Source organism: Bradyrhizobium sp. AUGA SZCCT0431, from assembly GCF_018131065.1.
Lineage (GTDB): Bacteria > Pseudomonadota > Alphaproteobacteria > Rhizobiales > Xanthobacteraceae > Bradyrhizobium.
In genome coordinates, this window is sequence record NZ_JAFCLR010000007.1 from 157174 (window position 1) to 249455 (window position 92282).

80 protein-coding genes and 1 pseudogene (1 of these 81 running past the window's edge) are annotated in these 92282 nt (G+C 63.7%); 39 read left to right on the forward strand and 42 right to left on the reverse strand.

Translation table 11 applies throughout. From position 1 onward, the window contains the following. The 4 genes from JQ567_RS08755 to JQ567_RS08770 form a co-directional block, all read right to left on the reverse strand. Window positions 1-239: the start of a hypothetical protein gene (locus JQ567_RS08755; RefSeq protein ID WP_212438439.1), read on the reverse strand. It extends 265 nt beyond the left edge of the window; only the first 239 of its 504 coding nucleotides appear in the window; it begins with the start codon at window positions 237-239; the stop codon falls past the left edge of the window. 151 nt (window positions 240-390) lie between these two features. After that, complete coding sequence (locus JQ567_RS08760) at window positions 391-1599, reverse strand: citrate transporter (protein ID WP_312017372.1); 1209 nt, start codon at window positions 1597-1599, stop codon at window positions 391-393. A gap of 34 nt (window positions 1600-1633) precedes the next feature. Continuing rightward, the gene (locus JQ567_RS08765) at window positions 1634-2581 is read right to left on the reverse strand and encodes an alpha/beta hydrolase (protein WP_212438441.1); all 948 of its coding nucleotides are present in this window, start codon (window positions 2579-2581) and stop codon (window positions 1634-1636) included. Window positions 2582-2696: 115 nt separating this feature from the next. Further along, on the reverse strand, window positions 2697-3476 hold the full coding sequence (locus tag JQ567_RS08770) for an SDR family NAD(P)-dependent oxidoreductase (protein ID WP_212438442.1): 780 nt from the start codon (window positions 3474-3476) through the stop codon (window positions 2697-2699). Window positions 3477-3737: 261 nt separating this feature from the next. Between JQ567_RS08770 and JQ567_RS08775 the strand changes: the two genes are divergently transcribed. After that, window positions 3738-4739, forward strand: coding sequence for a DUF2155 domain-containing protein (locus JQ567_RS08775; RefSeq protein WP_212438443.1), 1002 nt, complete (start codon window positions 3738-3740; stop codon window positions 4737-4739). A 92-nt stretch (window positions 4740-4831) separates the two neighbouring features. Here the strand turns inward: JQ567_RS08775 and JQ567_RS08780 are convergent, their stop codons facing one another. Together JQ567_RS08780 and aat are read right to left on the reverse strand one after the other, a co-directional pair. Beyond that, window positions 4832-5965 carry an ATP-dependent Clp protease proteolytic subunit gene (locus JQ567_RS08780; protein ID WP_212438444.1) on the reverse strand — a complete coding sequence of 378 codons (1134 nt, stop codon included), beginning with the start codon at window positions 5963-5965 and terminating at the stop codon, window positions 4832-4834. A 118-nt stretch (window positions 5966-6083) separates the two neighbouring features. Then, window positions 6084-6764: a leucyl/phenylalanyl-tRNA--protein transferase gene (aat, locus tag JQ567_RS08785; protein WP_212438445.1), complete on the reverse strand. Its 681-nt coding sequence runs from the start codon at window positions 6762-6764 to the stop codon at window positions 6084-6086. Between the two features lie 135 nt (window positions 6765-6899). Between aat and JQ567_RS08790 the strand changes: the two are divergent. Together JQ567_RS08790 and JQ567_RS08795 are read left to right on the forward strand one after the other, a co-directional pair. Continuing rightward, a pseudogene (locus JQ567_RS08790) lies at window positions 6900-7079 on the forward strand (anion permease); the annotation flags it as partial. 43 nt (window positions 7080-7122) lie between these two features. Continuing rightward, window positions 7123-8094: a tripartite tricarboxylate transporter substrate binding protein gene (locus tag JQ567_RS08795; protein ID WP_249165336.1), complete on the forward strand. Its 972-nt coding sequence runs from the start codon at window positions 7123-7125 to the stop codon at window positions 8092-8094. A gap of 154 nt (window positions 8095-8248) precedes the next feature. Here the strand turns inward: JQ567_RS08795 and JQ567_RS08800 are convergent, their stop codons facing one another. The 9 genes from JQ567_RS08800 to JQ567_RS08840 form a co-directional block, all read right to left on the reverse strand. Continuing rightward, the gene (locus JQ567_RS08800) at window positions 8249-9340 is read right to left on the reverse strand and encodes a sensor histidine kinase (RefSeq protein ID WP_212438447.1); all 1092 of its coding nucleotides are present in this window, start codon (window positions 9338-9340) and stop codon (window positions 8249-8251) included. Further along, window positions 9337-9777, reverse strand: coding sequence for a response regulator (locus JQ567_RS08805; RefSeq protein ID WP_212438448.1), 441 nt, complete (start codon window positions 9775-9777; stop codon window positions 9337-9339). Before JQ567_RS08805 ends, JQ567_RS08800 begins: the two co-directional genes overlap by 4 nt. Further along, window positions 9774-11306: a CHASE3 domain-containing protein gene (locus JQ567_RS08810; RefSeq protein ID WP_212438449.1), complete on the reverse strand. Its 1533-nt coding sequence runs from the start codon at window positions 11304-11306 to the stop codon at window positions 9774-9776. Before JQ567_RS08810 ends, JQ567_RS08805 begins: the two co-directional genes overlap by 4 nt. Before the next feature lie 120 nt (window positions 11307-11426). Then, window positions 11427-12788, reverse strand: a complete 1362-nt coding sequence (gene accC, locus JQ567_RS08815) for an acetyl-CoA carboxylase biotin carboxylase subunit (RefSeq protein WP_212438450.1) — start codon at window positions 12786-12788, stop codon at window positions 11427-11429. A 24-nt stretch (window positions 12789-12812) separates the two neighbouring features. Next, complete coding sequence (gene accB / locus JQ567_RS08820) at window positions 12813-13304, reverse strand: acetyl-CoA carboxylase biotin carboxyl carrier protein (protein WP_212438451.1); 492 nt, start codon at window positions 13302-13304, stop codon at window positions 12813-12815. Between the two features lie 68 nt (window positions 13305-13372). Next, window positions 13373-13843, reverse strand: coding sequence for a type II 3-dehydroquinate dehydratase (gene aroQ, locus JQ567_RS08825; RefSeq protein WP_212438452.1), 471 nt, complete (start codon window positions 13841-13843; stop codon window positions 13373-13375). Window positions 13844-14042: 199 nt separating this feature from the next. Further along, window positions 14043-14825: a hypothetical protein gene (locus JQ567_RS08830; RefSeq protein WP_212438453.1), complete on the reverse strand. Its 783-nt coding sequence runs from the start codon at window positions 14823-14825 to the stop codon at window positions 14043-14045. A gap of 30 nt (window positions 14826-14855) precedes the next feature. After that, on the reverse strand, window positions 14856-15449 hold the full coding sequence (locus JQ567_RS08835) for a hypothetical protein (RefSeq protein ID WP_409363583.1): 594 nt from the start codon (window positions 15447-15449) through the stop codon (window positions 14856-14858). A gap of 137 nt (window positions 15450-15586) precedes the next feature. After that, on the reverse strand, window positions 15587-17143 hold the full coding sequence (locus tag JQ567_RS08840; RefSeq protein WP_212438454.1) for a YadA-like family protein: 1557 nt from the start codon (window positions 17141-17143) through the stop codon (window positions 15587-15589). A 432-nt stretch (window positions 17144-17575) separates the two neighbouring features. Between JQ567_RS08840 and JQ567_RS08845 the strand changes: the two genes are divergently transcribed. After that, window positions 17576-18547: a helix-turn-helix transcriptional regulator gene (locus JQ567_RS08845; protein ID WP_212438455.1), complete on the forward strand. Its 972-nt coding sequence runs from the start codon at window positions 17576-17578 to the stop codon at window positions 18545-18547. Between the two features lie 98 nt (window positions 18548-18645). Here the strand turns inward: JQ567_RS08845 and JQ567_RS08850 are convergent, their stop codons facing one another. From JQ567_RS08850 to JQ567_RS08865, 4 genes are all read right to left on the reverse strand, one after another. Further along, window positions 18646-19371 (reverse strand): DUF1236 domain-containing protein, encoded by a 726-nt coding sequence (locus JQ567_RS08850; protein WP_212438456.1) that lies wholly within the window; start codon window positions 19369-19371, stop codon window positions 18646-18648. Window positions 19372-19563: 192 nt separating this feature from the next. After that, window positions 19564-20496, reverse strand: a complete 933-nt coding sequence (locus JQ567_RS08855) for a hypothetical protein (protein WP_212438457.1) — start codon at window positions 20494-20496, stop codon at window positions 19564-19566. A 137-nt stretch (window positions 20497-20633) separates the two neighbouring features. Continuing rightward, complete coding sequence (locus tag JQ567_RS08860; protein WP_212438458.1) at window positions 20634-21401, reverse strand: DsbA family protein; 768 nt, start codon at window positions 21399-21401, stop codon at window positions 20634-20636. A 114-nt stretch (window positions 21402-21515) separates the two neighbouring features. Next, complete coding sequence (locus JQ567_RS08865; protein WP_212438459.1) at window positions 21516-22916, reverse strand: M48 family metalloprotease; 1401 nt, start codon at window positions 22914-22916, stop codon at window positions 21516-21518. Window positions 22917-23153: 237 nt separating this feature from the next. Here JQ567_RS08865 and JQ567_RS08870 point away from each other — a divergent pair, with 237 nt between their 5' ends. The 3 genes from JQ567_RS08870 (at window position 23154) to JQ567_RS08880 (ending at window position 26444) form a co-directional block, all read left to right on the forward strand. Then, on the forward strand, window positions 23154-24341 hold the full coding sequence (locus JQ567_RS08870) for a pyridoxal phosphate-dependent aminotransferase (protein ID WP_212438460.1): 1188 nt from the start codon (window positions 23154-23156) through the stop codon (window positions 24339-24341). 141 nt (window positions 24342-24482) lie between these two features. Next, the gene (locus JQ567_RS08875; RefSeq protein ID WP_212438514.1) at window positions 24483-25001 is read left to right on the forward strand and encodes a biotin transporter BioY; all 519 of its coding nucleotides are present in this window, start codon (window positions 24483-24485) and stop codon (window positions 24999-25001) included. A 114-nt stretch (window positions 25002-25115) separates the two neighbouring features. Beyond that, complete coding sequence (locus tag JQ567_RS08880; protein ID WP_212438461.1) at window positions 25116-26444, forward strand: dicarboxylate/amino acid:cation symporter; 1329 nt, start codon at window positions 25116-25118, stop codon at window positions 26442-26444. 185 nt (window positions 26445-26629) lie between these two features. On the opposite strand, the gene JQ567_RS08885 is transcribed toward JQ567_RS08880, so the two are convergent. After that, window positions 26630-29803 carry a ribonuclease E/G gene (locus JQ567_RS08885; RefSeq protein ID WP_212438462.1) on the reverse strand — a complete coding sequence of 1058 codons (3174 nt, stop codon included), beginning with the start codon at window positions 29801-29803 and terminating at the stop codon, window positions 26630-26632. A 730-nt stretch (window positions 29804-30533) separates the two neighbouring features. Between JQ567_RS08885 and JQ567_RS08890 the strand changes: the two genes are divergently transcribed. From JQ567_RS08890 to JQ567_RS08910, 5 genes are all read left to right on the forward strand, one after another. After that, window positions 30534-31862 (forward strand): N-acetylmuramoyl-L-alanine amidase, encoded by a 1329-nt coding sequence (locus tag JQ567_RS08890; protein ID WP_212438463.1) that lies wholly within the window; start codon window positions 30534-30536, stop codon window positions 31860-31862. A gap of 256 nt (window positions 31863-32118) precedes the next feature. Beyond that, complete coding sequence (locus JQ567_RS08895; RefSeq protein WP_212438464.1) at window positions 32119-34632, forward strand: penicillin-binding protein 1A; 2514 nt, start codon at window positions 32119-32121, stop codon at window positions 34630-34632. A 120-nt stretch (window positions 34633-34752) separates the two neighbouring features. Beyond that, window positions 34753-35884 (forward strand): peptide chain release factor 2 gene (gene prfB / locus JQ567_RS08900; protein ID WP_212438465.1). Its coding sequence is split into 2 segments (ribosomal slippage): window positions 34753-34821 and window positions 34823-35884, totalling 1131 coding nucleotides; the frame shifts between segments, so codons are not numbered across the junction. Between the two features lie 3 nt (window positions 35885-35887). Beyond that, complete coding sequence (locus JQ567_RS08905) at window positions 35888-36760, forward strand: NAD(P)-dependent oxidoreductase (protein ID WP_212438466.1); 873 nt, start codon at window positions 35888-35890, stop codon at window positions 36758-36760. Between the two features lie 79 nt (window positions 36761-36839). Further along, the gene (locus JQ567_RS08910; protein ID WP_212438467.1) at window positions 36840-37769 is read left to right on the forward strand and encodes a DMT family transporter; all 930 of its coding nucleotides are present in this window, start codon (window positions 36840-36842) and stop codon (window positions 37767-37769) included. 7 nt (window positions 37770-37776) lie between these two features. Here JQ567_RS08910 and JQ567_RS08915 read toward each other — a convergent pair whose 3' ends face one another. Further along, window positions 37777-37971: a hypothetical protein gene (locus tag JQ567_RS08915; protein WP_212261923.1), complete on the reverse strand. Its 195-nt coding sequence runs from the start codon at window positions 37969-37971 to the stop codon at window positions 37777-37779. A gap of 159 nt (window positions 37972-38130) precedes the next feature. After that, entirely contained in the window at window positions 38131-40311 is a 2181-nt protein-coding gene (locus JQ567_RS08920) for a carbamoyltransferase C-terminal domain-containing protein (protein WP_212438468.1), read from the reverse strand. A 123-nt stretch (window positions 40312-40434) separates the two neighbouring features. Here JQ567_RS08920 and JQ567_RS08925 point away from each other — a divergent pair, with 123 nt between their 5' ends. After that, window positions 40435-41652, forward strand: a complete 1218-nt coding sequence (locus JQ567_RS08925) for an ABC transporter substrate-binding protein (protein ID WP_212438469.1) — start codon at window positions 40435-40437, stop codon at window positions 41650-41652. 18 nt (window positions 41653-41670) lie between these two features. On the opposite strand, the gene JQ567_RS08930 is transcribed toward JQ567_RS08925, so the two are convergent. Continuing rightward, the gene (locus JQ567_RS08930) at window positions 41671-42684 is read right to left on the reverse strand and encodes an AraC family transcriptional regulator (protein WP_212438470.1); all 1014 of its coding nucleotides are present in this window, start codon (window positions 42682-42684) and stop codon (window positions 41671-41673) included. A 279-nt stretch (window positions 42685-42963) separates the two neighbouring features. Here JQ567_RS08930 and JQ567_RS08935 point away from each other — a divergent pair, with 279 nt between their 5' ends. Both JQ567_RS08935 and JQ567_RS08940 read left to right on the forward strand, forming a co-directional pair. Next, the gene (locus JQ567_RS08935) at window positions 42964-43413 is read left to right on the forward strand and encodes a cupin domain-containing protein (RefSeq protein ID WP_192739844.1); all 450 of its coding nucleotides are present in this window, start codon (window positions 42964-42966) and stop codon (window positions 43411-43413) included. Between the two features lie 50 nt (window positions 43414-43463). After that, the gene (locus JQ567_RS08940) at window positions 43464-44966 is read left to right on the forward strand and encodes an NAD(P)/FAD-dependent oxidoreductase (protein WP_212438471.1); all 1503 of its coding nucleotides are present in this window, start codon (window positions 43464-43466) and stop codon (window positions 44964-44966) included. A 25-nt stretch (window positions 44967-44991) separates the two neighbouring features. Here the strand turns inward: JQ567_RS08940 and JQ567_RS08945 are convergent, their stop codons facing one another. The 5 genes from JQ567_RS08945 to JQ567_RS08965 form a co-directional block, all read right to left on the reverse strand. Next, window positions 44992-46305: an O-antigen ligase gene (locus JQ567_RS08945; protein WP_212438472.1), complete on the reverse strand. Its 1314-nt coding sequence runs from the start codon at window positions 46303-46305 to the stop codon at window positions 44992-44994. Between the two features lie 70 nt (window positions 46306-46375). Next, on the reverse strand, window positions 46376-47755 hold the full coding sequence (locus JQ567_RS08950) for a glycosyltransferase family 1 protein (protein WP_212438473.1): 1380 nt from the start codon (window positions 47753-47755) through the stop codon (window positions 46376-46378). Continuing rightward, window positions 47752-48492, reverse strand: a complete 741-nt coding sequence (locus JQ567_RS08955) for an ABC transporter ATP-binding protein (RefSeq protein ID WP_212438474.1) — start codon at window positions 48490-48492, stop codon at window positions 47752-47754. The genes JQ567_RS08950 and JQ567_RS08955 overlap by 4 nt, the downstream gene beginning before the upstream one ends. A 3-nt stretch (window positions 48493-48495) precedes the next feature. Further along, entirely contained in the window at window positions 48496-50433 is a 1938-nt protein-coding gene (locus JQ567_RS08960; RefSeq protein WP_212438475.1) for a glycosyltransferase, read from the reverse strand. A gap of 17 nt (window positions 50434-50450) precedes the next feature. Further along, complete coding sequence (locus JQ567_RS08965; RefSeq protein ID WP_212438476.1) at window positions 50451-50621, reverse strand: hypothetical protein; 171 nt, start codon at window positions 50619-50621, stop codon at window positions 50451-50453. A gap of 115 nt (window positions 50622-50736) precedes the next feature. Here JQ567_RS08965 and JQ567_RS08970 point away from each other — a divergent pair, with 115 nt between their 5' ends. Both JQ567_RS08970 and JQ567_RS08975 read left to right on the forward strand, forming a co-directional pair. Continuing rightward, window positions 50737-51603 carry a DUF6502 family protein gene (locus JQ567_RS08970; RefSeq protein WP_192739498.1) on the forward strand — a complete coding sequence of 289 codons (867 nt, stop codon included), beginning with the start codon at window positions 50737-50739 and terminating at the stop codon, window positions 51601-51603. Continuing rightward, entirely contained in the window at window positions 51600-52793 is a 1194-nt protein-coding gene (locus tag JQ567_RS08975) for a DUF5666 domain-containing protein (protein WP_212438477.1), read from the forward strand. The genes JQ567_RS08970 and JQ567_RS08975 overlap by 4 nt, the downstream gene beginning before the upstream one ends. 77 nt (window positions 52794-52870) lie before the next feature. Here the strand turns inward: JQ567_RS08975 and JQ567_RS08980 are convergent, their stop codons facing one another. Both JQ567_RS08980 and JQ567_RS08985 read right to left on the reverse strand, forming a co-directional pair. Beyond that, window positions 52871-54223 carry a M23 family metallopeptidase gene (locus JQ567_RS08980; protein ID WP_212438478.1) on the reverse strand — a complete coding sequence of 451 codons (1353 nt, stop codon included), beginning with the start codon at window positions 54221-54223 and terminating at the stop codon, window positions 52871-52873. A 101-nt stretch (window positions 54224-54324) separates the two neighbouring features. Then, window positions 54325-55134, reverse strand: a complete 810-nt coding sequence (locus tag JQ567_RS08985) for a redoxin domain-containing protein (RefSeq protein ID WP_212438515.1) — start codon at window positions 55132-55134, stop codon at window positions 54325-54327. 228 nt (window positions 55135-55362) lie between these two features. On the opposite strand from JQ567_RS08985, the gene JQ567_RS08990 reads away from it, so the two are divergent. The 4 genes from JQ567_RS08990 (at window position 55363) to JQ567_RS09005 (ending at window position 61153) form a co-directional block, all read left to right on the forward strand. Then, a complete protein-coding gene (locus JQ567_RS08990) occupies window positions 55363-59103 on the forward strand; it encodes a DUF3971 domain-containing protein (protein WP_212438479.1) in 3741 nt (1246 codons plus the stop codon). 95 nt (window positions 59104-59198) lie between these two features. Further along, a complete protein-coding gene (locus tag JQ567_RS08995; protein WP_212438480.1) occupies window positions 59199-60302 on the forward strand; it encodes a mandelate racemase/muconate lactonizing enzyme family protein in 1104 nt (367 codons plus the stop codon). Between the two features lie 117 nt (window positions 60303-60419). Continuing rightward, window positions 60420-60734 (forward strand): hypothetical protein, encoded by a 315-nt coding sequence (locus JQ567_RS09000; protein ID WP_192739493.1) that lies wholly within the window; start codon window positions 60420-60422, stop codon window positions 60732-60734. 128 nt (window positions 60735-60862) lie between these two features. Then, entirely contained in the window at window positions 60863-61153 is a 291-nt protein-coding gene (locus JQ567_RS09005; RefSeq protein ID WP_212438481.1) for a GlsB/YeaQ/YmgE family stress response membrane protein, read from the forward strand. 30 nt (window positions 61154-61183) lie between these two features. On the opposite strand, the gene JQ567_RS09010 is transcribed toward JQ567_RS09005, so the two are convergent. After that, window positions 61184-62431: an MFS transporter gene (locus JQ567_RS09010; RefSeq protein WP_249165354.1), complete on the reverse strand. Its 1248-nt coding sequence runs from the start codon at window positions 62429-62431 to the stop codon at window positions 61184-61186. A 56-nt stretch (window positions 62432-62487) separates the two neighbouring features. Next, window positions 62488-63741, reverse strand: a complete 1254-nt coding sequence (gene tyrS, locus JQ567_RS09015; protein WP_212438483.1) for a tyrosine--tRNA ligase — start codon at window positions 63739-63741, stop codon at window positions 62488-62490. 176 nt (window positions 63742-63917) lie between these two features. Here tyrS and JQ567_RS09020 point away from each other — a divergent pair, with 176 nt between their 5' ends. The 3 genes from JQ567_RS09020 to JQ567_RS09030 all read left to right on the forward strand — a co-directional run bounded on the left by JQ567_RS09020 (window position 63918) and on the right by JQ567_RS09030 (window position 66149). Then, window positions 63918-65021: an anhydro-N-acetylmuramic acid kinase gene (locus tag JQ567_RS09020; RefSeq protein ID WP_212438484.1), complete on the forward strand. Its 1104-nt coding sequence runs from the start codon at window positions 63918-63920 to the stop codon at window positions 65019-65021. Between the two features lie 118 nt (window positions 65022-65139). Continuing rightward, window positions 65140-65817 (forward strand): glutathione S-transferase family protein, encoded by a 678-nt coding sequence (locus tag JQ567_RS09025; protein WP_212438485.1) that lies wholly within the window; start codon window positions 65140-65142, stop codon window positions 65815-65817. A gap of 2 nt (window positions 65818-65819) precedes the next feature. After that, a complete protein-coding gene (locus JQ567_RS09030) occupies window positions 65820-66149 on the forward strand; it encodes a multidrug efflux SMR transporter (RefSeq protein WP_212438486.1) in 330 nt (109 codons plus the stop codon). 147 nt (window positions 66150-66296) lie between these two features. Here JQ567_RS09030 and JQ567_RS09035 read toward each other — a convergent pair whose 3' ends face one another. From JQ567_RS09035 to JQ567_RS09045, 3 genes are all read right to left on the reverse strand, one after another. Next, on the reverse strand, window positions 66297-66809 hold the full coding sequence (locus JQ567_RS09035; protein WP_212438487.1) for a DUF1697 domain-containing protein: 513 nt from the start codon (window positions 66807-66809) through the stop codon (window positions 66297-66299). A gap of 15 nt (window positions 66810-66824) precedes the next feature. Next, window positions 66825-67472, reverse strand: coding sequence for an alpha/beta hydrolase (locus JQ567_RS09040; RefSeq protein ID WP_027536583.1), 648 nt, complete (start codon window positions 67470-67472; stop codon window positions 66825-66827). Between the two features lie 308 nt (window positions 67473-67780). After that, window positions 67781-68722: a LytTR family DNA-binding domain-containing protein gene (locus JQ567_RS09045; RefSeq protein WP_212438488.1), complete on the reverse strand. Its 942-nt coding sequence runs from the start codon at window positions 68720-68722 to the stop codon at window positions 67781-67783. Window positions 68723-68753: 31 nt separating this feature from the next. Between JQ567_RS09045 and JQ567_RS09050 the strand changes: the two genes are divergently transcribed. From JQ567_RS09050 to JQ567_RS09095, 10 genes are all read left to right on the forward strand, one after another. Continuing rightward, the gene (locus tag JQ567_RS09050) at window positions 68754-69968 is read left to right on the forward strand and encodes an acyltransferase family protein (RefSeq protein ID WP_212438489.1); all 1215 of its coding nucleotides are present in this window, start codon (window positions 68754-68756) and stop codon (window positions 69966-69968) included. Window positions 69969-70104: 136 nt separating this feature from the next. Then, the gene (locus JQ567_RS09055) at window positions 70105-71265 is read left to right on the forward strand and encodes a cysteine desulfurase family protein (protein WP_212438490.1); all 1161 of its coding nucleotides are present in this window, start codon (window positions 70105-70107) and stop codon (window positions 71263-71265) included. A 91-nt stretch (window positions 71266-71356) separates the two neighbouring features. Beyond that, window positions 71357-72838 (forward strand): Fe-S cluster assembly protein SufB, encoded by a 1482-nt coding sequence (sufB, locus tag JQ567_RS09060; protein WP_212206809.1) that lies wholly within the window; start codon window positions 71357-71359, stop codon window positions 72836-72838. Window positions 72839-72965: 127 nt separating this feature from the next. After that, a complete protein-coding gene (gene sufC, locus JQ567_RS09065; protein ID WP_212438491.1) occupies window positions 72966-73718 on the forward strand; it encodes a Fe-S cluster assembly ATPase SufC in 753 nt (250 codons plus the stop codon). A 21-nt stretch (window positions 73719-73739) separates the two neighbouring features. Further along, the gene (sufD, locus tag JQ567_RS09070; RefSeq protein WP_212438492.1) at window positions 73740-75065 is read left to right on the forward strand and encodes a Fe-S cluster assembly protein SufD; all 1326 of its coding nucleotides are present in this window, start codon (window positions 73740-73742) and stop codon (window positions 75063-75065) included. Then, entirely contained in the window at window positions 75062-76309 is a 1248-nt protein-coding gene (locus tag JQ567_RS09075) for a cysteine desulfurase (RefSeq protein ID WP_212438493.1), read from the forward strand. Before sufD ends, JQ567_RS09075 begins: the two co-directional genes overlap by 4 nt. Beyond that, window positions 76306-76677, forward strand: a complete 372-nt coding sequence (locus tag JQ567_RS09080) for an SUF system Fe-S cluster assembly protein (protein WP_212206817.1) — start codon at window positions 76306-76308, stop codon at window positions 76675-76677. Before JQ567_RS09075 ends, JQ567_RS09080 begins: the two co-directional genes overlap by 4 nt. Window positions 76678-76686: 9 nt before the next feature. Beyond that, window positions 76687-77100 (forward strand): VOC family protein, encoded by a 414-nt coding sequence (locus JQ567_RS09085; RefSeq protein WP_212438494.1) that lies wholly within the window; start codon window positions 76687-76689, stop codon window positions 77098-77100. Between the two features lie 144 nt (window positions 77101-77244). Next, window positions 77245-77634, forward strand: a complete 390-nt coding sequence (locus JQ567_RS09090; RefSeq protein ID WP_212438495.1) for an iron-sulfur cluster assembly accessory protein — start codon at window positions 77245-77247, stop codon at window positions 77632-77634. Between the two features lie 161 nt (window positions 77635-77795). After that, on the forward strand, window positions 77796-78245 hold the full coding sequence (locus tag JQ567_RS09095; protein ID WP_212438516.1) for a TfoX/Sxy family protein: 450 nt from the start codon (window positions 77796-77798) through the stop codon (window positions 78243-78245). Between the two features lie 138 nt (window positions 78246-78383). Here JQ567_RS09095 and JQ567_RS09100 read toward each other — a convergent pair whose 3' ends face one another. The 3 genes from JQ567_RS09100 to JQ567_RS09110 form a co-directional block, all read right to left on the reverse strand. After that, window positions 78384-79451, reverse strand: coding sequence for a GGDEF domain-containing protein (locus JQ567_RS09100; RefSeq protein WP_212438496.1), 1068 nt, complete (start codon window positions 79449-79451; stop codon window positions 78384-78386). A 142-nt stretch (window positions 79452-79593) separates the two neighbouring features. Continuing rightward, a complete protein-coding gene (locus JQ567_RS09105) occupies window positions 79594-81135 on the reverse strand; it encodes a DEAD/DEAH box helicase (RefSeq protein ID WP_212438497.1) in 1542 nt (513 codons plus the stop codon). A 317-nt stretch (window positions 81136-81452) separates the two neighbouring features. Next, the gene (locus tag JQ567_RS09110) at window positions 81453-82493 is read right to left on the reverse strand and encodes an AraC family transcriptional regulator (protein WP_312017373.1); all 1041 of its coding nucleotides are present in this window, start codon (window positions 82491-82493) and stop codon (window positions 81453-81455) included. Between the two features lie 159 nt (window positions 82494-82652). Between JQ567_RS09110 and JQ567_RS09115 the strand changes: the two genes are divergently transcribed. The 4 genes from JQ567_RS09115 to JQ567_RS09130 all read left to right on the forward strand — a co-directional run bounded on the left by JQ567_RS09115 (window position 82653) and on the right by JQ567_RS09130 (window position 88499). Further along, entirely contained in the window at window positions 82653-84536 is a 1884-nt protein-coding gene (locus JQ567_RS09115; protein ID WP_212438498.1) for a winged helix-turn-helix domain-containing tetratricopeptide repeat protein, read from the forward strand. A 132-nt stretch (window positions 84537-84668) separates the two neighbouring features. Further along, on the forward strand, window positions 84669-86198 hold the full coding sequence (locus JQ567_RS09120; RefSeq protein ID WP_212438499.1) for a caspase family protein: 1530 nt from the start codon (window positions 84669-84671) through the stop codon (window positions 86196-86198). Window positions 86199-86246: 48 nt separating this feature from the next. Further along, entirely contained in the window at window positions 86247-87506 is a 1260-nt protein-coding gene (locus tag JQ567_RS09125; protein WP_212438500.1) for an FAD-dependent oxidoreductase, read from the forward strand. A 201-nt stretch (window positions 87507-87707) separates the two neighbouring features. Beyond that, the gene (locus JQ567_RS09130) at window positions 87708-88499 is read left to right on the forward strand and encodes an outer membrane protein (protein WP_212438501.1); all 792 of its coding nucleotides are present in this window, start codon (window positions 87708-87710) and stop codon (window positions 88497-88499) included. A gap of 83 nt (window positions 88500-88582) precedes the next feature. Here JQ567_RS09130 and JQ567_RS09135 read toward each other — a convergent pair whose 3' ends face one another. After that, window positions 88583-89353, reverse strand: a complete 771-nt coding sequence (locus tag JQ567_RS09135; protein ID WP_212438502.1) for an SDR family NAD(P)-dependent oxidoreductase — start codon at window positions 89351-89353, stop codon at window positions 88583-88585. Between the two features lie 37 nt (window positions 89354-89390). Further along, the gene (locus JQ567_RS09140; RefSeq protein ID WP_212438503.1) at window positions 89391-89576 is read right to left on the reverse strand and encodes a hypothetical protein; all 186 of its coding nucleotides are present in this window, start codon (window positions 89574-89576) and stop codon (window positions 89391-89393) included. Between the two features lie 171 nt (window positions 89577-89747). Between JQ567_RS09140 and JQ567_RS09145 the strand changes: the two genes are divergently transcribed. Continuing rightward, window positions 89748-90365, forward strand: coding sequence for a hypothetical protein (locus tag JQ567_RS09145; RefSeq protein WP_212438504.1), 618 nt, complete (start codon window positions 89748-89750; stop codon window positions 90363-90365). Window positions 90366-90449: 84 nt separating this feature from the next. Here JQ567_RS09145 and JQ567_RS09150 read toward each other — a convergent pair whose 3' ends face one another. Further along, on the reverse strand, window positions 90450-91271 hold the full coding sequence (locus JQ567_RS09150) for an outer membrane protein (RefSeq protein WP_212438505.1): 822 nt from the start codon (window positions 91269-91271) through the stop codon (window positions 90450-90452). A 252-nt stretch (window positions 91272-91523) separates the two neighbouring features. Continuing rightward, window positions 91524-92282, reverse strand: a 759-nt coding sequence (locus JQ567_RS09155) for an outer membrane protein (RefSeq protein ID WP_212438506.1), incomplete at its 5' end; no start/stop codon positions are given.

Sequence of the window (92282 nt, forward strand, 5' to 3'; positions counted from 1 at the left end):
GTGGGATCCGCGCCGCCATTCCAGCGGCTCGACCAATTTCCTTCGATCGTGCCCGGCAGGCTTGTGCCGTCAGCCGTGCCCCAGTTCGCTGCGTTCACATCGTCGGCGGCGCCTTCCAGCGTCGTACTGCCGGCAAATTGCCGGACATCAGCGTCATCGGGATCCGGGACATCCATGACGCCAAATGGATTTCGGGTGCCGGCTTTCGCCGCGGTGTTTCGATCTGCTTTGGGTTTCATCTGGTGTCCTCCAGCTGCAACAGCAGCCTCACGCCTGTTGGCGAAGGCCCGTTTCATGGTGCGGACATTTGCAAGTTGGATGCGCCGGCGACACCCGATTTCCGGAAAGCTATTTGCGGTGGACGCCTGTTTGCAGCGTGGGCTTCCTCAATTAAAGCGGCGCGTCGGGACGCCAGCCGAGGATGGCGAGCATGACGAAAAATCCGACGACGTAGGCGACGGCAATCGGCCAGCCCTGGGTGATCCATCGCCCGACAGATTTTGCCTCCGGATACATGTTCGCCAGGGCGACGCCCGCCGACGAGCCGAACCAGATCATCGATCCGCCGAAGCCGACGGCGTAGGCGAGATAGCCCCAATCATAACCGCCCTGTTTCAGCGCGAGCGCGGTCAGCGGAATATTGTCGAATACCGCGGAGACAAAGCCGAGGCCGAGCGCCGTCGGCCACGAGGCGGCGGGGAGTTTCTCGACCGGCATCATGGATGCCGCCGTCACCAGCGCCAGCAGGAAGATGGTGCCCTTGAAGGTTTCGGGCATCACCGACCAGTCCGGCTTGCGCAACGCCGCGGTCGAAAGGATCACCACCCACACCGCGATGCCGAGCACGGGGACGATGTCGAGCAGGGCCGGGAATTTCAGATTGGCAGTGATGTTGGCGGCCAGCGCGGCCGCGAGAATGGCGGCGACGATCAACACCCTGACAGAGTCGACCTTCCGGCCGCTCGGCGGATTCTTGACGATCGGCGAATAGCGCTGCTGCTGCAGCGACGCGGGCACGGCGAAGATCAGCATCGCGGCGATGGCGGCAATATAGGCCTCGACGACGGCGAGGGGACTGACCCCGGCGATCCACATCATGGTGGTCGTGGTGTCGCCGACGACGCTGCCGGCGCCTCCCGCATTCGAGGCCGCGACGATGGCCGCGAGATAGCCGATATGGACCTTGCCCTGGAAAACACTGCGCGCGACGGTGCCGCCGATCAGGGCGGCGGCGATATTGTCGAGGAAACTGGACAGCACGAACACCAGCACCAGGAGGATGACGCCGCCCTTCCAGTCGTCCGGCAGCAGCGCCGGCATCTCGTGGGGAATCCGGCTTTCCTCGAAATGCCGCGACAGCAGCGCAAATCCCATCAGCAGCAGGAACAGATTGGCCAGCGTCACCCATTCGTGCGCCATGTGGTGGCCGAGGCCACCAAGGCCGGCGCCGTATTTGAAGCCGGTGAAGATCAGCTTGTAGAGGATGATGGCCGCAAGCCCCGTCAACGCGACCGGCAGGGTGTGGTGATGAAACAGCGCGACGCCGAGCAGCGTGAGCGCGAACAGGATGAAGTCGACGGGTATTCCGAACAGGAGCATGGTCGCCGTCAATTCCTTCGCGCGGGCGAATTTGTCAATTCAGCGCCTTCAGCCAGATCGCGATCTCGGTGGCTGCGACGTTGGCCTGCTGCAGGAGCTTGCCCATGGTGAAGAAGCCGTGGAACTGGCCGGGGAAGTGCTTGTAGGTCACGGGCACGCCGGCTTCCTTCAACCGTGCGGCGTATTCGTCGCCTTCGTCGCGCAGCGGATCGCCGCCGGCGGTCAGCACATAGGCCGGCGGCAATCCGGCCAGCGTTTTCGCGCGCGCCGGTGAAGCCTGCCAATTATCGATGTCGGCGGGACCACTGAGATAGTGGTTGCAGAACCATTTGATGACGGAATGCGTCAGCAGAATGCTGGTCTCGGGCTCGCTGTGCGAGGGGTGCTTCATCGCAAAGTCCGTCGCGGGATAGATCAGCACCTGGCCGGCGAGCTTTGGCCCATCGCCGTCACGCGCCGCGAGCGCAACGACGGCCGCGAGATTGCCGCCGGCCGAGTCGCCGCCGACCATGACGCGCGCCGCGTCGATGCCGAGGTCTTTCGCATTGGCCGCGACCCATTTCGCCGCCGTGACGGCGTCGTCAACGGCGGCGGGGAATTTGTGCTCGGGGGCGAGGCGGTAGTCGATCGAAATCACGATCAACTCGCCTTCATGCGCGAGCTTGCGGCAGACCACGTCGTGGGAATCGAGATCGCCGATCACCCAGCCGCCGCCGTGATAGAACACCAGGCAGGGCGCAAGGCCGCCGGTCTTTCGCAGCGTCTTCGGCGTGTAGATGCGCCCCGGGATCGTGCCATGCGGGGCGGGGATTGAGAGCGGTTTTGCGGATTCCAGTTCCGGCGGTTCGGGATTGGAGACGGGCCGGCCGGCCAGATACATCTCGCGGGCCTGGGTCGGTGTTCCCGACTCATAAGGCGGGCGTCCGGCTTCCTGGAAGGCCTTGTAGACGGCGGCGGCATCGGGATCGAGAACGACGGGCATGGTGGCGCAGACCTCTGTTTTTTAGCCGTGTCATTCCGGGGCGATGCGAAGCATCGAACCCGGAATCTCGAGATTCCGGGTCTGGTCCTTCGGACCATCCCGGAATGACAGAATCCTAAGCGGCGGTGCGACCGCCGTCGACGGTGTAGGCGGAGCCGGTGACGTAGCTGGCCTCGTCGGACGCCAGGAACGCCACGACGGAGGCGACTTCGGAAGCCTGTCCGAGCCGCCGCGCCGGAATCCGGTCGACCATCTTTTCGATCGGCATCGGGGCATTGCCACCATTGCGCCCCTGATAGATCGTCGACAGCATCCGGCTGTCGATCAGGCCCGGACACACGCAATTGACGCGGACGCCGGTGCCCGTGCATTCCCAGGCCGCACTCTTGGTGAGGCCGATCACGGCGTGCTTGCTGGCGCTGTAGACCGCGATATGGGGCGATCCCATCAGGCCCGCGATCGAGGCGGTGTTGATGATGCTGCCCTTGTTCTGTTTGAGCATCACCGGCAACACGTGCTTCATGCCGAGGAAGACGCCGACCACGTTGACGTCGAGCACTTTTCGAAAACTCTCCAGCGAGTATTGCGGGATCGGCTTGATGTCGCCCTCGATGCCGGCGTTGTTGTAGAAGGCGTCGATGGTGCCGAATTTGTCGACGCTGGCGCGGACATAGTCGGCGACTTCGTCTTCCTGGGTGACGTCGGCGGCGATCGCGAGCGCCTCGGCGGAGGCCGGCAGGTCCTTGATGGCGGCCTTGAGGTCGGCCTCCTTGCGGTCGACGGCGACAATGCGTGCCCCGCGCTCGGCGAGCAGCCTGATGGTGGCGGTTCCGATGACACCGGCCGCACCGGTGACGACGGCGACCCGGCCGTCCAGGCGAATTCGATCGGTCATGTCTGGGGTTTCCTCTGGCTCGTCCGGTTGTCCCGGATTTTCATGGTTTTCGCGACGGCAACCCGCGCGAAAGCTGATCGAAACCGACTATTTCATTTGTGGCGGGGGCTGACCAGTGGCCCCGGTGCGGGCGAAGCCCGTCCCCGGGACGGGGGTAACCGCCCTTTCCCCGCCGTATTCGGCGTGTTAACCGGTGGGCACGCGAGCGGCGGATAAGATTGTACTATGTCGCGAGCCCGATTCGCCCTTTAAAGCCGCGAGATGTTTCGAACCATTGCCCTGACTGGTATTGCGGCCCTGGTGGCCGCCTCGACAATCTCGCTTGCGCCGCCCGCGCGCGCGCAGATCGGCAATATTTTTTCCGATCCGCCGCTGCGGCCGCCAGGCGCGATCCCGCGTGGCAACCAGCAGCAACAGCAGCAACTCGACGACGACGAGGAAGTGCCCGAATTGCCGCGCGGCCGGCTGCTGCCGACGCCGAACCGCCCCGCCCCGGGGCAGGGCGTGCCGCCGCCTGGAAGCGTGCAGACCCAGCCCTTGGCGCCGCCGCCCGGCACCACCGTCGTTCCACAGAATACCCAGCCGGGTATCGCGGTAGCGCCGCCGCAGCCGGGCGCGCCGGGCGCCGCGCCGCCCGCGGCCAACGCGCTGCCGGGCCAGCCGCCGGGTCGCCAGCCCAAGGGACCGGTGCCGCCGGCCTCCGCCAGCCTGCAGCCGGGCGACGAAGTGGTGTCCGAGCCGCCGGCATCGAAGGTTACCAACAAGAAGGCGAGCTTCTCCGGCCTCGACAAGATCACCGGCCGGATCATCAATTTCGACGAGGACATCGGCGAAACGGTGCAGTTCGGCGCGCTGCGCGTGAAGACGTCGGCCTGCTACACGCGCCCCTCCACGGAAGCCGCCAATACCGACGCCTTTGTCGAGGTCGACGAGATCACGCTGCAGGGCGAGGTGAAGCGGATCTTCTCGGGCTGGATGTATGCTGCGAGCCCCGGGCTGCACGGCGTCGAGCACCCGGTTTACGATATCTGGCTGACCGACTGCAAAGGCCCCGACCAGACCATCGTCAGCGCGCAGCCTGAATTGCCGAAACCGGCTCCGCCGCCGCCTGCCGCCAAGCGCCCGCCGGCGCCGAAGCAGGCCGCGCCGCGTCCGCCGCCGTCGGGGCTGCCGCCGCAGCCGCAGTTCCAGCAGCAACCGCCGCCACCGCCGCCGCAGCAACAACGGCCCGGTGGGCTGTTTGGTGGATTGTTCGGGAATTAGGCGGCGTCCCCGGCGCATCGGTTCTCGTCGATGCCAGCAGACTACGCCAAGGCGAATCTTCGCAGCCGGGATCGGGCAGGCTCCGCAATCCCTTAAAGCGGCGCCCCCTGATAGGCCGCCTGCGTCTTCGGCAGCACGGGCAGGGTACGCGAGGCGGGAGCAGATTGCGCCGGCGCGGCGCTTGCCACCGGCTTCGGCGGCTGCGGGTTGAAGATCGACGTCACCACGCGCTCGCGCAGCAATTCGCTCTGTTCGGGAAACCACATGCCGGAGGGACCTGCGCTGTTGGCGCGTTCGGCGAAGGCGGAGCTGAGGCCGAACTTCTCAAGGCGCGCCTGCTCGCGGGCAATCGAGATGCGCTGTTCGTTCGCGGTCATGCCGCGGAAGTAAGGCTGGTGGAAGCCGAGCCGTGCGTTCGCGTGCAGATAACGCTGCTTGCCGCCGAGGAACATGATGGTACAGGCGGAAGCGCATTGATGGGTAACGTAGGTCGATAGGCCTCGCGCCTTGATCAGGTCGGAGATCTTCTGCGCCTCCGCGACGCGCCCGCCGTTCGAATTCAGCCGCACGGTGCGCACATTGTCCATCGCCTTCAAAATGGTCTCGAACTCCTTCGCCGTGCCGAACGAGATACCTCCGGAGAAATCCAGCATGGTGCCATTGTTCAGCACCTTGAACTGGTGTGACGCGAGGCGCGCATCGCCAGCCGCGATCTCGTAGATGCCGAGGCCCTGCGGAATCGCAACGTAGTAGACACTGTAAACGAGGTGGAGAGCGCCGAGCGCCATGGTCGCCTTGGCGGCGGTGCCCCAGAAGCGCTTTCCTGCGCGTCGGTAGGCGGTCGCCGCACGCCAGACGCCGATCGCGCCCCAGATCGTGAACAGGATGATCGCGGTCCAGGTCAGGCCGTGGGAGATCAGCCAGCGCACCGGCTGTTCGCCAACGCGTGGGTTGATCGCAGCGCCCAGAACGCTGGACGCAAGTCCGAAGCTGGTGCCCAGCACCACATAATTGATCCAGTAGGAGCGCGGCAGCGAGAGTTCGCCGCGCCAGTGCCGCGCGATGACGTTCTGCGCCGGGCGCTTGGGCAGCGGCGGCGGCAACCGGGCCGGCATGACGAAGCTGAGCGGCGGCGGCACGCTGGCAACGGCCAGTTCGGCGCCGTGGTTCGCGGCGGAGTTTTCGCCGGGCTCGGCCGCCAATGTCGCGTGCAGCGCGTTGCTCATCTGAGCGATCCCTGTCGTTGTCGGAGGCGGAGCATTCCCACCAGCCGTGCAAACAGGGATAAGAGAGGTCGCGGGGAGGGGCTGTGACTGATGTCACAATCCCGAACAGGACAGGTCTTCAGCCGCGCGCCGCGATGATCGCCAGCGCGTCGGCGCCGCCGACCGGCCCATTGGACGGCAACTTCAAAAAGTCCGCGGGTTCGCCCGCAATCGCCCTGTCGAGCATCGTGCGGTAGCGGCGCCTGGATATTTCGACCGCGCCAAAGCTCTTCAAATGCTCCGTGACGTATTGCGTGTCGAGCAGCTCAAACCCTCCCGCGATCAGCCGCGCCACCAGATGCACCAGCGCCACCTTCGAGGCGTCTCTGATGGTGTGGAACATGCTCTCGCCGAAGAAGGCGCGGCCCAGGCTGACGCCATATAATCCGCCGACCAGATCGTCGTTCTGCCAGACTTCGACGCTGTGGCAGTGCCCGATCTGGTGCAGTCCGACATAGAGATCGCGGATCCGCTTGTTGATCCAGGTGTCGTCGCGCCCGGCCTGCGGCGCCGCGCAGCCCGCAATGACCGCCTTGAACGCGGTGTCGACGGTGACGGTGAAGGCGTCCGAGCGCACGGTGCGCGCAAGCCGCGAGGCGATGCGAAAGCCGTCAAGCGGGATCACCCCGCGCATTTCCGGCTCGACCCAGAACAGGGTGGGGTCGTCGGCGCTTTCGGCCATCGGGAAGATGCCGCAGGCATAGGCGCGCAGCAGCACCTCGGGCGTGATTTCGGAAACGGCGGACTCGCGCGATGTCATGGCGGGAGAATAGCAGGGAGCCGGTGGCCTATGCTATGCCTTGAAAAAAGCGGCGGCGCGGCCTGGATACCGGGACACGAGAAGTACCGGCGCCGGGAGGAAAAAGGGACAGCGTGAAAATCACCGGGAGCACCTTTGCACCGCTGGGCGACCTGGCTTGCGCTCTATCTGGTGCCGGTTCCGGCCGCTCTCAACGCCAATCAATGGCACTATTTCGCGATATTTGCCGCCGTCACGGCCGGTCTGATCCTGGGATCGATGCCGGTGGGCGCGGTCGGTCTGATCGGCCTGACGGTTGCGGGCATCTCGGCTTTTCCGAGCGTACCGGCTTTCGGGATATTTACCTGGAGAAAAGAAAATGAACCGACGCCGCTTCCTGCAATGCTCGATTTCAACCGCTGCAGCCGCCGTATTGCCGACCGCCTCACGCGCGCAGCAGTACCCAACAAAAATCATCCGTTTTCTTGTCGGCTTCCCTCCGGGCGGCTCAGCCGATTTGACGATGCGCCAATTTGCACATCGCCTCGATGCAGTATTGGGCGCCAAGCATTTGATCGAGAACGTTGCTGGCGCATCTTCGACGCTTGCGGCCGTGCAGGCCCTGCGCGCCGAACCGGATGGACATACGCTTTTTCTCGGCTCGAACGTCTCCCAGGTGATCGCGCCGACGATGCTGAAGTTATCGTATGATCCACTGACGGCGCTTGCGCCGATTTCCCAGGTTACAACGAATTCGAGTCTCGTGGCCGTATCAGCCGGGTATGGCGTGAAGAACTGGGCAGAATTCCTGGCGAAAGCAAAAGGCGAGCGTGATGGCGTGTTCTACGGCACTTCCAACGTCGGCTTCCAGATACCGGCCGTCCAGATCTCCAAAATCGCCGGGATCAAGCTTGTCAATATTCCCTTCAAGGGCGGCGCTGAAACCGTTACCGCCGTTCTGGGAGGCAACATTCCGATGATCATCGGAACGCCCCCAACGATCCTGCCGCATGTCAACTCAGGTGCACTTGTAGCGCTGTGCGCAACGAGCGCGGAGCGCTCCTCCGTCATGCCGGATATTCCGGCAGCCAACGAACTTGGCCTCAAGGGATTGGATTCGGTTGGATGGTTTGGCCTCTACGCACCCGCGAAAACCCCTGTGACCGTCGTGACAAAGCTGCACGCGGCGATCCAGTCGGTGATAGGGGACAAGTCGCTGCAACAGGCACTCGGCAAGGAGGGCTTGGAGCTCCGGGGCTCCGCGAGTCCGGAGGGCTTTGCGAGCTTCCAGAAGAAGGAATTCGAAGCGAACGCAGCGATTATACGCGAGGCCGGACTTGCGCCGAACTAAAGCGTTTTCGAGCGAAGTGGATACCGGTTCGCATAGCAATCAAGTTTACGCAGATTGCGTAGACTTATCTGCGGTAGAAAACGCGGAAAAAAAGAGTCTAGGCGCGCCGGGACGCTCTTTTTGTAGGTCGCGGTTCAAATTCCGCAAACGCATATTACCCAGCCGCGGCTTCATTCGGCCGTGGCGCCGGCTTGTTGACGCGGGCAAAGCGCAGCACGATCTTTGTGCCGGGATGGTCGGGATCGCGCGCGACCTCGGCTTCGAGCTTTGATGCCATGGCCGAGACGATGCGCTGTCCCATGCCGGTGGAGCGTGGGTCGGCCTTGACGTTGAGGCCGACGCCGTCGTCGGTGATCGACAGCAGGATTTCGTCGCCGAGAGGCTTGAGCTCGACGTGGATCGGGCCGGCGCCGTCGGGGTAGGCGTATTTGACGGCGTTCATGATCAGCTCATTGACGATGATGCCGATCGCCACCGCACGATCGGGGTCGATCTCGATCGCCTCGGCCTTCAGCGTCAGCCGCGACATCCGATTGCCCTCGGCCGAGCGCCGCAGGTCCTCCAGCAGCGCCTCGAGATACTGGTTCAAGAGCACGCTCTTCAGATCGTGCGAGGTGTAGAGCCGGCGATGGACCTGGGCGACCGCGGCGACGCGCCCCATCGCATTGGTGAGCGCCGCCTTGACGTCGTCCTGAACAGCGGAATTGGCCTGCAGATGCAACAGCGAGGCGATGATCTGCAGAGAGTTGCCGACGCGGTGATTGACTTCGCGCAGCAGCACCTCGCGCTCGGCGGCCAGCGCCGCGTAGCGGTCGCGCGAGGCGTGGACTTCGGCCTCGGCCTCATCGCGGGCTCTTTGAATCTCCGCCTGCCGCAGCGCGCCGTTAACGGCGACCTGGAGCAGGGGAATGAACTCGCCCTGCACGTCCTTGACGAGATAGTCGGCCGCGCCCGCCTTCAGTGCGGTGACGGCAATCGCCGAATCCTGCGAGGCCGTGACGAATACCACCGGCGGCGCACCCGGGATTGCCAGAATCCGCTCCAGCGTTTCGAGACCGTCGAGACCGGGCATGTACTGGTCGAGCGCGATGGCGTCGATGCCGCCTTGCGCCAGGCGGTCGAGGCCCTGCTGGCCATCGGCGGCATGCACCACCTTGAAGCCGAGCCGCGTCAGGCCGCGATCGACCAGCCGCGCCAATGCGGCGTCATCATCTATATACAGCAGTGTCGGCGTGGCGCTTGTCATGTGGCGGCTGGCGGTACCTGGATGACGGAGAAGAACAGGCCGAGCTGGCGAATGGCGTTGGCGAAGCTTTCGTAATTCACCGGCTTGGTGATGTACACGTTGCAACCGAGATCGTAGCAACGCTTTATCTCATGGGAATCGTCGGTCGTGGTCAGCACCACGACCGGGGTCGCCTTGAGGTATTTGTTGTCCTTGACCTGCTTCAGGATATCGATGCCCGACGCGTCGGGCAGGTTGAGATCGAGCAGGATCAATAGCGCGTTGCCCTTGTGAGCGAGGCCCGTTCCATCCTTGCCGAACAGGTACTTCAGCGCAGCTGTACCGCTGGTGAACGGGATGATCTCGTTGTTGACGCCGGAACGGCGGATGTTCCGCTCGATCAGGCGGGCATGGCCCTCATCGTCCTCGATCATGATGATAGTGACTGGATTACTCATGACTGTGTGTTCCGGTTACGAATGGTCCAATTGATCGGCAGTGTAATCGTGAATGTGCTGCCGTTGTGAAGTTCCGAGGCGACCGACAGGGTTCCGCCAAGCCGCCGCACCAGCGCGCGGACGTGCGCAAGGCCAATGCCTTGCCCGGGTTTGTCCTGGGTTCCGGCGCGGCGGAACAGCTCGAAAATGCGCTGATGGTCCTTGGGGTCAATACCGCGCCCATTGTCGGTGATCTCGAAAATAGCAAAGCCGAGTTTGGTGCGGCCGCGCACCTGGATGTCGCCGGGAACGCCGGTCTTGAGGTATTTCAGCGCATTTTCGATCAGATTGGAGAAAATCTGCTCCAGTGCCAGACGGTCGCTGACGATGTTCGGCAGCGGTTCGATCCGGATCTGGGCCTCGGCTTCAGCGGCCTGATGCGCCACCGTCGCGACAATGCCCTCAATCAGTTCGCGGGTTTCGATCCGCACCGGTTCGAATTCGCGCCGGCCTTCGCGGGTGAGGTTGAGGATGGCCGAGATCAGCCGATCCATCTTGGCGATCGAGGATTTGATGAAGCCCAGCGCCTCGGTGAAGTCTTCCGACAATTGCTTGTCGGGTCCTTCGAGGACGGGCTCGGCGCTATCGGTGGCGTTATCAGCTGTCGCCGGCGCGGCCGATTGCGCGCGCGCCAGGGTCGCGATCCGCTTGAAGATGTCGCCGCGCAGTTCCTCAAGTTCGCTGGTAAAGCCCATGATGTTCACCAGCGGCGAGCGCAGATCGTGGCTGACGATATAGGCGAAGCGCTGGATCTCGTCATTGGCTTCGCGCAGATCGGCGGTACGCTCGTCGATCGTGGTCTCGAGGTTGATATTGTTGTCGCGCAATTGGGTTTCGGCATCGTCGCGGGCGCGCGAGGAGCGGCGCACCAGGAAGATCGAGATGCCGGCGAGCGCGATCACGAGGCCGGAACCCGCCACCGTCACCGCCGAAGCCAGTTGCTGGGTGCGGTCCGCGGTCGCGGTGCGCAGGGCGAACAGCCGGTCCTCCTCGGCGCGCATCGCGTTGCTGAGCTCGCCGATCTTCTGGACGGAGTCGCTGGCGCCGGCCTCACGCAGCATCGCGATGCCGCCGGCGAGATCGTTGCGTTTGACGAATGCGATGGCCTTGGCAAATTCGGCAAGCCGGGCTTCGACCGGCGGCCGCAACCGTCGGGCGTTCTCGGCCTGGACCGGATTGTCCAAAGTCAGCCGGGTCAGCTTGTCGATATCGGGGAGGATGGTCGCGGTGGCGGACTCATGCTCGGTCAGGAAGCGTGGCTCTGAGGTCAGGAGATAGCCGCGCGCCGAGCTCTCGGCGCGGCGGATCTGCAACAGCAAGGTCGAAAGCTGGTTCTCGACCTCGACCGTATGCACGACCTTGGCGCTGTCCTTGCGGGCCTCATGAACGAGAATGACCGATAAGGCGCTGATCGCCACCAGCACCGAGAATCCCGCAGCAAGCAGCAGGATTTGCCCCAAAGCGCGGCGGCGCTGGGCTTTAGTGTTCACAATGATCTCGCGTCATGAACAAACGAAACAAACCGCCCCTGCCAGACAGGCCCCCAATACCGCTCAACGCCCGGGGGGAACGATTGGTTCCACGGGCAGCAGGGCCGGTTCAGGGCATTGCTAGGAAGTTTTAGTCTTCGCCGCCTGGCCGGCGAGATACTGCTCGAGCCAATGAATATGGTAGTCGCCGTCGATGATGCCGGGCTCGCGGACCAGGGCGCGGAACAGCGGCAGGGTGGTCTCGATACCTTCGACCACCATCTCGTCCAGCGCGCGGCGCAGCCGCATCAGGCATTCGCCGCGGGTCTTGCCGTGAACGATCAGCTTGCCGACCAGCGAGTCGTAATAGGGCGGGATGACGTAACCCTGATAGACGGCGGAATCGATCCGGACGCCGAGGCCGCCGGGTGCATGGAATTGCGTGATCTTTCCCGGTGAGGGACGAAACGTCTGCGGGTTTTCCGCATTGATGCGGCATTCGATGGCGTGGCCAATGATGGCGACTTCGTCCTGCGTCACCGGCAGGTCGCCGCCGGCGGCGATCCGGATCTGTTCCAGCACGAGGTCGATATCGGTGATGCTCTCGGTGACGGGATGCTCGACCTGGATGCGGGTGTTCATTTCGATGAAATAGAACTCGCCGTCTTCGTACAGAAACTCGATGGTGCCGACACCGAGATATTTCATGTCCTGCATCGCCTTGGCGCAGGTGGCGCCGATCTTGGCGCGTGCGGCGGCAGAGAGAACCGGTGAGGGGCCTTCTTCCCAGACCTTCTGGTGGCGGCGCTGCAGCGAACAGTCGCGTTCGCCGAGATGGATGGCGCCGCCGCGGCCGTCGCCCAGCACCTGGATTTCGATGTGGCGCGGCTTGGTCAGGTATTTCTCGAGATAGACCGAAGCGTCGCCGAACGCGGATTTGGCCTCGTTGGAGGCGGTCGAGAGCGCCATCAACAGCTCATCAGCGGTGTGCGCGACTTTCATGCCGCGTCCGCCGCCGCCGGCAGCGGCTTTGACCAGCACCGGAAAGCCGATCGCCTGGCCGATCGCCATCGCGTCGTCTTCGGGGCCGACCGCGCCATCGGAGCCGGGCACCACGGGAATGCCGAGTTTCTTGGCGGTCTTCTTGGCTTCGATCTTGTCGCCCATCAGGCGGATGTGCTCGGCCTTCGGACCGATGAAATGCAGATTGTGCTCGGCGAGAATCTCGGCGAAGCGGGCGTTCTCGGACAGGAAGCCGTAGCCGGGATGCACCGCATCGGCGCCGGTGATCTCGCAGGCCGCGAGCAGCGAGGGGATGTTGAGATAGCTGTCCTTTGACGGCGGCGGCCCGATGCAGACGCTTTCGTCGGCAAGCCGCACATGCATCGCGTCGGCGTCGGCGGTGGAATGCACGGCGACCGTGGAGATGCCAAGCTCCTTGCACGCGCGCAGCACGCGCAGCGCGATCTCACCGCGATTGGCTATCAGGATCTTGTCGAACATCGCAGCGCCTGACGTTGACGGATTCTATTCAATGATCACCAGCGGCTCGCCGAATTCGACCGGCTGGCCGTCCTCGACGAGAATCTGCGTCACGGTGCCCGCGCGCGGCGATGGAATCTGGTTCATCGTCTTCATGGCTTCGATGATCAGCAGGGTCTGTCCCACCGACACCTTGGTGCCGACCTCGATGAATGGCTTGGCACCGGGTTCGGGCGCCGAGTAGGCGGTGCCGACCATCGGTGAGGGGACGGCGCCGGGATGTTTGGCCAGATCGGCGATCGCCGCCGGGGTCACGTTGGCGGCCGGTGCCGCGTGCGCCGACGGGGCATGCTGGTAATTGCCCGGCATCGAAGCTGTGACGGTGATGTTGCGCGCCACGCGCACCCGCAGGCCGGCGCGCTCGATCTCGATTTCGGTGAGGCTGGTTTCATCCAGCAGCAACGCCAGTTCGCGGATCAGCGCACTGTCGTCGCTCTTGAAATTTGCGGCTGATTTGGTGTCAGGCTTGCTCGCCATATGCGGGGTCCGGAATTCTCTGGGTGATGACGGCTGAAGCGCCGGGCTTTTGATGCGGGCTCTTGATGTCAGGCTTTTGCCTTGACGCCGATTTTGGCGGCAAGGCCGTTGATGGCGAGCCGGTAGCCGTCGATGCCGAACCCGCACAGGGAAGCGAAGGCGGCTTTGGCCGTGAACGAATGGTGCCGGAAACTCTCGCGGGCGTGGATATTGCTGATGTGCACTTCAACGGTCGGGATCTTCACCCCGACCAGCGCGTCATGCAGCGCGATCGAGGTGTGGGAATAGCCGCCGGCATTGATGATGATGCCGACCATTTTCTTGGCGCGGGCCTCATGGATGAAATCAATCAGCTCGCCTTCGCGGTTGGACTGCCGGCAATCGGCCACGAGGCCGAATTGAGTGGCCGTCTCCGCGCACAATTTCTCGACATCGGCGAGGGTGGCATGGCCATAGGTCTCGGGCTCGCGCGTCCCCAACAGGTTGAGGTTCGGGCCGTTGAGCACAAGGATTGTCGGGGTTGTTGAGGCCTGGGCCATCCGGATTCCAGCAAAAGGGGGGCGGGTAGGTCGCGGGGGGTTATAGGTAACAACGCGGCCAAGGGGAAGCCTTGCGGGGGTTTTGAACACCCTTCAAATGCCTCATCCGGTTCGTAAAAAGGCCTATGGAACCTACGGAAATCGTTCATTAACCAAGGTTAGGGGTGGCCGGCCCGGCCTCCACCAGGCATAGGTCCGGTTACCACCGGCCCTGGACCCGCAGGCTTTCGGCGAGGTCGCCGCGGAAATTGTGCTGCCCCAGATGCATCAGCTTGCACTGCAGGTCGACCCAGACCTTGCCGCCGATGTCGATCCAGCGGCGGCAGAACGCGTAATCCTCCGACAGGTAGCGGCCGGAATCGGGATCGACCATGCAGTCGAAGAACAGCCAGTGCAGATCCGCCTCCGGATGGCCCGGCGGCCCGTCCGGCGTGTATTTCAGCTCCGGATACTTCTCCATCATCCGCGTGAAGACATCGCGCTTGATGCACATGAATCCGGTCGGCGCCTCCGCGACCTCGACGAAACCGTCGGCGTCGGCATAGGAGCTGACGCGCTCGGCGCCATGGCCGATCGGATTGAATGGATATTCGGTATGGCGGTCCTCGAATTGTGCCCGCGTCGTGCCTGCCGGCAGGCCGGCGGCGGGCCAATTAAAATTCTTCATCGGATAGACGCCAGCGGTGACATCGCGGTCGATCAGCAGCAGGCGACAGACCGATTGCGGCGTGAAGGTGATGTCGGAGTCGATCCAGAACAGATGGGTGAGCGTTTCATCGGACAGGAACTTGCGCACCATGTTGTTGCGCGCGCGGGTGATAAGGCTTTCCGAATGCATGTGCAGGATGCACTGCAATCCGAACCGGTTGCAGTGATGGGTGAGCTCGAAGATGCTGGTGACGTAGTGCATGCTGACCGCCGAGATGTAGCACGGGGTCGCGAACATCACCTTCATCGATCTCAAGGCTTCGTCGGGTAACATTTTACGTCGCTCGCAGGCTCGGGGGCCGGTCTATTTGGGCTGATGGTTGTCCGCCGGCTTGTTGTCCGCCGGCGCGAGCTTGATCGCGGGCGCGGACTTTGCCGGCGCAGGCTGTTTCGCGGCATTTGCAGCTGGCTGCTTTTGCGCCACCGGAGGCGAGGGCGGCTCTGGCGCCGCGGGCGCGGATGATCCGACGCCGACGGAAATGCCGAACAACCGCCACTGCCCGTTCACCGGCGCGAACGACAGATCGAAATTGACCTGGCTCGGCACCGAGGGAAAGAAGCCGGCCATATGCAGCAGCCCATTGGCCTCGATCTGCGGCAGCAGATTGAGCTGCGGATCGATCACGGCGACGCCGGAGAGATCGAGATTGTCATTGCGCAGCTTGGCGAAGATCTCGCCAAGCCGCGCTGCCGAGTTGGATTGAAAGCCGGGCGCGCCGATGTCGCGCAGCACGGTGTAATTGCCGGTCTTGTTGGCTTGATCGAGCGCCAGCAGCGTGGAGCGGATCAGAATCAGCACGCCGTTGCGGTCGATCTGCGCGGGCTTCGGCGCCGATGCAGGGGCGGGCGTCTGCGCGTAGCCTGCAGAAGCGATTGAGACCATGACTGCCGCAACCATCAGAACCCACCGGCCACCTCGCATTCACTCTGCCTTCATCATGCGCTGGTTAGCCAGCGCGTCCGCCAACACCGCCTGCCGCATTTGGGTCTGCAGCGTCGCGACGTAGCCCGCCGGCGTGTTCACCCGCGATTGCATCAGAACTCTCCGGCGATGCCGAGCCGCCCGCCATGGCTATCCCCACCGCCATAGGCGTAGCCAAAGTTGACGGCCATCGGACGGGCGGTGTTGAAACGGTACGCGAACGAAACGCCGCCAGCGGTTTCCGATTTGAAGAAACCGGTGTTGACAGCGTAGGTCACCTTGCCCGGAGCCGATGGCATCGGCGCGCTGGTCAATGCGAATGCCGCGGCGATACCCTGGCGCGCTTCGCGGCGGCTGTCGGTCGCATACTGATTTAGGCTGGAGAGCCCCGCCACTGCGCTACTGAGCTGGCTCATATTGACTGCATCGGTCGGATTGATGCCGGCTGCCACGTTGGTCAGCCGCCGCTCATTGCCCGGGGTGCCGAACGAAACGGTATTGGGAGCGCTCGCTACCGAACCGCTGCCGATCGCGACCGAATTAGCCAGGGTCGCGGTGGCGCCGGTGCCAAGGGCGGCCGAATTCGTGCCGGTCGCCGTCGTGGCGTCGCCGAACGCGGCGCCGCCGTTGGACGCCAGCGCCCCGGCGCCGACCGCGATCGAACCGGTGGCGGTGGCGCCGTTGCCGATCGCAATCGAATTGACGCCGCTGGCGGTGGAGCTTTGTCCGACCGCGACCGCGCCGGTCGCGGTGGCCTGTGAGTTGGCGCCGACCGCGGTGGCGCCGGTGGCGCTGGCGGTACTGCCCTGGCCGATCGCGGTGGTGGCGACGCCGGTGGCGTTGCTGCGCTGGCCATAGGCGCTGGCGGTTGCGCCATGGGCGAGGCTGAAAACGCCCGTCGCGGTCGCCTGGGCACCGTTGGCGAAGCTGTTGCTGCCGGTGGCGGTTGCGGAGGCGCCGTGGGCGAGGCCGCCCGCGCCTGTCGCGGTGGCGTTGTTGCCGGTTGCGAAGCTGCTTACGCCTGTTGCGGTCGCATTGGTGCCGTTCGCGGAACTGGCGACACCCATCGCAGTCGCGGCGTTGCCGTTTGCGATGCTGCTTCGGCCCGTCGCAGTCGCGCCGGTGCCGTTCGCGTTGGCCGCTACGCCCGTCGCGGTCGCGCTGTCGCCGTTCGCGAGGCTGTTCTGGCCTGTCGCGGTGGCGCTGTCGCCGTTCGCATTGGCCGCCACGCCCGTCGCGGTGGCGTTGTTGCCGTTCGCGATGCTCGACTGGCCAGTTGCGGTAGCGCCGGTGCCGTTCGCGAAACTTGACTCGCCCGTTGCGGTTGCGGCGGTGCCGTTCGCGGTGCTCAAGGTGCCCGTCGCGGTAGCGCCGGCGCCGTTCGCGAAGCTGAAGGCTCCTATTGCGGTTGCAGAGCCGCCGGTTGTTGTCGCGGTGTCGCCAACCGCGGTGGCAAAGCCACTGGGTGCGTTGTTGACGCCGCCACCCGCCGCGTAGTCGGCGGCCGAGGCGTAGCCGCTGCCAAGCGCCACACCGGCGGCCAACGCCAGGCCGCGGAGGGTCCCGCCCGATGTGGCGCTGCCGGCGAGCAGACGCGCCCGGCGATCGGCGCTGCGGGCCGCGCCGAGGCCTGGCGGGTTGACCCTTTTGTGACGCCGAACATCAGACATGCAAGCCCCTGCGGTGGACGGCACGATTCTGTTGCTGCGATCTGCCGTGATGCGACCTTTGCGGAGCTGTGCACCGACCGCATCGGACGTTCGTTCGACGCGTCGTACGAAAGAGGGCATTTCCGGATGAATGTTGCGAGGTGAGGCTTCGCTGCAACATCGCGCATGGTGCCCATAATCGAACCTTGCGGCAGCGGCGGGACCTGGGCCACAATTCGGAACTGGGCTCGGGGTAGAAGTCGGAGCTGGGCTTGGGGTAGACCGATGTCTGTTGACGGACTTTCCGGTGAGGACAAGGTGCTGGACCTTGTCGGGTCCGTTTACGATGCCGCGCTCGATGCGCAGCTCTGGCCGGATACCCTGAACAGGATTGGCGATGCCGTCGGCGGGCCGCAGGTTATGTTCGGAATCTACGATCCCGGGATCGGGCTCGTGAACCTGCTGGCGCCGCGGGTCGATCCCGAACTCACGCGCAGCCTTATCGATTGGGCTCCGCGTAATCCGCTGTTGCCGCTCGGCGTTGGCCAAACGCCTGGCAAGGTCTTTACCTGCGGCGATTTTATCACGCAGGATGAATTCATCGACACTACCTTTTATCAGGAATGGTGGCGGCCCGCTGGGTACGACACTGAACCTCTGACCACCAATCTGCTTGTCGATGGCGCCGCTTCCGGGATCTTCACGAGCTACGGACTGCTGAACCGATCGCCATTCGACAGCGGTCAGAAGCGTCTGTTCGCCGCGCTGGCGCAACACCTCGTTCGTGCGGTCGCGCTGCAGCGCCGTCTGTATCGCCTGACGAGCGCGAATGAAGGTGCGCTGGCCAGCCTCGACGGGTTGCAGCAGGGTTTCCTGCTTGTCGATGCGCAGGCGCGGCTTCTGTTCGTCAATCGTGCGGCCCGCGCGCTGCTCGATGCCCGCGATGTTCTGCGGCTCGAAGCCGGCACCTTGTCGGCGTCCGATGCCGATGCCGGGCAAACATTGCGCGGGCTGATCGCGTCATGCGCGGGCGAGGCCAATGCCGCCACTGATCGCGGGGGCGACATCGCGCTGCCGCGTGGGACAGCTCGGTTACCGCTCAACGTTCTCGTCACGCCGATACGTTCGGAAACGGCAATGGCCGCCATCCCGTGGACTTTTTCGCAACATGCAGTCGCAATCGTGCTCGTCTCCGATCCCGAGACGGAGATCCAGGCGCGCGTCGAAGACCTGCGCGAACGGTTCGGTTTCACGCCGGCCGAAGCGGCGTTCGCGCTCGAGATCATGAAGGGCGACGGCAGGCAAGCCACCGCCGATCGCCTTGGCATTAGCGTGGCGACGGCGCGCAGTCACTTGACCAAAATTTTCGACAAGACCGGCGTCAGGCGCCAGGCCGAATTGGTGCGCCTGCTTTTGCAGAAGTGAAAGAAGCTGTCAGCACGTCCGCGCAGTCGGACGCTCGCGCGCAAGAAAAGAGGCGGGCATCGCTGCCCGCCCCCAAATGTTACCCATTCAAAAGCCGCTTAGCCTTCGATGATGTAGACGATCTCATGCGTTTGCGGGCGCACGATGACGTAGCGGCCGCCAACCAGGATCACCTGATAGCCGCGCCACTCCGGATAGATCTCGACGATCCGGGGCGGAAGCGGGTGGAAGCGCACGGTCGAAGGCACCACAGCGCCAACCGAGATGTTGAAGTTGACGTTGGTGGTCTCCTGGATCTTCTCCGTCTTGATGGCGGAGACGATCTGCGTACGCTTCTCGGCCGGCGGAGCCGCGGTCGCCGACGTGGCGGCGTTGCCCGTCGTCTGCGACTTGGTGTCGGCCGCGCCCTTGGTCTGGGCGGTGCCGGTCTTGCTGTCGGCAGCGCCCTTGCTGTCGGTTGCGCTCTTGGAGTCCATGCCGGTCTTGCTGTCGCGTCCCTCGGCCTTCATGTCCTTGCCGCCCTTGGGGGCGGTCTCGGAGCTCATGCTCTTCGACTTCTCACCCGCCGGAGACTTGGTGTCCTGCGCGCTCTTGCCGGACGGCATCTTCTCGTTGGATTCCGCACCCTTTGTGCCCTTCATGTCGGAAGCGCCGCCGGGATCACGCTGCATCGTGCCAGGTCCGCCCGGTGACGGTGCGGTCTGCTGGGTCGCGGGACCAGCCGACGGCGACTCTTTGCTCATGCCGGTGCCTTGCGCATGCGCAAACCCGGTGCCGGCGATCAGCGCCGCGACGGCGGCCGAAATCAGAAAACGATTAGACATAGAATTCTCCTCACGTGGATGCATTGCCCGCACCGACAACGAAAGGAGATGAGCGATGTTCCTGTCTATTCGCGGTTCCATCAGATTAGTTTGATGAACGCGCGGTGAATTTGAAACTCAGACGCGTTTTCTTGACCCGAACCGGTTGCTCACCCGCATCAACTGCGGGGAGGCTTTCGCTCGAAAACACAGTCAACCGCAGGCCCAGTCGAACTCCATCGTTTCGAGATCGAGCTGAGCGTTGCCGCCGCCGAAATTGAAGCCGCCGAAATGCACTTCGATTTCGAGATAGGTCGCGCTGTACTTCGGCGTCCATTGGCAGGGAAACATCGTGCCGCCGAGATGATTGCGCCCCGACAGCCGCTCCAGCTCGAACCGCTCGGCGTCCTTGCTGTAAGGCGCGATGTAGTCGCCGAGTTCATCCTTGTGCAACAGCTGGTCGCGCGGCGGACGGCCGACATTGGGATCGCCGTCGCGTGACGCGACCGCAATGCCGTAGGCGTGGTGGCCGATCTCGGGCACGCGCCCGAACAGCCGGTACCAGTATTTGTTGACGATTTCATCGACGTTCTCGTAGCGGCCGATCTGAAGATCGAACACCGCGCGCGCCGAGCCGCTCTCAAGCCAAGGCGGCGGAGGGTTCGCTTGCAGCAGCGCGTTGCCGGCGAGGCGAGGGGGCTGACACAGCGGTCCTGCGAACTCGGCTTCCGTCAGCCAGATCGCTACGAAATTGTGGTCGATGACGTCCTTCATCCGGAATTCCATCCGGTGCCGGCTCTGCTTGTAGAGCCAGAACGGCAACAGATCGGGATCGGCCGGACGGTCCGATGCCTCTGACGTGAGATATTCGGCCACGGCTTCGACTTCGCGCGGCTCGTCATGCTGTTGATCGGCGAACATCGTCAGCGCGACATAGTCGGCGCCTTTGGTGCGATACTGCTCGGGGAGCTTCAGCGTGAAGCAGGGCTGCATCGGAAAGCCGTCATACGGGCTGAGCGGCCATTGGCTCTCGCTAATTCCGGGCGGCAGGCCGTAGCACCAGCCGTGATCGGTATCGGTCCCGCGGGCGGGCGCGGTCTTGAGGAGTTCGAGGTCGTAGGCGGTGGTTGGCGGCGCCAGGCTCATGCGGGGTCCTGTTGGTTCGAGCCCTCTTAGTGGCCGGCAGCGTCGCCGCGGTTCAGTCGCAGCAAGCGTGCGGGCAAAAAAAATCCGGCTGCGATGCAGCCGGATTTTGTCCGTCGAATGATACCCGGCGTCTGGCTTCAGCAGGTCGCCTTGCCGCAGCGGGCGATGCCGATCTTTTCCTTGAGGGTCTCGACGCCGACCGCGCCGATCACGACCTGCTTGCCGATCACATAGCTCGGGGTGCCGTTCATGCCCATGGCTTCGGCGAGCTTCATGTTCTCCTCGAGCGTGGCGCGGATTTCAGGGCTTGCCAGATCCTTTTCGAGCCTGGCCATGTCGAGGCCGGCTTCCTTGGCGACCGCAAGCGCGCGGGCCTTGTCGGCGGCGCCGCGGCCGGTGAGCAGCTTCTGGTGGAAGTCGAGATATTTCTTTCCGGTCGGATCCTGCATCCGCACAGCGACCCCGACCTGGGCGGCTTCGACTGAACCTGTGCTCAGCACCGGGAATTCCTTAAGCACGACCTTCAGCTTGGGATCGCCCTTCATCAATTCCATCATGTCGAGCATCGCGCGCTTGCAGTAGCCGCAATTGTAATCGAAGAACTCGACGAAGGTGACGTCGCCGTCCTTGTTGCCGAGCGTCACGTTGCGCGGCGAGTTGAAGATCGCATTGGCGTTCTTGGCGATGCCGGCCTGATGCTTCTCGGCTTCGGCGGCGGACTGACGCCTGGTCAGTTCGGCCATCGCCTCTTCCAGCACCTCGGGATGGGCGATCAGGTACTCCCGGACGATGGTCTCGATGTCTTTGCGCTGGACATCGGAGAAGCTCTGCGCGGAAGCCGGCAGCGACGCGGCGCACAGGGCGATCGCGAACAGGGCGGAAGCAAGGTAACGGAACAAAGGCATCGGTAAATCCTTGGGTGGCGAGTTCCGGGCCGTTCTCATGAAGGCCGGCACTTGGAATACGCTGGGTGTTCAGGTTCGATTGTAGTGCAACTCAGTTTATTTCGGGTAGCGGCGCTAGTTGCTTCTTTGGCCTGGAAGCGGTTTGGCGCTCACAATATCGTCAGCTTTGACCCATCCCGGGGTCCCGATCGCGAACCGCGTCTTGGCCCGCGAGGCGAGGTCGCGCGCGGTCTTGTTGTCGCCGCGCAGGTAGGCGGCCTGGGCCGATGCCAGATCGGCCTGCGCGTAGTCACCCTTGCGGCCATAGGCCATTGCGAGCTGCATGTAGCCGATCGGGGCCTCGGTCTCACGCGCCAGCGCCGCGCGCAGGATCGCGATCGCCTCCTCGGTGTAGGCCTTGTTGTCGGAGGCCACCAGCGCCTGCCCAAGTAACATCTCGATGAGCGGGGCGTTGTTGGAAAGCTGCACGGCCTTGCGCAGCGGCGCGATGGCCTCGGCCGGCTTGCCGCCTTCCAGCAAAGCCTGGCCGCGGAGTTCGTAGAAATAGGCATTGGCGGGTTGCAGCTGGATCAGGCCGTCGATCTGGGCCAGCGCGCTGCGCAAGTCGCCATGCAGATAGGTGGTGATGGCGCGCGCATAGCGCGCGGGCACGCTGGTGTTGGACAGCGGATAGCGCCGGAAGACGGTGTCCTGCCGCTCCATGAAGCCGGAGATCTTGGCGCGCACCATGTCGTGGCGCATTTGCAGGGCCGGGTCGTCCTTCTTGTCCCAATAGGGGCTGGAACGGGCGAGCTCTTCCAGGGCGCGGACGCGCTCGGCCGGCATCGGGTGCGACTGCACGTAGGGGTCGGCGCCGCGCGCCGCGAACAGGCTCTCGTCGGAGAAGCGTTTGAAGGTCTCGTACATGCCGCGGGCCGACTGGCCGGTGGCATTGAGGAATTTCACCCCGGCCTTGTCGGCGTTTTCTTCCTGCTGCCGCACATAGGAAAGCAGGGTGCGCTTGATCACCTCGGCGGGTGCCGACATCGCTGCCGCACCTGCATTGGCCAGACCGCTGTTGCCGCCGCCGCGCGCGCCCGCCACCATGGCGCCGGCGCCGAGCAGCATGGCGATGATCATCTGGGTCTGCGCTTCCGCCAGCCGCTCGCGCAGTTTTGAAAGGTGACCGCCGGCCAGATGGCCGGTCTCGTGCGCCAGCACGCCGATGATCTGGTTCGGCGTCTCCGATTGCATCATCGCGCCATAGTTGACGAAGATGCGGCGGCCGTCAGCGACGAAAGCGTTGAAGACGCCTTCGTTGATGATCACCATCTGGATGTTCTGCTTCTCCATGCCGGCGGCGCGCAGGATCGGCCTTGTGTAGTCGCGCAGCAATTGCTCCGACTCGGTATCGCGCAGCACCGGGGGGCCCTTGTTCTGGGCCGCGGCGAGCGTCGGCGTCATGACAAGCGCGGCCGCTGTGGCGAGGGCGGTCAATTTCAGCGTCGTTTTGCGGTGCGCGAGGCGGAACAACATGAAGCAATCTATTGGGCGTTAGCGGCGGAACTGGCGGTCAATCGGCGGTCGGGCCGGGCAGCCCTGATTAAATCAGAACCGAACGCCAGTCTCTTGTTTTGACGCTTTTTTCTTCCCGCAGACCGGTATCCACTTGGCTTGAAAGCGCTATAAGGAGCCACCGAATACGGCCAGTCTGGGGCGGTAACCGGTGCCGGAACTCGAAATCGGCGTTATCAGATCAAATTGCAGATAGCGATGCTTGAATCGACTCTTAGGGACCGCGCGAAAACCCTGCTAACGGCTTCCAGCCGGAGCGATGTTCCACCTTTCATGGTGATGGACGTGATGGCGGCGGCGGCTCGCATCGAGGCGGCCGGCGGCCACGTCATTCACATGGAGGTCGGCCAGCCGGCAGCGCCCGCTCCGAAGACCGCACTGGCGGCGGCGCGTCTCGCGCTTGACGACGGCCGGATCGATTATACTTCCGCGCTCGGCATTCCCTCGCTGCGCGCGCGCATCGCCCGGCACTACCGCGATACTTATGGCTGCAGCGTTGAGCCCGAGCGGATCGTGGTCACCACGGGCTCGTCGGGCGGCTTCATCCTCGCGTTCCTTGCGATGTTCGAACCGGGCGACCGCGTGGCGGTGACCGTGCCCGGTTATCCGCCGTACCGGCACATCCTCACCGCGCTCGGCTGCGAGCCGGTGCTGATCGAGACCACGAGCGAGACCCGCCATGCGCTGACCGGCGAAGCCTTGCTGGCGGCGCATCGCAAGACGCCGCTCAAGGGCGTGCTGGTCGGCAGTCCCGCCAATCCGACGGGAACCATGATGTCGCGGGAGGCGCTCACCAGCCTGATGGCGGCGGCCGAGAGCGCCGGCATTCGCTTCATATCGGACGAGATCTATCACGGCCTCGATTACGCATTTCCGGCGGTGTCCGCCGCCGAGCTGTCGCCGCAGGCCTTGGTGATCAATTCGTTCTCGAAATATTTCTGCATGACCGGCTGGCGCGTCGGCTGGATGGTGGTGCCGGAGCCGCTGGTGCGGCCGATCGAGCGGTTGCAGCAGAACCTGTCGATCTCGGTGCCGACGCTGTCGCAGATCGCAGCCGAGGCCGCGTTCGAGGGGGCCGCGGAAATGGAAGCGATCAAGCGCGGTTATCAGGAGAACCGTCGCATCCTGATCGATGGATTGCCGAAGGCCGGCCTGACCAATTTCCTGCCGGCCGACGGCGCGTTCTATCTCTATGCCGACGTCTCGCAATTCACGTCAGACAGTTTTGAATTCGCCAGCCGGATGCTGGAGAACGCCCACGTCGCGGCCACGCCGGGCGTCGATTTCGATCCGATTCACGGGCGCGCCTTCGTGCGCTTCTCCTATGCGCGCTCGTCCGACGAGATGCGCGAAGCCGTGAGCCGCATCGCGCGCTGGCTCGGGTAGGGCACGTCAGGCACCATCATCATCCATATCTGTCATTTGAATCGGGGAACCATCTTGTCCGACACATCTCAGCCTGTCGCTGCACCGCATTTTCCGCTCGCCGCCGTTCTTTGGCCGCATCCTGTAAATCGATCCGGTCTGATGCGCGGCGTGATCCTGATTGTATTGGGAACCGCGCTGCTGACTCTGTCGGCGAAGGTCAGCCTGCCTTTGCCCTATGTGCCGATGACGCTGCAGACGCTGGTCGTATTGATGATCGGGGCGGCCTATGGCTGGCGCCTCGGCAGCGCAACCATCGTGGCCTATCTCGCCGAAGGCGCGATCGGATTTCCGGTATTCGCAGGCCCCGTCGGCGGTCTTGCGCCGTTGCTCGGGCCCACGGCCGGATATCTCTACGGCTTCGTGGCGGCGGCCTTCGTCACGGGATGGCTGAGCGAGCGTGGCTGGGATCGGTCAGTACCTCTGCTTTTCATCGCCATGGGACTTGGCCACGTCATCATTCTCGCGGCCGGGTTTGCCTGGCTGGCATTTGGCATCAAGCTCGGCGTTGAAAAGGCATGGCTGGTCGGCATAGCGCCGTTCATCGCGGCGTCGCTGATCAAAAACGCGCTCGGCGCTACGCTCGTGCCTTTGTTCCGCCGCCCATTCGACCGCCGCTGACCGATCCCGTTCGGACGCCGGCGCAACGCCACCTTTCCGCTGGCCGAAATAATTTGGCTGTGCTAGCGGGCGGGGGTGTGGCAGAACGCCGCAGGTCGAGCGGGAGTAAAGGTCATGGCGGCAACGATTGCGGCTGAAGCGCCGGTGAGCGCAGGCAAGCCCTGGTACAAGATTCTCTACGTCCAGGTGCTGATCGCCATCGTGCTCGGAGCGCTGGTCGGCTGGCTGTGGCCGGCGCTCGCGACCAACGACTGGGTCAAGGCGCTCGGTGACGGCTTCATCAAGCTGATCAAGATGGTGATCGCGCCGATCATCTTCTGCACCGTGGTGTCGGGCATCGCCCATATCCAGGACGCCAAGAAGGTCGGCCGCATCGGCATCAAGGCGCTGGTCTATTTCGAAATCGTCTCGACCTTTGCGCTGGTGATCGGGCTGCTCATCGGCAATGTGGTCAAGCCGGGCCACGGCTTCGGCGGCGCCATGGCTGACGCGGCCAAGGTCGCCGGGTTCGCCAAGCAGGCCGAGGCCCAGAAGTCGGTCGATTTCTTCCTGCACATCATTCCCGACACCGTCGTCGGCGCCTTCGCGCAGGGCGAAATCCTGCAGGTGCTGCTGTTTTCGATCCTGTTCGGCTTTTCGCTGATGGCGCTCGGCAAGCGTGGCCATACCCTGCGTTCCTTCATCGACGATTCCGCGCACGCGGTGTTCGGCGTGATCTCGATCGTGATGAGGGCGGCCCCGATCGGCGCGTTCGGCGCCATGGCCTATACCATCGGCAAGTTCGGCACCGGCGCCATTGTGAACCTGGTCGGGCTGATCGCGACCTTCTATCTCACCGCGGCGCTGTTCGTCTTTATCGTGCTCGGCACCATCGCGCGCATGGTCGGATTCTCGATCTTCAAGTTCCTGTCCTACATCAAGGATGAGCTGTTGATCGTGCTCGGCACCTCGTCGTCCGAGAGCGCGCTGCCTTCGCTGATGGAAAAGCTGGAGCGGCTCGGCTGTTCGAAGTCGGTCGTCGGCCTCGTGGTGCCGACCGGTTACTCGTTCAACCTCGACGGCACCAACATCTACATGACGCTGGCGACGCTGTTCATCGCGCAGGCGCTCGGTTTCGATCTCACGATGGGCCAGCAGATCACCATCCTGTTGGTGGCGATGCTGACCTCGAAGGGCGCCTCGGGCATAACAGGTGCGGGCTTCATCACGCTGGCGGCAACGCTCGCCGTGGTCGATCCGCGGCTGGTGCCCGGCATGGCCATCGTGCTCGGCATCGACAAGTTCATGAGCGAATGCCGCGCGCTGACCAACCTCTGCGGCAACGGCGTCGCCTGCGTAGTGGTGTCGTGGTGGGAGGGCGAACTCGATCAGGAGAAGCTGCACGCCAATCTCAACAAGCAGATCGATCCGACCGACATGGAGACGGCGCTCACGACCGACTGACGATCGCTAGAGCTTTTTCCGTTCCGATGTATCGGAACGGGGCTCTAGATTCTTGATTTGACGCGTTTTCTTAACGCGAACCGCTATCCACTTCGCTGGAAAACGCTCTATTGAAGATCGCGTTGTTGCAACAAAAAACCGCCCGGCGTTACCGGGCGGTTTTTCCGTTTGAACTTAGGTCGTCCTTATTCGCCGCTGCCGAAACGCCGTGACCACCAGCCGGCCTTGCGCGGCGCGGCTTCACTGGTTGCGGCTGGCGCGGGTTCAGCGGGCGCGGGAGCAGGGGCCGTTGCCGCCGGCTCCGCCTCGCTATGGCTGATGGCCGGTGCTGGCTCGGACGGGGCGCTGGTCAGGAACGAGACTTTTTCGCGCACCGTCGAACGCCGCCGCGCGGCAGCCCGGTCGGCCTCCTGTGCGGTTTCCTCAGGCGTCGGCGTCGGCGCGCTGCTGACGGTTTCGGGCGAGGCGTGTTCCGCGGGCTGCCATTGCGGTTGCGGCGGCTGCGAAACGGGCTCGGGTTCAACCAATGTCGGCGCCGCCTCAGCCGAGCGGCCGTCGAAATCGGCAACCGCGCTGGTGACTTCCGAAACCGGGGTCGGTCCGAGTTCGTCGGAGATCGATCCGGCGAGACCATCTTCCGGTCCGCTGCCACGCCGGCGGCGTCCGCCCCGACGTCCGCGGCGGCGCGGGCGCCGCTCGCCGTTTGGTCCCTGTTCGCTGCGCGCAACAGCTCCCTGTTCGTCACCCTCGTCGTCGTCGGCCTCGCCGTCGTCGGCAACCGCGACCGCGCCATCAGCGCTTTCGGGTGCAACGCGCAGAGCGTCATTGTCGTCGCGCGGGGCGCCGCCTTCACGCGGCTCACCACGGCCGCGGCGGCGCCGGCGCCGCTTGCGGCGGTGGCCGTCGGCTTCGCTTTCACCGGCGACTTCTTCGCCGCCTGCGGCTTCCTCGGTCAGACCTTCGGTCTCTTCGGTCTCGACTTCACCTTCGATGTCGAACGGCTCTTCGTCGTCATAGGCTTCCTCGACCTGGGACGGCGAGGCCGCGGCCTGCGCTGCGAGCAAGGCCTTGGCTGCTTCCAGCGTGTGCACCTGTTCGCCCCGATCGATGATGAACGATTGCTGGCCGGCGACGGTCGGATCGGCGACCACCGCAAGCGTGACCTTGAAGGCGTTTTCGAGATCGCGCAGATGTCCGCGCTTGTGGTTGAGGACGTAGAGCGCGACGTCGGTGCGGGTGCGCACCACCAGATTGTGGGTCGCGCCCTTCATCAGAATTTCTTCGATGCCGCGCAGCAATTGCAGCGCCACCGACGACACCGAGCGGACATGGCCGCTGCCACCGCAATGCGCGCAGGGCTCGGTCGAACTCTCCAGCACGCTGGCGCGGATGCGCTGGCGCGACATTTCCAGCAGGCCGAAATGCGAGATGCGGCCGACCTGGATGCGGGCGCGGTCCTGCCGCAGGCAGTCGCTCAACTTGCGCTCGACCGCGCGGTTGTTGCGCTTCTCGTCCATGTCGATGAAGTCGATGACGATCAGGCCCGCGAGATCGCGCAGGCGCAGCTGCCGCGCGACTTCCTCGGAGGCTTCGAGGTTGGTCTTGAGCGCGGTGTCCTCGATGTGGTGCTCGCGGGTCGAACGGCCGGAGTTGACGTCGATCGAGACCAAAGCTTCGGTCTGGTTGATGACGATGTAGCCGCCCGAGCGCAATTGCACCGTCGGCGAGAACATCGCATCGAGCTGGCTCTCGACGCCCATCCTTGAGAACAGCGGCTGGCCGTCGCGATATTGCCGGACCGCCCGCACGTTCGAGGGCATCAGCATCTTCATGAAGTCGCGGGCTTCATCATAGCCGGCCTGGCCGGCGACCTGGATTTCGTCGATTTCCTTGTTGTAGAGGTCGCGCAGCGAGCGCTTGATCAGCGAGCCTTCCTCGTAGACCAGCGTCGGGGCCTGCGACTTCAGCGTCATGTCGCGCACGGTTTCCCACATGCGGATCAGATATTCGAAGTCGCGCTTGATTTCGGGCTTGGTGCGCGAGGCGCCGGCGGTGCGCAGGATGATGCCCATGCCCTCGGGCACGTCGAGGTCCTGCACCACTTCCTTGAGCCGCGAACGGTCCTGGGCCGAGGTGATCTTGCGGCTGATGCCGCCGCCGCGCGCGGTGTTGGGCATCAGCACGGCGTAACGGCCGGCCAACGACAGATAGGTGGTCAGCGCCGCGCCCTTGTTGCCGCGCTCTTCCTTGACGACCTGCACCAGCATGACCTGGCGGCGCTTGATGACTTCCTGGATCTTGTACTGGCGGCGCGGGCGGAAGGCGCGCTCCGGCACTTCCTCGAGCACATCGTCGCCACCGACGGATTCGACGACTTCCTCTTCGGCATCCTCGCCATCGTCTTCATCGTCCTGCGCTTCGTCGTCCTGCTCGTCGCCTTCCGGCGCGGGGGCACGATCCTCGTGGGAGGCGGCGGCGTATTCCTCGCCGGCATGCTCGGCGCGCGGCGCGTCATCTGCATGGGCGGCGTTTTCGAGCGCGTGTTCGTCGTCGTGCCGTGCGTCATGCGCCGGCTCGTCGTGATGCGCGTGATCCTCGTGGCTTTCGGCGCTGGCCGTTGCCTCTGCCGGCGCGGCGACGGCCTCAACCGGTGCCGCATCGGATTGGAATGAGGCTACCGGGGCTTCGGCCGCGGCATGATCAGGGGCGTGATCATGGACGTGATCTTGGACGCGATCTTGGGCGTGACCTTCCTGGGGACGACCATGTTCGTGCGAATGGTCGTCGTGATCATGCGCAACTTGCCCATGATCGTGGCCGTGCTCGGCTGAATCGGCGGGATGGTGATCGGTCTCATGGGCGTGGGCTTCGTCGGGGTGCGCGCCTTCATGCAAGCGCTGCGCCTCGCCCTCATAGGGCTGGGCGGCCTGCGCCGGATCGATTGCGGCGTTGTCGACGACGTCGCTCTGGACCCGTTCGCCATGGCCGCGGCGGCGGGCGTTGCGGTGGCGCGAACGGCCGCGGTGACGGTTGGAGGAGCGGTTCTCGCTCTCTTCCTCGGCCTCGCGATGGGCGCGTTCGTCGGCTTCGATCAGCGCCTGCCGGTCGGCGACCGGGATCTGGTAATAGTCGGGGTGGATTTCGCTGAAGGCCAGGAAGCCGTGGCGGTTGCCGCCATATTCGATGAAAGCCGCCTGCAGCGACGGCTCTACGCGCGTGACCTTGGCGAGGTAGATATTGCCGCGCAGCTGTTTGCGCTGGGCGGTCTCGAAATCAAATTCTTCGACGCGATTGCCGCGGACCACAACGACCCGGGTCTCTTCCGGGTGGGTGGCATCGATCAACATCTTGTTGGGCATTTTGGAGCTCTTGACGGCGGCGGGCGCGGTGCAAGGCACGCGCATATTGCGCGGCCCGGTGACGCGACGGTCCACCTGATTCGGGGGTGAGGGGAAGGCCAAAACGCAAACCTTGGCGCCGCGCCGAACGGGGAGCCACCGGAACAAGGCGACGTGCGAAGCTTTCGCTTCGCGTCGGCGCGATCGTTCCGTGGATCCTGGTCGGCAACTCAGTCTGGCGCATCAAGCGTCGGCCCGTCTGAACATGTTGGCGGCAAAATTGACCGCCGTGTCTATCGCTGAAGGCCCGGCGCGGCGCCAAAGCGCTCGCCGGCCATCGCATATCGGACCATTTTGGGGTCCAGATAATCAGTTCTGCCGTGTCTTAAACCGTCCCTGGAGCAAGATAGTACCTTGCAAGTTAGTACCTGGGATCGGACGCCGCTCGGGCTCGAAACCGCCTCTCCGTGTCAGCCGCGCGCAGCGCTGGCTGGTGGAGGGATCGGGAAAGACGCAGGTCCCTTCGACTTGGAAGGTTCCGGCGCTGCACCGGGAGGCTGAACGCGACACAACCGGGAGTATTAGCCGTCAGCACCTCGTACATACGTGGATTGCCCGCCCGGTGCAAGGGAACTCAAGGGAAAGCGTCGCAGCACGGCAACACTCGTCCCTTTTCGCTTTTGGACCCTTAAGGTTCGATTAACCCTGTGGTTCTAATGCGGTAAGAGGGCTGCTCGGAGGCGTCGAATCGTTGGCTAACCGCGCAAATCACCGGGTTTTGCTGGGGCGCGGCCTGTTGTGCGCCGCAGCAATGCTTTGCGCCAATTTCATCACCCCGAGCGCGGCGCAGGGGCCTTCGCCTGGTCCGGCTGCGCCAAGCGCCCCCAGTCCAACCCCGATCGCCGCCTCGAACTTTCCGGTCGCCTCCGATGCAAGGCTGGCCGGCGATAGCAAACAAACCCGCTTCGTCCTCGATCTCGACAGGCCGATCCAGTTTCGCGCCTTTGCGCTGGCCGACCCCTATCGCGTGGTCGTCGATATTCCCCAGGTCAGCTTCAAGCTGGCCGCGGGCACCGGCAGCACGGGGCGCGGGCTGGTCAAGGCGTTCCGCTATGGCCTCGTGATGCCGGGCGGTTCGCGAATCGTGTTCGACCTGACGGGACCGGCCAAGGTCGCGAAATCCTATGTGCTGGAAGCGGCCAACGACCAGCCGCCGCGGCTGGTGCTGGAGCTGGAAGAGGTGGACCGGACCGCCTTCGTGCAGTTGCTGGCGCCCGAGAACCGCCCCGAACTGAGGCCAGCGATTGCTTCTGCCAACGCCGCGGTCGGGCCGGACGATGCACCGGCGGCGGCAAAGCCCGCACAGGCGCAGGATACCCGTCCCCTGATCGTGATCGATCCCGGCCATGGCGGCATCGACAACGGCACCCAGGCCGGCGGCGAGATGGAAAAGAATCTGGTGCTGGGATTTGGCCTCGCGCTGCGCGATCGCATCGAGAAATCAGGCAAATACCGCGTCGTCATGACCCGTACGGACGATACGTTCATTCCGTTGAACGACCGCGTCAAGGTCGCGCGTACCCAGTCGGCCGCGCTGTTCGTCTCGATCCATGCCGACGCCCTGCCGCGGCGGGAGGGCGATGCCCACGGCGCCACGATCTACACCTTGTCTGACAAGGCCTCCGACGCTGAAGCCGAGCGACTGGCCGAGGCCGAGAACAAGTCGGACGCTATTGGCGGCGTCAATCTCACCGACGAGCCGACCGAAGTCGCCGACATCCTGATCGACCTGGCGCAGCGCGAGACCCGAACGTTTTCAAACCGCTTCGCCCGCATCTTGATGGGCGAGATGAAGACCACGGTGCGGATGCACAAGCACCCGTTGAAATCTGCCGGCTTCCGCGTCTTGAAGGCGCCGGACGTGCCCTCGGTGCTGGTCGAACTCGGCTATGTCTCGAACAAGGGCGACCTCGAGCTCCTGATGTCGGAGAACTGGCGAAACAAGACCGTCGGATCGATGGCGCAGGCGATTGATGCATTTTTCGCCAAACGGCTGGCAACCGCCGGGCCCGGCAAATGAAAAGCCGTATGAAAATGCTGATTAAATGCACGCGATGCCATGGAGGAAGCCCTAGTTTGGCCACAGCGGCAGCGGTATAGAAAACCACCGCAGGGTCTTCGGAATCGGCCATTATTGTCCGTCGGCCCTTTTATTGTTGGTACGCGCAACGGTGGTCCGTTGGGCGAGGGCTTGAGCGCTTCGATTTGCGCTTGGATTTTGATGGCAAGGCAGACGCCGCAAGTCACGGCGCAAGGGTTGGAACGGAACTTCGATCATGCGCTTGCTGGTGCGGTTTTTGGGTTTCTTGTTCGCCGCCGGAACCGTGGTGTTCCTGGTGGGCGTCGCCGGCGTCGCGGGCGCGATCTGGCATTTCTCCAAGGACTTGCCGGATTATTCGCAGCTTCAGGATTATGAACCGCCTGTGATGACGCGCGTGCACGCCTCCGACGGCGCGCTGCTCGGCGAGTATTCCAAGGAGCGCCGGCTCTATCTGCCGATCCAGGCGGTGCCGAAACTCGTCATCAACGCGTTCCTCGCCGCCGAAGACAAGAACTTCTACGAGCATGGCGGCATCGACTTCACCGGCATGGCGCGCGCGGCGGTGCTGTATGCGCAGAACTACGGTTCCAACCGCCGGCCGCAGGGTGCGTCGACCATCACGCAGCAGGTCGCAAAGAACTTCCTGTTGACCAACGAGGTCTCCTTCGCCCGCAAGATCAAGGAAGCCTTGCTGGCGATGCGCATCGAGCGCGCCTATTCGAAGGACCGCATCCTCGAACTCTATCTCAATGAAATCTATCTCGGCCTCGGCGCCTACGGCATCGCGGCGGCGTCGCTGGTCTATTTCGACAAGTCGGTGAACGAACTCACGATCTCGGAAGCCTCGTATCTGGCGGCGCTGCCGAAAGCGCCGGCGGCGCTGCATCCGGTGCGCAACCGCGACCGCGCGATCGAACGCCGCAACTACGTCGTCGATCGTCTCGTCGAAAACGGCTGGATCAAGCAGGCCGATGCCGACAAGGCGCGCAAGGACCAGCTCCTCGTCACCAGCCGCGGTACCGGCGCGCATATCTTCGCCGGCGAATATTTCGCCGAGGAAGTCCGGCGCGACATCTTCGAACGCTACGGCGAAAAGAAGCTCTATGAAGGCGGCCTCTCGGTCCGGGCGACGCTCGACCCGAAGATGCAGGTGATGGCGCGCAAGACCATGGCGGCCGGCATGGTCAATTACGATGAGGCGCAGGGCTGGCGCGGTGCGCCAAGCAAGCTCGACATTTCCGGCGACTGGGGCGTGAAGCTGGCCGACGTCAAGGCGCTGAGCGATATCTCGCCCTGGCGGATGGCTGTGGTGCTGGAGACCAGCGACCAGTCGGCCAGGGTCGGTTTCCAGCCCGGCCGCGAGCTTGGCGGCGCCGTCGCCAAGCAACGGCAGACCGGCATCATCACCATCGATGGCGTCAAATGGGCCAAGGCGGCGTCGGGACCGACCAAGGGCAGAACGCCGACATCGGTCGCGCAGGTGCTCGCCCCGGGCGATGTGGTTTATGTCGATCCGCTGTTCGGCAAGGACGGCAATCCGGTGGAGGGGCAGTATCGCCTGCGCCAATTGCCGGAAGTATCCGGCGCGATGGTGGCGATGGATCCCTGGACCGGCCGCGTGCTGGCCATGGTCGGCGGGTTCTCGTTCGACCAGAGCCAGTTCAACCGCGCGACGCAGGCCTACCGGCAGCCGGGTTCCTCGTTCAAGCCGCTGGTCTATTCGGCGGCCATGGACAATGGCTACACGCCGTCGACCGTGGTGGTCGACGCGCCGATCGAAATCGATCAGGGGCAGGGCGCCGGCGTCTGGCGCCCGGAAAACTATTCGTCCGGCAAGTACAACGGTCCGGTGACGCTGCGCAATGCGCTGCGGCAGTCGCTCAACACGGTGACGGTGCGGCTGGCGCAGGACATCGGCATGCCCCTGATCGGCGAATATTCGCGGCGCTTTGGCGTTTACGACGAACTGCCGAACTATCTGTCCTATTCGCTCGGCGCCGGCGAAACCACGGTCATGCGGATGGTCACGGCCTATTCGATGTTCGCCAATGGCGGCCGCCGCGTGAAGCCGACCTTGATCGACCGCATTCAGGACCGTTACGGCCACACCATCTACAAGCATGATGCGCGCGAATGCCGTGGCTGCGACGCGCCCGGCGGCTGGAAGAATCAGCCCGAACCGCAACTGGTCGACCGTCGCGAGCAGGTGCTCGATCCGATGACGGCCTATCAGATCACCTCGATGATGGAATATGTCGTGCAGGCCGGCACCGCGACTGTGGTGAAGGAAGTCGGCAAGCCGATCGCCGGCAAAACCGGAACCACCAACGACGCCAAGGATGCCTGGTTCATCGGCTTCTCGCCGGACCTCGTGGTCGGCATCTATCTCGGCTACGACAAGCCGCGCACCCTCGGCGGCAAGGCGACCGGCGGTGCGCTGGCCGCGCCGATCGCGCGCGACTTCCTCAAGCTCGCGCTTGCCGACAAGGCCGCGATCCCGTTCAAGGTGCCGGCCGGAATCAAGCTGGTTCGCGTCGATGCCAAGAGCGGCATGCGCGCAGGTCCCGGCGAAGGTGGCCGGACCATCCTGGAAGCCTTCAAGCCGGGTACCGCGCCGCCCGACAACTACTCCGTCATTGGCGTGGCCGATGCCGATGGGCGTGCCCCGCAGGGATATCCGGCCGGATATCAAGGGGGATATCAGTCGCCTGATTCCGGTCACATCATGCGGCCCGGAGGGCTGTACTAGCCTGCTGTGTGAAGAAACCGCTTAGGACCAAGCGCTAGGCGGATTGCGCTTTGTGAGAGACGCCGCTACATCCCTGCGAACATCTATAGATAGCGGTTTGCACCGCAGATCAGAGACACCATGCGCGCCGAAGTCGAACGCCTCGTTGAAGAGATCAAGCAGTCAGTCGGGCTGCTGAGGAGGCATCTTTGACGTCGAACAGTCCACGGCACGGCTAGCCGAGCTGAACAAGCTCGCCGAAGATCCGAATCTCTGGAACGATCCGCAGAAGGCCCAGAAGCTGATGCAGGAGCGCACCTCGCTGGAGGATGCGCTGCAGGGCATCGGCAAGGTCGAGCGCGAGCTCAACGACAATGTCGAGATGATCGAACTCGGCGAAGCCGAGAACGATGCCGGTGTCGTCACCGAAGCCGAGAACGCGCTGAAGGCGCTGAAAAAGGAAGTGGCGCGCCGCGAGCTCGAGGCGCTGCTGTCGGGCGAGGCCGACCGGTTCGATTCCTATCTCGAGGTCCATGCCGGTGCGGGTGGCACCGAAAGCCAGGACTGGGCCGAGATGCTGCTGCGCATGTATACGCGCTGGGCCGAGAAGCACGGCTTCAAGATCGAATATCTGGAAGAGACGCAAGGCGAAGAGGCCGGCATCAAATCCGCCACCATCCAGATCTCGGGCCACAACGCCTATGGCTGGCTCAAGACCGAGGCGGGCGTGCACCGGCTGGTGCGGATATCGCCGTATGATTCCAACGCGCGCCGCCACACCTCGTTCTCGTCGGTCGCGATCTTTCCCGTGGTCGACAACAGCATCAAGATCGACATCGCGGAGTCCGACGTGCGCACCGACACCATGCGCTCGGGCGGTGCCGGCGGCCAGCACGTCAACAAGACCGAATCCGCGGTGCGGCTGACGCATATTCCGACCGGCGTCGCCGTGGTCTGTCAGGCCGGCCGTTCGCAGCACAAGAACCGCGCGCAGGCCTGGGACATGTTGCGCGCGCGGCTCTACGAAATCGAGCTGAAGAAGCGCGAGGAGCAGGCCGCCGCCGATCAGGCCGCCAAGACCGATATCGGCTGGGGTCACCAGATCCGCTCCTACGTGTTGCAGCCCTACCAGATGGTCAAGGATTTGCGCACCGGTGTGCAGACCTCGGACACGTCGGGCGTGCTCGACGGCGATCTCGATGAGTTCATGGCCGCGACGCTGGCACAGCGTGCGTTCGGCACCTCGCCCGGTTCGGTTGAGGATGTGGATTAACCGATGGCCAGAGTTGCTTTCATCGGATTGGGACGGATGGGCCACGGCATGGCCGGCCGTTATCTCGACGCGGGCTTCACCGTCTCGGTGTGGAATCGCAGCAAGGCCAAGGCGGAAGATCTGATCGCACGCGGCGCACGATGGGCAACGTCGCCGGAGGATGCCGCGATTGACGCCGATGCCGTCGTGACCATGGTCGCCGACGACAACGCGTCGCGCGAGGTATGGCTCACCAAGGACGGCGCCGCCGCCAATATGAAGGCCGGCGCGCTGGCGATTGAATGCTCCACGGTGTCGCACCAGCACGCGCTTCACATGGCGGGTGTGTTGGGCGCGCGTGGACTGATCTACATCGATAGTCCGGTGACCGGCCTGCCGGATGCGGCGGCCGCGGGCAAGCTGACGTTGTTGGTGGGGGCCGATCCTGCCGATCTTGAATTAGCGCGGCCCTATCTGGAGCCGCTCTCGACCACCATCCGTCATTTCGGCGCGGTCGGGTCAGGCACGGTCTACAAGCTGATCAACAACCTGATGGGCGCCATCCAGATCGCCGGCATTGCCGAGGGGCTGGCGATCGCCGAGCAGGCCGGGCTCGACATGAAGCTGGTGCTGGAGGCGATTGAGACCGGCGTCGCCGCAAGCCCGCAGGTGATCCGGCATTCCAAGCGGATGGCGGAACGCAATTTTGCCGGCGCGACCTTCACCGCAGCCCTGCGCCAGAAGGATGCGGCCTACGCCGTCGCGTTGGCCGAAAGCCTGTTGTCGGCGCCGCCGATCATGGGCCGTGCCGCGGTGCAGTCCTACGACCGCGCCAAGGCCTACGCGCCCGACGACGACGAAGGCAAGATGATCGAGATCGTGTCGCGCCCGAAATAGGCGCGCCTCCGTTCGGGAATCGGGTGGGAAAGACTCGCGGGCTGGAATAGATCTGCAGCAAATGCAGATATGAGCCGCGATGACCGCTAACGATGTCAGGATCGACGCCCGCGACTGGTCGCTGCTCGGCGTGCTTTCGATCCTGTGGGGCGGCTCGTTCTTTTTTAACGGCGTGGTGCTGCGCGAATTGCCGCCGCTGACACTGGTGCTGCTGCGCGTGGCGCTGGCCTCAATCATCCTGCTGCCTTTGCTGTGGGTCTACCGGATTGATTTTTCCAAAGGGGTTTCAGGCTGGAAGCCGTTCTTCGCGATCGGGCTTTTCAACAACGTATTGCCGTTCTCGCTGATCGTGGCGGGGCAGACGACTATCCCGAGCGGGCTGGCCTCGATCCTCAACGCGACAACACCGTTGTTTACCGTTGTGGTGATGGCGACGGCCGGTGAGGAGAAGCTGCAGGCGCGGCGGATCGCGGGCGTCGTCGTGGGGCTGATCGGCGTCGTGATCCTGCGCGGGTGGAATTTTGACGGCGAGCGATTTTGGAGCGGGCAGGGCATCGGCATCCTGCTCTGCCTTGCGGGCGCGTTCAGTTATGGTTTGGCGGCGCTGCTGGCGCGACGGCTGCTGTCGAACTCGCCGCCGCTGGGAACGGCGACGTTCCAGTTGCTGGCCTCGAGCATCATGATGATGGTTGTCGCCGGCTTCATCGAGCGTCCCTGGCAATTGCCGATGCCAGGCGTTGCGACGTGGCTCGCGGTGATCGGTCTGGCTGTCCTGTCGACGGCGCTGGCCTATATCGTGTTCTTCCAGATCCTGCGGCGCTCCGGCGCCACCAATGTCATGCTGGTGACGCTCTTGATTCCGGTCACCGCCATTGTGCTCGGCTATTTGGTGCTGGGCGAACAGATTTCGCCGCGCGAGATCGCGGGCGCGCTGGTGATCGGCAGCGCGCTGCTGTTGATCGACGGGCGGGTGCTCGGGTTGTTTCGGCGGCCGGCTGTTATCGGATAGATGGCGCTTAGCCGGTGTGTTCGGTGTATTTCTTGTAGATCCAGCGCCTTCCGTCATGACGCCGCCAGACCTGGCCGGTCAGCAACCGTCCGGTGATGGATCGCCGCGGAATGAAAATCTTCCGCAAGTGCCAGACTTCGGCCCAGGCGGGCTTCGGACTGAGGCTCAATATTCGTAACCGCTCCTGGCTTTCAACATGCATGGCGCGCGCTCACGATTTAACGAGGCCGCCGGGCGGAATATGATCGCCCGACGGCGAAGTTAACAGGGGTTGGGACGGATCAAATCGTCCACTGCATGCACGATAGCGCGCGGCGGTCGCGACGCAATCGCAGTCGCTGGTTAAGCTAACCTGTCAACCTTACCGCCGGCTCTTCCATTGCGCGAACCAGCCGGAAAATCGCCCGCTGTCGCGCTCGCCGCCATGCCAGGCGGCATACACCGCGCCGTCATCTGCGACCAGAACGACGGCATCGAGGCCCTTGGAGCGGCGCAGCGTGTCGATGGCCTGCTGCGGCGTTTGCGCGATTGGACCGGCGACGTTGAAGGACGTGTTGACGGATATCTCGACGCCGATGTGACGGCCGAGCGCCTTCAGATAAGCGTGGGTGAGGGGATCGTCATCCGCATTGACGATCTGGATCCGGCCGGTGCCGTCGGCATGAATCACGGCCGGAATTTTGTCACGGGCGCCCGGCTTCGATTGCGCCGTCAACACCATGTAATTGTAGGCGTTGTAACCGGCATCCGACGCACCCGGCAGCAGATCGAAATATTCCCGGGCAGCGTCCAGCGTTGCCATCGGCGCCAGGGGACGGATCGCCTCGCGGTATTTGACGCGCTCGTTGAGCCGCTCGCGTGCCAGGGGATCGCAGGGGTTGGCGAGGATCGAGCGGTGGCCGAGCGCGCGCGGGCCGGTCTCGGCGGCGCCCTGATACAGCGCAATCACGCCGCTCTGCGCAACCATGAACGCCATCAGGTCGGCGATGGTGTCGCGTCCATCAGCGGTCGAGATATCGCCAATCCGCTGCGAGGCGATGTCGCCGGCTTCCAGCGCGCTCGCAATGGCTTCATTGGACGGCGGCAGGCCGCAATAGAACGCATGCGTCATCGGCGCGCCGCGCGGGGCGCCCGCCAGATGCGCGAACATCCACGCCGCGCCGATGGTGACGCCGGGATCGCCGGGCACCGGCGGCACCCACAGATGGAGGCGCGCGTTGCGTTGCTGGGCGCGGGCGAACCAGGCTTCATCGAAATGTTCGAGCAGGCGCATGTTGCCGATCGCGTTCAGCGCCACGCCGCCGGTCAGCACCAGCCGGCTCGCGCCTGTGATGCGCAACAGGTGATCCGCGACATGGATCATGGCGTCCTCGAACACCAGTTGCGTCGCGGCGGCCTTGTCGAGGCGATCCTTTGTGTCGGGACGGTGATGGATGTCCTCGACACGCAGCACCGCGTCGGGATTCCAGAGCTGCTCGAGCTTGAGCGGCGGCCCAAGGATGTCGGTGAGGGCCGTCTTGTAAGGGTTATCGAACGGGTCGCAATACCAGTTGGCCATCGCGCGGTTGAGCCTGACGTCGCCGGCCTCGCCGAAATGCAGGACGTTTCGCAGCCGCGCGTAATACGGATTTGTCGCGCGGTTCATGTCGCCCCAGGCGGCCGCGCCCATATAGCGGCCTTCGCTGGAGAGCCAGGTCCAGCCGCCCTGCGTCGATGAAATCACGCTGTAGAACGCGCCCAGTGAGTCGAACATGCTGTCGTTGCAGTAGAGCCGGCGCAACTTGCCGTTCTGGACGACGTACAGCGAGATCGACCCCTGATCGCCGGTGCCATCGAGCACCGCGACCGCCACCGGCTCGCCGTCGTCGGCGAAGGGCGACGCCGCATAGGAAAACCAGGCATGGTTGTCGTGATGCGGCAGGCAGATCAGCGGCACGCGTTCGGAAAGCCCCAGTTGCTTCGCAAGGATCTTTGGCGTGCGCGTCATCTGGTCGAGACGCCGTCCGTCGAAACCCGCGGCTTCGGTGGTGCGCAGCAGCTTGAGGCTTTGCGGGATTTCTTCCAGCACCGAGCGTGCCAGTGTTCCCGCCAATGTCGGGTAGTCCCAGCTGGTCAGCCAGGCGTCGACATCGCCGATGTCGCGGCCGATGCCGCGCAAGGCTGCAACCATGGCGTCGATCGAGGCGCGCGGATATTCCGTCGTGTGCTTGTTGCCGGAAAAACGTTCTTCCTCGTTGTTGAGGATCAGGCGGGGGCCATGGGCCTGCGTCACTTCGACCAGCGCCACGCCTGAATTGTGCGTGCCGGGTGCGCCGAGGCCGGCGAGATAGACCGTTTCCCCGCGCGCGAGCTTGTCGCGCACATGCGCGATCCGCGCATCGGCAAATTTTGAGCCGAGCTGGTGAAAGCCGGCCGCGCCAAACGTCTTCGCAGCCAGCCATCGCGCGGCACGGAATCCGCCTGCGGCGAGCTTCGGATGTCGGGGACCAATGCGTGTCGGGTTCAATTCGCGGACCTTGCAGGGAATACATGTCGTCGCCATGCATCAATCATAAAAGGCGGCGCGCAACAATGCTGTTTCATCCAGCGGAATAAGCGGCCGCTTGCCAGTCCGCGCGCGGCTTGCGACACTTTGCCAAAATAATAAACGACGTGGGAGAGAACGATGACGGCTCGAATCCGAACTCTGGTTGCCATGACGGCGATCGCCGCGATGACCGCGACCGCAGCCGGCGCGCAGAAGAAATACGATCCGGGCGCGTCCGATACCGAAATCAAGATCGGCAACATCATGCCCTATAGCGGCCCGGCCTCCGCCTATGGCACCATCGGCAAGGCCCAGGCCGCGTTCTTCAACAAGATCAACGCCGAAGGCGGCATCAACGGCCGCAAGATCAATTTCATCAGCTATGACGACGCCTACAGTCCGCCGAAGGCCGTCGAGCAGGCACGCAAGCTGGTGGAGAGTGACGAGGTTTTGCTGGTCTTCCAGCCGCTCGGCACGCCGTCGAACTCGGCGATCCAGAAATACATGAACGCGAAGAAAGTCCCGCAGCTTTTCGTGGCGACAGGGGCCACTAAATTCGGCGATCCGCAGAATTTTCCGTGGACCATGGGCTGGCAGCCAAACTACCAGAGCGAGGGCCGGATCTACGCGGCCTACATCCTGAAGAATTATCCGAACGGCAAGATCGCCGCGATCTGGCAGAACGACGACGCCGGCCGGGATCAGATGAAGGGATTGCGCGACGGCCTCGGTGCCAAGGCCAACATGATCATCGCCGACAAATCATACGAGGTTGCCGATCCCACCATCGATTCGCAGATCGTGGCGCTGAAAGATTCCGGCGCCGACATCTTCATGACGTGGGCAGCGCCCAAGGGCGCGGCGCAGGCGATCCGCAAGGTCGCGGAACTCGGCTGGAAGCCGGTCTATCTGCTCGGCAACGTCTCGACGTCGGTTGCCACCGTGCTGAAGCCGGCCGGATTGGACAACGCCAAGGGCATTATCTCGACGGCCTACATCAAGGATCCGACCGATCCCGTGTGGAAGGACGATCCCGGCATCAAGGCGTGGGCCGCCTTCATGGACAAGTATTTTCCGGACGGCGACAAGACCAACAACAACAACGTCTATGGCTATGCGACGGCGCAGACCATGGTCCAGGTGCTGAAACAATGCGGCGACAACCTCACGCGCGAGAACGTGATGAAGCAGGCCGCCAGCCTGAAAGGCGTTACCAGCGACGTGCTGCTGCCCGGCATCCAGATCAACACCGGGGCGAACGATTTCTTTCCGATCGAGCAGATGCAGCTGATGAAGTTCAACGGCGTAAGCTGGGAGCTGTTCGGCGACATCATCGCGGGTGAGGTTGGGCACTAAGCCAGCGCCCGGATTGATTCAGCTCAACCTGCGCAGGGTCGAGGACGGGGTTTCGCCGAATTTCTTGCCGTAGGCGCGCGCCATGCGGCTCAGATGTGTAAAGCCGAGTTCGAACGCGATCTCCGTGATGCTCTCGCCGGGGCGTGCGCTGGTCAGCCGGGCATTGAGGTGCGCCAGCCTGATATCGAGCAGCATCTGCGAAATGGACGTGCCGAAATGGCGGCGGAAGCCGATCTGCAGCGCGCGGATGCCGATGCCGGTGATTTCGGCGAGTTGGGCCAGATCGAGCGGCTCGGCGGCGTGGGCATGCAGACAATCCCGCGCCCGCCGCAACGGTCGCGGCAGCGTTTCGACGCGGCCGCCGAACACCTGCATTGCTTCGCTCCGGCTGTGGCGCTGACCATGAAGCAGCGCGACGAGCAGGGTCTCGCGCAATTCGGCCGCCGCGACCGGCGCCAGGCGGTGGCCTGGTCCGAGATTTTCGGCCAGATCGACCAGATCGGCGGCCCGTGACTGCAGCTCGCGCCCGCAGGCCTGGTTGAGATCGATCGCCGGCGCAAATTCGACCGCGCCGGCCGGCTTTCCCGAAAGCGCTGCGGCCCGCTGTTCGACCAGCCGCCGGTCAACCAGAAGGATCAGCTGGGCGCAATCGCCGTCCCATGTCATCCGTGTCGGGATCGTCGGCGACAGCAGCGAAGCGCGCGTGCCCGGACGGCTCTCGACCTCGCAGGCCGCGGTTGCTATCCGCGCCGATCCGCGAAGCGGAATCTGCAGCAGAAAGAAGCGGTCGAGGCAGCCGGGATCGATCGATACCGATCCGCCATAGGCGACGTAGTTGATGGAGAAACCGTCGAAGGCGGCGCAATTGTGCAGGGCGTAGAAACCCGGCGCCGACGGGCGAGCCGGCGTCAGCTCATGGGGACAGAAGATGCGTCCGATTGCCTCGGCGGCGGCATCGACATCGCCGGTCGATACGCGATTGAACGCGGCCAGCCTCGCGTCTCCTACCCTTTCCGCAACGGCTGCGCCCATCGTCCTCACACGGCCTTCGGGTTTGTTTGAACCCTATAATATCTCTTGGGCGGGTGCTTGGAAAGGCGATTTGACAGCGGATTGTGCCCGATCCTTGCGCAGCCGGCGACATCAGCGCCACGACAATCGTGCGCCGCAACATCACCCGTGCCCGTCCAAAAGAAAATCTTCGGCGCCGATGGCGGATTCGTTTTGCGGCTAGACGGCCGGGTGGGTTCGCCGCAGCCTGCGCAAACACGACTGATCTTGACCGATCAACCATCCAACAGGAGACGGCACATGGCAGCACTCGAAAAGGGGATCACCGCTGATGGCACCGGCTACGGCGGCGTGACCTGGAATATCCTGGGTCAGGTCTATTTCCCGAAGGCGGTGACCGATTCCACCTTCGCCTTCGAGACCAACAGCGACCCCGGCCAGTTCGTGCCGGTCCATATCCATCCGACCCAGGATGAATTCATTCTGGTGCAGGAAGGCGAACTCGATCTCAAGCTCGACGGCGTCTGGGTGAAGGCGAAGGCCGGCGACCTGGTGCGGCTGCCGCGCGGCATTCCGCACGGTTACTTCAACAAGTCCGACAAGCCGGCGCGCGCGCTGTTCTGGGTGTCGCCGATGCAGAAACTCGAAGCGCTGTTCAACCGGCTGCACAACATGACCGACCCCGCGGAGGTGGTGCGGGTTTCCGCCGAACACGAGGTGAACTTTCTGCCGCCGGAGGCCAACGAATAGCGGCCAGTTCAGGCGCCGCGGCCCGCATCACGCTCACGACGGAGACAACCATGGTCAAGCAAAAGCAGGTCTGCATCATCGGCGCCGGTGTGTCCGGGCTTGCTGCGGCCAAAGCATTTTCGTCGCGGGGCCACCGCGTCACCATTGTCGAGCGCAGCGGCGACCTCGGCGGCGTATGGGAGCCGGCAAGGTCCTATCCCGACGTGCAGACCCAAAGCCCGAAAGAGCTTTACCGCTACACCGACAAGGCCATGCCGGCATCTTATCCGGAATGGCCGAAGGGTCCGCAGGTCCATGCCTATCTTGCCGAATACGCCCGTGATCACGGCCTCGATCGCTTGATCCGCTTCAATACCGAAGTGGTGCAGATGAATAGCCGCCCGGACTCACAGCCGGGCTGGCGGCTCGACCTTCGCGGCCCTGATGGCGGCACCCAAGAAAATTTTCACGAGGATTTTGATTTCGTCGCTGTCTGCATCGGGCAGTTCAACGAACCGCAGACCCTCAGTCTTCGCGGCGAGGAGGCGTTCAAGGCGCAGGGCGGGCGCGTCCTGCACTCCTCGCAATACAATGATGCCGGCCTCGCCAGGGGAAAAAAGGTGGTCGTGCTCGGCGGCTCGAAATCGGCCACCGATATTGCGGTAAACGCGGTCAATTCCGGCGCCAGCGACGTCACGCTGGTGTACCGCGAACCGGTGTGGCGGATTCCCTACTTCATCGGCGGACTGATCAACTTCAAGCGCATCCTCTACATCCGCGCGCTGGAGGAGATGTTCAAGAGCTGGGGCATCGGAGCGATGTCGCGGTTCAAGCACGCGGTGGCGAAGCCGTTTGTCTGGGCCAACTGGCGCGGCCTGGAAAGCATGCTGAAGCTGCAGCTCAAGCTGAAGAAATGCGACATGGTTCCGAAGCAGCGCATCGAGGACGGCGTCAATTGCTCGGTGCCGATCGCCACGCCGGATTTCTTCCCGATGGTGGCCGATGGCCGGATCAAGGCCATCCGCGGCAGCTTCGACCACTATGACGGCAACAGCATCGTGATGACCGGCGGCGAGCGCGTTGCAGCCGACCTCGCCATCCTCGCCATCGGCTACAAGCTCGGCGTGCCGTTCCTGCCGCAGGCGCTTCGTGACCGGCTGGTGGACGGCGACGGCCAGTACCGGCTCTATCGGCTGATCGCCAACCCGGACCTGCCGGACATGGGTTTTGTCGGCTTCAACTCCAGTTTCTGCACGGTGCTGTGCGCCGATTTGGCGGCAAACTGGCTGGTCCGTTACGCCGACGGCCAGCTTGCCCAGCAGCCGAGCCCCGCAGAGATGCGTGACAACATCGAACTGATGCTCAACTTCAAGCGCGTGGAGCGGCCGGCGGCTGGCGTCTATGGCGGGCTGTGCGTGGCGCCCTACCACTTCAAGCATTTCGACGAGTTGCTCGCCGACATCGGGACAACAACACGCCGGCGCAGCGCGCTGGCGGAGAAATTTACCCCGCCGGATGCGGATGCGTATGCGCGGTTTCTCGCCTCTGCACCGGACTATAAAGTATCGGCATGAAGCGGGGAGACGGCCAATAACCGAGCTAGGCCGCACTCCGGCTCGCAGGAGTTCCCAAAGATCGAGGGCGCCGGATCGTCGCGCGCAGCGACATTCCGCCGGCGACGCCGACGCCGAGCACGTACATCCATCCTTCGTGAAAATCGAACAGGTGCGAGTTCAGCAGTGAACTGACGAAATTCTGCACGACGGTGATGAGCCCGATCCAGGCCGCCAGGCCGTCGCCGCGGAACAGCAAGAGATGGCTCAGCCACATCCCGTACAGCGTAATGACGCCGAGCAGTCCCCATTGCACGGCAACGTTGAGGGTCTGGTTGTGCGGATTGCTGACCACCTCGGCCGACAGCCCGGTCTGCCCGGCGGCTGCGCGCGCGAACAGCTGCCTGGTCGAACCGGTGCCGTGGCCGAACAAGGGGGCATCGGCAAAGAAGCCGAGCGACTTGCGCCAGTAGTGCAATCGTTGCGCTGTCGACACCACCGTGTTGGTTTCATAGCCCTGATACTCGGTCGCCACGTCGGCGATGCGCTGCCGCAGATAGGGCGAGGTCGACCAGACGATGGCGGCGGCGACGATGGCCGCCGCAAACAGCGCCGGCATGGTGCGCCGGCTCAGATGCAAGGCGGTGAACAACACCAGCAGCACCGGCATGTAGACGAGCGCCGTGCGTGCCGAGGCCACGAACATCATGTTCGCAACGAACGCCACCGACAGCACCAGCCAGCCGATCGCTGCGGCCAGCCGCCGCTCGCGGACAGCGATCAGCGCCGGCAACGCCAGCGCAAACGCACACAGCGCGAACTCCTGGCTCTGGTCGATATAGTTCTTGACCGGGACACCGTCCGAAACGGTCCGCGTGATCTTGAACGCCGGATAGAACAATACGATCCAGGACAGGATCATCATCAGCGTGCAGGAGCCGAGGAAGGCCGCGAAAACCCACATGGCGCGCTGCGAACGCTGAAAGTGAAAGAGCAGAAACGGAATCACCAGCAGCTTTGCCGCCGGCTTGATGCCGCTCAGGCTTTCCGACCAGGTGCCATCGGTCCAGAGCACGCCCAGAACCGCGAGCGCGACGAACGCCAGGGGCAGGGCGCAAGCCGGATGCGTCAGATGGCGGGCGAACGCGCCCCAATCGAGCGTCGGAATGAGGACGACGAGCCAGAGCACGATAAGAACAGCCGTGGCGGAGGTCGACCACGGCAGCGCCGCCGCGGTCAGGGCCGCCAGGATATCGGCATTGCGGACATCGACCGCCAGACGGCGCAGCGTGCCGCGCCATCCCGGTTGGCCGGCCGGTCCGGCATGATCGCACAGCAAATTACGCTCGACGCTCGTCATCGCAGCATCCCAAGGTTCTGAAGATCTCGTCAGGCCGTCGCCAAAGTGCGTCGAGGTTTCCGCCAGCGTCCTATTGCGCGGCGACCAGGTACTCGACGGTTCTGGGGGGAGCGAGAAGGTCGCGGGCCTGGGTCTGGTGGCCGAAGCGTTCCACCAGTTCGCCGCGGCGCTCGCGAATTTTGCGGCGCCATTCATCCTGACCGGACAGCACCCGCGTGACGGATGCACAGATGGATTCGGTCGAGAACGGATCGAAATAGTCGGCAAGTTCGCCCGCCACTTCGCGAAACACCGGAATGTCCGAGCATAGAACGGGGGTGTTGGCCGCCAGCGCTTCGATGATCGGCACGCCAAAGCCTTCGGCCAGGCTGGGCATGATCAGGCCGTGTGCATCTGATATCAGCGTGGCCTTGTCATGTTCCTCGACATAACCCGCAAACCGGACGTTCGGCGGCGGATTGCGCACCAGACTGGTGCCGCCGGCGTAACCGATCACGACGAGGTCGGCATGGGGCATCTTGCGGAAGGCGCGGACCACCGAGTTGAGATTCTTTCGCGGTTCCGCCGAAACGATCACGACAAAGGTCGGTTGTCCCGGCCGTGCGGTAGAAGCCGGTACCGGCACCGGCGCGAGCCGGAACGGCTCGAAGCGCGTACGCGGGTAGACCACCCGCGCCGGCAGGTAGAAGAATTGCGGCAGCAGGTCGCGGAATCGGTTCATGCTGTAGTTGGAAACGAAGGCCAGTTCGTCGGCCTGATGCAGGCTGGTCATCAGGCGCGACAGGAACAGGCGCGTCGCGACGTCGCTCAGCTTCAGATCCGTGAGCGGCAAGAGGTCGTGGACCACGCAGATGACTTTGGCATTGGGGCCACGCTTGATCGCAACCCGCGTCGGCGTATCGACCAGGATGACGTCATAGTCGCGGGCATCGATCTGCGGCGGTGGGAGTTGTGCCAGCGCCGAAGCGTCCTGATAGCTGTAAAATCCGGGCTCGAGGAAGAAGTCGCGAAACAGTTCGAGGTGACGCAGGTCGGTCGGGATATATTCCAGTCCGGCGGTCTTGTTCTCGATCAGCTTGACCCGCAGGGGCAGAAGCCCGATCGCCCGCAGCAGGCATGCGCCGAATTCCCACGAGGTGCACGCGCGGATCCGGTGTTTGACCCAGTCGATCGTGCGCCGCAGCGCACTCCGCGCCACCGGCTCGTTCATGTCGGCTTCGTCCAGGAACCGGTAGAGGGCGAGCAGCTCGATCAGGCGCGAACCCGCCGGGAACAGTTGCGCGCGCCGCTGCCGGGTCCGCAGCTGACGATAGCGGCGCGTCGTTTCGACGAGCAGCGTCAGGTCGTGGCCTTCGGCGGCGAGCGACCGGATCAGCTCGCGCGTGAAATGAAAAATGCCGCGCTTGTGGTTCGGCTCGCCGAGCGCCTCGCTGACAACCAGGATCTTCATGCTCTCTTCTCTTCCAGTTCGAATTGGCGTTCGGAATATCTGTCGAGCGGTACCGTGCGTACGATGCGCCCTTGATCGAGGTTGATGACGCTGGTGCAGGTGCGGCGCAGCAGCGCCTGATCGTGGGACGCGATGATCACGATCGCGGCCATCGAGACCAGCTTGAGCAGTCGTTGCTCGGCCTTCGCCGAGAATTTTTCGTCGACCACGCTCAGCCATTCGTCGAGCAGCAGGATGTCGGCCGGAAACGCCGTGGCGGTGGCGAACAGCACGCGCATCAGCATGCCCGAGGAGAACATGCGCAGCGGCAAGTGCCGCATGCGCTCTTCGAGCTCGGTGAACTGCCAGATCTCGTCCACAACGGCCTGCGTCGGCTTGTGTCCGCTGATCCGCAGCAGCAGGCGGATATTGTCATCAGCCACGAAGTCCAGATTGGCGCCTGCGTTCAGGCCGATCAGCGGCACGATGTTGCCTGATATCTCCATGCGGCCGCGCGTCGGCGGATAAACGCCGGCAATCAGCCGCAGCAGGGTCGATTTTCCGGAGCCGTTCGGCCCGGCGAGGCCGATGCGCGCACCGGCGGTGGCTTCGAGCGAAATGTTGTCGATGGCGCGGATCGTGCGCATCTCGCTCCGCTCGTTGAGCAACCGTCCGAGCAGGCGGCGCTTGACCGAGAAGTCGTAGGCCCCGTAGAGCGGATAATCGAGGCTGACGTCGCGCAGGGTGATGCTGACCATGATTCAGATCCAGAACGCGGCTTTGCGCAGCTGCCTGACCGTCACGACGCTTGCAACCGCCAGTACGGCGACGCACACCAGGGCGTAAATGATGCTGGTCATGCTGACATGACCGGTCGCCAGCGGTTCGCGCCACACGGCGAACAAATGCGTCAGCGGATTGAGGCGCATGACTGTGGAATTCGGATTGATCATTTCCGCCGTCCAGATCACCGGAGAGGACAGGAAGGCCAGCGTCAGCGTCGATTCGATGATCGGCTTCATGTCGCGGAATCGCGTGGCCAATGCGCCAAGGATCAGGCCGAGGCCGAGCGTGCAGGCGACGAACAGCGCAAATCCCGGCAGGGCGGCGATACAGCCTTCGATATCGGTCCGGGCCAAAGCAAGCCAGAGGATAAACGGCACGCTGGCATTGTGGAGCGCGAACAGCACCTGTCGGAACAGGCATTGCAGCAGGAAGATCACCGGCGGCAGCGCGCGATCCTTGATCAGGCCGGCCGAACTCTGCAGCGCCGTCGTCGCATCCAGCACGACATTGTTGAGAAAGGTCCAGGCCGTCAGGCTGATCGCCAGCATCGGAAGCCGCGCGACAGCGTTGGCGTTGGACAAATGCCCGATCACCGAGCCCAGCACCGCGACCATGATCGCCATCTGGATCGACATCCAGAACGGGCCCAGCAGCGAGCGGACGTAACGGTGACGCATGTCCGACCAGGCGAGGGTGGCCGCGATCCTGACAGCGCCGACGAGCCCGGCGGTTTCGGATCGCATGGCGCGGGCGGACCGCACCTCCGCCTTGCTGGTGACGGCATCGAGATAGATCGCCTCGATCGCCTGCTTGAAGAGCGTGGTGGAATATTTCGTCATGGCGCGCCGCCGGGCGGCAAGCCCCATGCGCTGACGTCGCTCCGGGTCGCGGATCAGGACGTCAATCGCTTCCGCAAGCTTGTCGTGATCGCCCGGCGGCACGGTGATGGCCTCGATCCCATGACGTGCGATGTGTGGAACGGCGGTGTCGAGCGACGTGTTGATGACCGGGCGACCTGCCGCCATCGCTTCCAGTTGAACCAGTCCGAAGGTTTCCGCCGACGTCACCGACGGCATCACGAACACGTCCGCGATGTACATCAATTTGACCAATTCACTATCGGGAACGGAGCCGAGCAGACGTACGCGATCGGCGACGCCGAGGCTCTGGATCAGCGCTTCGAGCCGCGTGCGTTCGCGCCCTTCGCCGACAATCCAGACTTCAAAGGACCGGCCCACCGCGGCGCGGATCAGCACATCAAAACCCTTGTAGGGAACAAGGCGGCCGCAAGCGAGCACCAGCCGTCCGCGATCGTGCCCGACCTTGAGGTCGGGGTGACGCGGGACCGGCCGTTCATACTTCGAGACGTCGATGCCAAAGGGGACGACGTGGCATTTGTCGGTGAATTCGCGCAGCAACGGGGTTTCGTCGAGCAAGGCGCGGTCGGAGACGATGATCGCTTCCGCCCGCGAGAGCGTCCGGCGCATCAGCGGTTCGACGAACCGCCTGAGCTTGGCGTGGGTGACGATGTCGGCATGCCAGTGCACGACGAGCGGACGCTTGCGGCCAAAGCCGAGCGCGAACACCAGGTCAGCCAGCGGAAACGGCGCATGAAGCACCACCAGATCGTGCTGTGCGATCCGGCGCCACAGCCGCAACGGATAGGTCGGCGCAAACGGCAGTGACAGGATGTCGCCGAACGAGCGCACGCGCTCGACCGGCACGTCGTGCACGACGATCCGGCGGCGTCCATTCGCGCTGGAACAGACCAGCACGACGAAGGCGAAGCTATCCTTCAGTCCGGTGCAGATGTCGCGGATGACGGTGAGAGTCCCGCCGAACAGGTCGGGATAATAGACCTTGAAGATGTGAAGCACCGACAGGCGGCGGGCGGAAGCGTCGATCGAAGTCATCATGCAGCTCGCGCCGGTCAGCGGATCAATAGGGCGGCGACGAACGGCGTCGCCAGCGCGGCAAAAAACGTCACGCAGCGGATCAACGCCGGCAGCACGGGCACGACGACCGCCGGCCTCGCGCTTTGGGCGAGGTGACATGCCGCCGGGAGGGATGGAGCGGAATTGCGGGGCGAAAGGACGTGCATGGTTGGGTTCCCCTGGTTGGATGATTTGCGTATATGTGGGAAAATTTCACACGTCAATAACCAACCGCAAAAAAGTGGGATTGTGTCCCACGCCGGGCGCGGCTACAATTTCGCCATGAGTGCCAACGCTTCGCCACCAAAGCCGGCTTCGCATCAACCGATCGCAGCGGACCGTCTGCAGGCGCCGCTGGCGCGCCTGCTGCGTCCGCTGGTGAGGTTATGCATCCGCGGCGGCATGACGTTTCCCGCGCTGGCGCAGCTGCTGCGCGAACTCTTCGTCAATGTCGCCGAGCATGACTTCGCGCTTGACGGCAAGGAGCAGACCGACAGCCGGGTCAGCCTGCTGACCGGGATCCATCGCAAGGAAGTGGCCCGGCTGCGCGGCGCCGGAACGCCCGTCAACGAAACGCCGGCCACGCTGTCGCGTACCAGCGCGATCATCGCCCGCTGGATGGCCGCGCCCGAATTCACCGACAAGGCCGGCGACCCCTTGCCATTGCCGCGCACCGCTGACGGCGACGCGCCATCGTTCGAGGCGCTCGTCGAATCGGTCACCAAGGATGTCCGGCCGCGCGCGGTGCTGGACGAATGGCTCGACCGGCAACTTGTCAGCATCAACGCGAATGAAGAGATCGTGCTGGTCGATACCGCCTTCGTTCCGCGCGGCGACGACGATCGCAAATGGCACTATCTCGGCCGCAATTTGCACGACCACGTCGCCGCGGCGGCGGACAACGTTTCGGCGGTCACGCCGCGCTTCCTCGAGCGCGCGGTACATTACGACGGCCTGTCGCCCAAATTGGCCAAGCGCCTCGAAGCACGTTCGCGCGAACTTGCGATGGATGCGCTGAAGACCGCCAACCGCGAAGCCAACCGCGCGGTCGCCAAGGACAAGGGCGGCGGCGCCCGCTGGAATTTCGGCGTCTATATCTACCACGAGGCGCCGGACGGTGATGACGCCAAAGAAGGCGGCCAATCATGAGCAAACCGCCGATCGTCACCCGTCGCGCGCTGCTGGCGGGGTTTTGGCTTGCGGGCGTGTCCTCGGCCTGGGCACAGGTCCGGGGCGGCCGCAGCGGCGACGATCAGGGTATCGGCGGCACCGGCGCCGCGAGAATCGGCGACGATCACGGTATCGGCGGTACCGGCATTGTCGGGGTCATCCAGCGTTTCGGCAGCATCTTCGTTAACAGCGAACGCATCGGCTATGCGCCCGATGTGCCGGTGCGGATCAACGGCGAGGCGGCGTCGGTCAAGGCGCTGCGGATCGGACACGTCGCGCGCGTCGTTGCGATGCGCCAGGCCAATGGCGCGCTGACCACTCGCGGTATCTCGGCTGTCAGCGAAGTGATCGGACCGATCCAATCCGTCGGGGCAGGCGAGATGTCGGTGCTGGGCCAGCGGGTGACGTTCACGGGGCGCGAAACCTGGCGGCCCGGTACCTACGTTGCGGTGTCCGGATTGCGCCGAACCGACGGCGTCATCGTCGCCAGCCTCGTCGAGAAGCGCCGCGACAACGCCACGCGGGTCACAGGATTGCTGGAGCGCGATCGCGATGGCGTGCGGATTGGTGGCTTGCGCCTTGCGGGCGCCGATCCGGCGCTGATCGGTCAGCGCGTTCACGCCGAGGGCCGGTTTGCGCAAGGCGTGATGCAGGTCGCGCGCGCCAGACGGGACGATTTTTCCGATCTGATCGGCGCCAGCCGTCTGTCGATCGAAGGCTACGTGCGGCGGGTCGGGGACGTCTTGCAATTCGGATCGGGCTATGTCGCGCGCGACGTGTCGCGCTTTGAGCCTGCCGGCGACGCACGCGTGGTCGTGAACGCCGTGCTCGACGCCTCGCGCGGCCTGCGGGTCGAATCCGTGCAATCCGTCAGCCACTTCCCGGGCGCGTCGATCGGAAATCCGGCTGGCCCCGCCAGGGCTCCGGGCTCAGCCCCCGGCCAGGGCGGCACGCACGTTCCCGGCGGTTCGCCGCAAGGGCCAGGCGGAGCTCCAGGCCCGGGTCGCGCGAGCGATCCCGGTGGGTCTATGTCACCCGGCGGCAGCCCCGGATTCCCGGGAGGCCCATCTGGGCCGGGGGGATTCGGCGGACCTAGCGGCGGTGGCCCCGGCGGCTTCGGTGGAGGTGGTCCCGGTGGCGGTGGAATGGGCGGTGGCGGTCGACGGTAGGCGTCGCTGCGGTGTTTTAGTGCCGCTTGCCGTATTCCATCCTATCTGTGCATGGGGTTGTTTTCGAGATTTTGTGTCTAGCCTGAGCTGAGCCGCACGCCGGCGCGCAAAAACTTCTGCGGATCGACCGCCTCGCCGTCGATCCGTGTTTCGTAGTGCAGATGCGGACCGGTCGAACGGCCGGTCGAGCCGACCGCACCGATCACCTGTCCGATCTTGACGACGTCGCCGACCCTGACGTGGATCTCCGACAGATGGCCGTAGCGGGTCGATAGCCCATTGCCATGGTCGATCTCGACCATGCGGCCATAGCCGCCCATCCATCCCGATGAAGCCACTTTGCCGTTCGCGGTTGCGCGCACGGGGTCGCCGGTCGCGGCGCGGAAATCGAGGCCGGTATGCATCGCCGGCCGACCGAGGAAAGGATCGCTGCGAACGCCGAAGCCGGAGGTGAACTCGACTTCGCCGACGACGGGTTTGCGATAGGGCACCAGTGCCAGCGTGCGGTTGAGCCGCTCGACCTGGGCACGGGTGGCGTTGATCCGGTTGAGCTGGCGCTCGAACGGGCCGGCATCGGCCCCAAGCTTCACCGGAACGAAGGGGCCGCCGACGCCGGAACGTGGCGTCGCGGCTTCGAGTTGCGCCATGTCGAGGCCAAGATCGGTGAACACGCCGCGCATCCGGCGGACGCGCGATTCCATGCTGTCTTCGACCGAGCTCAGCGCCGCCATCTGGCGCCGCTCGACCTGGTCGAGCGAGGTCTGCAGGCGGACCAGGACATTGTCGACGCCCTGGACCTTGGCGTACTGGTTGGCTTGCTGCTTGACCACGACCGGTGCGCGCGACTCCAGACGGGCTTCACGATCCGGCGGCGCCACAAAGATCACGGTGTCGCTGATCGGGCTGGGCTTCGGTGTACCGGAAGCCGGGGTCTCGGCGGCGGCGCCGCGGGCGGGCGGGCGGATCGATCCGGTGGCCGTGCTGTCGGGAATGGAGCCCAAAGCGGTGGCGCGGGATTCCAGCGCGGTCTGGCGCTTCATGATCTGGTCGAGCTTCTGGTCGAACTGTTCCTGGTCGAGCAGTTGGCGGCTGGTGGTGCGATCGACCTTGGCGCGCAGCTCGGCGATGCGGTCTTCATAGGCGTATTGCATCTCGGCCTGGCGGGCGATCAGCCGGGTCAGGACGTCGTCGCGAAAGGCGAAATAGGTGGCGGTCGCCGCCGACCACATTCCAAGCACGACGACCGTGCCGACGACGATCCAGAACACCACGGGCCCGAACCGCACCTGCTTGCCGGCATGAACAATGGCATAGCCGTCATTGGCCGGAGGAAGTGCCGCGGCCTGCGCCACGGGACGTCGCGCCCGGCTGTCATGGGGATGATGGTGCTGGTGGTGGTACTCGGAATGATGACCGGAACGGTACGACATCGGCTCTCCCGCGCCGGTCGGACAGGGGTTCCGTACGGCTCAATTTGCGAGGCCGATTTGACCCACTCATGGTTAATTTTTGGGAAATGGAACCTGGAAAACTATAATCCTTGCACTGCGGCCAATACCTCGTCGGCGTGGCCATCAACCCGCACGTTGCGCCAGATTTTGGCGATCTTGCCGTCCTTGCCGATCAGAATGGTCGTGCGAAGAATCCCGAGGAAGGTCCTGCCATACATGGATTTTTCGCCCCAGGCGCCATAGGCCTCCAGCATCTCGTGTTTTTCATCCGAAATCAGAGGAATCGAGAGCTGGTGCTTGTCGCGAAAGGACTCCTGGGCCCTTACGGTGTCGGCGGAGATGCCCAGCACGGCCGTACCGCTTTCGGCAAACGCGTCCTTGAGGCGGGTGAAGTCGATCGCCTCCCTGGTGCAGCCGGGGGTATCGGCACGGGGGTAAAAGAACAGCACCAGTTTCCGGCCGGCGTAATCGGCCAGGGCGACGCTGTTGCCGCCGTCCCGGGGCAGCCGGAAGCTGGGCGCTTTGGCGCCTTCAGCCAGCGCAGCCGCCGGTCCGGGCGCGGGGAGCGGCTTCTCGGTCGGCTTGGGAATCGGCCCGGAATCGGATTTCGGGGCCGCCGATAGGTTGGATTTTAACGATTTCGACGCCGGCTTGTGGGATTCTTTGGTCAAAGCGCTTTTGGCCGCTTTGCCTGATTTTGTTGCGACCGCCTTGCCGGCCTTGGCCGCGGGCGTTTTGACTGGAGCTTTCGAGCCACTGCGGGCTGCCTTCGCCGGGATCGTTTTGCGGGCGGATTTCTTGGCAGGCGTCTTCGCGGATGACTTGGCAGGTGTCTTTGCGGGTGTCTTTGCGGATCCCTTGGAGGATTTCTTGCGCGTTTTCTTGGACATACGCCTTCCTTTCGTCGCTTTCGGCGGATCAACCAATAGGGTATTGCGGGTCTTGTCCCGGCCTATCGGATTCGCTCCGGCTGCTGGGCAAGTTTGATGACCTCGGAGTATGGTTACAAGGAATTCGACGCACCACCCGTCCGCTCGTTGACGGCCCGTTTGATTAAGTCGGCGATTGAGTCCTTGGGCTGGGCTACGAGTAACAGTATTAATCGAGGATTGGCAGCGATGCCGGCACGGGAGCGCTCGATACAGATCGATGGGCGCGCCTGCGGCGACGATCAACCTCAGCGCCAGCACCGAGAGGCAATGGCTAGGAATAGTTCGCCCCAACGTCCTGGGCTCCAAGGTTCTGGGCTGAAAGGTCCTGGGCCCCAAGGTCTTGGGCGCCAAGGTCTTGGGCGCCAAGGGTCGAATCCGCGTGCCGAGGCCCAAATCTCGCAATGGGATGACGAGGCCGGCTGGGATACCGACCAGGATGAGGCGGCGCGCTACCGCGCACGGCGGCTGTTGTCCCGTTCCAATTCCCGTTTTCACCGGTTCAGCGACAACGTTTCGGCGCTGAACCGATGGATCACCGGCGAACGTTGGGTCAAGCGCCTATCGGTCGTGATTGCGGTGCTGGCCGTGATTTTTGCCAGCTGTTTCGGCGGGCTTTGGTGGCGGCTCGGCGCCGGCCCGATCAATCTCGACCTGGCGACGCCCTGGCTTGCGAAGGCGATCGAGGAAAATATCGGGCACGGCAATACGGTCGAGGTCGGTGGCACGCAAATCGAGCGCGCCGGTAAAATTCGAATCGCGGTGCGTATCCGCGACATCGTGGTCAGGGACCGCGACCAGGCGATTGTCGCAAGCGCCCCGAAAGCCGAGGTGAGATTATCCGGCACCGCATTGTTGATGGGGCGGCTTCGCGCCGAGAGCCTCAATCTGGTCGATGCCGAACTCGCGGTACGAATCACACCGGACGGCCAGGTGACGGTATCCGCCGGTGACACGGCCAAACCATTGGCGACCGGCGTGGCCTCGAAGCGCGACGCTGGCCTGGCGCCCACATTCCCGCGGCCGGCACCGCCCCCTGGCACGCCGGCGCCCGAGACCGCACAGAACGGATTGCTGGCCGGCCTCGATTGGCTCGACAGCCTGAGCCTGACCGGTCTCGACGGACAAAATCTCAACGAGATCGGCTTGAAGAACGGCAATCTGGTCGTCGACGACCAGCAGCGCGGCAACAAGTGGACGTTCGACAATATCAGCATGAGCCTTCGCCGGCCGAGCGCCGGTGGCGTGGCGCTGAGCGTGGGCGAGGAGGGCGCCCGACCATGGTCGCTGCGGGCGGTGATCGGGCCGCCGACCAACGGCGTGCGCTCGGTCGATCTGCGTGCCGACAAGGTGCCGACGGCCAATATTCTGCTGGCGATGCGGGTCAAGGATCTCACCTACAGCGCAAACCTGCCGCTGTCGGGCGAACTGAAAGGCGAACTCGGCCGCGACGGCCTGCCGACCTATTTCCGCGGCAAACTTACCGCCGGTGCCGGCCACATCATCGACAGCGATACGCCCGATTATCCGATGGCGATCGATGCGGCGGAAATGAACGTCGAATGGGATTCCGCGCGGCGCGTGCTGGTCGCCCCGTTCAAGATCGTTTCCGGTGCCAACCGGGTAACGCTGCTCGGCCATCTCGAGCCGCCGAATGGAACCACGACCGAATGGCAGGCCGGGTTGAGCGGCGGCACCATCGTGCTGGCCGGCAATGAGGGCGAACAGCCGCTGATCTTCAACCGCATCGCGATCGGCATGCGCTTCGACACCGACAGGAAGCGCTTTCTGCTCACGCAGGCAGATATCAGCAATGGCGAGATCGGCGTCGCCGGAACCGGCAGCGTCGATTATTCCGGCGAGGCGCGGCTCCAGCTTGGCTTTGCCGGTACGCCGATGTCGGCCTCCGCGCTCAAGCGGATGTGGCCGGTCCTGATCGTGCCGGAAGTGCGCGAATGGGTGATCGAGCGGATCGAACGCGGCACGCTCCAGCGCATCGAGGTCGGCGTCAATTCGCCGGTGCGAAATTTGTCGCGCAAAGGCCCGCCGATTCCCGACGACGGCCTGGCGGTCAATATCACGGCGACGGGCGTGACGGTGCGCCCGGTCGATGACATGCCGGTCGTGCGCGACGCCGACCTGAAGGCACGGGTGACGGGTCGCACCGCCACCGTCAACATCGGCCAGGGCATCGCCGATACGCCGGCCGGTCGCAAGGTCACCATTTCGGATTTCACCTTCGAGGTGCCGGACATGGCGCCGAAGCCATCGCCGGCAAAGGTCAAATTCCGCATCGACGGCACCCTTCCGGCGGCGGCCGAGATTCTGGCTTCCGATCGGCTCAGCGACGTATCCGCCACCTTCGTCGATCCGAACGCGAGCAAGGGAAATGTGACGGCCACCGTCATGCTCGGCATGCCGGTCAAGGGCGTGCTGACCAAGGCCGATACCACTTATTCCGTGACCGCCGATCTCGGCGGGGTTTCCATCGACAAGCTGGTGATGAACCAGAAGCTGGAGGCCAACACGCTGAAGGTCGTTGCCAACAACAACGGCTACCAGGTCAGGGGCGACGTCAAGATAAACGGCCAGGCGGCGTCGCTGGATTATCGCAAACCGAACGAAGGCGACGCCGACATCAAGCTGTCGGCGACACTGGATGACGCCAGCCGCGCGCGGCTTGGGCTGGATCTTGGTCCGGCCGTCAGCGGCGCGATCCCGATCAAGTTGATCGGCAAGATCGGCGAAAACGACACCCGCGTCGGCATCGAGGCCGATCTCACCTCGCTCCGGCTCGACAACATCCTGCCGGGTTGGGTCAAGGTGCCGGGCAGGTCCGGCAAGGCGACGTTCAGCGTCGTCAAAAAAGAGCAGTCGACGCTGTTCCAGGACATCGTCGTCGACGGCGGCGGCGTCTCGATCAAGGGCTCGCTGGAAGTCGACGCGAATGGCGAGCTGATGACTGCGAACTTCCCGACCTACTCGCCGTCGGAAGGCGACAAGACCTCGCTGAAAGCCGAACGCAATGCCGATGGCATCGTGAAGGTGACGATGCGCGGCGACGTGTTCGACGGCCGCGGCTTCCTCAAATCGGCGATCTCGGGCAAGGAAGCCGACGCCAAGAAGACCAAGAACATCGATCTGGACATCGACGTTAAGCTCGGCGCCGTCGCCGGCCACAATGGCGAGGCGCTGCGCAGCGTCGATGCCAAGATGTCCCGGCGCAACGGCGTCATCAAGACGTTTGCGATGACGGCCAAGGTCGGGCGCGATACGCCGGTGTCCGCCGATTTGCGCGGTCGCGTGCAGGGGCAGGGGCGTGACCTGATCATTCTGCAGACCAATGACGCCGGGGCGTTCCTCCGCTTCACCGATACCAACTCGAAGGTCTTTGGTGGTCAGCTCTCACTCGCGATGGAACCGCCGACGGTCGAACCATCAGCCAAAGAGGGCCTGATCAATATCCGCGACTTCTCCGTCAAAGGCGTTCCTGAACTGGAGCGCGCGGCGGCGGGCGGACCGGCAGGCGTGCAGAACGGCGTATCGTTCTCGGCGTTGCGCGCGGAATTCACCCGGCAGAGCGGACATCTCACGATCCGGGACGGCGTCGTGAAGGGCCCGACCATCGGCGCCACCATCGAAGGCACGCTCGATTATATCGGCAACTCCGTACGCATGAGCGGGACCTTCGTTCCGATGTACGGGCTCAACAACATGTTCGGCCAGATTCCCGTGCTCGGCCTGTTCCTCGGCGGCGGCAGCAATGAGGGCCTGATCGGCGTCACCTATGAGGTCGTCGGCACGCCGGCCGCGCCGGTGCTGCGCGTCAATCCGATTTCAGCGATGGCGCCCGGCGTGCTGCGCAAGATTTTTGAATTCAACACCGGCAAGCAAAACAACCCGATCGAATTCCCGCCGACCAATAATTAGGGCGTGAGCTGTTGAGGGATTTTGCCTTCAGCGATTGATCTGGCCAATCGGCATCGTCCCGCGCTAGCTTTCAAAAAAACCGGGAGGCTGGCGTCATGCAGATCACCAACGTCCGTGCGCATCATATCCGCATCCCCTATGACGCCGGCGTGGCGAGCTTCAAGCAGGGCGCCTCGGCGATATCGGCGCTCGAAATCGTTCTTGTCGAGGTCTCGACCGATGCGGGACTGACCGGCTGGGGTGACGCCTTCAGCTATGTGTGCCCGCGATCCAGTGCCACCGCCATCGATGAAATGATTGCGCCGCAGGCCCGGGGTCTCGAGGTCCCCGACGCCACTGACATTCCCGCCTTCATGGACCGTATCCAGCGCAATCTGCATCTGTTCGGCCGCTACGGCATCACGATGTTCGCGATCTCCGCCCTCGATATCGCGTTGTGGGACCTCGCGGCCCGCGTGCAAGGCGTCCCGCTTCACCGCCTGTTGGGCGCGCGCAAACGGGCGCGGATTCCGGCCTATGCCAGCCTACTGCGGATCGGAACACCCGATCTTGTCGCCGGCGAATGCGAGACGGCGCTGCGGCGGGGTTACACCGCCATCAAGCTTCATGAGACGACGGCGCCTGCAGTATTCGCCGCACGGCGCGCGATCGGCGACGGCATCCCGCTGATGGTCGACATGAACTGCCCGATGACGTCGGCGGAAGCCATCGCCTTCGCGCATGAATGCAAGGCGGCCGCGCCGATGTTTCTGGAGGAGCCGGTATGGCCGCCGGAAGATTTTGCCGCGCTGGCGGAGACCCGCGAGAAGGGCGGGCTCGATATCGCCGCCGGCGAGAATGCCTGCACCATCCATCAATTCCGCCTGATGATGGATGCCCGCGCGGTCAGCTACGCGCAGCCCTCGGTGACCAAGGTCGGCGGCATCACCGAATATCTGAAGGTGGTCGATCTGGCCGACGAAAGGGGCGTCCGGCTCGCGCCGCATTCGCCCTATTTCGGTCCGGGCCTTCTGGCGACGCTGCAATTGCTGTCGTTGCGTGACGACAAGACCTTTGTCGAGTTCTTTTACATGAACCGTGCCGCGTGCCTGTGGCGCGGTGCGATCGATGTCGGAGCCGATGGCGCGGTCGCGGTGCCGGAAGGGCCGGGGCTTGGTTACGAGCCGGACCGCGAGGTCATGGAGCGTTATCGCGTCTAGACGCGTCAGCGCCGCTGCCCGTGCCGGTCGATGCAGGCAGAACACGTGAAGATGTCGCAGGAACCAAAGGGCCGTCGGCCTATTGGTCCCCTGACACATGAACCCCCGGAGAAAAAAATGAAAACGCTCACCCTCGCGCTGGCAGCCGGCGCTGCGGCGTTGTTCGCCACTGCTGCCTCGGCGGCTCCGCTTTCGATTGGCCCGGTCGCATCGGACAGCCACATTCAGAACGTACGCATGGTTTGCGACGAAGACGGCCGTTGCTGGCGTGAGCGCGGTGAGCGCCGCGTCATCCTGCGCGAGTCTCGCGATTCGTATGGCTATGCGCCGCGCGAGCGCTACATCGAGCGCCGCGGCTATGAAGAGCGCGGACCGGGTATTGGAATTCATGCGCCCGGCGTGAGCATTGGTGTCGGCGGCGGTCGATACTGAGCCACGCGCTACGCATGACCAAAGAACTGCCCGGCCGGCTTTGTTCGGTCGGGCATGATCAATCTGATACAGACAGATGCGGACCAGCCTGCAATGCTGGCTCTGCGGCCAACCGCTGAGGTGACGATATGCATATGTCGGGCGAGAGTTTGCTGGTCATCTTGCTTGTCGGTCTCGTGGCCGGCTGGCTCGCGGGCCAAATCGTGCAGGGGACGGGTTTTGGGATCGTCGGCGATCTCCTTATCGGGATTGTGGGCGCCTTTATCGGAAGTTGGCTTTTGCCGCAGCTCGGCATTCATCTCGGAACCGGAATCATCAGCGCAATCATCAATGCGACCATCGGCGCGATATTGCTACTCGTCGTCGTGCGGCTGGTTCGTGGTGGCGGCCGATGGCGAAGGAGCTGGTGGCGCCCGTGATGACAATTGCGCCGTCCCTGGATTGTATCGTCAGCGCCGCAGCGCCGGCACCACCAGGAACGGGATCAGTCCCAGCACCACGTTGACCAGCGCGAACACGAACAGCGCGTTATAGCTGTGGGTCCAGTCATGGATCAGGCCGCCGGCCCATGAGCCCAGTCCCGAGCCGAGGCCGCTGCCGATCGAAATCGTGCCGAAGATGGTGCCGACCCGTTTTCCGCGGAAAATGTTCAGCGCCGTCGCGGTGATCAGCGGCCCGCGCGAACCGATCATGCTGCCGAAGCTGATGATGAAGCCGGTCAGCAGCCAGTAGTTCGGATAATATTGCAGCAGCCACAGCAGGATGATGCCGACGATCGAAACGCCGTAGCTGAACAGCACCGACGGCCTGCGGCCGATGATGCCGTCGAGCGTCGAAATCCCGAGCATGCCGAAGAGCAGTACCACGCCGGAAAAGCCCCAGGCGGTGGCCGCCTCCAGGGGCGGGAAGCCGGCGTCGATCAGATACGCCACGATCTGCGCGGTGATGGCGTACATCGCCACCGCGGTGAAAAAGAAGGTCGAGAACAGCGCCCAGAAGACGTGGTTGAGCATCGCGCTCTTCAGTGTCCAGCCAACATCGACGAAGCCGTCGTCGGTCCTCTTGACGACATGCGGCGAGCCGGTCGCGAACAGCCGCCACGGCATCAGGAGCAGCGGCAGCAACAGACACAGCGCCACGATCCCGAACCACTGATAGGCGTCGCGCCAGCCGATGCGGTCGATCAGCAGCTGCGAGGCCGGCAGCAGCACCAGGATGCCCGCACCGGTCGCCGAATAGAGGATCGCCATCGCGGTCGGCAATCGCGGCCCGAACCAGCGGCCGAGCAGGATCGAATTCGGCACCACGCCGATCAGCGCGATGCCGATGCCGACGCACAATCCGGTGGAGAGCTGGAACTGCCACAGCGCCTGTGCGCGCGAGGCGACCAGGAACGAGCCGCCGAGCAGCAGCAATCCGAGCGAATAGACGAGGCGCGGCCCGGAGCGGTCGAACAGCCGGCCGACGAGCGGCGCCATCAGCCCGCCTGCGAGCCAGGTCAGCGAATAGACCGAGACCACTTCGGCCCGGTCCCAGGCGAAACTCTCCGCGATCGGTTTCAGGAAAACCGTAAAACTCTCACCGAGGCCGCGGCCGACCACCGACAGGGCAAAGCACAGCGCCAGCACGTTGAGGGCGGTGCGCGCCGGCTTTTGCGGCGTCGTCAACGCATCTCCCCCTGGCGTCTTGTCATCCATGGCGGGCATGGGAGCGCGCTTCCGCAATCCCACGCAAGCGTCAAAACCGAATACGCCTATGCAGGCTTGAGCAGGACGTGCTTCTTCTTGCCCATCGACAGCTTGATGACGCCTTCCTGCGTGAGATTGCCCGCGTTCAGGACCATCTTCTCGTCGGTCACGGCGGCATCATTGACGCGCAGCCCGCCGCCCTTGATCTGGCGGCGTGCCTCGCCGTTCGATGCGACGAGGCCGGCCTTGACGAACAGCCCCAGCACGCCGGCACCGGCATCAAGTTCGCCGCGCGGAATTTCCACCGTCGGCAGGCTTTCCGCAATCGCGCCTTCCTCAAAGGTTTGCCGCGCGGTTTCGGAGGCGGTGTTGGCGGCTTCGCGGCCGTGCAGCAGCGCGGTTGCTTCCGTCGCCAGCACCTTCTTGGCCTCGTTGATCTCGCCGCCTTGCAGCGCCGCAAGTTTGTTGATCTCGCTCATCGGCAGGATCGTGAACAGCTTTAGAAATTTGACGACGTCAGCGTCCTCGACGTTGCGCCAGTATTGCCAGAAATCGTAAGGCGAGAACTGGTCGGCGTTGAGCCAGACCGCGCCTTGCGCGGTCTTGCCCATCTTGGCGCCCGAGGCTGTGGTGAGCAGCGGCGTGGTCAGCGCGAACAGCTGCTCCGTGCCCATGCGGCGGCCGAGATCGACGCCGTTGACGATGTTGCCCCATTGGTCGGAGCCGCCCATCTGCAGCCGGCAGCCGGTGCGCCGGGCCAGTTCGACGAAATCATAGGCCTGGCAGACCATGTAGTTGAACTCGATGAAGCTCATCTCCTGCTCGCGTTCGAGCCGCAGGCGCACCGAGTCCATCGTCAGCATGCGGTTGACCGAGAAATGCCGGCCGATGTCGCGCAGCATTTCGATCCAGTTCAGCTTGGTCAGCCATTCGGCGTTGTCGAGCATGATGGCGTCGCTGGCGCCATTGCCGTAGCGCAGCACCTTTGCGAACACGCCGCGGATCGAGGCCTTGTTGGCCTCGATTTCCGCGATGGAGCGGATCGCGCGCGATTCGTCCTTGCCGGAGGGATCGCCGACCATGGTGGTGCCGCCGCCCATCAGGGTGATCGGCTTGTTGCCGCTTTGCTGCAGCCAGTGCAGCATCATCATGGTGAGGTAATTGCCGATATGCAGCGACGGCGCGGTACAATCGTAGCCGACATAGGCGGTCGCCTGGCCCTTCGCGGCGAGCGCGTCGAGGCCGTCGAAATCGGAACATTGGTGGATGAAGCCGCGTTCCTGTAAAATGTTCAGGAAATCTGATTTAAATGCGGTCATTGGTCTGCGACTCTGATCATTCTATTTTCACGGTAATTGTAACGAGTTGCGGAACCATAGCGGAATGGCCTGCCGCAAGCGCGTGCGGTGTGGCATTATAAGATGTCCGTGTTTGGCACAAGCTGGTCGTCGTCGGCGGGACGATTCGAGCAGGGCGTGGCGAAGGCACGATTACAATGATGTTGACGGCAATAGGTTTGATGAGCGGCACCTCGCTCGACGGGGTCGATGTCGCCATGATCGAAACCGATGGCCGGAAAGTCCGGGCCTTCGGGCCATCCGGATACCGACCCTACAGCGAAATGGAGCGCCGCCTGCTGCGCCAGGCGCTGTACGAGGCCGTCAACCTGCCGCAGCGCGATGCGCGGCCGGGTGTCCTGCGGGAGGCCGAACAGGCCGTCACTTTGGCCCATGCCGAGGCGGTCGCCGCCTTTACCGCGCAACACCGCATCTCCGCCCAGGACATCGACATCGTCGGCTTTCACGGCCAGACCGTGCTGCACCGGCCCGAGCGCGGATTGACGGTACAGATCGGCGATGCCGCAGCCCTGGCCAAGGCGATCCATATTCCCGTGATGCATGATTTCCGCGCCGCCGACGTCGCCGCCGGCGGGCAGGGCGCGCCGTTCGTGCCGGTCTATCACCGCGCGCTGGCCCAGTCGCTGGAGCGCGAGGGGCCGATCGTCGTGGTTAACATCGGCGGGGTCTCCAACATCACCTATATCGACGGGACCGACACGCTGATCGCCTGCGACACCGGTCCCGGCAACGCGCTGCTCGACGACCACATGTACCGCGTCCTGAACCAGCGTTTCGACACCGCGGGTCAAACCGCCGCCCAGGGCAAGGTCGATGACGCCTGGATCGCCCGCGCGCTGGCGCTGCCGTTCTTTGCCAAGCCGCCGCCCAAATCGCTCGACCGCAATGATTTTGCCGCGCTGAAGGTTGACGGGATGTCGCCCGTGGACGGCGCCGCGACCCTGACCGCGTTTACGGCCGCATCGATCGCCCGGATCGTGCCGTTGCTGCCAAAGGTGCCGAAGAGCTGGATCGTGGCCGGCGGCGGTGCCCGCAACCTGACCATGCTGCGGATGCTGCGCGACCGGCTTCAGCCCGCCACCGTCGAGGCCGCGGATGGGCTCGGCTGGGCTTCGGACGCGATCGAGGCGCAGGCATTTGGCTTCCTGGCGGCGCGAGGGCTAAAGGGCCTGCCGCTGAGCTATCCGGCCACCACGGGGGTGCCGATCCCGATGACCGGGGGGCTCATGGCCCGGCCGTAACGGCCGGGATCAAGATCTGTTGATGCAATTGCATCGACCTTGACGACTGCATGCACATGCATCTAATTGAATGCAGATGCATGAAGCGAGCCGTTCGGCTTCGCGCCCGGAGGTCGTCATGACGGCAAAACTCACTTTGATCAGCCACAAGCTTTGTCCCTATGTGCAGCGCGCGGTGATCGCGCTGAACGAGAAGGGCGTCGCCTTCGAGCGCATAGATATCGATCTCGCCAACAAGCCGGACTGGTTCCTGAAGCTTTCGCCGCTCGGCAAGGTGCCAGTGCTGATCGTGCGCAGCGAGGCGGGCGAGGTGGCGTTGTTCGAGAGCAACGTGATCTGCGAGTACATCGAGGAAACGCAAGCGGGTGCAAAACTGCATCCGCAGGAGGCCTTGCAGCGGGCGCAACACCGGGCCTGGATGGAATTCGGGTCGACGATCCTGAGCGAGCTGTGGGGACTAGAAACAACAGGCGATGCCGCGGTCTTCGAAACCAAACGGTTGGCGGTGGCCGCGAAGTTCGCGCGTGTCGAGGAGGCGCTGGGTGCGGGTCCGTTCTTTGCCGGCGAAAAATTCAGTCTCGTGGATGCCGTGTTCGCGCCGATCTTCCGGTACTTCGATGTGTTCGACGAGTTGATCGACCTCTCGATCTTCGCAGAGACGCCGAAGGTGCGCGCATGGCGGACGGAGCTGGCAAAACGGGACAGTGTCCGCAACGCCGTCGGCACCGACTATCCGCAATTGCTGCACGCGTTCCTGGTTCGCCATAACGCGCACTTGCTGAAACTGGCGGCGTAGCCATGTCGCCGCAGATCGCCTGGGTCGCGCTGGTTACCGCCGGGCTACTCGATGTCGGCTGGGCGATCTCGATGAAATACGCCGAAGGTTATACGCGGCTCGGATGGAGCATCGCTTCGCTGGCGCTGCTGGCGGCGTTCGTGTTCCTGCTCGGCCGCGCGCTCCAGGTGCTGGAAATCGGCGTCGCCTATACCGTGTGGACTGGCATCGGCGCGGTCGGGACCTTGACGATGGGCGTGCTGCTGTTCGGCGAGGCTCTCAACCCGGTGAAGATCGCCGGCATCGTGCTGGTCATGATCGGGATCGTCGCGTTGAAGCTGGCGCCGGCGTGAGTCTCTAGCCGTAGCCCGGATGAAGCCAAGCGCAATCCGGGAATCTTCCCGGTCGGGTCCCCCGGATTGGATTTCGCGGAGCCTGTCATCGGGCGCGCATTCGCGCGACCCGTTGGCTTTCATCCGGGCCACGAAGGCGTATGGCGCCTACAAATCGCTCGCCATCTTCGCGAGCGTCGCGATCGTATTCATGTTGCGCGCCGTTCCCACCTTGGCAGCAGGGATCACCAGTTTCGATTGCCCGATGCCGTCGCCGTAATGGACATAGATCTCGCGGGCGCCCAATCCGATTTCTTCATCCTTGCGCCCTTTGACGGCGGCAAGCGTATCGGCCGGTGGCTTGGCATTGAGGAAGATCGCGACCGTCCGGCTGCCCGGCGCCTTTGGAAACGGATTGTTTTTCAACACGGCCTGCATCTCGTCGGCCGTACGCACCATCACGCCGATCGCCTTGCCGGCATAGGCTTCAAGCCGGGATTCCAGCGCCTTCTTGACCGCGGATTCGGATTTGCGGCTGGTGAACACCACATTGCCGCTGGCGATGTAGGTACGAACGCCGTCGAACCCGAGCGCCTCGCACATCGTCTTGAGCTCGCTCATCGGCAGCTTGCCGGTGCCGCCGACATTGACGGCACGGAGCAGGGCGACGAACGAGGTCACGCTGTAACGCCTGTGTTACCGGACGTTGGCGAGCCGCATGTCGAGATAGCCGGTCACCGTTTCCATCAGCGGCTGCAGTTTGCCGTCGAAGAAATGGTTGGCGCCGGGGATGACCTGCTGGTCGATCACGATGCCCTTTTGCGTCTTGAGCTTCTCGACCAGCGTGTTGACGTCCTTCGGCGGCACCACCGCATCCTTTTCGCCATGCACGATCAGGCCCGACGACGGGCAGGGGGCGAGGAAGGAGAAGTCGTAGAGGTTGGCGGGCGGCGCGATCGAAATAAAACCTTCGACCTCGGGCCGGCGCATCAAAAGCTGCATGCCGATCCAGGCGCCGAACGAAAAGCCGGCGACCCAGCAGGCGCGCGCTTCGGGATTGATGGTCTGCGCCCAGTCGAGCGCGGATGCCGCATCCGACAATTCGCCGGTGCCGTGATCGAACGATCCCTGGCTGCGGCCGACACCGCGGAAATTGAAGCGCAGCACTGAAAAGCCGCGATGCGCAAACGCGTAGTAGCACTGGTAGACGATCTGGTGATTCATCGTGCCGTGAAACTGCGGATGCGGATGCAGGATCATCGCGATCGGCGCGTTCTTCTGCTTCGCCGGATGGTAGCGGCCTTCGAGACGGCCCGCGGGACCGGTGAAAATAACTTCAGGCATCAGTGATTCCTTGATTGATCCCTTGAGAACGACCCTTGGCAATCAACCTGGTGGTGCGGACTTCATCCGCGCGACCCGCAGACAAAGTGGCTCATGAATGGCTGATCAGCGTCGTTGGGCGATCGCGCGAACGGCGCCGGTGAACTTTGTGGCCGCGTTCTAGCATGAGGCGAGGGGCAAAAAGCAAGGATTTTATGCGCCCGAGGCCGGGCCAAGGCGAATCCGGCGTCCGGGATAAGTATTTGATGAATTTTGAAGATTTCTTTTCGTCGAGGGCCGCCCCAGTGCCGGCCTGGCAAGGTTGCCGCTCAACTTGAAGCGGTAATGCGTTCAAGCGAGGCGATGGCGTTGCGGTAGCGCCGGCTGCCCACAGCAGTCTGTCCGGTGTCGAAGGTAAGCTCGAAATCTCCCGATGGCTTCAACTCCACGGCGGTCACCCGGTCGAGATTGGCGAGCCGGGTGCGGTGGACGCGTGCCAGTTTGAAGCGCGCAAGCTGAGCCTCGGCCGCCGCCAGCGTTCCGCGGACCAAATGGCTGCGACCATCAGCGAGGCTGAATTCGACATAGTTCCCGGCCGAACTGATCCAGATAATCTCCCGGGGTTCGATGCGAATGCGGGTGGTGCCGTCGCGCAGCCAGACCATATGCGGCAGCGCTTCGGCAGCCGTGGCGGGGGCCGCCGTCGCAACCGCCCCGACCTCCCGGCGGCTGTCGATCAGCCACATGCCGCCACCGATCAACAGGCACGTGACCGCGTCCTTGCGAGCCTCATAGAGCAAGGTCGCGAGCGAGAGGTGGAAATCATAGCTGCCGCCGAGCATCCACAGCACGAGTTTACGCAAGGCCACCATCCCGGTGATGTGCACGGCGGAGAAGACGATGATGGCCGCGATCACCAGCGCGATACGGACCAGCCGGCGCGGTTCCCGGCGGATTCGCCTGACCGCGGCGAACAGGGCCGGCGCCAGCAGGATGATGACGACAATGCTGGTCATCTCCCAGAGCAGCGGCGTCTTGAGGTTATAGGAGCCGCCGCGCCGGGCGATGTCGTCCGCGGTCGACAGCGCGTTGACGCTGCCGATCGCAAGCGCGACCGCCGCGACCGCAGCGTAGACCAGCCAGTCGGCTCCGGTTATCCCGCGAAACAAGCCGCTGGTCCCACGCGGGGTCGTCTCGTCCCAAGCAGGCTGGTTTTGATCCCAAACCGGCTCGACGCCACGGCCATCAGGCGCATTTTTGACGTCGGTCATCCAACTTCGCCGCGCATTGAGGGATCAAGCCATGTGGCAGCAAACCATATCACAATCACCGGATTCCGCTTCCGGCTCCGAGCGGCGCATCGATCTCGACTGGGTGCGGATCGCAGCCTTCGGCCTCCTGATCTTCTACCATGTAGGCATGCTCTACGTTTCCTGGGGCTTCCACATCAAGAGCGCGCATCGGATCGCTGCGCTGGAACCGGTGATGCTGGTGCTCAATCCGTGGCGGCTATCGCTGTTGTTCCTGGTTTCGGGCGTGGCGACCCGCTTCATGCTGGGCAAATACAAACTGGGGCCGCTGCTGCGGTCACGGTCGGCGCGGTTATTGATTCCCCTGGTGTTCGGCATGCTGGTGATCGTGCCGCCGCAGGCCTATGACCAGATTGTCGAGGCGCTTGGCTATCCGGCCGGCTTCGTCGATTTCTACCAGCGGCATTATCTCGCTTTCGGGCCGCAATTCTGCCCAACCCCCTGCATCCTGCTGCCGACGTGGAACCATCTCTGGTTCGTGGCTTATCTGTGGGTTTACACGGTGGCGCTCGGCGGCGTGCTGGTGCTGGCTCCCGGACTGCTCGGCTGGATCGAGCGGCGGCTGGCATCGGCGCTATCGGGCGTGCTGCTGCTGCTCGTGCCGCCGCTGCTGCTTGCGGCTTATCGCCTGGTCCTGCTGCCACACTTTCCATCGACGCACGCGCTGTTCGGCGACTGGTACAATCACGCGCTGTTCGCGACCGTCTTCCTGTTCGGCTTTGTGCTGGCCCGCGCTGTGGCCATCTGGGAGGCGATGGAGCGTCTGCGCTGGCTGGCGCTGTCGCTGGCGGCCGGGTTCTTTCTGTCGTTTCTCGCCGTGTGGGCGACCAGGTACGGCGGCATGCCGCTGAAAATCTTTGCCGCTGCGGCCTACGGGTCCTATCAATGGCTTTGCATGGTCGCGCTGCTCGGCTTCGCGCGGCGATGGCTGACCGCGGATTCGCCGGTGCGGCGCTATCTCACCGATGCGATCTTCCCGTATTACATCGTGCACCAGACCGCGATCATCATGATTGCGCATGCATTGCGCGGACAGGGTCTTCCAGCCGGGCTTGAAGCGGGGATCGTCATTTCGGGCACGATCGCGGCCTGCGTGGTGACCTATGAGATCGTTCGGCGCGTCACTATCTTGAGGCCCTTGTTCGGATTGCGGATGGCATCCGAACCGGCCATGCCGGTGCGGGCGAGGAGCCAGCCCGCGCAATGATTGGCCGCCTAGAGCGTTTTCAAGCGAAGCGGATGCCGGTTCGCGTGAAGAAAACGCGTCAAAACAAGAGGCTAGAGCTTCGGTTCTGATTCAATCAGAACCGATAATGCTCTAGGGAAAGGTGCTAAGACGGCGCATGCCTGACCGGATCTATCTCGACTGGAACGCGACCACGCCGCTTCGCCCTGAAGCCAAGGCGGCGATGGCGGCTGCCTGGGAGCTCGCCGGCAATCCATCCTCGGTCCACGCCGAGGGCCGCCAGGCGCGGCGGCTGGTCGAGGACGCCCGCGCCGCGGTCGCAGCCACGGTCGGCGCCCGGCCGCAGGACGTGGTCTTTTCATCAGGTGGAACCGAGGCCAACGCGCTGGCGCTGACGCCGGGCCTGCGGCGGGGCGCGGGACATCAGGTTCAGCGGCTCCTGGTGTCGGCCATCGAACACGCCTCCGTGCTGTCGGGCGGACGGTTTCCACCCGACGCGATCAAGACCATCAAGGTCACGGCCTCGGGCCTTGTTGACCTCGACCATCTGCGCGAGCTGCTGAACGGCCCTCCCGCGCTGGTGTCGGTGATGCTGGCCAATAACGAGACCGGTGCCATTCAGCCCGTGGCAGAGGTATCCCGGATCGTCCATGAGGCCGGCGGGCTGCTGCATGTCGATGCGATCCAGGCATTCGGAAAAATACCCTTTAATATCAATTCGATCGACGCCGATCTTGTCACGCTTTCGGCGCACAAGATCGGCGGGCCCAAGGGCGTCGGTGCTGTTGTTTTGGCCGGGGACGTGCAGGGGCTGGAGCCGCTGCTGCGCGGCGGCGGACAGGAACTGGGCCGCCGGGCGGGCACCGAGAATGTCGCGGGAATTTCATCGTTCGGCGCCGCTGCCAGGGCGGCGATGGCAGCGCTGGACATGGATACGGGACGCCTGCAGGGGCTCAAAGATCGCCTCGAGGACGGTCTGAAGCAGACGCCTGGGATGATCGTCTTCTCGGAAGGCGTCCCACGGTTGCCCAATACCACACTGTTCAGTGTTCCCGGCCTAAAGGCCGAAACGGCCGTGATTGGCTTCGATCTCGCCGGTATTGCGGTATCGTCGGGCTCCGCCTGCTCATCGGGCAAGGTCCAGCCCTCGCATGTCCTGGACGCCATGGGGCAGGGCCGGGAACTGGCTCAGGGAGCTGTGCGGCTCAGTCTGGGGTGGTCTACATCACAGACAGAGATTGAATTGGCCCTCAAGGCTTGGCGAAAGCTCACCAATACCTTACTTAAGAGGGACGAAACACAGGTTGAACGGTTCTAAGCAATCGGTTCTGAACCAATCAGGATCGATCAGGCTCTAGAACCGCCGGATTGATCCACCGCGGTCCTTGAAACCGCGAGCGGAGGATGGAATGGCTGCCGTACAGGAGACGGTCGATCGCGTCAGGCAGATCGACGTCGACCAATATCGATATGGATTTGAGACGCTGATCGAGTCCGACAAGGCTCCAAAAGGGCTGTCGGAAGACACCGTCCGCTTCATCTCTGCGAAAAAGAATGAGCCGGCCTGGATGCTGGAATGGCGTCTGGAGGCCTATCGCCGCTGGCTGACCATGACCGAGCCGCAATGGGCGCGCGTCAACTATCCCAAGATCGACTATCAGGATCTCTATTACTATTCGGCGCCGAAGCCGAAGAAGACGATCGGTTCGCTCGACGAGATCGATCCGGACATCCTGAAGACCTACGAGAAGCTCGGCATTCCCCTGCGCGAAGTCGAGGTGCTGGAAGGCGTCGTGCGGCCCGAGGGTCAGCGCAAGATCGCGGTCGACGCTGTCTTCGATTCGGTTTCGGTCGCGACCACGTTTCAGAAGGAGCTGAAGCAGGCCGGCGTGATCTTCATGCCGATCTCGGAAGCGATCCGCGAACACCCTGAACTCGTGAAGAAGTATCTCGGCACGGTCGTGCCGACTTCGGACAATTATTTCGCGACGCTGAATTCGGCTGTCTTCTCCGACGGCTCGTTCGTCTATGTACCGCCGGGCGTGCGCTGCCCGATGGAGTTGTCGACTTACTTCCGCATCAACGAGCGCAACACCGGCCAGTTCGAGCGCACGCTGATCATCGCCGACAAGGGCTCTTACGTCAGCTACCTAGAAGGCTGTACTGCGCCGCAGCGCGACGAGAACCAGTTGCACGCCGCCGTCGTCGAACTCGTCACGCTCGACGATGCCGAGATCAAATACTCGACGGTGCAGAACTGGTACCCCGGCAACTCCGAAGGCAAGGGCGGCATCTACAATTTCGTCACCAAGCGGGGCGACTGCCGCGGCAACAATTCGAAGATCTCCTGGACCCAGGTCGAAACGGGATCGGCGATCACCTGGAAATATCCGAGCTGCATCCTGCGCGGCGACAATTCACGCGGCGAGTTTTACTCGATCGCGATCTCGAACGGTCACCAGCAGGTCGATTCCGGCACCAAGATGATTCATCTCGGCAAGAACACCACGAGCCGTATCATCTCCAAGGGCATCGCCGCCGGCGTCTCGCAAAACACCTATCGCGGCCTCGTCACCGCCCACAGGAAAGCGACAGGCGCGCGCAATTTCACGGCCTGCGACTCGCTCCTGATCGGCGACAAATGCGGCGCGCACACCGTGCCGTATGTTGAAGCCAAGAACTCCTCGGCGCTGTTTGAGCACGAAGCCACCACCTCGAAGATTTCCGAGGACGTGCTGTTCTACTGCGTGCAGCGCGGGCTCAGCCAGGAAGAAGCCGTCGGCCTCGTGGTCAATGGTTTTGTGAAGGACGTGCTGCAGCAACTGCCGATGGAGTTCGCGGTGGAAGCCCAGAAGCTGATCTCGATCAGCCTTGAAGGATCGGTTGGTTAACGGCGGTTTCGATGCCGTCATTGCGAGCGCAGCGAAGCAATCCATTGCGCGAAACATGCTGGATTGCTTCGTCGCAAGGGCTCCTCGCAATGACGAAAATCTCTAAGTCAGTCTTAAGGACAATTGTATGTCACTACTTGAAGTCAAAGATCTGAAAGTCCGTGTCGAGGAGCGTGAGATTCTCCATGGGCTGTCGCTCACGGTGAACCCGGGCGAGGTGCACGCGATCATGGGGCCGAACGGCTCCGGCAAGTCGACGCTCTCGCACGTCATTGCCGGCAAGCCGGGTTACGAAGTGACCGGCGGCGAAATCCTGTTCAGGGGCGAAGACCTGCTGGAGATGTCGCCGGACGAGCGCGCCGCCAAGGGCGTGTTCCTGGCGTTCCAGTATCCGGTCGAAATTCCCGGCGTCGCCACCATGAATTTCCTGCACGTGGCGCTGAACGCGCAGCGCAAGGCGCGCGGCGAGAGCCAGCTGACGACGCCGGAATTCCTGAAAAAGGCCTATGCCGCCGCGGCCAGCCTGAACATTCCGCGCGACATGCTCAAGCGCGGCGTCAATGTCGGGTTTTCCGGCGGCGAGAAGAAGCGCAACGAGATTTTGCAGATGGCGCTGTTCGAGCCGGCCGTCTGCATCCTCGACGAAATGGATTCCGGCCTCGACATCGACGCGCTGCGCGTGGCGGCCGACGGCGTCAACGCGCTGCGTTCGCAGGGCAGGGCCATGGTCGTCATCACCCACTACCAGCGGCTGCTCAACTACATCGTGCCTGATTTCGTGCACGTGATGTCCAAGGGCCGCGTCGTCAAAAGCGGCGGCAAGGAGCTGGCGCTGGAGCTCGAGGCTTCCGGCTACACCCAGTTCGAAGACGCGGCCTAAAGGCGGGATACGGATTTTGTGATGAATGTGGCTTTGGTAAAAAACGAGACCGGGAGCGCGCTGAGCGACAGCTTTGCGATCGCGCGCGACCGGCTTCCCGGCACCGGCAAGGTCGCCGCGGCGCGCGAGGCGGCTTTCGCCGCCTATGCGCAAGCGGGCCTGCCGCATCGCCGCATCGAGGACTGGAAATACACCGATCTGCGCGCACTGATGCGCGAAGTGCCGCCGCTAGCGCCTGCGCCGGATACGGCGGAGTTTTCGCGCGCTGCGGCCGCGATGAAGCTCCACGCGATCGAAGGCGTGCGGCGCCTGGTGCTGGTCGACGGCGTGTTCGCGCCAAAGCTTTCCGAACTCGGCGGTCTGGAGAAGGGCCTCGGCATCCGCACCTTGCGCGAGACGCTGGAAACCGGCGACGCCGCGCTGCAGGCGCTGTTGTTCACGCCCGACAATGCCAATCCCATGGTGGCGCTGAACAGCGCGATGATGACCGACGGCGTGGTGATCGATGTCGCCGACGGCGTCGTGCTGTCGCAGCCGCTGCACATTGTCCATATCGCCAGCGGCACGGTGCCGGCGGCGATGTTCACGCGCTCGCTGCTGCGCCTCGGCAAGGATGCCGGTGCGACCCTGGTCGAAAGCTATATCGCGGCCGACGGCGCCAAGGCCTATCAGGTGCATGATTCCCTGATCATCTCGATCGGCAACAATTCACGCCTCGACCATGTCCGCCTCAACGAGGACGGTCGCGACGCCTTCAATATTTCGTCTGGCGTGGTGAGCCTGGGCGCGCATGCGCATTTCAACACCTTTGGCATGATGTCGGGCGCCGGCGTCAGCCGCTACCAGGCGACCATCGCGTTTGCCGGCGAGGGCTCCAGGGTCGAGACCAACGGCGTCAATCTGCTCAACGGCAAGCAGCACGCCGACACCACGCTGTTCATGGACCACGCGGTGCCGCATTGCGACAGCCGCGAAATCTTCCGCGCCGTCGTCGACGACCGCGCCCATTCGGTGTTCCAGGGCCGCATCGTCGTGCGTCCGCATGCCCAGAAAACCGACGCCAAGATGATGACGCGGGCGCTGCTGCTGTCCGACGACGCCGAGGCCGACAACAAGCCGGAACTCGAGATCTTTGCCGACGACGTCACCTGCGGCCATGGCGCCACCACCGGCGCGCTCGACGAGAGCCTGCTGTTTTACCTGCGCGCACGCGGTCTGTCCGAGAAGGAAGCCCAGGCGCTGCTGATCCAGGCCTTCGTTGGCGAGGCGATTGAATCGATTGTGAATGACGGCCTGCGCGAGCTTGCGATCGCAGCGGCGCAGCGCTGGCTGGCGGCGAGGGGTTGACCATGCATCCGGCGGTGAAAAATGGCGCCTATGACGTGGCGCGGGTGCGGGAGGATTTCCCGGCACTGGCGATGAAGGTCTATGGCAAGCCGCTGGTCTATCTCGACAACGCGGCCTCCGCCCAGAAGCCCACCGCCGTGCTCGACCGCATGACGGAAGCCTACAAGAGCGAATACGCCAACGTCCATCGCGGCCTGCATTACCTCGCCAACGCCGCGACCGAAGCCTATGAAGGCGGCCGCGCCAAGGTCGCAAAATTCCTCAACGCCGCGCGCACCGAAGAGATCATCTTCACCCGCAACGCCACCGAGGCGATCAACCTCGTGGCGTCGTCCTGGGGTGAGCCCAACATCAAGGCCGGCGACGAGATCATCATCTCGATTATGGAGCACCATTCCAACATCGTGCCCTGGCATTTCCTTCGGGAGCGCCACGGCGCGGTCATCAAATGGGCCCCGGTCGACGACGAAGGCAATTTCCTGATCGAGGAATTCGAAAAGCTGCTGACCGACCGCACCAGGCTGGTCGCGGTCACGCAGATGTCGAACGCGCTCGGCACCATCGTGCCGGTCAAGGACGTCGTGAAGCTGGCGCATGCCCGCGGCATCCCGGTATTGATCGACGGCAGCCAGGCCGCGGTCCACATGACGATCGACGTGCAGGACATCGACGCCGACTTCTACGTCTTCACCGGTCACAAGCTGTACGGCCCGACCGGCATCGGCGTACTCTACGCCAAGCATGAGCATCTGGTCGCGATGCGCCCCTTCAACGGCGGCGGCGAGATGATCCGCGAAGTTGCCCGGGACTGGGTCACCTATGGCGATCCCCCGCATAAATTCGAGGCCGGCACGCCGGCGATCGTGGAGTCGATCGGGCTGGGGGCGGCGATCGACTACGTCAATTCGATCGGCAAGGAGCGCATCCTCGCCCACGAGCACGACCTCGTGACTTACGCCCAGGATCGCCTGCGCGAAATCAATTCGCTGCGGCTGATCGGCACCGCGCGCGGCAAGGGACCGGTGATTTCGTTCGAGATGAAGGGCGCGCATGCCCACGATATCGCCACCGTGATCGACCGCCAGGGCATTGCGGTGCGCGCCGGCACCCATTGCGTGATGCCGCTTTTAGAGCGGTTCAATGTCACAGCCACCTGCCGCGCGTCATTTGGGATGTATAATACCCGTGAAGAAGTCGACCATCTGGTGCAGGCGCTGATCAAGGCGCGGGAATTGTTTTCATGACCGACACAGCCGAAGTCAAAACCGCCAACATGGAAACCCAATCGGCGCTGCCGCCGGAGGAGACCGAGCGTCTCGGCGGCGAGATCGTGGCGGCGCTGAAAACGGTGTTCGACCCGGAAATTCCGGCCGACATCTACGAACTCGGCCTGATCTACAAGGTCGATTTCAAGGACGATCGCAGCGTCGATGTGATGATGACGTTGACCACGCCGAACTGCCCGGCAGCGGGCGAACTGCCGACCATGGTGGAGAACGCGGTTGCCAGCGTTCCCGGCGTTGGCGTCGTCAATGTCAATCTGGTGTGGGAGCCGGCCTGGACGCCGGATCGCATGTCCGACGAGGCCCGCCTCGTGCTCAATATGTGGTGAAGGATCTTGGTGCCGAAGCTATCCGGTGTTCTCGAGACCGCACTTTATGTCGATGACCTCGACCGCGCCCGTGCATTCTACGAAGACGTGCTTGGGCTGGTAGCACTGACGCGTGATTCGCGATTTTTTGCTTTCGATGTCGGCGGCAGCAATGTGCTTCTGCTGTTTCGTCGCGGTGCGACGCTCGACACGCTCCATTTGCCCGGCGGGACTATTCCGCCGCATGACGGCAGCGGCCCGATACATGTGGCCTTTGCCATCACGGCGGCCGAACTGGCGGCCTGGGAAACGCGTCTTGGCGAGCACAATGTCGCTATCGAAGGCAGGACCGATTGGCCGCGCGGCGGAAAGAGCATCTACTTTCGCGACCCGGACCGGCATCTGCTGGAACTGGTGACGCCGGGAGTTTGGGCGATTTATTAGGAGCGATCTGCGAAAAGGAATACGGTTCGTTCGGACAGGTTCTAACCAAATTCGGGATATCAGACCTTCACAGCAGGAATTTCGTTGTTATTTTAACGGTATAGGATTTCGTCGCCAACGCGCGGCGTAAGGAGATCCACTGCAATGGACACCACCGCACCCGTCGCCAAGCCGAAGCCGCGGCCGCGCCCGCAGGTCATGAAACTGACCGAGGCGGCGGCGCAGCGCATTACGGAACTGACCAAGCGCGCCGATTCCGAGATCGTTGGCCTGCGCGTGGGGATCAAGAACGGCGGCTGCGCCGGGCAATCCTACACGGTCGAATACGCCCATGACGTCCGTCCCACCGACGAGGTGGTCGAAGACCGCGGCGTCAAGATCCTGGTCGATCCCAAGGCCGTGTTGTTCCTGCTCGGCACCGAGATGGACTACAAGGCCGACAAGATGCAGGCCCAGTTTATCTTCAACAACCCCAACCAGGTCTCTGCCTGCGGTTGCGGCGAGTCGGTGCAGCTGACGGCGGCGAAGGTCTAGTTGTCGTCCGGCCTTGAGCTCAGATGCGCACTTGCGCATCGGGGGGCCCATAACCACCGCTGTTGCGTTTCGTGACGGCGATGACCACTCTGCCCAAAACAACTGACACGGCGTATGGGTCCCGGCGTTCGCCGGGACGACGCGTGGAGACGTGGGGGCACATGGATCGCGATTTCCTGATCGACCTGTTTGCCGATTTCGGTCCGGTGACGATCCGCCGGATGTTTTCCGGCTTCGGCATTTCCGCCGACGGCACCAACTTTGCACTCGCGCTGCGCGCCGGCCTGTATTTCAGGGCGGATGAAACGACGATTCCGCAGTTCGAGGCGGAGGGCTCGCAGCCGTTTTCGTATCAAACACGTACGAAGACCGTGACCGTGAATTCGTATTGGCAATTGCCGGCTCGGCTGTTCGACGATTCGGAGGAACTGAGCAATTGGGCGAGGGCGGCGCTGGCGGCGGCACAGCGCGCCGCGTTGCGCAAGCGTCCGAAGGCGCGCAAGGCGGCCAAGAAAACGGCCAAGAAAACTGCCAAGAAAACTGTCGCAATAGCCGCGAAGAAGGTTGCCGCGAAAAAGCCGGTGGCCAAAAGAAGTCAGTTCGTAGGGTGAGCAAAGCGACTCGTCCGCCGTAGCTCGAAGAGCGAAGGCGGAAGCGTGCCCACCAATTCAGATAAGGAACGGACGTTGGTGGGCACGGCGTAAGAACGCCTTTGCCCACCCTACGGGCTCACCATGAAGGGTTGAACCTCAGGCCACCTGGCCGCGCGTTTCGGCGGCGTATTCGGGGTCGACTTCGCAGATCACGCGGTTGCGGCCGTTGCGTTTGGCGGCGTAGAGGCAGGCATCGGCGCGTTCGATCAGCGAATCCGTGTCGTCGTCCGGCTTCAGCATCGACACGCCGACCGAGATGGTGACGCGGCCGAGGATTTCGCCGGTGGATTTCTTCTTCAATTCCTTCGCCATCACGGCGCGGCGGATGTGATCGGCAACCGTCAGCGCCTGGCGCAGTGCGGTGTTGGGCAAGACGACCGCGAATTCCTCGCCGCCATAGCGCGCGGTGATGTCCTGTCCCTTGATGGTCTGCTTCAAGGACATGCCGACGAGACGCAGCACCTGATCGCCGGTGAGGTGGCCGTAGGAATCGTTGAACGATTTGAAATGATCGATGTCGAACATCAATAGCGACAACGGCTCACCGTTGGCCAGCGCCGCCTGTACCGCCATCTCGATCGAGCGGTCGAAATATTTGCGATTGCCAAGGCCAGTGAGCGGATCGGTCAGGCTCTCGGCGCGGATGGCTTCCAGGCTGTGCTGGAGATTGCTGATCTCGCTCTTTGACAGCGACAGCCGGTTCTCCAGCGCCTTGTTGGTGTCGCGCATCTCGTGGGTGGATTTCACCAGCTGGTCGACAACCGCCTTGATCTGGTCGCGGTTCTGCGCGGTCGACAGTTTCTGGCTGGCGCCGCTCAGGCTGGCGTCGTAGCTCGCCGACATGCCCAGCGCCTCGGTGATCAGCGTCATCACGTCGTCGATCTCGCCGATCACGCGCGCGCCGACCTTGTCGATGCGGTCAGAGGTCTTGATGTGCGAGAGGTAGGTTTCGTAGATCTGTTCGAGGTCGGCTTCGCTGAGCCTGCCGTTGCGCGCCAGCGTCTCGTTGATGATCTTGTTGAGGGGGGCGTTGTAACCGGTGGCGTAGACGTACCAGATTTCATAATTGCGGGGCACGGCGGTCTGCCGAAGCGACTTGATCTGGCCCATCGCGACTTCGGCGAAGGCCAGCGTGCGTTCGTGTTCGTCCAGCAGTTTCACCACTGATCCGTCCCTAATGGCGAGCAACGCTTCGCGCCGCCCAGCAGGCAATGACTAAAATTATCGCCGTGAAGTTAAGGGAGGAGAATGAACGCCCGGTAAACAGGGTTGTACCCTGTTCACCGCGTGGACGGCGTTGAAAGCGTTAGACGCGGGCGCGCACGGGACGCAGCAAAAACGCCGGAAGATGCGAGTGATCCGCAGGCTCGGATTCGACCTCGCGCTGGGCGCGCCGCGGCTCGGCTCGGCCGATCGAGGGCACGCGGGAGGCCGGTGCGGGCGCTGGCGGCGTGAACGCTTCGGTCGCTGCCTGCGGCTGCGGGCCGGAGTTGCGCTCGCCTCCCTTGGCGTGGCGCGGTTCGCGCTCACCGTGGCGCGGTTCGCGCTCACGTCGCGGCTTGCGTCCGCCGCGTGAACCTTCCCGCGAACCTTCTCTCGAACCTTCCTTGACGCTTTCCCTGGAGCCATCTCTGGCACCGTGGCGGGAGCCTCCGCGAGAACCTTCTCTGCCGCGCGCCTCGCGCGGCGGGTCGATATCGCCTGACGCTTCCGATCGCACGGAATAGTCGCCTTCCGCGCGGGGAATGGATTTTCCGATCAGCCGTTCGATCGCGGCCAGCGATTTGGTGTCGAGCGATGTGACGATCGAGATCGCGGTGCCTGCGCGGCCGGCGCGACCGGTGCGGCCGATGCGGTGGACATAGTCGTCGGCATGATGCGGCACGTCGAAATTGAAGACGTGGCTGACGGTGGGAATATCGAGGCCGCGGGCGGCGACATCGGAGGCCACCAGTATCGGGATTTCGCCGGAGCGGAATTGGTCGAGGGCGGCGGTGCGGGCCGACTGATCCATATCGCCATGCAGGGCACCGACACTGAAGCCGTGCTTTTGCAGCGACTTGTAGACGACGGCGACTTCGCGCTTGCGGTTGCAGAAGATGAGCGCGTTCTGGAGGTCCTTGGCGTCGCGCAGCAGGCGGCGCAGGAGCTCGCGCTTCTCGTGCACCTCGCGCGCGGCGGGGACCTGGAATTGTGACACGCCCACCGCTGTCGTGGCGGGCTTGGAGACTTCGATGCGTTCGGGATTGTGCAGGAAGGCTTCGCTGATGCGGCTGATTTCGGGCGGCATCGTCGCGGTAAAGAACAGGGTCTGTCGCGTGAACGGGACCAGCTTGCAGACCCGTTCGATGTCGGGAATGAAGCCCATGTCCAGCATGCGGTCGGCTTCGTCGATGACCAGGAGTTCAACGCCGGTGAGCAGCAGCCCGCCGCGCTCGGTATGGTCGAGCAACCGGCCCGGGGTCGCGATCAAGACGTCGACGCCGCGGGTCAATTTGGTGTCCTGATCGCCGAACGAGACGCCGCCGATCAGCAGCGCGACATTGAGTTTCTGGCCAATGCCGTATTTGTCGAAATTCTCTTTGACCTGGGCCGCAAGTTCGCGGGTCGGCTCCAGGATCAGGGTGCGGGGCATCCGTGCCCGGGCGCGGCCCTTTTCCAGCATGGTAAGCATGGGCAGGACGAAGGCAGCGGTCTTGCCGGTGCCGGTCTGGGCGATGCCGAGAACGTCGCGGCGCGCCAGAACGTGGGGGATCGCCTGTTCCTGAATGGGCGTAGGGGTGGTGTAGCCGGTGGCCGCAACAGCGGCGAGAACCTTGTCGGAAAGTCCGAGATGGGAAAAAGACATTGAGCCTCTAGTCGACACCGCCGTTCGGAATCGAGGGTAATAAGGCTGTCGCGTTCAACCCCGAAACGGCGCGCTTTAAAAAGCTGGGGGCTCTGACTTACGCAGACGAGCGGCTAACCCAGGGGAATCGCGTGTCGATCCAGGGCCGCGTTGAGCCGGAACATAGGCGCGAAACGGCCAAAGTCAATCTGGGAACCCGCCAAATGGCCGAAAAAGCTTAATGTTTTCGCACAAATAACGGCCAAACCGTCATTTGGCGGTTAAATGCGTCGAGCTTGCCGAGCCTGCTGCGACGCGACCGGTCGCGCGCTCATACCCTATTTCCTTGTCGCCGCTTCCCGGAAGTCACCGGGCGTGACGCCCTGCGCCGCGCGAAACACGCGATAGAACGTTGCGAGGCTGTCGAAGCCGCTGGCGAACGCGATCTCGGCGATGGTCATGGCCGGCGCCTCGCGCAACAGGCGGCGGCTTCGCTCGATGCGCAGCGCGGTGACGGTTTGCGAGAAGCTCATGCTCGATTCTTCGAACAGCACGTGCAGATGACGAACCGAGATCGCGAGCTGACTTGCGACGAACGCTGGCGACAGTTGCGGCTCGGCGATGTGGCGGGCCATCAATCGCCGCGCCAGGGACAGGCGGCCGGCCCGAACCGCGTACTGCGCAACCCGGCTGGTCGGCCGGGCAACGCCGCGCTCGATCAATGTGAGGTGCGTGAGCGTCTGCACCAGCGCCTTCGTTGTCGCCGGATCGCTGTCGCCATCCGCTTCGGTCAGGTCGGTGAAACAGGATTCCAGCAGCGGGGTGAGGGCGGCGCGGTCGGTAAACGGTTTTGCGACGAGGTCGTGCAGGCCTGGTAGCGGCAGCAGAATGTCGGCCACCGGCACCTTCAGAATGCGAAGATCGAAGCCTTCAGCGGCGATCGGGACCGTGTGGTAGGGCAGATCCGAATAGCTCGTCGCAAACGTTCCGCCGGCGACGTGGAAATCATCGACATTGCGGACCCTGAACCAGCCGCCGCCGCCAAGCTGCTGGCAGATGCAAAGGCTGTCGCTGGGTGCGTTGGCGATATCGGTCGCGCTGCGCTCGACATGATAGCTCGAGGCGCGCAGTCCGATCAGGCCGGCGGAGCCGATCTTCCGAAGCGAGAATTCTCCGGCGAACTTTGGGCGGTGCTCCCGGTCGAGTTCGGCGGTCGCCCCAAAAAGCCCCTTGGTGCGCACCTCGCGCCAATAGTCGAAGCGGTCCTTCGGATCGACCTGATCGGTGGACCATCTAAAGGCGGAGGTACCCTGATCTCCAGGAGGGGCATAGGCGACCGGCGCCAGACGTGCCGCTTCTCTTAAAGCCGAAATAGCCACCCCAGCATTCCTCCACAGGATATGCCGCGGCGCGGCAAATCACTCGGGAATCATGCCACGGCGGGGGTAACCCGGTCCTGATGGGACGGCGGTGACTTTCTGAAATTTCTCTGATATTCGCTGTGCGCAGCCCAGACCTGAGAAGATTGCGGACACAAGTTGCTCTGTTTCGCCGGATTTGAACTTGACCCGGAACGCGCCAGGCTCCGCGGGCCCGGTGGCGAAGCGATCCGGCTGCGCCCGAAATCCTTCGACATGCTGCAGCTGTTTGTGACCAACGCCGGACGCGTTCTCAGCAAGCAGGACCTGATTGACGCGATTTGGCCGAACGTCCATGTCGGCGACGACAGCCTTTTTCAATGCGTCCGCGAAATCCGCGCCGCGCTTGGTGACGACCAGCGCCAACTGATCAAGCTGGTTTCCGGCCGCGGCTACCTGTTCGACGGGCAAGTGACGGTCGGGCCGGGCGGCCTTGGCGCGGCTGATCAAGCACCGCCTCCGGTCACGACGGCCGACGCCGATCCTGTCGCCGCGGCGCCACCCAAGCTCGCGGCAGAGCCTGCCCGGAAACGGCTCCGCTTCGGCTTGCGCGCCGCGCTTGCGACGGCGGCCGGGCTTGGTGCGGTCATCTGCCTTGCGGCCGCGGCGCCGATCTTCGCGCCGGATTTCATCTTCGCGCGAAAACCTCCGGCCGTTGCCGCAGAGCAGCTCGTTGGGGCGGGTGAGGGCCAGAAACTTGCCGAGTTGGCGGCGAGCGTGGCTGACCGCCTCAGCGCGGCCGTCAGCCTTGCCGCCGCAGCACCGGTGCTCGCGCCCGATTCCATGTTCCCACGAAAGTCTCCGACCATCGCCATGATGCCGATCGTCGGCGTCGGTGATAGCCAGTTGGTTGCCGAGATGGCGGCGGACGTGACCGACCGGCTCACCGACGGCTTGGCCAGGATCGACAAGTTGCGCGTACTGGCGCCGCGATCTCAAACGGCTTCGGCGGTGCCCCAGCCCGTCGCCGCGCACCCGGAAGCCGACTTCGTGGTGAGCGGCGAGTTGCGGCTGGAGGGCGGGGCCTGGACCATCCAGGCGCGCATGAGCAATGGCGCCACTGGCGAGGTACGCTGGACCAACTCGGTTTCGGTCGGCATCGAGAAGTCGGACATGACGCTTCAGCAGATACGGCTCGCCGCTGGCGTCGGCCATCCGCTGGCGCTTCGCATCAATGCGATGATCAATGCCGGCCCGGCCGCGACCGACGACGACCTCGCTGGCGGCACCGCCAAGGTCGTTATCGAGCAGGCGATGGCCTCGATCAACCAGACGACGCCGGAGCGTTTCAAGGCCGCGCAAACAATGCTGGAGAAAGCCATCGCGGCCGATCCCGGCAATGTCGACCTCGCCGCCGCGTTGGCCGCGCACTTGCTGCGCGGCATCCAGATGACCTGGTACAACCGGGCCGATGTTGCCGAGACTCAACGCGCCGCGCAGTCGATGCTCGAGCAGGCGCTGCGGGCGAAGCCGACCTACATCCCCGTGCTTGAGGCGTATTGCCGTCTCCTCAACACGACAAACCAGTTCATCGAAAGCCTGGTGGCCTGCGGCAGGGTGTTGACCTTCGATCCCTGGGACGGGCTCGCGATCTACAATCTGGGCCTCGGGCAGCTTCGGCTCGGGCGGTTCGAGGACGCGCTGGCGACGTTCAAACTGGCCGAACAATTCGATACGCCGCGAACGGCCCGCTGGACCTGGTTGCTGGGAGCAGGCCTGACCCTGGTGGTGATGGAGCGCAACGAAGAGGCGATCCCTTATCTCACCAAATCGATTGCGATCACGCCGGCCACCGGACGATCGCACGCGGTGCTGGCAATTGCCTACCAGCGCACGGGCCGCACGGACGAGGCGAGGGCGGCCCTGGCCAAGACGATGGAACTACGGCCCGGCTCCACCGTCGCCAACATCAGGCTTGATCCCAAGAATGCCAGCCCCGTGTATAACGAAGCTGCCAAGCGTGTGGAGGAAGTTCTCCTGACGCTTGGTATGGCGGCGAAATAGCGGTCTCGCATCTGACTTACGTGGCGGAAATGGGGCTCTGGTCCTGCCTGCAGCATTGAACCGCCGGCGCGGCTTTTTCGACTACGACAAAAGCGGTCCCATGCGGCCGCGGATCAATGCGGGGAACTGATTATGACGAGGTGGTTACGGCCCAAGGAACGGCTCAAGGCCGGGCTGCTATCCGGATTGGCATTCGGCATTGTCGCCTCGTTGCTGGCGTTCGCTGCCCCCGCTTATGCCGAAAAACGCGTCGCGCTCGTGATCGGCAATAATGACTACCGGAACGTGCCGAAGCTGCAGAAGGCCGTCAACGACGCCCGCACCATGGGCGACACGCTGAAGCAACTCGGTTTCACCGTCATGGTCGCGGAGAACCAGACGCGCCAGGCTTTCAGCCAGAGCCTGCTCGCGTTCGACAAGGCGGTCAGCAAGGGCGACACCGCGTTCTTCTTCTATGCGGGCCACGGCTTTGAAATCGCCGGCCAGAATTTCCTGCTGCCGACCGACGTGCCGGCGGCAACCGAAGGCCAGGAGGAACTGGTGCGCGACGCTTCCATCCTCGCGGACCGCGTCATCGAGCGCCTGCAGAACAAGGGCGCGCGAACCGCCATTCTGGTGTTCGATGCCTGCCGCAACAATCCGTTCGAACGCGCCGGCACCCGCGCGGTCTCCGGTGGCGGTGGTCTTGCGCCGATGACGCAATTGCCGGAAGGCGTGTTCTCGGTCTTTTCGGCGGGTCCCCGCCAGACCGCGCTCGATCGGCTGTCCAACAATGACGACAACCCCAATTCGGTGTTCACGCGAACCTTTGCCAAGGAACTGACGCAGCCCGGCGTCAACCTCGTGCAGGTCGCGCAACGCACGCGGCGGCTGGTCAGCGAGCTGGCCGAAACCGTGCGCCACAAGCAGATCCCGGTCTATTTCGACCAGATGGTCGACGACGTATTCCTGAGCGGCACGGCGAAGGCCACGCCCGAGGCTGCCGTCACCAAGCCTGCGGAGCCATTGCAGAAGGTTGCCGCGCTGCCGCCGGTGCACCGGCTTGCACCGTCGAACGATTCCGTCAACGCGCCGATCGCGATGTTCTCGCGCCATAATAGCGGCTGGACCGTGGTGTTCTCGATCGCCGATCCGACGCTCGGGATTTCCTGGCGGATGGGCGAGGCCGGCGATTTCCGCGAGACCGGCTTCATCGACACGCTCGATCCGCGGACCCGCAAGCGGATGCCGAACCCGTCGATCGAGCTTGCGGCCGACGCGCCAGCCGCCACCATCCAGGTGCGCTATGTCGATACCAATGGCGAAGTGCAGGGGCCGTTTCCGATCCGCTTCGATCCCGAGGCCGCGCTGATCCGCGACCAGCGCAAGATCCTCGACATGACCGCGACCAGCTGGCTGTCGTTTCGCGAATTCAACGGGCTCCTGGTCTATTACACCCATCTGATGTCGTACCGCTGCGCGATCCGCGAGGTGCGCGTCGGCATCGACAGTGCCGTACCCGACCAGGTTCTGAAAATGCCGCCGTGCGATCCCAAGGATCCCAGCGTCATCCCGCGCGAGGCGCAGCCCTACCTCAAGCTGGCGCCGGCGACCAAGTCGGTTTCGGTCGAGCTGGTCTACCGCGACGGCAGCGTGTCCGAGATCAAGAGCTTCCGACGGTAATCCAGCCAGCGTCGTCCGATTGAGCTACAGTCTGCTCGGAGGTCGATCATGGACGCAGGCAGTTTTTCGCGGCAGCCCCCGGGGCGCACGATGAAGGTCCGCTGCTGCATCGTCGGCGGCGGGCCCGCCGGCATGATGCTCGGCTATCTCCTGGGCCGCGCCGGGATCGATGTCGTGGTTCTGGAAAAGCACGCCGACTTCTTTCGCGATTTTCGCGGCGACACCGTGCATCCCTCGACCCTGCAGGTGATGGACGAACTCGGATTGATCGACGGATTTCTGAAGCTGCCGCATCAGCGGCTGCAGAAGCTGGAAGGGTTGTTCGGCGGCGCATCGGTGCGGCTCGCCGATCTCAGCCGGCTCAAGGTGAAATACCCCTTCATCGCCTTCATGCCGCAATGGGATTTCCTGAATTTCCTGCGCGAAAGCGGCAAGCGGTTTGCCTCGCTCAAGGTGATGATGAGCACCGAAGCCACCGATCTCATTGAGGACGGCGGCCGCGTCGCAGGCGTGCGCGCAAACACGCCGGAGGGCATGATCGATATCGAGGCGGATCTCACCGTCGCCTGCGACGGTCGACATTCGCTGGTGCGCGAGCGCGCGGGCCTTGCGGCCGAGGAAATCGGCGCGCCGATGGACGTGCTGTGGTTCCGCGCGGGAAAAACGGAAAACGAAACCGAAAGCGTGTTTGCGCGCGTCGAGCCCGGCAGGATGATGGTGACGTTCGATCGCGGCGATTACTGGCAATGCGCCTATATCATCGCCAAGGGTCAGTACGACGCCGTCAAGGCGAGGGGCCTGCCGGCGCTCCTGGACGACGTCGCGCGGGTCGCGCCGATCCTCAAATCCGGTCTTGCTGACGTTAAAAGCTGGAATGACGTCAAGCTGCTCACCGTTGCGATCAACCGTCTGACGCGCTGGACGCGGCCCGGCTTGCTTTGCATCGGCGATGCCGCACATGCGATGTCGCCGATGGGCGGTGTCGGCGTCAATCTTGCGGTTCAGGACGCGGTCGCGACCGCTAATCTTCTCGCCGCCAAGCTCGTGAACGGCTGCCCGCCGGAGAACGAACTGGATGCGGTGCGCCAGCGCCGCGAATTTCCGGTGCGGATGACGCAGCGGATGCAGGTCGTGGCGCAAGACAACATCGTCAGCGCCGCGCTGAAGCCCGGCAATCAGCCGCTGAAAGCGCCACTGGTGATGCGGCTGATCACGGCGGTGCCGTGGTTGCAGGGCATCACGGCGCGTTTCATCGGGCTCGGCGTGCGGCCCGAGCATGTGCAGTCGCCGGCATCTGCGGAATACTGACAAGCTCGCTGCGGCTACGACATCACGCGGTGAGTCTGTAGCGGCCCCGCCACAGTAAGTGACAATCCGCCTGGCTCGCAACGTTGTAGCCCTCGCAGTGCCCATGGCGACAAGCCCGGTGCCAGCCGGGACAAATGCTTCGCCTGGAATCTAGGTACACTCACGCTACAGATTCAAACCGGTCCCATGGGGAAGTTTAAGATGAAGAAGCTGGTTATTGCGCTTTCGGCGGTCGTGGCATTTTCCTCCCCGGCTATTTCAGCTGACATGGCTGCCAAGGCTCCGATGAGGGCGGCACCTGTCGCCTATGCGCCATCCTGGACCGGTTGCTACGTTGCCGGTGGCGGCGGTTATGGCTTTTGGAACCAGCAGAACGATGCTTCCGACGTCGTCAACAACATCCAGTTGAGTACCTCGACGACAGGAGGTGGCCGGGGCTACTTCGGCACGCTGGGTGGCGGCTGCGATTATCAGGTCCCCGTAGGCAACTGGAATGTCGTATTCGGCGCGTTCGGTGACTACGATTGGGCAAGCATAAAGGGCGATGTAAATGTGCCGCACATCGCATCGTATGGCCACGAGAAGATGAGTTCGCAGTGGTCGGTCGGCGGTCGCGTCGGCGCGTTGGTGACTCCGAACTTGTTGACCTATTTCTCGGCCGGTTACACCGAGGCTCGGTGGGATAACGTAACTCTGCTGAATTCCGTTGTACCCTTTATCAACCTTCCGACCGGTGTTTTCATTGGGGCGACCACCTATGAGGGGTACTTCATTGGTGGCGGTTATGAATATGGGCTGAATGTCCTGCCCGGTCTGTTTTGGAAGACGGAATACCGTCTTTCGGATTTGGATTCCAAGAGCAACCCCATTCGTTTTGTTGCAACCGGCGCTGCGTCTGGCGTCGAGGTCCATTCGCAAAGATATGTCCAGACCATTCGTAGCGAGCTGGTCTACCGCTTCAACTGGGGTGGCTCGGTGGTCGCGAAGTACTGATATCTCCCGACTGATCAACTTAAAAGCCCCGGCATCGTCCGGGGCTTTTTTCGTTGCGGAAATGCTTCAGCGTGACGTCAAGCTTATCCCATGACCGAGAAACCGCCGTCGATCGGGATCGCGGTGCCGGTGGTGAAGTTGGACGCGGGCGAAGACAGAAACACCGCAATGCCGGCGAAATCGTCGATCACGCCCCAGCGCGCTGCCGGCGTGCGCGCCAGCACCTTGTCGTGCAGCCCGTCGATCTGCGCGCGGGCGCCCCTGGTGAGATCGGTGTCGATCCAGCCCGGCAGCACCGCGTTGACCTGGATGTTGTCCGGGGCCCAGGCCACCGCGCAGGCGCGCGTGAATTGCACGATGCCGCCTTTGCTCGCCGCGTAAGCCGACGCAAAGCTGGCGCCGAAGATCGACATCATCGAACCGATATTGATGACCTTGCCGCCGCCGGCTTGCTTCATCGCGGGGTAGATCGCCTGCGAGACCAGGAAGGCGCTGGTGAGGTTGGTCTGGATCACGCTGTTCCACTCGGCGAGATCGAGCACGTGCGGCGGTTTGCGGATGCTGATGCCGGCATTGTTGACGAGGATGTCGATCCGGCCGAGTTCGCCGGCGACGCGCGCGGCCATGGCGTCGACCGCCGCCTTGTCCGTGACATCTGCGACCACCGATATCGCCTTGGCACCGCTGCGCGCGAGCTCGGCGGCTGCGGCAACCGATTTGGCTTCATTGCGCCCGACAACCGCAATCGCGGCGCCGGCGTCCGCCAAACCGCGGGCCATGCCGAGCCCGATGCCGCCATTGCCGCCGGTGACGATGGCGACCTTGCCGCTGAGATCGAAAAGTTTTGTTTTCATTGTTTTTGTTCCGTTGTTGTTTTCGACAGAGACGCGATCAGCTCTTGCCTTGCCAGATCAGGATCAGGCCGACGGCGCCGAGCACGGCACCATAGCCCGCCCATTGCAGCTGGTTGATCATGAAGCTCGATTGCGGCCAGGTGACTGCGCCGGTGCCCTGGCCGATCCAGAGCAGGCCGATCGCGAGCGCGAGAAGGCCAACGATCAGGAATGCTCTGGCCATGGATACGACCTCGTTGCTGCTACGATCTACGCGGCTTGGCGGGCTCCTGCGAAACCGCCGCCATGGATGAACGTAGCTCGCGATCGAATACGATGCTGCCGGGCGCCGCAAGGGGGCGGCGGTCGGCGTGGTTCCTGAGGTGCTCCGATGAGCCGAAGAACTCTTTTGCTGATGCTTGCTTTGACCGCGTTCGGTATCGGCGCCTACGCCTGCTGGCCGAGACAAGCGGATTTGCGCGCCTTCGATCCGGCCGCGATGGCGCGGCTGGAGACCGCGATGTGGCGCGACTATTACGACAAGCACTATCCGAGCCTGTTCTATCATCTCTACGAGGTGTCGCGGACCCAGTTCGGCTTCTCACCGTTAATGAGCTTGCACATCTCCATATCCGCGGCCAAGGCCGCAAGAACGTTTCAGCCAACCGGGTCTCGGCAGGAGGCCGACGCGGCGCTACCGTACCTTGTGATCTACTATTGGGACCTGGCATCTGCGGCGCCCGCGGACTTCAACGTTGAGGAGGCCTCCCGGCTCGAGCTCGACTGGTGGCAGGCTCGACGTGAAAAGGTCGGGCCGCGCGACTACGGCGTCACTGTTGCACGTGTCGCGGCGCTGACCTACGGCAAGTCGGCAGAGGACGACGCGATGCTACGATTCGGGATCGGGCGAGCGGAGGCCATGGCCTGCCGCGACGCGCGCGGGCAGCGGATGAGCGAGCGGGACTGGGTCGAGATCGAGCGGCAATTGCTCGGTGCATATCAGACGCTGAAAGCTGCGGTCGCTGAAAAATAGGCTGCTCCAGATTGCAGGCACAAAAAAGCCCCGGACAATGCCGGGGCTTTTGAGCTGCTGATTTAGCAGAGATCAGTGTGTCGATCAGTACTTGGCGACGACCGGGCCACCCCAGTTGAAGCGGTAGACCAGCTCGGTCTTCGCGGTGTAGGTGACCATCTTGCGCGAGTCGATGTTGCCGAACGGATCGGTACCAACGGCACCAGCGACGCAGTTCGCTCCAACAGTCACACAGGTGAGGCGCGAGTCCTTGCGATCGTACCAAGCGGCGCGGCCTTCGGTCTTCACGAACAGGCCCGGCAGGAAATCGAGCTGATATTCGAAACCGCTACCGATGAAGAAGCCATCAAAGGTCTGGCCCGGAACCTGAAGGCCGGATGCGGCGAACGTAGGAACGATCTGTCGCAGATTGTAGGCTTCGGTATGAGCCTGCGTGTAGCCGGCGTTGAAGTAGGTCAGGAATGACGGGGTCACGAGATAACCGATACGACCGCCAACAGCCCAGGACCAATCCATCTTGTTTTCGCCGACAAAAGTTTCGCCGGGACCGAACACGCGCCAGGCGTGGTCACCCTTGATGTCGGAGTAGGTGCCGTCGACGAAGGCGCCGACAACCCAGCGGCCGCTGAACTGGTAATCGCAGCCCACGCCGGCGGTTGCCAGCCAGCCATCCGAACCGGAGGTGGCGCCGAGGACGTTGGTGCCGTTGGGGGCGACCACGTCGCGCGAGTAACGGTCGGTACGGGAGATGCCGTAACCGCCACCGCCGCTGATCCAGCAGCCGGTCCAGCTTACGGCCGGTACAACCGGCGCCGGAGCCTTGGCATAACGGGGAGCCATGTCAGCCGCGAGAGCCGGAGCAGTCAGGGCTGCCATCGCGGTCAGAGCGAGCACCAATTTCTTCATTGTCGAAACCCTCAAAATTAAGCGTCGTAACCGACCGCCCAAATGGTGCGCTTGCACCGATTCCCTAAACCCAGTGTCAGGACTATACGCAGTTCCGCCTGAAATGCTGTTGCAGAGCGGCCACACGCCTGGACAAACCGATCAGGTCCGGTCCCCGTATCGCTATCCTGTGGCGCTGCATTGAGCACAAAAAAAGCCCCGGACGATGCCGGGGCTTTTGAGCTGCTGATTTAGCAGAGATCAGTATGTCGATCAGTACTTGGCGACGACCGGGCCACCCCAGTTGAAGCGGTAAACCAGCTCGGTCTTCGCGGAGTAGACGGTCAGCCTGCGCGAGTCGATGTTGCCGAACGGGTCGGTACCAATGGCGCCAGCGACGCAGTTGTTGCCAACAGCCGTACAGGAGAGGCGCGAGTCCTTGCGATCGTACCAGGAAGCGCGACCTTCGCTCTTCACGAACAAGCCCGGCAGGAAATCGAGCTGATATTCGAAACCGCTGCCGATGAAGAAGCCATCATAGGTCTGGCCCGGAACCGTAAGTCCGGATGCGGGGAACGTAGGAACGATCTGTCGCAGATTGTAGGCTTCGGTATGAGCCTGCGTGTAGCCGGCGTTGAAGTAGGTCAGGAATGACGGGGTCACGAGATAACCGATGCGACCGCCAACAGCCCAGGACCAATCCATCTTGTTTTCGCCGACAAAAGTTTCGCCGGGACCGAACACGCGCCAGGCGTGGTCACCCTTGATGTCGGAGTAGGTGCCGTCGACGAAGGCGCCGACAACCCAGCGGCCGCTGAACTGGTAATCGCAGCCGACGCCGGCGGTTGCCAGCCAGCCATCCGAACCGGAGGTGGCGCCGAGGACGTTGGTGCCGTTGGGGGCGACCACGTCGCGCGAGTAACGATCGGTACGGGAGATGCCATAACCGCCACCGCCGCTGATCCAGCAGCCGGTCCAGCTTACGGCCGGTACAACCGGCGCCGGAGCCTTGGCATAACGGGGAGCCATGTC

Coding starts and splice junctions, on each gene's coding strand:
- JQ567_RS08885 (WP_212438462.1), bottom strand. CDS start 29,803: ATGCCCAACAAGATGTTGATCGATGCCACCCACCCGGAAGAGACCCGG.
- sufD (WP_212438492.1), top strand. CDS start 73,740: ATGAATGTGGCTTTGGTAAAAAACGAGACCGGGAGCGCGCTGAGCGAC.
- JQ567_RS08765 (WP_212438441.1), bottom strand. CDS start 2,581: ATGCCCGTCGTTCTCGATCCCGATGCCGCCGCCGTCTACAAGGCCTTC.
- JQ567_RS08995 (WP_212438480.1), top strand. CDS start 59,199: ATGCAGATCACCAACGTCCGTGCGCATCATATCCGCATCCCCTATGAC.
- JQ567_RS08805 (WP_212438448.1), bottom strand. CDS start 9,777: ATGAGTAATCCAGTCACTATCATCATGATCGAGGACGATGAGGGCCAT.
- JQ567_RS09145 (WP_212438504.1), top strand. CDS start 89,748: ATGCTTGCTTTGACCGCGTTCGGTATCGGCGCCTACGCCTGCTGGCCG.
- JQ567_RS09025 (WP_212438485.1), top strand. CDS start 65,140: ATGACGGCAAAACTCACTTTGATCAGCCACAAGCTTTGTCCCTATGTG.
- JQ567_RS09130 (WP_212438501.1), top strand. CDS start 87,708: ATGAAGAAGCTGGTTATTGCGCTTTCGGCGGTCGTGGCATTTTCCTCC.
- JQ567_RS08980 (WP_212438478.1), bottom strand. CDS start 54,223: ATGTCGTACCGTTCCGGTCATCATTCCGAGTACCACCACCAGCACCAT.
- JQ567_RS09010 (WP_249165354.1), bottom strand. CDS start 62,431: ATGGATGACAAGACGCCAGGGGGAGATGCGTTGACGACGCCGCAAAAG.
- JQ567_RS08920 (WP_212438468.1), bottom strand. CDS start 40,311: ATGGCGACGACATGTATTCCCTGCAAGGTCCGCGAATTGAACCCGACA.
- JQ567_RS08840 (WP_212438454.1), bottom strand. CDS start 17,143: ATGTCTGATGTTCGGCGTCACAAAAGGGTCAACCCGCCAGGCCTCGGC.
- JQ567_RS08775 (WP_212438443.1), top strand. CDS start 3,738: ATGTTTCGAACCATTGCCCTGACTGGTATTGCGGCCCTGGTGGCCGCC.
- JQ567_RS08850 (WP_212438456.1), bottom strand. CDS start 19,371: ATGTCTAATCGTTTTCTGATTTCGGCCGCCGTCGCGGCGCTGATCGCC.
- JQ567_RS08930 (WP_212438470.1), bottom strand. CDS start 42,684: ATGGGCGCAGCCGTTGCGGAAAGGGTAGGAGACGCGAGGCTGGCCGCG.
- JQ567_RS09135 (WP_212438502.1), bottom strand. CDS start 89,353: ATGAAAACAAAACTTTTCGATCTCAGCGGCAAGGTCGCCATCGTCACC.
- JQ567_RS08780 (WP_212438444.1), bottom strand. CDS start 5,965: ATGAGCAACGCGCTGCACGCGACATTGGCGGCCGAGCCCGGCGAAAAC.
- JQ567_RS08880 (WP_212438461.1), top strand. CDS start 25,116: ATGGCGGCAACGATTGCGGCTGAAGCGCCGGTGAGCGCAGGCAAGCCC.
- JQ567_RS09105 (WP_212438497.1), bottom strand. CDS start 81,135: ATGTCTTTTTCCCATCTCGGACTTTCCGACAAGGTTCTCGCCGCTGTT.
- JQ567_RS09020 (WP_212438484.1), top strand. CDS start 63,918: ATGATGTTGACGGCAATAGGTTTGATGAGCGGCACCTCGCTCGACGGG.
- JQ567_RS09090 (WP_212438495.1), top strand. CDS start 77,245: ATGGACACCACCGCACCCGTCGCCAAGCCGAAGCCGCGGCCGCGCCCG.
- JQ567_RS08865 (WP_212438459.1), bottom strand. CDS start 22,916: ATGTTGTTCCGCCTCGCGCACCGCAAAACGACGCTGAAATTGACCGCC.
- JQ567_RS08905 (WP_212438466.1), top strand. CDS start 35,888: ATGGCCAGAGTTGCTTTCATCGGATTGGGACGGATGGGCCACGGCATG.
- sufC (WP_212438491.1), top strand. CDS start 72,966: ATGTCACTACTTGAAGTCAAAGATCTGAAAGTCCGTGTCGAGGAGCGT.
- aroQ (WP_212438452.1), bottom strand. CDS start 13,843: ATGGCCCAGGCCTCAACAACCCCGACAATCCTTGTGCTCAACGGCCCG.
- JQ567_RS08795 (WP_249165336.1), top strand. CDS start 7,123: ATGAACCGACGCCGCTTCCTGCAATGCTCGATTTCAACCGCTGCAGCC.
- JQ567_RS09045 (WP_212438488.1), bottom strand. CDS start 68,722: ATGACCGACGTCAAAAATGCGCCTGATGGCCGTGGCGTCGAGCCGGTT.
- JQ567_RS08830 (WP_212438453.1), bottom strand. CDS start 14,825: ATGTTACCCGACGAAGCCTTGAGATCGATGAAGGTGATGTTCGCGACC.
- JQ567_RS09140 (WP_212438503.1), bottom strand. CDS start 89,576: ATGGCCAGAGCATTCCTGATCGTTGGCCTTCTCGCGCTCGCGATCGGC.
- JQ567_RS08870 (WP_212438460.1), top strand. CDS start 23,154: ATGCTTGAATCGACTCTTAGGGACCGCGCGAAAACCCTGCTAACGGCT.
- JQ567_RS08925 (WP_212438469.1), top strand. CDS start 40,435: ATGACGGCTCGAATCCGAACTCTGGTTGCCATGACGGCGATCGCCGCG.
- JQ567_RS08945 (WP_212438472.1), bottom strand. CDS start 46,305: ATGACGAGCGTCGAGCGTAATTTGCTGTGCGATCATGCCGGACCGGCC.
- JQ567_RS08965 (WP_212438476.1), bottom strand. CDS start 50,621: ATGCACGTCCTTTCGCCCCGCAATTCCGCTCCATCCCTCCCGGCGGCA.
- JQ567_RS08770 (WP_212438442.1), bottom strand. CDS start 3,476: ATGACCGATCGAATTCGCCTGGACGGCCGGGTCGCCGTCGTCACCGGT.
- accB (WP_212438451.1), bottom strand. CDS start 13,304: ATGGCGAGCAAGCCTGACACCAAATCAGCCGCAAATTTCAAGAGCGAC.
- JQ567_RS08800 (WP_212438447.1), bottom strand. CDS start 9,340: ATGACAAGCGCCACGCCGACACTGCTGTATATAGATGATGACGCCGCA.
- JQ567_RS08975 (WP_212438477.1), top strand. CDS start 51,600: ATGAGCAAACCGCCGATCGTCACCCGTCGCGCGCTGCTGGCGGGGTTT.
- JQ567_RS09150 (WP_212438505.1), bottom strand. CDS start 91,271: ATGAAGAAATTGGTGCTCGCTCTGACCGCGATGGCAGCCCTGACTGCT.
- sufB (WP_212206809.1), top strand. CDS start 71,357: ATGGCTGCCGTACAGGAGACGGTCGATCGCGTCAGGCAGATCGACGTC.
- JQ567_RS08950 (WP_212438473.1), bottom strand. CDS start 47,755: ATGAAGATCCTGGTTGTCAGCGAGGCGCTCGGCGAGCCGAACCACAAG.
- JQ567_RS09080 (WP_212206817.1), top strand. CDS start 76,306: ATGACCGACACAGCCGAAGTCAAAACCGCCAACATGGAAACCCAATCG.
- JQ567_RS09125 (WP_212438500.1), top strand. CDS start 86,247: ATGGACGCAGGCAGTTTTTCGCGGCAGCCCCCGGGGCGCACGATGAAG.
- JQ567_RS08860 (WP_212438458.1), bottom strand. CDS start 21,401: ATGCCTTTGTTCCGTTACCTTGCTTCCGCCCTGTTCGCGATCGCCCTG.
- JQ567_RS09120 (WP_212438499.1), top strand. CDS start 84,669: ATGACGAGGTGGTTACGGCCCAAGGAACGGCTCAAGGCCGGGCTGCTA.
- JQ567_RS09055 (WP_212438490.1), top strand. CDS start 70,105: ATGCCTGACCGGATCTATCTCGACTGGAACGCGACCACGCCGCTTCGC.
- JQ567_RS08855 (WP_212438457.1), bottom strand. CDS start 20,496: ATGAGCCTGGCGCCGCCAACCACCGCCTACGACCTCGAACTCCTCAAG.
- JQ567_RS08915 (WP_212261923.1), bottom strand. CDS start 37,971: ATGCATGTTGAAAGCCAGGAGCGGTTACGAATATTGAGCCTCAGTCCG.
- JQ567_RS09050 (WP_212438489.1), top strand. CDS start 68,754: ATGTGGCAGCAAACCATATCACAATCACCGGATTCCGCTTCCGGCTCC.
- JQ567_RS08835 (WP_409363583.1), bottom strand. CDS start 15,449: ATGGTTGCGGCAGTCATGGTCTCAATCGCTTCTGCAGGCTACGCGCAG.
- JQ567_RS08985 (WP_212438515.1), bottom strand. CDS start 55,134: ATGTCCAAGAAAACGCGCAAGAAATCCTCCAAGGGATCCGCAAAGACA.
- JQ567_RS09040 (WP_027536583.1), bottom strand. CDS start 67,472: ATGCCTGAAGTTATTTTCACCGGTCCCGCGGGCCGTCTCGAAGGCCGC.
- JQ567_RS08940 (WP_212438471.1), top strand. CDS start 43,464: ATGGTCAAGCAAAAGCAGGTCTGCATCATCGGCGCCGGTGTGTCCGGG.
- JQ567_RS08960 (WP_212438475.1), bottom strand. CDS start 50,433: ATGACTTCGATCGACGCTTCCGCCCGCCGCCTGTCGGTGCTTCACATC.
- JQ567_RS08760 (WP_312017372.1), bottom strand. CDS start 1,599: ATGCTCCTGTTCGGAATACCCGTCGACTTCATCCTGTTCGCGCTCACG.
- JQ567_RS08895 (WP_212438464.1), top strand. CDS start 32,119: ATGCGCTTGCTGGTGCGGTTTTTGGGTTTCTTGTTCGCCGCCGGAACC.
- accC (WP_212438450.1), bottom strand. CDS start 12,788: ATGTTCGACAAGATCCTGATAGCCAATCGCGGTGAGATCGCGCTGCGC.
- JQ567_RS08910 (WP_212438467.1), top strand. CDS start 36,840: ATGACCGCTAACGATGTCAGGATCGACGCCCGCGACTGGTCGCTGCTC.
- JQ567_RS09095 (WP_212438516.1), top strand. CDS start 77,796: ATGGATCGCGATTTCCTGATCGACCTGTTTGCCGATTTCGGTCCGGTG.
- tyrS (WP_212438483.1), bottom strand. CDS start 63,741: ATGACCGCATTTAAATCAGATTTCCTGAACATTTTACAGGAACGCGGC.
- aat (WP_212438445.1), bottom strand. CDS start 6,764: ATGACATCGCGCGAGTCCGCCGTTTCCGAAATCACGCCCGAGGTGCTG.
- JQ567_RS09005 (WP_212438481.1), top strand. CDS start 60,863: ATGCATATGTCGGGCGAGAGTTTGCTGGTCATCTTGCTTGTCGGTCTC.
- JQ567_RS08970 (WP_192739498.1), top strand. CDS start 50,737: ATGAGTGCCAACGCTTCGCCACCAAAGCCGGCTTCGCATCAACCGATC.
- JQ567_RS08935 (WP_192739844.1), top strand. CDS start 42,964: ATGGCAGCACTCGAAAAGGGGATCACCGCTGATGGCACCGGCTACGGC.
- JQ567_RS08875 (WP_212438514.1), top strand. CDS start 24,483: ATGCGCGGCGTGATCCTGATTGTATTGGGAACCGCGCTGCTGACTCTG.
- JQ567_RS08955 (WP_212438474.1), bottom strand. CDS start 48,492: ATGGTCAGCATCACCCTGCGCGACGTCAGCCTCGATTATCCGCTCTAC.
- JQ567_RS09000 (WP_192739493.1), top strand. CDS start 60,420: ATGAAAACGCTCACCCTCGCGCTGGCAGCCGGCGCTGCGGCGTTGTTC.
- JQ567_RS09030 (WP_212438486.1), top strand. CDS start 65,820: ATGTCGCCGCAGATCGCCTGGGTCGCGCTGGTTACCGCCGGGCTACTC.
- JQ567_RS08990 (WP_212438479.1), top strand. CDS start 55,363: ATGCCGGCACGGGAGCGCTCGATACAGATCGATGGGCGCGCCTGCGGC.